The organism is Phytobacter cepae, assembly GCF_054165735.1.
This window is the reverse complement of record NZ_CM135107.1, coordinates 344857-460199: the sequence shown is the minus strand read 5'-3', so window position 1 is coordinate 460199 and position 115343 is coordinate 344857. Positions and strand designations below refer to the sequence as shown.

Here is a 115343-nt window from a genome sequence, read left to right as displayed (position 1 = left end):
TGCCGCTGATTCCGGCACTCAAAAGCTATCTCTCGTTTAAATCCGCTGCGTTAAGAAACGCCGCGCGGGTAAGCGTCATGCTGAGTATTGCCAGCCTGATGGGCAGCGCGCTACATCTGCCGAAACCCTACTGGATAATGATGACGGTGATGTTTGTCACCCAGAACGGCTACGGAGCAACGCGGGTACGCATTCTGCACCGGGCGGCGGGGACCATGGCGGGGCTTATTATCGCCGGCGCCACGCTGCACTACCACGTGCCGGAAGGCTACACGCTGGCCACTATGCTGATTGTCACGCTGGTCAGTTACCTTATCATTCGCAAAAGCTACGGTTGGGCCATGGTGGGCTTTACCCTGACGGCGGTATATACGCTCCAGCTGCTGACGCTGAATGGCGATCAATTCATCGTGGCCCGGCTTATCGACACGCTGATCGGCTGCCTGATTGCCTTCGGCGGCGTCGTCTGGCTCTGGCCGCAGTGGCAAAGTGGTCTATTGCGCCGTAATGCTCATGATGCGCTGGAAACCTATCAGGATGCCATCCAACTTATTCTCAGCAACGACCCGCAGGCCACTCCGCTCGCATACCAGCGCATGCGTGTGAACCAGGCACACAATGCGCTATTCAACTCGCTTAATCAGGCGATGCAGGAGCCCGGCTTCGATACACGCTATCTGTCAGACATGAAATTGTGGGTTACCCACAGTCAGTTTATCGTTGAGCACATTAACGCAATGACCACGCTGGCCCGCGAGCACACTATGCTCACCCCGGATTTGGCGCAACGCTATTTACAGTCTTGTGAAATTGCCCTGCAACGCTGTCAGCAGCGGCTGGAGTATGACGGGCCGGGAGAGTCGGGGGATGTGAATATCCTGGAGGCGCCGGAGACAATGACCCACGGCCCAATGAGCACCCTGGAACAGCATCTGCAACGTATTCTGGGGCATCTGAGCACCATGCACACCATTTCATCGGTGGCATGGCGTCAGCGCCCGCATCACGGCATCTGGTTAACGCGGCGGCTACGACGTTAGCCGTTCACCACCTGCGCCACCGCCCCGGCAAAGCGGCGCATTCCTTCTTCGATATCGCTCTCTTCAACGATAAGCGCAGGCGCAAAACGCATCACGTCTGGCCCTGCATTCAAAACCATCACGCCTGCATCGGCTGCCGCCAGCAGGAAATCACGTGCACGACCCTTGAATTGCGGTGTCAGCTCAGCGCCAATCAGCAGGCCCATGCCGCGAATATCGCTGAAAATCCCGTACTGCTCGTTGATCTTCTGCAGATGCTTCACAAAAAGCTCGCGCTTCTCATTCACCCCGTTTAACACCTCGGGCGTGTTGATGATGTCGAACGCGGTACCGGCTACAGCGCAGGCCAGCGGGTTGCCACCATAGGTGGAACCGTGGGAGCCCGGATGGAAGGCGCTGGCAATCTCCTGCGTCGTCAGCATGGCGCTGACGGGGAAACCACCGCCAAGGGCTTTTGCGCTGGTGAGAATATCGGGCGTCACACCAAAATGCATGTACGCAAACAGCTCGCCGCTGCGGCCCATGCCGCACTGCACCTCATCAAAGACTAACAGCGCATTGTGTTCGTCACATAAGTCGCGCAGGCCCTGTAGGAATTCAGGCGTAGCCGCAGTAACGCCACCTTCCCCCTGGATAGGTTCCACAACGACGGCACAGGTATGGTCGTCCATCACCGCTTTGACCGCATGAAGATCGTTAAACGGCACGTGGATGATATCAGCAGGTTTCGGACCAAAGCCATCCGAGTACTTGGGTTGCCCGCCTACGGTGACCGTAAACAGTGAGCGGCCATGGAACGCATTGTGGAAAGCGATGATCTTCGTTTTATGCGGGCTGTGGCGGGTGGAAGCATAATAACGGGCCAGCTTGAACGCCGTTTCGTTGGCTTCGGTGCCGGAGTTCATAAACACCACCCGCTCAGCAAAGGTGGCGTCAACCAGCTTACGCGCCAGACGTAGTGCCGGTTCGTTGGTGAACACGTTGCTGATATGCCACAAGGTTTCACCCTGGGCTTTTAACGTTTCGACCAGGGCAGGATGACAGTGCCCCAGCGCCGTCACCGCGATACCGCCCGCAAAATCGACGTACTCTTTACCCTGCTGATCCCAGACGCGGCTGCCCTTGCCCTTCACCGGAATAAATTCCGCAGGCGCGAAGATAGGTAAAATTACGTCGTCAAACGTTGCACGCGTGATTGCGTCTTGCTGAGTTGCCATGTGACCCCACCCTTGTTAAATAAGAAGCAGAAGTGAAAATATAATCACGAAATATGCATAAAAAATCACTCAATGGCAACTAAAAATCGGCGCGATGAAGAAAGTTATTCAGTAAGTCATGCCCCTGCTCACTGAGAATACTTTCTGGATGAAACTGCACCCCTTCCAGATCCCACTGGCGATGGCGAATGCCCATAATCTCCTGCGTTTCGCTGAAGGCGGTCACCTCAAAACAGTCAGGAAGCGAAGGCGGATCGATGAGCAAAGAGTGGTAGCGCGTGACCGTGAGCGGATTGTTCAGCCCCTGAAAAACCCCCCCTCCGGTATGCGTAATCGGTGACGTTTTTCCGTGCATAACCTGTTTCGCACGAACGATGCGCGCGCCAAAGGCCTGGGCGATGGCCTGGTGGCCCAGACAGACGCCCAGAATGGGTAATACCCCCGCGTAGTGGCGAATAACCGCAAGTGAAATACCGGATTCATCCGGGGTGCAGGGGCCAGGGGAAATCACTATTTTTGCGGGGGCGAGGACGGCAATGTCCGCCAGCGTTATCTCATCGTTACGTCTGACTTCGACCCGCGCGCCCAGCTCGCAAAAATATTGATACAGGTTCCAGGTAAAAGAGTCGTAATTGTCGATAAGCAGAATCATGGCGGCCTCGTGAAAATGTGCCGCCCTATTCTACTCAGTTTCGCTGGCTTCGCTTACCACTTTGCCAAAGATTGTCTCAAGCGCAGCCAGCTCGCCCATGGCACCCGCCTGATTCGCTTCAGCCCAGGTTTGCGGATCAATATCCCGCCAGTCAAGCTGGTAGCCTGCATGCAGCGCCAGCTGTTCGAAGAAAATCCGCTGCGTAATACCATTACCTATGCGGAAGGGGTGCAGCACATTGATTTCGCAGTAGTAATGCGCAAGACGCTTAACAAACTCCGCCTTGTCCAGATTCTGCAGCCAGTCTTCGCTTTCGAGGCTGCGCATCAGCGCATTGCCCTCTTTTTCGATGTATTCGAAATGGCAGAAACGGGTGTCGCCCTGGTAAATATCAACTTCGCGAATTTCTCCGGCCCACTCAAAGACATCCTGATAGATGTGGCGATGGATCGCGCATAAATGCGGCAAACCACGCGCCTGTGGCCCCAGCTCCAGCGTGGCAGCACGCAGTGCGGTCAGCTCCCACGCCGCCTTCTCAAGACGCTGCGCCTGGCGAATTCCCAGCAAATTACGCATTACGTTAATGCCAGCGTAAAGATACGGGTCGCGGTCATCACCTACTTTATCGCTCATTGCGCCCCCTTAATCTCTGCCAGTCGGGTTTCAATTTCTTCGGCCGTTAGCGTGACCAGTGGACTGTCCACCCCTTCAAGGCGTCGGCTGGCCTGAAAATTGACGTTGCGTTGCTGCTCCCAGAGTCGGGACTTTTGTCGGTCGGTGAGTTTTTTGGTCATTGCGCCTCCCTGATATCTCGCTCATTTGCCACAAGTATAAGCAGCATTTTCGCGTTACGCAGGGAGGAAGCAGCAACACGGGTCAGCGTAACCCGTGCTGAGAAGGATTAAGGCAGGACTTTCGCAGAGAGGATAACCACCGGTTTTGACGGCACATTCTGGTACGGGCCAACGTCATGGGTCGGAACCTGTGAGATTTTATCGGCGACATCCATGCCTTTCACAACCTTACCGAATACCGCATAGCCGAAATCACGCTGACCGTGGTCGAGGAAGGCGTTATCTGCCACGTTGAGGAAGAACTGGCTGGTCGCGCTGTCTTTATCGGCGGTGCGCGCCATCGAAATCGTGCCGCGGGTATTACGCAGGCCGTTGTCCGCTTCGTTTTTAATTGGCGCGTTAGGCTGCTTCTGCTGCATTTGCTCGTTGAAACCGCCGCCCTGCACCATAAAGCCCGGGATCACACGGTGGAACGTGGTGTTGTTATAAAACCCGCTATTCACATAATCGACAAAGTTTTTCACCGAAATGGGGGCTTTCTGTTTATCCAGCTCCAGTTCGATGTTGCCAGCGGAGGTGGTGAGCAGAACATGAGGATCGCCTTTTGCCGCGAGTGCGGACGTGGAGATCACAGAGAGGGCACATACAGCCGCAAAAGCCGCCAGAGTCGATTTAACCATGAGGTTTCCTTAACGAAATGCAGGTAAGAAAGCGAGTGGCTTGATTCTAAAGAGCAGTCCGCCAGCAGGCCAGCCTTTTACTTAATTTTACGCAATTGAAACACATGTACACTGAACTGACCACGCACCGCGTGGCCATTCTGCTAGCCCCTTCACTTTACAGGGCGACTAAACAGCACTTCTTCACCACCGCTGTCCATTTGCACCCAACTTTGCGGCAGTTGCGTAGTGGCAATAATCCGGCCCTGACGGATTGACCAGCGTACCGGTGACTGGCAGCGCACGGCATCAAAACCACAGCTCACCGGCAGAATGATCATGTTGGCCGGGTTTCCCGTCGCGATACCGTAATCCTTGAGGCCAAAAGTGCGCGCGCTGTTATGGGTAATAAGTTTCAGGCCATCCTCAATTTGCTGATAACCCATCAGCTGGCAGACATGCAGACCCATATGGAGTACCTGCAGCATATTGCCCGTACCGAGCGGGTACCAGGGATCGAACACGTCATCATGACCAAAGCAGACATTGATCTCTGCCGCCAGCAGCTCTTTGACACGGGTGATACCGCGCCGCTTCGGATAGTCATCAAAACGCCCCTGCAGATGAATATTGACCAGCGGATTAGCAACGAAGTTAATTCCCGAGAGTTTAAGCAGGCGGAACAGGCGTGAGGTGTAAGCGCCATTATAGGAGTGCATCGCCGTGGTATGACTGGCTGTGACGCGCTCCCCCAGCTCCATTTTCAGCGCCAGCGCGGCGACGGTCTCGACAAAGCGAGACTGTTCATCATCGATCTCATCGCAGTGGATATCTAACGGACGATCGTATTTTTTGGCCAATTCAAAAGCGATGTGTAACGATTCAACACCGTATTCACGCGTGAATTCAAAATGCGGAATCGCCCCTACCACATCGGCCCCCAGCGTTAACGCTTCTTCCAGCAGTTCAGCACCTTTGGGGTAGGAGAGAATCCCCTCTTGTGGGAAGGCGACAATTTGCAGATCCACCCAGGGCGCGACCTCCTGCTTCACCTCCAGCATGGCTTTCAGCGCCGTCAGGTTCGGGTCCGAGACGTCCACATGGGTACGTACATATTGAATACCATTCGCCATTTGCCACTTCAGCGTCTGCCAGGCCCGCTGTTTGACATCATCGTGGCTGAGCATGGCTTTTCGTTCAGCCCAACGCTCAATTCCCTCAAAAAGGGTGCCCGACTGGTTCCAGTTCGGCTCACCGGCTGTCTGAGTGGTATCAAGGTGAATATGCGGTTCAATAAAAGGCGGTAGCGCAAGCCCACCACGCGCGTTTAACACTTCATAACTTTCGTTCTGTACCTCGCCCATCTGGGTGATTTCACCGAAGCGGCCTTTCTCAATCGCAATCTGCCATAACCCTTCCTGACCGGGCAAATGGACGTTTTGAACCAACCAAAGTGGTGCTGCTGACATACCTCTACCCCCTGGGGTGAATACTGAAACATTGTTTCAGGCAATTGCCTTAAATCCGCGCTCTTTTTTGTACACAATTTCCCCAATTGTGAAAAGCCTGACAGATCCGTCACTTATAAAATTCATGGAAAATCAAACATCTACCTATTAAGTGGTAGGTGAAGGTGTAATTGATGTACATCAATAACTACCCCTGCTGAATCGTTAAGGTAGGCAGTAATAGAAAAGAAATCGAGGCAAAAATGAGCAAACTCAAACTCGCTATAATCGGTAACGGCATGGTCGGCCACCGTTTTGTTGAGGATCTTCTCGACAAAGCCGACGCCAGTCAGTTCGACATTACCGTTTTTTGTGAAGAACCCCGTAAAGCCTACGATCGCGTTCACCTGTCTTCCTATTTTTCGCATCACACTGCCGAAGAACTGTCGCTGGTACGTGAAGGGTTCTACGAAAAGCATGGCGTCAACGTTCTGGTTGGCGAGCGTGCTATCACTATCAACCGTCAGGAGAAAGTGATCCACTCCAGCGCCGGTCGTACTGTCTATTACGACAAGTTGATCATGGCGACCGGTTCTTATCCCTGGATCCCGCCAATCAAAGGCTCCGAAACCCAGGACTGCTTTGTTTACCGTACTATTGAAGATTTGAATGCCATCGAAGCCTGTGCCCGCCGTAGCAAACGTGGGGCGGTGGTCGGTGGCGGCTTACTCGGCCTGGAAGCGGCCGGTGCACTGAAAAACTTAGGCGTCGAAACACACGTTATCGAATTCGCCCCGATGCTGATGGCTGAACAGCTCGATCAGATGGGCGGCGAACAGCTTAAACGCAAGATCGAAAGCATGGGCGTGCGCGTGCACACCAGCAAAAATACCAAAGAGATCGTTCAGGAAGGAACCGCTGCCCGCAAAACGATGCGCTTTGCTGACGGCACCGATCTTGAAGTCGATTTCATCGTCTTCTCTACCGGTATTCGCCCACGTGACAAACTGGCAACCCAGTGTGGGCTTGACGTGGCTCAGCGTGGCGGTATCAAAATTAACGATACCTGTCAGACCTCCGACCCGGATATCTACGCGATTGGCGAGTGCGCCAGCTGGGATAACCACGTGTATGGCCTGGTTGCCCCTGGCTACAAAATGGCTCAGGTTGCCGTCGACCATATCCTCGGTCACGCTAACGCCTTCGCCGGTGCCGACATGAGCGCCAAGCTGAAGCTGCTGGGTGTGGACGTCGGCGGCATTGGCGATGCACATGGTCGCACACCGGGTGCACGCAGCTACGTTTACCTCGACGAGAGCAAAGAAGTCTATAAACGTCTTATCGTCAGCCCGGACAATAAAACGCTGCTTGGTGCCGTGCTGGTGGGCGATACCAGTGATTTTGGCAACCTGCTGCAGCTGGTGTTGAACGCCATTGAACTGCCGGAAAACCCGGACGCGCTGATCCTGCCGTCCCATGCAGGCAGCGGTAAGCCTTCAATTGGTGTCGATAAACTGCCGGACAGCGCGCAAATCTGTTCTTGCTTCGATGTCACCAAAGGCATGCTGGTCGCCGCCATCAACAAAGGCTGCCATACCGTTGCGGCGCTGAAAGCGGAAACCAAAGCCGGTACCGGCTGCGGCGGTTGTATCCCGCTGGTCACTCAGGTACTGAATGCAGAACTGGCGAAACAGGGTATCGAAGTCACCAACAATCTGTGTGAACACTTCGCTTACTCCCGTCAGGAGCTGTATCACCTGATTCGCGTGGAAGGCATTAAGTCTTTCGATGAATTACTGGAGAAATACGGTAAAGGGTACGGTTGTGAAGTTTGTAAACCGACCGTGGGTTCGCTGCTGGCCTCCTGCTGGAACGACTATATCCTGAAACCGCAGCACACCCCGTTGCAGGATACGAACGATAACTTCCTGGCGAACATCCAGAAAGACGGGACTTACTCTGTCATCCCTCGCTCTGCCGGTGGTGAAATCACTCCGGAAGGATTGATGGAAGTGGGCCGTATCGCCCGCGAATTTAACCTCTACACCAAAATTACCGGTTCCCAGCGTATCGGTCTGTTTGGTGCGCAGAAAGATGACCTGCCGGAAATCTGGCGTCAGTTGATCGAAGCAGGCTTTGAAACAGGCCACGCGTATGCCAAAGCGCTGCGTATGGCGAAAACCTGCGTGGGCAGCACCTGGTGCCGCTACGGCGTTGGCGACAGCGTGGGCTTTGGCGTCGAGCTGGAAAACCGCTACAAAGGCATCCGTACCCCGCACAAAATGAAGTTTGGTGTCTCCGGCTGTACCCGTGAATGTGCGGAAGCGCAGGGCAAAGACGTCGGCATCATCGCGACGGAAAAAGGCTGGAACCTGTACGTATGCGGTAACGGTGGGATGAAACCGCGTCATGCCGATCTGCTGGCGGCGGATATCGACCGTGAAACCCTGCTCAAATACCTCGACCGCTTCATGATGTTCTACATTCGCACCGCGGACAAACTAACCCGTACCGCGCCGTGGCTGGATAACCTGGAAGGCGGCATTGACTATCTGAAGAGCGTCATCATCGACAACAAACTGGGTCTTAATGACCAGCTTGAAGCCGAAATGGCCCGTCTGCGCGACGCCGTGATTTGTGAATGGACGGAGACCGTCAACAATCCGCAGGCGCAGGTTCGCTTCAAACACTTTATCAACAGCGACAAACGCGACCCGGCGGTACAGGTAGTGCCAGAGCGTGAACAACATCGCCCGGCCACCCCGTATGAACGTATTCCGGTTATGTTAGTGGAGGAAACCGTATGAGCCAGTGGAACACGGTCTGCAAAATCGACGATATCGTCCCGGCAACAGGGGTCTGCGCCCTGCTGAATGACAAACAAGTGGCCATCTTCCGCCCGCGCCATGACGAGCAGGTGTATGCCATCAGTAACATTGACCCGTTCTTCCAGGCAAGCGTGCTATCTCGCGGCCTGATTGGCGAGCACAATGGCGAGTTGTGGGTCGCCAGTCCATTGAAAAAACAGCATTTCCGTTTACGTGACGGATTGTGCATGGAAGACGAAACGCGTTCTGTGGCCCATTTTGACGCCCGTGTAAAAGACGGTGTGGTGCAGCTTAAAGCGTAATTTTCAGCGGGGGTGCAATGCCCCCGTATTAAAATGTTCTCCCGTTCGGGAGCTTTTCCACTTTTTACACGAAATCATTTGTGCTGCATCGCGGCGGCAACTGAACGAATCCCCAGGAGCATAGCTAACTCTATGACTTGGGTGAATGAAGGCAGCCAACAAAGAGGCAGCGCGAAGGATAAAGTGTAAGGGATAATCAAATGTTTACAGACACGATTAATAAATGTGCGGCTAACGCTGCGCGCATTGCACGCCTCTCGGCCAATAACCCCCTCTCCTTCTGGATAAGCTCTGCCATGGCAGGCGCTTATGTTGGCTTAGGGATAATTTTAATATTTACCCTCGGCAATCTGCTTGACCCCGCCGTGCGTCCACTGGTGATGGGAGCAACCTTCGGCATCGCGTTAACGCTGGTGATTATCGCCGGCTCCGAACTCTTTACCGGCCATACCATGTTCCTGACCCTGGGCGTTAAAGCAGGCACCATCAGCCAGGGGCAAATGTGGACCATCCTGCCGCAAACCTGGCTGGGTAATCTGTTAGGTTCTTTTCTGGTGGCCCTGCTGTACAACTGGGGCGGCGGTAGCCTGTTGCCACTTGATACCAGCCTTGTCCACACCGCTGCGCTGGCAAAAACCAGTGCGCCCGCAGGCGTGCTGTTCTTCAAAGGGGCACTGTGTAACTGGTTAGTGTGTCTTGCGATCTGGATGGCCATTCGTACTGAAGGAGCGGCCAAATTCCTCGCTATCTGGTGGTGTCTGCTGGCGTTTATCGCTTCCGGCTACGAGCACTCCGTTGCCAATATGACCCTGTTCGCCCTCTCCTGGTTTGGTCATCACAGCGACGCCTACACCCTGTCCGGTATTGGTCACAACCTGTTGTGGGTCACCCTCGGGAATACTTTCTCCGGCGCCGTGTTTATGGGCCTGGGTTACTGGTATGCTACGCCAAAAGCCGAACGCCCGTCCGTAGAGAAGACAGCGAAGAGCCAACCAATTACAACCAACTAATAAAGACACGAATAACGGGAGCCGCAGGTAGCCAATGCCTCTGCGGCTCGCAGAATGACGTGTATTTGAGGTGATGTCGTGGACCACTTACCCATTTTTTGTCAATTACGCGAACGCGACTGCCTGCTGGTCGGCGGTGGCGATGTCGCAGAACGTAAAGCCCGACTTTTGATGGACGCTGGTGCACGACTCACCGTGAACTCGCTCGCCTTTGTTCCCCAGTTTCATGTCTGGGCGAGCGAAGGAATGTTAACGCTGGTGGAAGGTCATTTTAACGAAAGCCTCCTCGATCCTTGCTGGCTGGTGATTGCCGCGACCGATGATGAAGCGGTTAACCAGCAGGTCAGCGATGCAGCCGAAGCCCGCCGCATTTTCTGTAACGTGGTAGACGCGCCTAAACAGGCGAGTTTCATCATGCCCTCGATTATCGACCGCTCGCCGCTGATGGTAGCCGTCTCCTCAGGCGGCACTTCGCCGGTACTGGCCCGTCTGCTGCGTGAAAAGCTCGAATCGATTCTGCCGCAGCATCTTGGGCACGTCGCCCGCTATGCCGGTAAACTGCGCCGCCGGGTGAAAGACCACTTTGCCAGCGTCGCTGAACGCCGTCGTTTCTGGGAAAAGCTGTTTGTAAATGACAGGCTTGCGCAGTCACTGGCGAACCAGGACAGCGCGGCGGTTGAAGGAATCACCGAGCAGTTGCTGGCCGAACCGCTGGATCATCGCGGTGAAGTCGTGCTGGTGGGGGCAGGCCCTGGCGATCCGGGTCTGCTGACGCTGAAGGGGCTACAGCAGATTCAACAGGCCGATGTGGTGGTCTATGACCGCCTGGTCTCCGATGAAATTATGAATCTGGTGCGCCGTGATGCCGACCGTGTTTTCGTCGGTAAACGCGCCGGATATCACTGCGTCCCGCAGGAAGAGATCAACCAGATTCTGCTGCGCGAAGCGCAACAGGGCAGACGCGTGGTGCGCCTCAAAGGCGGCGACCCGTTTATCTTTGGCCGCGGTGGTGAAGAGTTAGAAACCCTGTGCCATGCCGGGATACCCTTCTCGGTAGTACCGGGCATCACTGCGGCATCCGGTTGCTCCGCCTACTCTGGCATTCCGCTGACGCATCGCGATTATGCGCAAAGCATTCGCCTGGTCACGGGGCACCTTAAGACCGGCGGCGAGCTGGACTGGGCCAACCTGGCCGCAGAGAAGCAGACCCTGGTGTTTTACATGGGGCTGAACCAGGCCGCCACCATCCAGCAGAAGCTGATTGAACATGGCATGCAGGCCGATATGCCGGTGGCGCTGGTGGAAAACGGCACCTCCGTGAAGCAGCGTGTCGTCAGCGGCGTGTTAACGCAGCTCGGCGAACTGGCGCAGCAGGTAGACAGCCCGGCACTGATTATCGTTGGCCGCGTGGTGGGTCTGCGCGATAAGTTGAAGTGGTTTTAGCCCTCCTCCAAAAAAGGATCGCATCAGCGGTCCTTTTTTCTGCATAAAATCATCTAGTTAAAAAAATCTCGTTTATTCCGCCCTCCACAACTGTCGTTTTTGTGATCTTTCTCCACATCACAATTCATCATGTGTTGTTATATTGATTATGTGTCGTCATATAGCAAAAATCGGTTTGATGTCTGATGGCTTCGGCGACCCTTCTTGACCCTACAACATTCTAAAAAAGGTATTGATATGGAAAGCCAGGAACTCCAACGCAAGCTGGGCTTTTGGGCCGTGCTCGCTATAGCCGTCGGTACCACCGTCGGATCCGGTATTTTCGTTTCAGTAGGTGAAGTCGCAAAAGCGGCGGGTACACCATGGTTAACCGTGCTCGCGTTCGTGATCGGCGGCCTGATCGTCATTCCGCAAATGTGCGTTTATGCGGAACTGTCCACTGCCTACCCTGAAAACGGTGCAGATTATGTCTATTTAAAAAATGCAGGCAGCCGCCCGCTGGCGTTTCTCTCCGGCTGGGCCAGTTTCTGGGCGAATGACGCTCCCTCGCTCTCCATTATGGCGCTGGCGGTGGTGAGCAACCTCGGCTTCCTGATACCGCTCGATCCGCTGACCGGCAAGCTATTGGCAACGGCGCTCATCATCATGTTTATGCTGCTCCATCTGCGCTCCGTTGAGGGGGGCGCCGCGTTTCAGACGCTGATCACTATCGCCAAGATAATTCCCTTCACCATTGTTATTGGCATCGGCATTTTCTGGTTCAAGTCCGATAATTTTACGGTTGCGCCCGGTAGTGGGACCGTCACTGCGGCGTCCGGCATCATGGCGTTACTGGCCGGGATTTCCGCCACCAGTTGGTCTTATACCGGCATGGCGTCTATCTGCTACATGACAGGGGAGATCAAAAACCCTGGCAAGACCATGCCGCGTGCCCTGATTGGTTCTTGTTTGTTGGTACTGGTGCTCTATTCGCTGCTGGCACTGGTTATCTCCGGCCTGATGCCGTTTGAAAAACTGGCGGCCTCAGAAACGCCCATCTCTGATGCCTTGACCTATATCCCTGCGCTGGGTAGCACCGCGGGCATCTTTGTGGCTATCACCGCGATGATTGTCATCCTCGGCTCTCTCTCCAGTTGTGTGATGTATCAGCCGCGACTGGAGTACGCGATGGCGAAGGATAAGCTCTTCTTTAAATGTTTCGCTCACGTCCACCCGAAATACAACACCCCGGATGTGTCGATCGTTTTACAGGGCGCGCTCGGGATCTTCTTTATCTTTGTTTCCGACCTGACCAGCCTGCTCGGCTACTTCACGCTGGTGATGTGCTTTAAAAACACCCTCACCTTCGGCTCGATTATCTGGTGTCGCAAACGCGACGACTACAAACCGCTCTGGCGTACCCCGTTGTTTGGCCTGATGACGTTCCTCGCCATCTGCTCAAGCCTGATCCTTGTCGCCTCTACCTTTGTCTGGGCGCCCATTCCTGGTCTGGTCTGCGCCCTGATTGTTATCGCCACCGGCTTGCCCGCCTATGCCTTCTGGGAAAGGCGCAATCGTCGTCTGGCCGCACTTTCGTAAACCCATCTGGAGAAACGTTACATGTTGGATATTGATAAAAGCACCGTGGATTTCCTGGTCACTGAGAATATGGTGGCGGAAGTGGAGAAAGTTCTGCAGCAGGACGTTCCTCGCGTTCATCGCATCGTCGATGAGATGATCCACCGCGATATCGACCGGATCTACTTCGTTGCCTGCGGATCGCCACTCAATGCTGCGCAAACGGCGAAGCACCTTGCAGATCGTTTTTCAGATTTACAGGTTTATGCTCTCTCAGGCTGGGAGTTCTGCGATAACACGCCGCATCGTCTGGACAGCCGCTGTGCAGTGATCGGCGTGTCGGATTACGGCAAAACCGAAGAAGTCATTAAAGCGCTGGAATTAGGTCGTGCCTGCGGCGCGCTCACCGCCGCCATCACTAAAAAAGCGGATAGCCCGATCGCCGAGCCGGTGGAGTATGTCGTGGATTACCAGGCTGACTGCATCTGGGAAATCCACTTGCTGCTCTGCTACAGCGTGGTACTGGAGATGATCACCCGCCGCGCACCGCACGCGGAAATCGGCAAAATCAAAACCGATCTGCAAAAACTGCCGCAGGCGCTGGGTCATTTGGTGCGCAACTGGGAAGAGAAAGGTCGTCAGTTGGGCGAGCAGGCAAGCTCATGGCCGATGATCTACACCGTCTCCGCCGGTCCGCTGCGTCCATTGGGTTACAAAGAGGGGATTGTCACCCTGATGGAGTTTACCTGGACCCACGGCTCGGTCATCGAGAGCGGTGAGTTCCGTCACGGCCCGCTCGAGGTCGTTGAACCTGGCGTACCTTTCCTGTTCCTGCTGGGCAACGATGAAAGTCGCCATACCACCGAGCGCGCCATCCGCTTCGTGAAAGCGCGTACCGATAACGTCATCGTCATTGATTACGCCGACATTGCCCAGGGCCTGCACCCCTGGCTGGCACCTTTCCTGATGTTCGTTCCCATGGAGTGGCTCTGCTACTACCTGTCCATTTACAAAGATCACAACCCGGATGAACGCCGCTATTACGGCGGTCTGGTTGAGTACTGATTTTAACTGGCCGGTCCATCAGAGGCCGGCTTTCTTTAAAAGGAGAACAGCAATGAAAACAGGCATGTTTACCTGCGGTCACCAGCGTTTACCACTTGAAGACGCCTTTCGCGACGCGCATGAACTGGGCTATGACGGCATCGAGCTGTGGGGCGGGCGTCCGCACGCCTTCGCCCCCGATCTAAAAGCGGGTGGGATTAAGCAAATCAAAGACCTTGCCCGAACCTATGATTTACCGATCATTGGCTATACCCCCGAAACCAACGGCTACCCGTGGAATATGATGCTGGGGGACGAACGGATGCGCCGTGAAAGTCTCGATATGATTAAGCTGGCAATGGACATGGCTAAAGAGATGAACGCGGGGTTCACGCTAATCTCCGCTGCACACGCAGGGTACTTAACCACACCCGAGGTTATCTGGCAGCGCCTCGCCGATAATCTGCACGAGCTGTGCGACTATGCGCAGGAGATTGAAATGGATTTGGTGCTTGAACCGCTCACGCCGTATGAATCAAACGTGGTCTGCAACGCCAATGACGTACTGCGCGCTTTCTCCCTCGTCCCCTCGCCGCGTCTGTTCAGTATGATAGATATTTGTGCCCCCTGGGTGCAGGGCGAACCGGTAATGAGCTACTTCAACAAGTTGGGGAAAAAACTTCGCCACCTGCATATCGTCGACAGCGATGGATCAAGTGATAGCCACTATATTCCCGGCGAAGGAAAAATGCCGCTGACCGAACTGATGCGCGATGTCATTGCCAGTGGCTACGAAGGCTATTGCACGATAGAGCTGGTGACCATGTACATGAATGAGCCACGGTTGTTCGCCCGCCAGGCGCTGGCGCGCTTTCGCGCATTACTGCCGGAGGCGAATGCATGAAACGGCTGGCTACCCTCGGCGATAATTGCGTCGATATCTACCCGCACCTCGGCAAAGCGTTTTCCGGTGGCAATGCCGTGAACGTCGCGGTTTACAGCACCCGCTACGGCATGAAGCCTGGCTGCGTGACCTGGGTTGGGGAAGATGAGTATGGCCGGATGCTAAAAGCGGACATGGCCAGAGCGGGCGTCGACACTCGTCACGTGCATGTGAAATGTGGCGTCACCGCGCAAACACAGGTGGAGATGAAAGGTAACGATCGTGTGCTGGGCGAGTACACCGAAGGTGTCATGGCAGATTTCATCCTGGAAGAGCACGATTTCGCCTGGCTTGCGGGCTATGACATTATTCACTCTGCTATCTGGGGGCATGCGGAGAGTGCGTTTCCCCGACTGCATGCTGCCGGTAAACTCACCGCCTTTGACTTCGCCGATAAATGGGACAGTCCGCTCTGGCCTTCCCTATTGCCTCATCTCGACTTCGTCTTCGCCTCGGCGCAGCAGGAAGATGCTGATTTACAGGCACGCATGCAGGCAAGCGTTGAACAGGGGGCAGGCATGATGATTGTGACGCTGGGTGAACAGGGCAGTATCGCCTGGGACGGCAGGCAGTTCTGGCGTCAGGCCGCCCTCGAGGTAAAGGTGGTCGATACCATGGGGGCAGGCGATTCGTATATTGCGGGCTTCCTGTGTGCGGTGGCGAATAACAACTCGCTTTCGCAGGCCATGGAACAGGGTACGCAGAGTGCGGCGCGTACCATTCAGTACCATGGCGCATGGTAGTGGAACGCAGGCATGGGGGATTTGAACTTCATGCCTGCGATCTATGACTGGCTGATAAACAACCCTATAATCGCTCTATTCTCTTCATATCAGGGTTGAGTCATGCCAGCTACGGATCGCTATTCTCATCAATTACTCTATGCCACGGTACGCCAGCGTTTACTGGATGACATTGCGCAGGGAATCTATAAAGCCGGGCAGCAGATCCCCACCGAAACCGAACTGTGTACGCTTTACAACGTCAGCCGGATTACGATACGTAAAGCCATAAGCGACCTGGTGTCAGATGGTGTGCTGATTCGCTGGCAGGGTAAAGGGACATTCGTGCAGAGTCAAAAAGTGGAGAACGCGCTCCTGACCGTGAGTGGTTTTACCGATTTTGGCGTCTCACAGGGGAAACCCACCAAAGAGAAAGTGATTGAGCAGGCGCGGATAAGCGCGGCCCCCTTTTGCGAGAAACTCAATATTCCCGGAAATAGCGAGGTGTTCCATTTAAGCCGCGTCATGTATCTCGATAAAGAACCGCTGTTTATCGACAGCTCATGGATACCCCTGTCGCGCTACCCGGAATTTGATAACCATTACAACGATGGCCTGTCGACCTACCAGATTTTCCAGAAGCACTACGACACTCAGGTCATTAGCGACAACAAAACGATTGATATCTTTGCCGCGACCCGTTCTCAGGCGAAATGGCTCAAATGTGAGCTAGGGGAGCCTCTTTTTCGCATCAGTAAAATTGCCTTCGACCAGAACAGTAAACCGGTGCACGTTTCAGAACTGTTTTGTCGTGCCAACCGCGTCACGCTAACCATTAATAACCATCGGCATTAATTTACTGAATTTAATACAAAAAAAGAGGGCCTGAGCCCTCTTCATGTTGGTGAGTGTACCGTTATGGTTTGGCGACAAACCCAATCGCTTCGTACACGGCCTTCAGCGTCTGAGATGCGTGTGCGCTGGCTTTCTCGGCACCTTCTTTCATGATCTTTTGCAGGAAAGCTTCATCGTTGCGGTAACGATGGTAGCGCTCCTGAAGTTCAGTCAGCATACCGGAAACGGCCTCTGCCACTTCACCTTTCAGATGACCATACATTTTGCCTTCGAAGTGCTGCTCAAGTTCAGGAATGCTCTTGCCTGACACCGCAGAGAGGATGTCAAGTAGGTTGGAGACACCCGCTTTCTCTTTAACGTCGTAACGCACCACCGGCGGCTCATCACCGTCGGTCATGGCACGTTTGATCTTCTTAACCACCGATTTCGGGTCTTCCAGCAGGCCGATAACGTTGTTGCGGTTATCGTCAGACTTGGACATCTTCTTGGTCGGCTCCAGCAGAGACATCACGCGGGCACCGGATTTCGGAATGAACGGCTCAGGCACTTTAAAGACATCGCCGTAAAGGGCGTTGAAACGTTGCGCGATGTCGCGGCTCAGCTCCAGATGCTGTTTCTGGTCTTCCCCCACCGGCACCAGGTTAGTCTGGTACAACAGGATGTCCGCCGCCATCAGCACCGGATAGTCAAACAAACCGGCGTTGATGTTTTCAGCGTAACGCGCTGATTTGTCTTTAAACTGCGTCATGCGGCTCAGTTCGCCGAAGTAGGTATAGCAGTTCAGTGCCCAGCCCAGCTGTGCATGCTCAGGGGCATGAGACTGAACGAAGATGGTGCTTTTCTCAGGATCGATCCCGCAGGCAAGGTAAAGTGCGAGCGTGTCCAGCGTGGCTTTACGCAGCTTCTCAGGGTCCTGACGCGCAGTGATGGCATGCAGGTCAACGATGCAGTAGATGCAGTGGTAATCATCCTGCATGTTGACCCACTGACGCAGCGCACCCATGTAGTTACCAATGGTCAATTCACCTGAGGGCTGTGCGCCACTAAATACGATGGGCTTAGTCATGTTTCACGTCCTGATTTTCACTGTGCGAAAGCCCGAGAGCGGGCAGTAAATCGTTGAAGCGGTCGTACACGTAGTCCGGCTCGCTTAAGGTAATCGCTTCGCCATAATTGTAACCATACGTCAGGCCAACAGAGCAACAGCCTGCCGCCTGGGCCGCGAGAATATCGTTACGGGAATCCCCGACGAACAAGAGTTGATTGGGCGCCATACCCAGCTTCTCCGCCACCAGCAGCAGCGGTTCTGGATGAGGCTTCTTGTTCTGCACGTCGTCACCACCGATGACCACGCTGAAATAATGGGCAATGCCGAGGGCTTCAAGCAGGGGGGCGACAAACGGCGTCGGTTTATTGGTTACCAGCGCCAGCGGCAAGCCTTTCGCATGAAGAACCTCAAGCGTCTCGGCAACGTCCGGGAACAGGAAGCTGCCCTCTTCGACCGACTCGGCGTAGTAACGGTCAAACAGTTTACGCAGCATGAAGGCCTGCTCATCCTGGGGGATATCATTGGCGTTCGCCGCCGGTTTTCCTGACGCCGCACGCTGTGCATTACGTTCCTGTAGCGACCAGGTGAGCGCCCGTGACATAAGCACATCGGCCCCGTTACCAATCCAGGTAATGACGCGTTCTTCACCCGCCTGCGGCAGTTCAAGCGCGTACAGCGCGTTATCCACCGCGGCGGTTAAACCCGGTGCGCTGTCGACCAGCGTCCCATCGAGGTCAAATGCGACCCCGCGAATTGCCTGCAATTTATCCATGACTTACCTTTGCCAGTTCACTGCGCATTTCATCAATCACTTTCTTGTAGTCCGGCTGGTCGAAGATAGCAGAGCCTGCAACAAACATATCGGCGCCAGCGGCAGCGATATCACGAATGTTGCTGGCCTTCACACCACCGTCCACTTCGAGACGAATATCAAAACCGGATTCATCAATGCGGCGGCGCACTTCACGCAGTTTATCCAGCGTGTGAGGGATAAAGGATTGACCACCAAAGCCCGGGTTAACCGACATCAGCAAGATAACGTCCAGTTTATCCATCACGTGATCGAGATAGCTCAGCGGCGTGGCCGGGTTCAGAACCAGCCCGGCTTTACAGCCCTGCTCTTTGATCAGCTGCAGGGTGCGGTCAACGTGCTCGGAGGCTTCCGGGTGGAAAGTAATGATACTTGCCCCGGCGGCGGCAAAGTCAGGGACCAGACGGTCGACCGGTTTCACCATCAGATGCACGTCAATCGGTGCGGTGATGCCATAGTTACGCAGTGCTTTGAGCACCATCGGCCCCATGGTCAGATTGGGCACGTAATGGTTGTCCATCACGTCAAAATGCACCACGTCTCCACCTGCGGCCAGCGCCTTTGCCGTGTCTTCACCCAGACGGGCAAAGTCAGCCGAGAGAATCGAAGGGGCAATCAAATACTGTGTCATCCGCATCTCCTTGAGAAGAAAATAAAGTCATTTTACAGGCTAAGGTGAACGCGTAACGACGGCGAGAACAAGCGGGCTACACGGTCGTCGGACGATACAACGCCAATAATTCATCCACTTTTTTGCGTGTACCGCCATTGCTGCTGATACTGCGCCGCACCTTTACCACATGCAGTTTTGCCTGACTGTACCACTCACGGGTCAGCGCCGTGTCATGGTTGGAAATTAATACCGGAATTCGATTGCTTACCAGGCTCTCCGCAATAGAGGCCAGATGGGCCTGCTGCTCAAGAGTAAAACTGTTGGTGTGGTAAGCCGTGAAATTTGCCGTAGCAGAAAGCGGCGCGTAAGGCGGATCGCAATACACCACGGAACGGGCATCCGCGCGCGCCATACTGTCAGCGTAAGATTCACAGTAGAAAAAGGCATTCTGCGCTTTTTGGGCGAAATGATACAACTCCGCCTCGGGGAAGTAGGGCTTTTTGTAACGACCAAAGGGTACGTTAAATTCCCCACGCAAATTATAACGACAGAGCCCGTTGTACCCGTGACGATTGAGATACAGGAACAACACCGAGCGACGGAAAGGATCCCGACTCTGGTTGAATTCACTGCGAAGCTGGTAATACACCTCTGACTGATTGTTGTCCGGGGTGAAAAGCAGCCGCGCGGCATCAACATAGCCTTCCACATTGTCTTTAACAATGTTGTACAGGCTTATCAGATCGCTGTTGATATCCGCAAGAATATAACGGGAATACGAAGTATTGAGGAAAACAGAACCCGCACCGACGAAGGGTTCGATAAGACAATCGCCCGCAGGCAAATGTCGTTCAATATCGGTAAGCAGGGGGTATTTCCCCCCTGCCCATTTCAGAAAAGCGCGATTTTTTTTCATGCTGGATGATTGATTACACTCTCTCCGGCTGTGGAGACAGCTCCGACAGCATCCTGCGCTTTAAACATTACTTCAGATCGGCCTGAACCTGATGCAGCGGTTTCGCCCACGGGTTTTTCGCCTGTACATCGGACGGCAACGTAGCGACCGCACGTTTGGCATCTTCTTTGGAAGCATAGACGCCGCTCACCAGCACATACCATGGTTGACCGTTGCGAGTCGTCTGATAAACCACGAAGTTTTTCAGATTTTCTTTCTTCGCCCAGGCATTCAGGTTATTGGAATTTGATGAGCTACTCAGTTGCAGAGTGTAATGGCTACCCGGTGCAGACTTCAGTGAACCCACGTTCCCCGTTGCGCCACCACTGGCAGCAGGCGCGGCGGCGGTGGCCGTTGGTGCGGCTGCTGGCGCCGTGGTTGTCGCTTTCGGTGTCGCGGCAGGTGCTGGCGCAGTTGCTGCTGGCGCTTTCACCGGTGCGGCGGCTACGCTTTCAGTGCGCTTCGGCTGCTGGGCAGTAGGCGTAACCGCTTTTGGTTCAGTTTTTGGTTCTGCTTTAGCAACAGGCTGTTTAACCTGCGGCTTCGGCTCGATAACCATCTGCTTACGTTCAGGACGCGAAGCGCTGGTGTTATTTTCAGCCGTTGCGTGTGCTGCATTGCTGTTACCGCCGCGTACCGGGGCAACGGTTGCAGGCTCAGTCGGCAACGTACTGTTGGCGACGGCACTGTTAATTTGGTTCTGGCCTTGCGGAGAAGCCAGTGCGCTATTCAGATCGCCCTGCACTTCCAGCCGTTGCTGACCTTCCGGTGCTACAACCGTTTGGCTTTGAGAAGGCGTAGAAGAGATAGGTGGCAAAGAGACATCGCGCGATCCATTCGTATTCGCAGCGGTATCCTGTGCTGGCGTATTACCTGGGGCAGGTTGCGCGCCGTTGGCCTGCTCGGAGGCTGCGTTCGTACCGTTGCCAGAAAGATCGATACTTTTTTCCGTCGATGCGGATTCATTCGTTGCGGGAGCGGACGGTGCCTTAAGGGCAGAGCCGATACCCACGATGAGCAGCAGAAGCACCAGAATGCCCACTCCCATCATGACGTACTGGCGTGAAGCGGGTTTCGCTGCAACCGCTTTTTTACGCTTGCGCGGACGGCGTTCAGCACGCTCTTCGTCAAGCGACTCCTCTTCCGCTTCGTAATCTTCTTCTTCGTAATCATCACGGTCATCACGCACTTTACGCGCGCGCGAAGGACGGCGATCGTCAGCATCAAGCTCAACATCATCAAAATTGATTTGCGGCTCATCGACACGTTCAGAAGATTGACGAGAACGACCAGTACGACGATCGCTTGGATCGGGTTTCAGATCGTCTTCTGGTTTGAATTCATCCATTTAACACCCCACTCAAAGGTTTATGCCGACCACCCGTGCATAAAACCCGAATTTAAACGCCGCGCACGCGCAGCAAACCTTTCTAATTGTTACGCCTGCTGGCAATCAGCAATGGCGCCAAGAACGACCTCTTGTGACACTCCGCCACGAACTTCACTCTTCCCTATCGCCAGCGGGAGCACTAAACGTAGCTCGCCTGCTAACACTTTTTTGTCACGCAGCATATGCGGAATATATGCCTGAGCAGACATCTCTTGCGGCCCACTCACCGGTAAACCGGCACGTTTGAGCAAGGTGATAATGCGTTGCGTATCCTGTGGGCTAAACTGCCCCAAACGCTCAGATGCGCGCGCCGCCATCACCATTCCTGCTGCGACAGCTTCACCATGCAGCCAGTTGCCGTAACCCATTTCGGCTTCTATTGCATGACCAAAGGTATGTCCCAGATTGAGTAAAGCACGTAAGCCTGTTTCCCGCTCGTCAGCTGCCACAACTTCGGCTTTTAGCTCACAACAACGGCGGATACAGTAAGCCATCGCCTTGCCATCCAGACGCAGCAATGCATCCAGATTTTCTTCCAGCCAGTCGAAAAAAGCGCCATCAAGAATGATGCCGTATTTAATAACTTCAGCCAGACCAGACGATAATTCTCGTGCAGGCAAGGTAGAAAGGCAGTCAAGATCCACCACGACCGAAGCCGGCTGGTAAAACGCGCCAATCATATTTTTGCCAAGAGGATGGTTAACCGCTGTTTTCCCGCCGACGGAGGAGTCGACCTGAGAAAGCAGAGTAGTAGGAACCTGAATAAAACGAACGCCGCGCTGATAGCTGGCCGCAGCGAAGCCGGTGAGATCACCGACCACTCCGCCACCCAGTGCAACTAGCGTTGTGTCACGACCGTGGGGTTTTTGCAAAAGGGCGGTAAACACGGTGTCCATAACCGTCAGGCTTTTATACTGCTCGCCATCCGGTAAGACCACACTGTCAACCTTAACACCCGCTGATTCCAGCACCTGACGGACTTTGTCGAGATAGAGGGGTGCCAGTGTTTCGTTGGTGACCAGCATAACCTGATCACCGGACTTCAGGGGCAAGAAGGAAGCTGGGTCGTTGAACAAACCAGCCGCGATGGTTATAGGGTAACTCCGTTCCCCAAGAGTGACTGTGATCCTCTCCATGACGCGACATCCACCTTAAATGCTTAAACCCGCAGGCCTGTGAATTGAGCCAGAATTAGTTGCTTTCCAGCATATGAATAATCTGGTTTGCGACAACTTTTGCGCTCTGGTCATCAGTGCGAATGGTAACGTCAGCAATCTCTTCATAGAGAGGATTGCGTTCATCAGCCAGCGCCACCAGCACTTCGCGCGGTGGCGTTTCCACCTGCAGAAGTGGACGTTTTTTGTCACGTTGAGTACGAGCCAATTGCTTTTCGATGGTGGTTTCCAGATAAACCACGACACCGCGGGCGGAGAGACGATTACGGGTTTCGCGAGATTTCACAGAGCCGCCGCCGGTCGCCAGGACAATTCCCTGCTTTTCCGTAAGCTCATTGATGATCTTTTCTTCGCGATCGCGGAAACCTTCTTCACCTTCTACATCGAAGACCCAGCCCACATCAGCTCCGGTTCGTTTCTCAATCTCTTGATCAGAATCGTAAAATTCCATATTGAGTTGTTGAGCTAACTGACGCCCAATAGTGCTTTTGCCGGCACCCATAGGCCCAACCAGAAAGATATTGCGTTTCTCTGCCATTTTTTCGGTACTACTAAGACTATTCGTTGATGATAAACCTGCTTCGTTGTTACCTTGCGGAGCAGGACATGAACTGAAACCTCATATACGTAAGTTCGAGAGTCAGACCAAAAATTATCTCAGTACTATGACTGGTTTGGCAACTGAATAAATCACTAACTACCCGTAGACATCATTTATGGTAGTTGGCATTCGCTGACACTCAAATCGGTACTCCTTGTAAGCTAAATCATCTCTCACGTCAAACACCTGTATCGAGTTCAGCCCAAAAAGCGGCAGAGAAAAGGTATCAATCAATGAACAGGCACTAAACGCGGCGTAATAAAGACCACCAGTTCACGGCGTTCATTATCTTTCCCGTCATGGCGGAAGAGCTGCCCTACCCAGGGAATGCGACCGAGAACGGGCACACTGTCGCTTGCTGCCTTATTCTTTTGCGAGAAGATGCCGCCCAGCGCCAGCGTCTCACCACTCTTAATCTCCACCTGAGTTTCTATCTCTTGCTTATCAATCGCCAGAACTTCACCGTCTGCCTGCTGGAGAACCTGACCGGGGACATTCTGGGTGATACGCAGTTTTAAACGCACTCGCCCTTCCGGCAGAACCGTTGGGGTCACTTCCATCCCGAGCACCGCCTCTTTAAATTCTACTGACGTAGCGCCGCTTTCGCCGCTGGAGACTTGATAGGGAATTTCACTGCCCTGTTTAATACTGGCAGGCTGCATGTGGGACGTTAACAGACGCGGACTGGCAATAATCTCCAGTTGCTGTTTTTGCTCAAGGGCAGAGAGTTCGAGGTCCAGTAAGCGCCCATTGATACTGCCAATGTTAAAACCCACCCGGGTAGTGGCACTTTCTACCGACAAATCAGCAGACAGTGTTGATACCTGCCCACGTTTACCGGGTTTTGTTGCCTCACCCAGCCCCCATTTCACCCCCAGTTCCCGCAGACTTTTTTCATTAATAGTGACGATATGGGCCGCCAGCTCAACCTGCTCAATGGGCAGGTCCATCTGCACAACCCATTTTTCTAATGCATTGAGTGCTGCTTTATTGTCGCGTAACAGCAGGCGATTCAGTCGCTTATCCACGGTCACTGCCCCTTTGGGGCTGAGCAATTTCCCGCCAGCTTTCGCCAGCTCCTCGGCATCGGCGTAACGCAATGTGAGACTACGCTCTTCCAGCGGCAGATTTTGCTTTTGTTTTTCCAGCGCCGCGTCGCGTGCATCCCGCTGCTGTTGCTGCCAGGCCGCCGAGTGCACATGCAAAATATTGCCTTCAGTGCGCATCGTTAAACCCGTGCTTGAAATGACCGTCTGCAGCGCCTGCTTCCAGGGCACGTCCACCAGATGGAGCGACAGGGTGCCATCCACGTCCTTCGAGATAACCAGATTGTGTTTCTCCTGTTCGGCCAGCGCCTGAAGCACCTGCCTGACCGGGACGTCATCCACCATCAGGGTAACCAGTCGGGGTGGTTTTTCCTGTTCCTTATTTTTCTCTTTTGCCTTCGCGCTGAGATTGGTCGTCGCCAGGCAAAGGCAGAGTATTGCCGTTACGCGTTTTATCATCCTGAGTTCCTTCTCGATTCATGCGCCAGCTTGCGGGGTTACATCCGTGCCCGTTCTCCAGTGCCACCTCTTCTTTATTAATACGCACAATTTTCCAGCCAGCGAGCAGCGTCTCTTGCTCACGCAAGCGCCGCCAGCGACCAGCGGGATCCTGCGCGATCCCAACGGGTTTCTCGTCCACCATGACCACGCCTTGCAGACGCCATTCACCCAAAAGGGCGAACTGGCAGCGATCGGGTAGAGGACGAAAAGGGTCACGCATACCGGTCAGCAACGGCAAGACCAGCAGACAAGTGAGTGCAATACGTTTAGCCACCCTCCCCCCGCTCCAGTAGTAACGTGAAATGTAGCGCGTTCTCTTTCATCGCCAGGGTAAATCCAACGGCCAGCATGTTGCGCTCTGCGAGGTGCAAAAAAGTCGGTGGCACTGCCTCCCATGTGGACGCCAGTACCATTTCTCCCCCTCCGACGGTGGGTTGCCAGCGAATCAACTCTCTTCCCAAAGACTGAAACGACAAAGGGGTGAAGGCAGTGACCTTCTCTTCGCTTGCTGACACGTCAGGCGGTCTGAGATTCATCAGCGTCTTCCAGCGAAGCTGCCTCGTTTGTTGCTGGGCCTGTCGCTGAGCCTCTAATGAAAACTGTTCGGCTTCGATGGGTCGAATCACCATGCACCAGCAGAACGCCAGTGCCAGTAGCACCAGGAGACTGGCCGTCAGCGCACGTAACCCGGGCGAAAGGCCATACCAAAACTCAAGGTCACGGGGCATCTTCGGCCTCCTTTTCAAGCTGATAACGGAACTGCCAATGACCCTGTGCATCACGTTCAGTGGCACCCGTTGGCTGTAAGCGAAACCCCTGAGTTGAGCTCAGGGCCTGCTCAAGCTGACTGAGTGCCGCGAAAGAGCGGGTCGCACCCGCCAGCTCAAGCTTGCCCTCATGAAAATGCAGCGTTGTCAGCCAGGCACTCTCAGGCATCCGCTCGGCAAGCGCCCCTAACCGCTGATGCCACAACCGTGTGATTTGCCGCTGCCGGGCGCTGGCCTGCAGCTTTAACCACTGCGCATGCTTTGCCTGGAAGAGGGGTTCGCGAGAGGCGATCCGGCTCAGGACATCTGCATCTGATTGCAACCATAGCGAAGCGTCCTGACGCCTGAGACTGGCACTGCCCTGCCACCCCATCGTCATCAGCGAAATACCCATGAGCGCGAGCACAAAAAACAGTAGCCAGAAGCGGCGACAGTGATAGCGGCGCTGCTCCCGCCATGGGATGAGGTTTACCACGTGCCTGCTCACTGAACACTCCCTAACGCCAGACCAATGGCAACGGCAAAACCCGCACCTTCAACCGGTAAGGGGGGATGACGTTGTGCAACGGCGTGCCAGGGATCAAAATCGCATTGCTCATCAGAACACTGGGCAACGTCGACCTCAGATAACCCGAGGCGCGCAGCCAGATTTGAAATAGAGAGCTTTTCATCACCGGGCTGTCGCCCCCATGCCTCTCGTGTTGCCCATAGCCACTGCGTGCTATCCCGCCAGATCAGGCAGCGAGCGGGAGGATTAAGGAAAGGAATGAGCGGTTGCAGCGCACAGGCATCCGGCGTCACAGCCGCAACGTTTAAACGCAGAGATTTTGCCAGGCTCAGTAGTTCAGCCACTTCTTTATGCTGCGCCGCAGTCACGCTATAGGCAGGTGCCAGCGTGTCTTCGACATAATCAAAACGCAGGTCTGTTGCCGCCATTTCCAGTTCACGGGCCACGTTGTGAGAAAGCCATTGCGTCAGGGCTTTCTCTCGCAATTTCATTGCCGGTCGCGGCACCTGTTTTTGCAGGGTTCGCGCAGCAGGAAAAGCTAACCGTACGCGGTGCCGTTGCGGGAGTGACTGCCGCCAGGGTGCCAGCACCGTAAGCAGGTGCTGCGGCAATCGAAGCTGCCCATTTTCTACCGTTCCGCAAGGAAGCGGCATCTGCCACCAGCGCCGCAGCGCCCAGCCCGATCGCCCGTGGGTCAGCGCAACGCTAACCACGCTATCTTGCTGAATATGCAGCCCAATCTGCCAAAGCCCGAATGCCATAAATTACGATCTCCTTATCGTCGGGAAAGATAACTGCTCTATCAATGCATCAGGCTTGCATTTATACTACCGCGCGGTTGTTTATAAACTGCCCAAATGAAACTAAATGGGAATCCTCCGGTGAAGTTCGTAAAGTATTTATTCATCCTTGCAGTCTGTTGCATTCTGCTGGGAGCAGGTTCGATTTATGGCTTATACAAATATATTGAACCGCAGCTACCTGATGTCGCCACGCTCAAAGACGTGCGACTGCAAATCCCGATGCAGGTCTACAGCGCCGATGGCGAACTGATTGCGCAATACGGGGAAAAACGACGCATTCCATTGACCTTAAGTCAAATTCCACCCGTCATGGTGAAAGCGTTTATTGCCACCGAAGACAGCCGTTTTTACGAGCATCATGGCGTTGACCCCGTGGGGATTTTCCGTGCCGCCAGCGTTGCGCTGTTTTCCGGTCACGCATCCCAGGGCGCAAGTACCATAACGCAGCAGCTGGCGCGAAATTTCTTCCTGAGTCCTGAACGCACCCTGATGCGTAAGATCAAAGAAGTCTTTCTGGCGATCCGTATTGAACAGCTGCTGACAAAAGACGAGATCCTTGAGCTGTATCTCAACAAGATTTACCTCGGTTATCGCGCATATGGCGTAGGCGCAGCCGCGCAGGTCTACTTCGGTAAAAACGCCGATCAGCTCACGCTGAGTGAGATGGCGGTGATTGCGGGTCTGCCCAAAGCCCCTTCAACGTTCAACCCGCTTTACTCCCTGGATCGCGCCACATCGCGACGCAACGTGGTGCTGTCGCGTATGGTCAGCGAGGGCTATATCACGCAGACGCAATACGCAGAGGCCCGTGCTGAAGCTATCGAAGCCGATTACCATGCGCCAGAAATCGCCTTCTCTGCCCCTTATCTCTCTGAAATGGTGCGTCAGGAAATGATGGCGCGCTATGGCGAGAAAGCCTACGAAGATGGCTACCGTGTTTACACCACCATTACCCGTAAAGTGCAGCAGTCTGCGCAGGACGCCGTACGGAATAACGTAATGGATTACGACATGCGCCACGGCTATCGTGGTCCGTCTAATGTGCTGTGGAAACCCGGTGAAGCCGCCTGGGACAGTAAAAAGATCGCTGACTCCCTGAAAGCGTTGCCTTCTTATGGTCCTCTTGAACCCGCAGTCGTTACCGCAGCGAACCCGCAGGAAGCGATGGCCACGCTGGCAGATGGCACCTCTGTTTCGCTGCATATGGAGGGCGTACGCTGGGCAAGACCGTATCGTTCCGATACGCAGCAAGGGCCAACACCGCGCAAAGTCACGGATGTCGTGCAGACGGGCCAACAAATATGGGTGCGCCCGGTGAATGAGGGCTGGTGGCTGGCACAGGTGCCGGACGTCAACTCAGCGCTGGTCTCAATCAACCCACGTGATGGCGCAGTGCTTGCCCTGGTCGGCGGTTTTGATTTCAACCAGAGCAAATTCAACCGCGCCACCCAGGCGTTGCGTCAGGTTGGCTCAAACATCAAGCCGTTCCTCTATACCGCAGCAATGGACAAAGGCCTGACGCTGGCCAGTATCCTCAACGACGTGCCTATTTCTCGTTGGGATGCGGGTGCAGGTTCAGACTGGCGTCCAAAGAACTCACCTGATGAATATTCCGGGCCAATTCGTCTGCGTCAGGGACTAGGGCAGTCGAAAAACGTGGTGATGGTACGTGCCATGCGCGCCATGGGTGTCGACTATGCCGCAGAATATCTGCAACGTTTCGGCTTCCCGGCTCAGAACATCGTTCATACCGAGTCGCTGGCACTGGGCTCCGCATCCTTTACCCCTATGCAGGTTGCCCGTGGCTACGCCGTGATGGCGAACGGCGGCTTCCTCGTTGACCCTTACTTCATTACCAAAATCGAAAATGACCAGGGCGGTGTGCTGTTTGAAGCCAAACCGAAAATTGCCTGTGCCGATTGCGATATTCCGGTGATTTATGGTGATACGCCGAAGTCAAACGTACTCGAAAATAAAGACATGGAAAACGTCGCAACCTCTCAGGAGCAGCCTAATTCGGGTGTGCCTATGCCGCAGTTGGAACAGGCGAATCAGGATTTGGTTGCCAGAAGCGGTGGCCAGGAGTATGCACCTCATGTCATTAACACGCCATTGGCTTTCTTAATCAAAAGCGCCCTGAACAGTAACGTCTTTGGCGAACCGGGCTGGCAGGGGACGGGCTGGCGCGCCGGGCGCGATCTGAAGCGTAACGATATCGGCGGTAAAACGGGTACCACAAACAGCTCGAAAGACGCCTGGTTCTCGGGTTATGGTCCGGGTGTTGTGACTTCGGTATGGATCGGTTTTGACGATCATCGCCGTGATCTGGGTCGTACGACGGCATCCGGGGCGATTAAAGATCAGATTTCGGGTTATGAAGGTGGCGCCAAGAGTGCACAACCGGCATGGGACGCTTATATGCAAGCCGTCCTGAGCGGCGTGCCAGAAGAACCGCTGACGCCCCCACCGGGCATCGTGACGGTGAATATCGATCGCGGTACCGGGCAACTGGCCAGCGGAGGCAGCAGTCGACAAGAGTACTTTATTGAAGGCACTCAACCGACCCAACAAGCCGTTCATGAAGTGGGAACCACCATCATTGATAATGGTGAAACACACGAACTGTTCTGACAAAAAAGGCGCGAAAGCGCCTTTTTTTATAACCGTCCTTGCCCTTTCAACCACTCTCTGAGCAGAAACAGCGCACTGACGTTACGGGCTTCGTTGAAGTCCGGTTCTTCCAGCAGATCCATTAAATGTGCCAGCGGCCAGCGAACCTGAGGCAACGGTTCCGGTTCATCTCCCGGCAATGATTCAGGGTAAAGATCTTCGGCCAGCAGGATATTCATTTTGCTGGAAAAGTAAGAGGGTGCCATGCTGAGTTTTTTCAGAAACGTCAGTTCCCTTGCCCCAAAGCCGACCTCTTCCTTCAGTTCCCGATTTGCTGCTTCATACATGTTTTCACCAGGATCAATTAACCCTTTTGAAAACCCAAGTTCATAGGATTCAGTGCCCACGGCGTATTCGCGAATAAGGATAATGTGATCGTCAACAATCGGCACGATCATCACTGCTTCGCGGTTGGACGGACGCATACGTTCATAAACGCGACGTACACCATTACTGAATTCCAGATCCACGCTTTCAACGTTAAACAGTCGTGAAGAGGCAACGGTCTCTACGTTAAGAATGGTGGGTTTTTGCAATGATTCGCTCATTATTATCGGTCTTTCCAGAGAATACTGACATTATTGTGCGACACAGAACCGCGTTTGGGCAATGTCATTTGCCCCTCATTTACATTTTCGCAACCTCCTTTCAGCCCTTTCCCAAATAAACCTAAAAGTCAAGAGGTTGAAATTAAACTAAGAATTTGCTGATATTCGCCTTAGGCCTGCTTTGCTACCCTTTCCAAGGCTGCGAGGCACGAAAAGAGTAAGAACATATTTTTGCCTGCCAACTATTTGATTATGCTGATAATATCCATGGGAAAAGGTGCAACTGACTACACCTGCTACTACAAGTAAGATGGGAAAAGCATGAGCACCATTTTGATTTTTTTCGCTGCTATGCTGGCCTGCGCACTCGTCGCCGGGTGGGTATACCGAATGAGATCGCAGAGGCGATATCGTTTACCACACCTTCAGGCTTTTGCAGGTGCGACGACCCGTAAATTGAAACCAGAAGAGCGCAGTGCGGTTGAAAGCTATCTGGATGCGCTTTCCCGTAGCCGCCAGGTGCCTGGCCCAACAGGCGCAACAACGGCTCCCGTCTCACTGGCCCTCAATGCGCAAAGCAACACCGTTATTCATCTGACCCAGGCTATTACCCGCTACGGCATTACGACGGATGCGCCTAACAAATGGCGCTATTACCTCGATTCTGTTGAAGTCCATTTACCTCCGTTCTGGGAGCAGTACATCACGGATGAAAACAGCGTTGAGCTGATCCGCACTGACACCCTACCGCTGGTTATTTCACTCAATGGTCACAATCTGAGTGAATCGCGCTACGACGAACAAACGCTGATGCCAGAACAGGTTTCAGCGACGCATTCTGCTATTCGCGGCGAAGAGACAGAGCAGATTGAGCTGCTCAACATACGCCACGAAACGCCCCAGGAGTATGCGCTTAGCCGCCCCGATGGCCTCCGGGAGGCATTACTCATTGCCGCTGCCTTCTTGCTGTTCTTTTTCTGTCTGGTGACGCCGGAGGTCTTTGTCCTTTGGCTTGCGGGGGGCGGGATCCTTCTTCTGGCCGCCGGGCTCTGGGGGTTATTCGCTCCACCTGCAAAAAACGCACTCCGGGAAATTCACTGCCTGCGTGGCACGCCAAAACGCTGGGGCCTGTTCGGCGAGAATAATCAGGAGCAAATCAATAACATCTCGCTTGGGATTATTGATTTAATTTATCCCCGTCACTGGCAGCCTTATATCGCACAGGATCTGGGCCAGCAAAGCGACATTGATATTTATCTCGATCGCCACGTTGTCCGCCAGGGGCGCTTCCTGTCACTTCATGATGAAGTCACTCATTTCCCGTTGCAGCATTGGGTACGAAGTGCCGTTATTTCTATGGGTGCGCTGGCAGTACTGGTCATGCTATTGGTCTGGGTGCCGCTGGATATGCCTATCAAGTTTACGCTTTCCTGGATTAAAGGCGCACAAACCATCGAGGCCACCAAAGTCAGTGAGCTCGAGTCCGCCGGGCTGCGCGTTGGGGACTCGCTTCGTATCCACAGTACGGGCATGTGTAGTATTCCAACCTCCGCTAACTGGACGACCCGTCAGAGTTCTCCGTTTACGCCGTTCGACTGTTCGCAGATTATCTGGAATGACGCCCCGCCATTGCCGCTGCCTGAGTCTGAAACGGTGACCAAAGCCACCGCCCTGGTGCAGGCCGTCAACCGTCAGTTGCATCCTAAACCTGAGGATAACTCCCGTGTCAGCCCTGCCCTGCGCTCGGCGATTCAAAAATCGGGCATGGTATTGCTGGATGACTTTGCAGACATTGTTTTGAAAACGCAGGATTTGTGTGCCGCTGATGACGATTGTCTGCGGCTTAAAAACGCCCTGGTTAATCTCGGTAACAGTAAAGACTGGGACACCCTGACCACCCGCGCCAGCGCGGGTAAACTGACCGGTGTGAACGTGCTGTTACGTCCCGTCAGCGCAGAGTCTCTCGATAATCTGGTTACCACCTCAACGGCCCCCTTTATTATGCGAGAAACCACGCGCGCGGCGCAGTCGCTTAACAGCCCGGCCCCCGGTGGTTTTTTGATTGTCAGCGAAGAGGGCAGTGAACTGGTCGATCAGCCTTACCCACCGATGGCTCTGTACGACTACCCGGCAACGGAACAATGGAACGAATTCCAGCGACTGGCGGAGATGTTGATGCAGACGCCGTTCAGTGCTGAAGGCATTATCACCAACATCGCCACCGATGCTAACGGTACCCGACACGTCAGCCTGCACCGCATTCCTGATGCATCCGGCCTGTGGCGTTATATCGGTACGACGCTGTTGCTGCTGGCGATGATCGTTTGCAGTCTCTATAACGGCGTGCAGGCGCTCCGTCGCTATCAACGTAACCGTACACGCCTGGCTGACATTCAGCAGTATTATGAAAACTGCCTGAACCCAAAACTCATCCCTGCCCCTGAAAGCCTGACCTGATAAACTGCTTGCGCGTCGGGTATGTTAACCTGTCGCGCACGCTTCTTTCTGGCTGGAGTTTTCTATGCATTTTGATATCGACTGGCGAGACGTGGATACCGTCCTGCTGGATATGGACGGCACGCTTCTTGACCTCGCGTTCGATAATTACTTCTGGCAGACCCTGGTCCCGGAAACGTTTGGCGCGAAAGAAGGGATTACGCCTGCGGAAGCCCAGCACATCATTCGCCAGGAATATCATGCCGTTCAGCATACGCTAAACTGGTACTGTCTGGATTTCTGGAGCGAACGCTTAGGGCTCGATATCTGCGCGATGACCACTCAGCAGGGTCCGAAGGCGGTGTTGCGTGAAGATACGGTCCCTTTTCTTGATGCGCTGCAAAAGTGCGGTAAAAGACGCATCCTGTTGACCAATGCCCACCCGCACAACCTGGCTGTTAAACTTGAACACACTGGGCTTGCAGCACACCTTGATTTATTACTTTCCACCCACACATTTGGTTATCCGAAAGAGGACCAGCGTTTGTGGCAGGCCGTGGCACAAGAAACCGGCTTAAATCCGGAACGCACGCTGTTTATTGATGACAGCGAGCCGATTCTGGATGCCGCCGCCCAATTTGGTATTCGTTATTGCCTCGGGGTGACAAACCCGGACTCTGGTCTGGCGGATAAAAGCTATCTACGTCACCCCGGCATGAACGATTATCGCCACCTGATTCCCGCGCTCAGCGTGAAGGAGAGGTAATGAAACAGCAGCCCGAGCAAAACGTCCGTCTGGATAAATGGCTGTGGGCAGCGCGCTTTTATAAAACGCGCGCCCTGGCTCGCGAAATGATTGAAGGCGGGAAAGTGCATTACAACGGTCAGCGCAGCAAGCCGAGTAAAGTCGTCGAGCTGAACGCCATGCTGACGCTGCGACAGGGAAATGATGAACGCACGGTGATGATTAAAGGCATTACCGAACAGCGTCGCCCTGCCGACGAGGCCGTTACGCTGTACGAAGAGACGGCCGAAAGTATCGAAAAGCGCGAGAAAATGGCGCAGGCACGTAAACTCAATGCGTTAACGATGCCCCACCCCGATCGCCGCCCGGACAAGAAAGAACGCCGCGACCTGATGAAATTTAAACACGGTGACAGCCAGTAGCGCCCACCTGCAAGAGAGAAAATTATGGCTCAACACGACCAATTACACCGCTATCTGTTTGAAAACTATGCCGTGCGCGGCGAGCTGGTAACCGTATCGGAAACCTGGAAACAGATGCTGGAAAACCACAATTACCCCCTGCCGGTGAAAACCATTTTGGGTGAGTTGCTGGTCGCCACCAGCCTTTTAACGGCGACCCTGAAATTTGCAGGTGACATTACCGTGCAGTTGCAGGGAGATGGCCCGATGAGCCTGGCGGTAATTAACGGCAACAACCGTCAGCAGATGCGCGGCGTGGCGCGCGTTCAGGGTGAGATTCCTGAAGGCGCGGACCTGAAAACGCTGGTGGGTAATGGCTACCTGGTTATTACCATTACGCCTGAGGAAGGCGAGCGTTACCAGGGTGTGGTTGGACTGGAAGGTGATACGCTGGCAGCGTGCCTTGAAGATTACTTCCTGCGTTCAGAGCAGTTGCCTACACGTCTGTTTATTCGCACAGGTGAAGTTGCAGGTACGCCGGCTGCGGGCGGCATGTTGCTCCAGGTTCTGCCGGCGCAGGAGACCCAGGCCGCAGATTTCGAGCACCTGAGCATTCTGACTGAAACCATTAAGGCCGATGAACTTCTTACGCTCGCGGCGGAAGACGTTTTGCACCGCCTGTACCATGAAGAAGAGGTCCGCCTGTACGATCCGCAGGACGTTGAATTCAAATGTACCTGCTCGCGTGAACGTTGCGCGGATGCGCTTAGAACGCTACCGGATAACGAAGTTGACAGTATCATTGCCGAAGAAGGTGAAATTGATATGAACTGTGACTACTGCGGCAGTCACTATCTCTTCAATGCTATGGATATTGCCGAAATCCGTAACAACGCCTCCCCTGCCGATCCGCAGGTGCATTAACCTTCCCCCTTCGTTCGCTCTTAAGCGCCGCCCCCTGGGGTGGCGCTTTTGTTTGGCACGTCACGTTTCCGCTAATACGTTATATGAAAGCCTTACGTAATTTACTTTCATGAAAGCGATTACAGTCACAATATGACCGTTAAAAATATCGCTTTATGTCGCTTTAAGAACATTTTCCCGATCATAATGGCTATGATTGCCAAAATCTGTCTCGCTTCATGACGGATATCACAGTGTTTTCCATCGATAAGGGTTTGTCGAGATGCGTAAATCTATGAGCCGTGTCGCGGTCAAGGACGTGATAACAACCCTACAATTTCAGGCAGTACATCTTGGCTAAGGAGAAGTGACATGCGCGTTAAAGATTTAACCCCGCAGGATCTCAAGGCTTATGGTATCAATGATGTTCAGGATATCGTTTACAACCCCGACTACGATACGTTGTATCAGGAAGAGCTCCGTCCAGACCTGGAAGGATATGAGCGAGGCGTGTTAACGAATTCTGGGGCTGTCGCCGTCGACACCGGCATATTTACAGGCCGCTCGCCGAAAGATAAGTATATTGTCCGTGACGATACCACCCGCGATAGCGTCTGGTGGTCTGATAAAGGTAAAGGTAAGAACGACAACAAACCGCTCGCACCTGAAACCTGGCAACATCTTAAAGATCTGGTGACGCAACAACTTTCCGGTAAGCGACTGTTTATTATCGACGCTTTTTGCGGCGCCAACCCGGATACCCGTCTCTCTGTTCGTTTCGTCACAGAAGTGGCCTGGCAGGCACACTTCGTGAAGAACATGTTCATCCGCCCCACCGACGAAGAACTCACCGATTTCAACCCTGACTTTATCGTCATGAACGGGGCTAAATGCACCAACCCGCTGTGGAAAGAACAGGGGATGAACTCAGAAAACTTTGTGGCATTTAACCTCACCGAGCGCATTCAGTTGATCGGCGGTACCTGGTACGGCGGCGAAATGAAGAAAGGGATGTTCTCAATGATGAACTACCTTCTGCCGCTGAAAGGCATCGCGTCTATGCACTGTTCCGCCAACGTCGGTGAAAAGGGCGATGTCGCTGTTTTCTTTGGCCTGTCCGGCACCGGTAAAACGACCCTCTCTACTGATCCGAAACGTCGGCTGATTGGCGATGATGAGCACGGCTGGGACGATGACGGCGTGTTTAACTTTGAAGGCGGGTGTTACGCCAAAACCATCAGGCTCTCTGAAGAGGCTGAACCGGATATCTTCCACGCCATCCGACGCGACGCGCTGCTGGAAAACGTCACCGTGCGGGCGGACGGCAGCATTGATTATGATGATGCATCGAAAACGGAAAATACCCGGGTTTCCTACCCGATCTACCACATCGATAATATCGTCAAGCCAGTGTCGAAAGCGGGCCATGCCACCAAAGTGATTTTCCTGACGGCGGATGCGTTTGGCGTACTTCCTCCGGTTTCCCGGCTGACGGCGAACCAGACGCAGTATCACTTCCTGTCCGGTTTTACGGCAAAGCTTGCGGGAACAGAGCGTGGCGTGACGGAACCGACCCCCACCTTCTCAGCCTGCTTCGGCGCCGCTTTCCTTTCATTGCACCCCACTCAGTATGCAGAAGTGCTGGTAAAACGGATGCAGGCAGCCGGCGCACAAGCTTACCTGGTGAATACGGGCTGGAATGGAACGGGCAAGCGCATCTCCATTAAGGATACGCGTGCCATTATTGACGCGATCCTCGACGGCGCGCTGGATGATGCAGAGACGTTTACGCTGCCGATGTTTAACCTGGCCATTCCAACCGAGTTACCGGGAGTTGAAAGCCGGATCCTTGATCCTCGCAATACCTACGCCTCCCCAGAACAGTGGCAGGAGAAAGCCACTCAACTGGCTAAGCTCTTCATCAGCAACTTTGAGAAGTACACGGATACCGCCGCAGGCGCAGCGCTGGTCAGCGCCGGACCAAAACTGTAATTTTGCAACACGTAACAAACAAAACCCGCCAGATGGCGGGTTTTGTTTATGCGTTCTCTTTAGCTTGCACGCTGACGCGGGTGACCGGGATGGGTAACCAGGCCCGAATAGACAGCCCGCCACGCTCGCTAACACCCAGCTCCAGCAAACCATTGTGGTTGTCGACAATACGCTGAACAATCGCCAGCCCAAGCCCGGTACCGCTGGTGCTTCGTGCGCTGTCGCCGCGAACAAATGGCTGGAACAGATGCTTTCGTTGCTCAGGCTTGATACCCGGACCGTCATCTTCCACCTGGAACCAGGCGCGATTGAGTTCAGTACCGCTGCTGACTTTAATCCAGCCATTGCCATACCGGGCGGCGTTCACCACCATGTTGGCCAGCGCGCGCTTAATGGAAAGCGGATGCATGCGAACCTGAATGTCGCCCTCATGAAGCGCCGTTTCTATTTCACGCTCATAACCACTTTCTGCGGCCACCACTTCGCCGAGAACGGCGTTCAGCTCGGCCAGTTCCATCGGCATCTCCTGCCCGGTGCGCAGGTAGTCAATAAACTGCTCGATAATGGCGTTGCACTCTTCGATATCTTTATTGATCGATTCCGCCAGATAGCCATCTTCTTCGGCCATCATTTCGGTCGCGAGGCGAATACGGGTTAATGGCGTCCGCAAATCATGACTTACCCCGGCCATCAGCAGCGTTCGGTCATCCGCCAGCTGCTTCACACCGGCTGCCATCTGGTTAAAGGCACGCGTCACTGAGCGAACCTCGGAAGCGCCATACTCGCGCAGCGGTTGTGGAATATGCCCTTTACCCACCTTAAGCGCGGCATGTTCAAGGTCGACAAGGGGTCGGTTTTGAATACGAATAAACAGCCACGCCCCCCCAATCGCCAGCAGCATGATCGCCAGGGTGTAGCGGAAAAGCGGTGAAAAGTCCCCCTGATGGATTTCCGTCAGGGGAACGCGCACCCAGATATTGGGGGAAAGCCAGGTTTTCAACCAGACCACCGGCGAGCTCTTGTTGACCTCAACACGTACTTCCGTCGGGCCACCCAGTTGCTGCGCCATCTGCTGGCTTAAGAATTCATAATGCTGCGCCCAACGCAAACCGGCGTCTTCAGCGGCTTCGTTCGAATATAGCGAAATACCCAATTCGCGATAAATCTCACGACGAAACGCCGGTGGAACCACCAGTTGAGTCCCATCCTCCAGTTGCAGTTTATCGGTCATCAGCATACGTACTTCGTAGGCGAGAACCTTATTAAACTGCTGAAGGCTGGGTAAAATCGCGAAGTTCAGCACCACGAGATAAGTTGTCACCAGGCTGACAAACAGCAGAGTGACAATCAGTAACAGCGTGCGTGCAAATGAACTTCGCGGCGAAAAGCGCATTCGCCTCATGCTTTAGAACCGTCCGGCACGAAGACGTAGCCCAGGCCCCATACGGTCTGGATATAGCGCGGGTGCGCCGGGTCCTCTTCCACCATGCGGCGCAGGCGGGAGATCTGTACGTCGATGGAACGTTCCATTGCGGAATATTCGCGACCGCGCGCCAGGTTCATCAGCTTATCGCGGGAGAGCGGCTCACGCGGATGGCTGACCAGCGCTTTCAGTACCGCGAACTCACCGCTGGTCAATGGCATTGGCTCATCTTCGCGGAACATTTCACGGGTGCCGAGGTTCAGTTTGAATTTACCAAAGGCGATGACCGCCTCTTCCTGGGAAGGCGCACCCGGCAGTTCATTGGCCTGACGGCGCAGGACCGCACGGATACGGGCCAGCAGTTCGCGCGGGTTGAACGGTTTTGGAATATAGTCATCAGCGCCGATTTCGAGGCCAACGATACGATCCACTTCTTCCCCTTTCGCCGTCACCATGATGATCGGCATTGGGTTGCTCTGACTACGCAGGCGGCGGCAAATAGAGAGGCCATCTTCGCCAGGCAGCATCAGATCGAGGACCATCAGGTGGAAGGATTCACGCGTCAGCAAACGATCCATCTGTTCAGCATTGGCGACGCTACGGACCTGGAAGCCTTGTTCAGTGAGATAACGTTCAAGCAATGCACGCAGGCGCATGTCGTCATCCACGACCAGGATTTTATAATTCTCTTGCATTGTTTTTACTCCCAAAGGTTCCGACAATTATGATGACGTATTCTAAAAAAGTGCACGTTAACAACCAGCGAAATCTGGTATAAATTCTAGTCGAAATTGTTACAAAGCATATTTAACAGTAGCTTATATGCATATAGCTTCACATAAATGATGAATTATCCGCACCTTAGGGCGTTTATTTGTAAAGACACCGATGAGTAAAAATAAGGCCAGAAGATGAAAACGCCGCTGATCACCCGTGAAGGTTACGACAAATTAAAACAGGAACTGGATTTTCTCTGGCGACAGGAACGTCCTGAAGTCACGAAAAAGGTCACCTGGGCGGCAAGCCTCGGCGACCGCAGTGAAAATGCTGATTACCAGTACAACAAAAAACGCCTGCGTGAAATTGACCGTCGGGTACGTTACCTGACCAAATGTCTCGAACACCTGAAAATCGTCGATTACTCCCCGCAGCAAGAGGGCAAAGTCTTCTTTGGTGCCTGGGTTGAGATTGAAAATGATGACGGCAACACCCTGCGCTTTCGCATTGTTGGCTACGACGAAATTTTCGGGCGTAAGGATTACATTTCGATTGATTCTCCTATGGCGCGAGCGCTGCTGAAAAAAGAGGTGGGCGACCTCGCGGTGGTGAATACCCCGGCCGGAGAAGCCAGCTGGTACGTCAACGAAATCGAATACGTAAAATGAGCCGGAACAATCTGAAGCCCCGGCCGATGACTGGCATTTTTGCCGGTCAATCCGTATAACTGTCGCTTAATTTTTTTACTCAGATGAAGCTAATCCATGATGAATGATTCTTTCTGCCGCATTATTGCAGGTGAAATTCAGGCACGCGCCGAACAGGTTGATGCAGCCGTTCGCCTGCTCGATGAAGGGAACACCGTGCCGTTTATTGCACGTTATCGTAAGGAAGTGACCGGCGGTCTGGATGACACGCAGCTGCGTAATCTGGAGACACGTCTGGGCTATCTGCGTGAACTGCAGGAGCGTCGTCAGGCAATCCTCAAGTCCATTGGCGAACAGGGCAAGTTGACCGAGTCGCTGGAAAAAGCCATCAACACCACCCTGAGCAAAACCGAGCTCGAAGACCTCTATCTGCCGTACAAACCGAAGCGCCGTACCCGCGGGCAAATTGCCATTGAAGCCGGCCTCGAACCGCTGGCTGATTTGCTGTGGAACGACCCTTCGCACCATCCTGAAACTGAAGCGGCCAAATTTGTTGATGTCGATAAAGGTGTGGCGGACAGCAAAGCCGCTCTGGATGGCGCACGTTACATTCTGATGGAACGTTTCGCCGAAGACGCCGCGTTACTGGCTAAGGTGCGTGATTACCTGTGGAAAAATGCCCATATCGTGGCGACCGTGGTCAGTGGTAAAGAAGAGGATGGGGCTAAATTCCGCGACTATTTTGACCATCACGAACCGATAGCTACTGCCCCGTCACACCGTGCACTGGCTATGTTCCGTGGGCGCAATGAAGGTGTTTTGCAGCTCTCTCTGAATGCTGACCCGCAATTCGACGAGCCGCCAAAAGAGAGCTATTGCGAGCAAATCATCATCGACCACCTCGGCCTGCGCCTGAACAACGCCCCGGCGGACAGCTGGCGTCGCGGCGTGGTGAGCTGGACCTGGCGCATTAAGGTGCTGATGCATCTTGAAACTGAACTGATGGGCACCGTGCGCGAACGTGCAGAAGATGAAGCGATTAACGTCTTCGCCCGTAACCTGCACGACCTGCTGATGGCTGCTCCTGCGGGCCTGCGCGCCACCATGGGCCTTGATCCCGGCCTGCGTACCGGCGTGAAAGTCGCGGTGGTGGACGGCACGGGCAAACTGGTCGCAACCGACACCATTTATCCCCATACTGGCCAGGCCGCAAAAGCGGCAACCGTGGTGGCCGCGCTGTGCGAGAAGCACAACGTTGAGCTGGTCGCCATCGGCAACGGTACCGCCTCGCGTGAAACGGAACGTTTCTACCTCGACGTCCAGAAACAGTTCCCGAAAGTGACCGGGCAGAAAGTGATCGTCAGCGAAGCGGGCGCGTCGGTCTATTCCGCTTCCGAACTGGCAGCGCTGGAGTTCCCGGATCTGGATGTGTCTTTGCGTGGCGCGGTCTCCATCGCCCGTCGCTTACAAGATCCGCTGGCCGAGCTTGTGAAAATCGATCCAAAATCCATCGGCGTTGGCCAGTATCAGCACGATGTCAGCCAGACGCAGCTCGCCCGCAAGCTGGACGCGGTTGTAGAAGATTGCGTGAACGCCGTGGGTGTGGATCTCAATACTGCCTCCGTGCCGCTGCTTACCCGCGTCGCAGGACTGACCCGCATGATGGCGCAGAACATCGTCTCCTGGCGTGATGAAAACGGTCAGTTCCAGAATCGTCAGCAACTGCTTAAAGTCAGCCGTCTCGGGCCAAAAGCCTTTGAACAGTGCGCGGGCTTCCTGCGTATCAACCACGGGGATAACCCACTGGATGCTTCAACGGTACACCCGGAAACCTACCCGGTAGTTGAGCGTATTCTGGCCGCAACGGAACAATCACTCCGCGACCTGATGGGCAATAGCACTGAGCTGCGCAAACTCAAGCCGTCCGACTTCACCGATGAGCAGGTGGGCGTGCCTACCGTTACGGACATCATCAAAGAGCTGGAAAAACCGGGCCGCGATCCGCGTCCTGAGTTTAAAACGGCGACTTTTGCTGATGGCGTGGAGACCATGAATGATCTGCTGCCCGGCATGGTGCTGGAAGGCGCGGTCACCAACGTCACCAACTTTGGTGCCTTTGTCGATATTGGCGTGCATCAGGACGGCCTCGTGCATATCTCTTCGCTTGCCGACAAGTTTGTCGACGATCCGCACACGGTGGTCAAAGCAGGCGATATCGTTAAGGTCAAAGTGCTGGACGTGGATCTTCAACGCAAACGTATTGCGCTGACTATGCGTCTGGATGAGCAACCCGGCGAAACCAATGCCCGCCGAAGCGGCGGCAGCAATCGTGAACAGGCACGCCCGGCAGCGAAAGCAGCAAAACCGCGTGGACGTGAAGCCCAGCCCGCAGGCAATAGCGCGATGATGGACGCGCTGGCGGCGGCGATGGGTAAAAAACGTTAAGCCCTCTCCCCTCCTTCGGGAGGGGAATATTTTTACCCCCTGTCAGCACGTCCTGCCACCTCTCCCGCGCAATATTTAATTAACAAATAAGAATCAATTGCATTATTTACAACATAAAGACGGCAATCTTAATAAAAAATTAAAATAAAGAAATAAACAGCCATTTTTATTCATACTTTTTAAGTGCTTATGAATATTAGGAAAACGAAAAAAATATTGCGCCATATCAACGATGCAGCGTTTTATGATTTCACTTGGGATGATATCGCGGTTAAATAAGTGTAGATAAAAACCATTCTCATTATCATTGTTCGTTCTGGTCATCACCTGGCACTCTGCCAACAAGCGAGTGGTTTCTTTATTTAATTCACCAGGCACAACAATAATTCGCGATAACGATAAGTAGGTTCTATGCAATTTCATCCTGAGAGTACGTGGAAAATAACCGGTTTCTCGCGCGAAATTAGCCCGGCGTGGCGCCAGAAACTCCTTTCTCTGGGTATGTTGCCCGGTTCATCTTTTAACGTGGTACGTGTGGCCCCCCTTGGCGACCCCGTACATATCGAAACACGCCGCGTTAATCTCGTATTACGTAAAAAAGACCTCGCGTTTTTACAACTGGAAGCCATTGCCGGTTAATCCTCACGGGTAAGATGAAATATGAAAAAGTTAACCATTGGATTAATTGGTAATCCGAACTCCGGGAAGACCACCTTATTTAATCAGTTGACCGGAGCCCGCCAGCGCGTGGGCAACTGGGCAGGTGTCACGGTCGAGCGTAAAGAGGGGCAGTTTTCTACGACCGACCATCAGGTCACGCTGGTCGACCTGCCAGGTACGTACTCACTGACGACCATTTCATCGCAGACGTCGCTGGATGAACAAATTGCCTGCCACTACATTCTGAGCGGCGATGCGGACCTGTTAATTAACGTGGTGGACGCCTCAAACCTTGAGCGTAACCTCTATCTCACCGTGCAACTGCTGGAACTGGGCATCCCCTGCGTGGTGGCATTGAACATGCTGGATATCGCCGAGAAACAAAAAGTCCGCATTGATATTGACGCCCTCTCGGCCCGACTGGGTTGCCCGGTGGTCCCGCTGGTCTCCACACGCGGTCGAGGCATTGACGCATTAAAACTCGCCGTCGATCGCCACCAGAAAAATAGCCCGGTTGAACTGGTGCACTATGCACAGCCGCTGCAACGCGAGGCCAACGCGCTCGCGGGGGAAATGGCCCAGGAAATGCCGCTGACTCAACGCCGCTGGCTTGGCCTGCAAATGCTGGAAGGCGATATCTATAGCCGTGCTTACGCGGGTGACGCCGCGCTGAAACTGGACGCGACGCTGACGCGTCTGCAACGTGAAATTGACGATCCGGCGCTGCATATTGCCGACGCCCGCTATCAGGCTATTTCGGCGATATGTGATGCGGTCAGTAATACCCTGACCGCCGAGCCCAGCCAGTTTACCGCGGCTGTCGATCGCATCATCCTCAACCGGTTTCTCGGCCTCCCTATTTTCCTGTTTGTGATGTACCTGATGTTCCTGCTGGCCATTAACATTGGCGGTGCCCTGGCACCTATTTTTGATGCGGGTTCTATCGCCATTTTTGTGCACGGCATTCAGTGGCTGGGATACACGCTGCACTTCCCGGACTGGTTAACAATCTTCCTCGCCCAGGGGCTGGGTGGGGGTATCAACACCGTACTGCCGCTGGTGCCGCAAATTGGCATGATGTACCTGTTCCTCTCTTTTCTGGAGGATTCCGGTTACATGGCGCGTGCGGCTTTTGTGATGGACAGGCTAATGCAGGCCCTCGGGCTGCCCGGTAAATCCTTCGTGCCGCTGATTGTCGGATTCGGCTGCAATGTGCCTTCGGTGATGGGAGCACGTACGCTGGATGCGCCGCGTGAACGGCTGATGACCATTATGATGGCCCCGTTTATGTCCTGCGGCGCGCGGCTGGCCATTTTCGCGGTCTTTTCTGCTGCGTTCTTCGGTCAGGAAGGCGCACTCATTGTCTTCTCTCTGTATGTGCTGGGGATCGTCATGGCGATTCTGACCGGACTGATGCTCAAACACACCATCATGCGTGGCGAAGCCTCGCCGTTCATTATGGAACTGCCGGTCTATCACGTGCCGCACCTGAAAAGCCTGTTGTTGCAAACCTGGCAACGGCTGAAAGGTTTTGTCCTGCGCGCGGGTAAAGTCATCGTTATCGTGAGCATTTTCCTCAGCGCGTTAAACAGCTTCTCCCTCTCGGGCAAAGCGGTTGATAACATTAATGATTCAGCGCTGGCCTCGGTCAGCCGCGTCTTTACCCCACTGTTGCAGCCGATTGGCGTACAGCCTGACCACTGGCAGGCGACCGTTGGCCTCTTTACTGGCGCGATGGCAAAAGAAGTGGTCGTCGGCACGTTGAACACGCTTTATACCGCAGAACATATTCAGGAAGCGCCTTTTGACCCTGCCGGGTTTAGCCTGACGGACGAATTAGGTACAGCCGCAGAAGAGACCTGGTCAAGCCTCAGAGATACCTTCAGCTTGAGCGTGCTGGCAAACCCCATTGAGGCCAGTAAAGGTGACGGCGAGATGGAAACCGGTACCATGGGCGTAATGAGTGAGAAATTTGGTAGCGCCAGTGCGGCTTACAGCTACCTGATTTTTGTCCTGCTCTATATTCCGTGCATATCAGTGATGGGGGCGATTTCGCGAGAGTCGAGCCGTGGCTGGATGGGCTTTTCTGTGCTCTGGGGGCTCAACATTGCCTATTCATTGGCGACCATATTTTACCAGGCCGCCAACGTTAGCCAGCATCCGACTTACAGCCTGGTCTGCATAATGATCGTCATCCTGTTTAATATTGTCGTCATTGGCGGTCTGCGGCGCGCCAGAAGCCGTGTTGATGTCAATCTGTTAGCCACCCGCAAAACAGCGGCCAGCTGCTGCGAAAGCCCGGCTGGGGACTGCCACTAAGGCGCGTCTATGGCATCGTTAATTGACGTTCGCGACCTGCTTGCATTGCAAGGCCGGATGGAAGCCAGCCAGCTTTGCCGCGCGCTGCATCTTTCTCGCCCGATGGTAGAAGCCATGTTAGGCCGCATGGAGGCGATGGGGAAAGCCGTACGCATTCAACAAGAGGCAGAAGGGTGTCTGACGGGAAGCTGTAAAGCCTGCCCGGAGGGAAAATCAGCCTGTCAGCAGGAGTGGTGGTCACTAACCGGTCGCTAAAAGCGGGCCATCCGGCCCGCGTTTTCACTCACTTTACGATTACTTGTAGACATCCGCCGTTGCATGGATGTCTTTTTCAGTTTTCTCGCCGCTGGTCACGACAAAATATTTGCCACCCAGCTCATCAGCTTTTTTGGACAGCTCTTGCTTCGCGTCCATCGGTGCGGTGGTATCGGACGTGGTGATAGTGCCTACCTTCGTCAGATTCATACCCTCGACTTTATCTTTTTGCAGCTCTTCTGCAGCCATCACGCCGAAGGACAGGGAACCAATAACCAGAGACGTAACAATTCCTGTAACTAATTTCATACCTATGATTCTCCTCAGGTTTCATAATTGTCGTGCAGGTGCGGGGCCAAGTTAAACGCACCGCAACAGCCACTTAAGTATTGTAGTGGGTTGACGATTATTCAAGCTGGTGTACCCGTTACGTTACAGATTCAGAAAAGGACCTTAACGTCATGGCAAAATCATCTGGATGAGAAATAAAAGGGGCATGGGCCGCTTTGGCAAAAATAATGGATTCACTCTGCGGCCATAGTGCGTCCAGCGGGGCGATAATCCGGCGTGGAACCAGGCCATCCAGTCGCCCGTAAATGCGCAGGAAAGGTAACGTCAGATCCGCCAGCGCATCCCTCAGGTCTGCTGTTTTCAGGATCTCCAGCCCGCCATTCAGCACCTCTGGTGTGGGCATGGGCAATGACAAAACGGCATTTTTTAGCTGGCGCGCATCCTGACGGGCTGTTTCGGTGCCCATTGTCTGCAAGGCCAGGAAGCGCTCCACCGTGCGCTGAAAATCGTCACTCAGTTGCCGCTGAAAATCGGCCAGCACGTCAGATTTAATGCCCGCCCAGCTTCCCTGCTCACTAAAGCACGGTGACGATGCCACCGTCACCAGACCACTGATGCGCGCAGGGGCCATTAACGCCGCCTGGCTTGCGACCAGTCCGCCCAGACTCCAGCCCAGCCAGACAGCACGTTCCGGCGCGCGTGCCAGCACACATTCAGCCATTCCCTCAAGCGTCATCGCCGGGAAACCGCTGCTGCGGCCATAACCCGGTAAATCGACCAGATGGAGGGTGAAATGCGAGCTCAGTTCAGCGGTTATGCAATCCCACACTTGCGCATTCAGCCCCCAGCCGTGAAGCAGCACAAGATGGCAATGTCCTTCGCCTTTGGTTTCCCACCAGATATCGTTCATCGGCTATGGTTCTCTTTCTTCAAACAAGGAGGTTGAACATGCTAACAGTGCCTGGCCTGTGCTGGCTATGCCGAATGCCGCTGGCCCTCGCTCACTGGGGGATATGCTCCTGTTGCGCCAGAACCCTTCCTCTTAAGGTGCCCGTCTGCCCCCGCTGTGCCCTGCCAGCGCTCAGCCGCACGCTACCCTGTGGTCGCTGCCTGCAAAAAATGCCGCCCTGGCAACAGATGGTGACGGTTAGCGGGTATATGCCCCCGCTCAGTCAGCTGGTGCATCAGATGAAATTTTCCCGACGCCCGGAAATGGCACTGGCCCTGGCACGCTTACTGTTACTGGCCGTCAGGGACGCTCGCAGAACCCGACACTGCCCGGTACCGGACATGCTGGTCAGTGTTCCCTTGTGGCAACGCCGTCAATGGCGAAGAGGGTATAATCAGAGCGACCTGCTTTGTCGGCCGCTGGCGCGCTGGCTCGGCTGCCGTTATGAGCCTGCTGCCCTGACACGCACGCGCATGACCCGCATCCAGCATCAACTGAGCGCCCGCTTGCGTAAACGCAACCTGAAAAATGCCTTTCGCCTTGAATTGCCGGTCCAGGGACTCCATATGGTTATCGTGGATGATGTCGTCACTACCGGTAGCACCGTCGCGGAGATGAGCCAACTGCTGTTACGCAATGGCGCCGCGACTGTTCAGGTATGGTGCCTGTGTCGAACCTTGTAGAGCCTCGATGATGGGCGTATTATAACCAAGTAAAATAGTCAACTATTAGGCCATTGCTATGATCCATATCTCCGATGCCGCGCAAGCGCATTTTGCTAAATTGCTGGCAAATCAGGAAGAAGGGACGCAAATTCGCGTGTTTGTGATTAACCCAGGCACGCCAAACGCAGAATGCGGCGTTTCTTATTGCCCGCCAGATGCAGTGGAAGCCGCTGACACCGCCCTGGAATTCGCGCAACTTACCGCCTATGTCGATGAGTTAAGCGCCCCGTATCTGGAAGATGCGGAAATTGATTTTGTTACCGATCAGCTCGGTTCTCAGCTGACGCTGAAAGCTCCTAACGCCAAAATGCGTAAAGTGGCCGATGACGCACCGCTGATGGAGCGTGTTGAATACATGTTGCAGGCAACGGTTAACCCACAGCTGGCAGGCCACGGTGGTCGCGTGACGCTGATGGAAATCACCGACGACGGCTACGCTATCCTTCAGTTCGGCGGCGGTTGTAACGGGTGTTCGATGATTGATGTCACCCTGAAAGATGGGATCGAAAAGCAGCTGCTGGCTGAATTCCCTGACCTCAAGGGCGTGCGTGACCTGACCGAACACCAGCGCGGCGAACACTCCTACTACTGATTGCAGCCCTCCACACGTTCTCCTGCCCGCCGGGAGAACGTGTTACCCGTATCTCTGGACCCTCATTCCCCGCATTTATTTTCAATCATTTCTCGCCGTTAATATGACCCACATCTCACTTCACAAATTTACCCCCCGCAGGTCATTCTCTTTTCGATGATGTTACCCGTATCATCCGCGCAGGTACCAATATTATAAAAACATCCAGCGACTATTTTTAAATAGGGATGTAAGGCGTACCGATGCCATATACCGGGTTTTCTCTCTTTGAAAATTCAGTATGAGCTTAAGAAACACTGACGTTACCCATAACAAATTAAGGCCAGGTAAATCATGCCATTAGTCATCGTTGCTATCGGTGTAATCTTGTTGTTGTTATTAATGATCCGCTTCAAGTTGAACGGATTTATTGCCCTGGTTCTGGTGGCGCTGGCCGTCGGAATGATGCAGGGAATGCCTCTGGATGCGGTGATCAAATCGATCAAAGCGGGTGTCGGCGGAACCCTGGGCAGCCTTGCGCTGATCATGGGCTTCGGTGCGATGCTCGGTAAACTGCTGGCAGATTGCGGAGGCGCACAGCGCATCGCGACAACCCTGATTGCGAAATTTGGTGAGAAACATATTCAGTGGGCGGTTGTACTGACCGGCTTCACCGTTGGTTTCGCCCTGTTCTATGAAGTGGGTTTTGTGCTGCTGCTGCCGCTGGTCTTCACCATCGCAGCGTCTGCACGTATTCCCCTGCTGTACGTCGGCGTGCCGATGGCAGCCGCATTGTCCGTGACCCACGGCTTCCTGCCCCCACATCCTGGCCCGACCGCCATCGCCACCATCTTCCATGCCGATATGGGTAAAACCCTGCTGTACGGTACGCTGCTGGGGATTCCGACGGTCATTCTGGCAGGCCCGGTGTATGCGCGTTTCCTGAAAGGTATCGATAAACCGATCCCGGAAGGTCTGTACAACAAAAAAACCTTCACCGAAGAAGAGATGCCTGGCTTTGGTGTCAGCGTCTGGACCTCCCTGGTGCCGGTTGTCCTGATGGCTCTGCGCGCGGTCGCTGAAATGCTGCTGCCAAAAGGCCACGCTATTCTGCCGTACGCCGAGTTCTTTGGTGACCCGGTGATGGCCACCCTGATTGCCGTCTTGATCGCCGTCTTCACCTTCGGCCTGAACCGTGGCCGTTCCATGGACGACATCAACGACACCCTGACCAGCTCAATCAAAATCATCGCCATGATGCTGCTGATTATCGGCGGTGGCGGTGCGTTCAAGCAGGTTCTGGTTGATAGCGGCGTGGATAAATACATCGCTTCGCTGATGCATGGTACCAATCTGTCGCCTATTTTCATGGCGTGGTCTATTGCTGCGGTGCTGCGTATTGCCCTGGGTTCAGCCACTGTTGCCGCGATTACCGCAGGCGGGATTGCCGCTCCGCTGATCGCCACCACCGGCGTGAGTCCTGAACTGATGGTAATCGCCGTCGGTTCCGGTAGCGTGATTTTCTCTCACGTTAACGATCCGGGCTTCTGGCTGTTCAAAGAGTATTTCAACCTGACCATCGGTGAGACCATGAAATCCTGGTCCGCGCTGGAGACCATCATCTCGGTCTGCGGTCTGGTAGGCTGCTTGCTGTTGGCAATGGTGGTGTAAACCCAAACCCTGCGGATGGCGGCGTAAACGCCTTATCCGTCCTACGGATGTGTAGGCCTGATAAGCGAAGCGCCATCAGGCACCCCAGTAGTGCAAAGGTTGCCAATAAAAAAACCCACCGTCTGGTGGGTTTTTTGCTTTTACTTTTTCTTCCCGGCCGCCCTTCGGCGCTTATCCAGGTCCTTAATCAGCTTGTTCACGCTTTCGTTGGCGAACATCGTCTCAAGTGAATTGGACAGCTTGCGCCGCCAGTTCTTGTACTGGTAACTGGTACCCGGAATATTCACCGGCCCGGCCATATTCAACCAGTCTTCCGGTTGTAGCCCGAGCAGCGCGCTGTTGCTGTCAGCAATGTAGCGCTGCATGCCACGGTTCAATACCGCAGTCATCGGCATCCGCGAGGCTTTGCGCCCCACCTTTTTCGGCAAACAGCCATGGGCATGCAGGGCATCAAGTAACCCCTGTTTTGCCAGTTCCCGATCGTGGAACAACCCACGTAACACGACTTCATCCGGGTACAACCCCAGCGTTTTCCCGAGCGTCAGATCGCCGCTTTCCCAGTAGCCACGTAAAGTAGGTAAATCATGGGTCGTGGCGACGGCCATGGATTGTTCCGGGTACGCTTTTGGCGCACGGAACTGCTTCTCATGGTCGCTTTCGAAATAGAGCACCTTGTAGGAGTAAACGCCGCTGTCGCGCAGTTTACTGACGATTTCAACCGGCACCGTCCCAAGGTCTTCGCCAATCACCATGCACTGGTGACGCTGACTTTCCAGCGCCAGGATCGACAAGAGATCGTCGACCGGGTACTGCACATAGGCACCGTGATCCGCTGTTTCACCGTAAGGTATCCACCACAAACGCAGCATCGACATCACATGATCGATACGCAACGCGCCGCAGTTTTTCATGTTGGCTCGTAGCAAATCGATAAACGGCTCATAGCCGCGCGCAGCGGTAATGTGGGGATCCATCGGTGGAAGCCCCCAGTTCTGCCCCAAAGGACCAAGAATATCCGGTGGCGCACCCACCGAGGCTTTCAGGCAATACAATTCGCGATCGCACCAGGTCTCCGCCCCGCCCTCGGCCACGCCGACCGCCAAATCGCGGTAGAGGCCAATCGGCATCGCAAAGCCTTGGCTGGTCTCCCAGCACTCTGCGAACTGCGTGTACGCCAGCCATTGCAACCACAGGTAAAAGCTCACCTCATCCGCATGTTCAGTACAAAATGCCTTCACCTGCGGAGTATCGATTGACTGATATTCTTCCGGCCAGGCGGGCCAGCCCCAGCGTAGCTCGTCTTCTTTTACCTGGTTCGCATGCAGCGCATCGAACGCCGTCTGCCAGTAGAGGCTCTCACCTTCCTGCTTCACGAAACTGTCGAATGCCGCGCGGGCATCATCACCCGCTTTGCGCGTACAGAACTGCTGCCAGGCCAGACGTAAGCCTGCGAGCTTTAATGCCGTCACCGTGGAGTAATCCACAAATTCAGCATCACGCGCCGCATTTAGCGAGGCTTGTGTGGTAGGCAGTTTCCACCAAGCCTGGGCCTCTTTGCTGGCACGGAAATCCTCAACCGCATTCACATCGATATAGATGACATTCATCCAGCGACGGGAAGAGGGGCTGTATGGGCTGGCGCTCTCCGGGTTAGCCGGATATAGCGCATGAATCGGGTTTAAGCCGATAAACGCGCCGCCGCGATTTGCGACCTCCGTCAGCATCGCTTTCAGATCGCCGAAATCGCCAATACCCCAGTTCTTTTCGGAACGCAGGGTATAGAGCTGCACGCAGGCACCCCATAATTTCTTGCCTTCCAGCAAAGCCTGCGGCTCATAGCAGCGTTTCGGCGTCACAATCAACCGACAGTGCCAGCGCTGCTCATCCTGACGCAGCGTGAGCGTATGATAACCCTGCGGTAATTTCCCCGGCAGCGAGAGAGAGTTCCCCGCCTCAACCCGGCCCCGAAGCTGCAGCCCCTGCTCCGTAGTGATTACCCAGTCGTAACTTCCCTTGCCTTCAACGGGCAGAGATTTGCGTTTGCCCTGGTGAAACACCAGCACACGAGGTACCGGCTCCCCCGTGGGGGGAGTTGCCGCAGCGTGGTGCATGGCCTCCAGCAAACGCCGTTTGGTTTCAGCACCGATAGACTGCGGTTTGCCGTGCGCATTAATGTAATCCGGGCTAATACCCGCTGCCAGCGCGGCACTTTCAAGACGTTTACTCACCATGCTTTCCCTTAGCGTTTTGCCTGCCAGATACGGGTCTGATAATCGCGAATCGAGCGATCCGAGCTGAACATTCCGCAACGCGCAGTATTCAGAATCGCTGCTCGTGTCCACGCCTCCTCATCACGGTATAGCGCATCAACACGCTTTTGTGCATCAACATAGGCTGCAAAATCTGCCAGCACCAGGTAGGGATCGCCGCCTTGTTTACCCATGCTGTGCAGCATTTGGTCGAAGGCATGCTTATCTCCGTCGCTGTATTTCCCGCTCTCCAGCTCTTTCAGCACCGCATCTAACTCTTTGTCTTTTTTACGCCATTTCACCGGGTCGTAGCCTTTCGCCTTCAGCGCTTTTACCTCTTCGACCGTGTGACCAAAGATAAAGATATTCCCATCACCCACCTGCTCGGCAATTTCAACGTTGGCGCCATCAAGCGTCCCGACCGTCAGCGCGCCGTTCAGTGCCAGCTTCATGTTACCGGTGCCCGAGGCTTCTTTACCGGCAGTAGAAATTTGCTCCGAGACATCTGCCGCCGGAATCAGTCGCTCTGCCGCCGAGACGCAGTAGTCTGGCAGGAAGACCACCTTGAGTTTATCGCCGACCTTCGCATCGTTATTAATCACCTGCGCGACTTTGTTGATGGCATAAATAATATTCTTCGCCAGGTAATAACCCGGTGCCGCTTTGGCGCCAAATAAAAATACGCGCGGTACACGGTCGGCCTGCGGATTTTCACGAATTTCTCTGTAGAGCGCGACAATGTGCAGCAGGTTCAAATGCTGGCGCTTATATTCATGCAGGCGCTTGATTTGAATATCAAAAATGGCCTTTGGATTAATCTCAATACCGGTGCGATGTTTCACAAATTCCGCAAGCAGGTTTTTGTTTTCCTGCTTAATCGCACGGTACTGCGCACGGAATTTTGCGTCGTCGGCAAACTTCTCCAGATGAATAAGCTGGTCAAGGTCATTGGCCCACTCTTTTTTCAGCGACTTATCCAGTAATGCGGCCAGCGCCGGGTTGCACTGCTTGATCCAGCGACGTGGCGTAATGCCATTGGTGACATTATGGAATTTGCCCGGCCACAGTTGGTTGTACTCCGGGAAGAGATCTTTCACGACCAGATCGGAGTGCAGCGCAGCCACGCCGTTCACCGCAAAACCGCTCACCACGCACATGTTTGCCATGCGCACCTGTTTGTGATGTACCACCGCAAGTTTTGCCCATACCGCCTCATCCCCCGGCCAGGTTTTTTCTACCAGTACCTTAAAGCGGTCATTGATTTGCTTGATGATTTGCATGTGGCGCGGCAGCAGCGCTTTCACCAGTTTTTCATCCCAGCACTCCAATGCTTCCGGCATCAACGTATGGTTGGTGTAGGCGAAAGTTTTGCTGGTGATGGCCCAGGCGTCATCCCAGCTCAGCTGGTGCTCATCGATGAGGACACGCAGCAGTTCAGGAATGGCGATGGTCGGGTGGGTGTCGTTCAACTGGATAACTTCATACTCCGCCAGCTCAGCCAGTTTACGTCCGGCCAGATGGTGACGGCGCAGGATATCGGCAACGGAACAGGCGCACTGGAAGTACTGCTGCATCAGGCGCAGCTTTTTGCCTGCCTGGTGGTTATCATTCGGGTAGAGCACTTTGGTCAGTTTTTCAGCGTCAATCCCCTGCTGCTCAGCTCTCAGGAAATCGCCGTCGTTGAATTTGGTCAGGTCAAACGGGTGCGCATGGGTTGCCTGCCACAGGCGCAGCGGCTGGGCCACGCTGTTATGGTAGCCAAGCACCGGCAGATCCCAGGCTTCGCCCACGAGGGTAAAAGCAGGCGTCCAGTGCCCTTCTTTACTCACTTTGCCGCCGATGCCCACATGCACATCCAGCTGTTCGTTATGCGTAAACCACGGATACGTCCGGCGGTGCCAGTCGTCCGGCGCTTCTTTCTGATGCCCTTCGTCGAAGGACTGGCGGAACAGGCCATACTGATAATTCAGGCCGTAGCCCGTCGCGGATTGCCCTACGGTCGCCATCGAATCGAGGAAACAGGCCGCCAGACGCCCTAATCCCCCATTGCCCAGCGCAGGGTCAGTCTCTTCTTCCAGCAGGTCGCTGAGGCTTAGTCCCTGAGCTTGCAGCACTTCGCTCACATCCTGATACCACCCCAGGTTCAGCAAATTATTGCCCGTCAGGCGGCCAATCAAAAATTCCATAGAGATGTAGTTAACATGGCGCTGCTGGCGAGCGGGCTTCGCCTGAGGCAGCGCCACCAGTAATTCTGCCAGTGCACCACTTACCGCCTGCCACCACTGGCGGGATGTCATTTCTTGCGCGGCGTGCAGACCAAATTGCTGCCACTGACGTGTCAGTGCCGCTTCGAATTGCGCTTTGTTAAACGTAGGCTTTGACATAAAGAAATCGGATCCTGTAATTGAAGAAAACAACGTTAGCGCTAGTGTGCCAGGCTCGTTAAATGACGTCCTCATCCTGCCAGGGAATCAACGGGGAGGAGTAGCAGGGATGAGCGAAAAGTGTGATCTCTGCCACCTAAAGTTAGCTGTTTTTTTAAACATTATTCAAGCCCTTGCTCCTTATGGCTCGGCGTTTAAGCATAGCGGCAAGGGAGACGGCGCGCTGAAGCCTGCTAAAAGAGGAGTAAAAGAATGAACTCTCGTTTCATATTAAATTAATCGTTAATACAGACCAGGTTGAAGAAATAATAATTTGTTGGCGCATAGGCAGCGGTTTTTGCTATTTGTGCTGAATCGTGGAATTTCCACTTAATAATGTTATTGAGCACCTTCTGAACGGCAAATAATTTGCCATTGAAGGCGTGATAACAGAGGCGATCTGCCTGCGCAGCCTTTGCCCACGGGTGTCGACAATTTATTCATTAACAATTTAGAAATGTGACATAGTGCAAATTCACAATCGTTAGATTTGGACATAACTTGCAATAAATGCGGATTTATCCGACCTTATTGATATTAATTACGAAGCGCAAAAAAAATCGTTTTCCCCCTTTGTCCTCACAGTGAAGTGATTACTATGCTGATTCCGTCTAAATTAAGTCGCCCGGTTCGCCTCGACCATACCGTCGTTCGCGATCGCCTGTTGGCGAAACTTTCCGGCGCGAACAATTTTCGGCTAGCGCTCATCACCAGCCCCGCAGGTTACGGAAAGACAACCCTCATCTCGCAGTGGGCGGCGGGTAAAAACGACATCGGCTGGTTCTCTCTGGATGAGGGGGATAATCAGCAGGAGAGATTTGCCAGCTACTTTATCGCGGCTATCCAGCAAGCCACCGGCGGGCATTGCGTCAGCAGCGAAGCCATGGCGCAAAAGCGTCAGTACGCCAGCCTCTCCTCCCTCTTTGCCCAACTGTTTATTGAGCTCGCGGAGTGGCAACGCGCGCTGTATCTGGTGATTGACGATTACCATCTCATTACCAATCCGGTGATTCACGATGCAATGCGCTTCTTCCTGCGCCATCAGCCGGAAAACCTGACCCTGATCGTCCTGTCGCGCAATCTGCCGCAGCTCGGCATCGCTAATCTGCGCGTGCGTGAGCAATTACTTGAGATTGGCAGTCACCAACTGGCGTTTACCCACCAGGAAGCCAAACAGTTCTTTGATTGTCGCCTGACGTCCCCGATTGAAGCTGCCGAAAGTGGCCGCCTGTGCGATGACGTGGCCGGATGGGCCACGGCGCTGCAGCTCATTGCCCTTTCCGTCAGGCAAAACCATGGCGTAGCCCACCAGTCGGCGCGTCGTCTGGCGGGGATCAATGCGAGCCATTTGTCCGATTATCTGGTTGATGAAGTGCTGGATAACGTCGACGCGGCGACACGCCAGTTTTTACTCAAAAGCGCGTTATTGCGTTCGATGAACGATGCGTTGATTGTGCGCGTGACCGGTGAAGAGAACGGTCAAATGCGGCTGGAAGAAATTGAGCGGCAGGGTCTGTTTTTACAGCGTATGGATGACTCCGGCGAGTGGTTCAGCTATCACCCTCTGTTCGGCAACTTTCTGCGTCAGCGCTGCCAGTGGGAACTCGCCGCCGAGCTGCCTGACATCCACCGTGCGGCGGCTGAAAGCTGGATGGCGCAAGGTTTCCCCAGCGAAGCTATTCATCATGCGCTGGCGGCGGGCGACGGCACCATGCTTCGTGACATTCTGCTCCACCACGCATGGGGATTGTTCAACCACAGTGAGTTGAGCCTGTTGGAAGCCTCTCTCAAAGCGCTGCCGTGGGAGAGTTTGCTGGAAAATCCGCGCCTTGTGCTGCTACAGGCCTGGCTGATGCAAAGCCAGCATCGCTACAGCGAGGTCAACACCCTGCTGGCGAGAGCGGAGCAGGAGATGACCACCCGCATGGACGCCTCGCTGCATGGCGATTTCAATGCACTGCGCGCGCAGGTGGCTATCAATGATGGCGATGCCGTTGAAGCTGAACGCCTGGCGATGGTCGCGCTCGATGAGCTGCCCCTTGCCAACTATTACAGCCGCATTGTGGCCACCTCGGTTCATGGCGAGGTGCTGCACTGTAAAGGGCTGCTGACCAATTCGCTGGCGCTGATGCAGCAGACGGAGCAGATGTCCCGTCGCCATGACGTATGGCATTACGCGCTGTGGAGCCTTATCCAGCAAAGTGAAATTTTGTTTGCCCAGGGCTTTCTGCAGGCCGCGTGGGAGACCCAGGAAAAAGGGTTCCAGCTTGTCCGTGAACAGCATCTTGAACAGCTCCCGATGCATGAATTTCTGCTGCGCATTCGTGCTCAGCTGTTCTGGGCGTGGGCGCGGTTGGATGAATCCGAAGCGGCGGCGCGTCAGGGCATGGAAGTGCTGGTTTCCTATCAACCCCAGCAACAGCTGCAATGCCTGGCACTGGTGGTACAAAACTCCCTCGCCCGTGGCGACCTGGACAATGCCCGTAGCCATCTGCATCGTCTTGAGAATCTGTTGGGCAACGGTCAGTATCACAGCGATTGGGTGTCGAATGCCGATAAGGTCCGCGTAATTTACTGGCAGATGGTCGGCGACAAAAAGGCCGCAGCGCAGTGGCTGCGTCAGACGCCGAAACCGGAATTTGCCAATAACCACTTCCTGCAAGGCCAGTGGCGTAACATTGCTCGCGCACAGATTTTACTGGGCGATTTTGATCCGGCGGAGATGGTGCTGGAGGAGTTAAACGAAAACGCCCGCAGCCTGCGCCTGATGAGCGACCTCAATCGCAACCTGCTGCTGCTTAACCAGCTTTACTGGCAGTCAGGGCGCAAGAACGATGCCCAGCGTGTGCTGCTTGAAGCCCTGCAGCTTGCTAACCGTACCGGGTTTATCAGCCACTTTGTGATTGAAGGCGAAGCGATGGCCCAGCAGCTGCGCCAGCTTATCCAGCTCAATACGCTGCCAGAATTGGATCAACATCGTGCCCAGCGTATCCTGCGTGACATCAACCAACATCATCGCCACAAGTTTGCTCATTTTGATGAGAACTTTGTGGAGCGTCTGCTCACCCACCCGGATGTACCAGAACTTATTCGCACCAGCCCGCTCACCCAGCGTGAGTGGCAGGTGCTGGGGCTTATCTATTCCGGTTACAGCAACGAACAGATTGCCGGCGAGCTCGCCGTTGCGGCGACGACCATCAAAACGCACATTCGTAATCTGTATCAGAAACTCGGTGTCGCTCACCGTCAGGATGCGGTTCAGCATGCGCAGCGGCTGTTGAAAATGATGGGATACGGGGTTTAAAGCAGACTGTCCGGCTGGCATTGCGCCAGCCGACTTTACATCAACACAATTCAAGCTGAATGTTATTACTGGTTAACACCTGCATCACCCCGGCAGGCGGTGGGGTGTCGGTGTAAACGGTATCCACCATGCTGATGCTGCCCATATTGACCATGGCATTGCGGCCAAATTTCGAATGATCCACCACCAGCATGACATGGCGGGAATTTTCAATGATTGCCCGCTTTGTACGGACCTCATGGTAGTCAAACTCCAGCAGCGAGCCGTCAGCATCGATGCCGCTTATCCCCAAAATACCGAAATCCAGACGGAACTGGGAGATGAAATCGAGCGTTGCCTCACCCACAATTCCGCCATCACGGCTGCGTAGCTCTCCTCCCGCCAGGATAACGCGGAAGTCCTCTTTTTTCAGCAGCGTGTTGGCCACGTTCAGGTTGTTGGTGACTACCCGTAAATTGCTGTGATCCAGCAGAGCATGGGCCACCGCTTCAGGCGTGGTCCCGATATCAATAAACAACGTTGACCCATTGGGGATCTGGCTGGCGACTTTACGCGCAATGCGCTCTTTTTCCGCCGTCTGCGTGGCTTTGCGATCGTGCCAGGAGGTATTCACTGAACTTGAAGGCAGCGCCGCACCGCCGTGGTGACGCAAAATCTTGTTTTGATCCGCAAGATCGTTGAGATCGCGGCGGATGGTCTGCGGGCTCACCGCGAATTGTTCTACCAGTTCTTCCGTGCTGACATATCCCTGCACTTTAACCAGTTCAATGATTGCGTCATGACGTTGTGTTTGTTTCATGAAATGTCTCTGGATAATTATGTTCGTTTTCGCGCATTCATGGTATCGACCAGCGCCATCGCGAGGCCAATCAACAATCCGGCAGTATGGGCGCCGGTGGCGCTATTCATTGCCGATACGCCAAACCATTCGGCAATCAGAATCACACCGGTGAAGATGGCCAGTCCACGCGGCAGATAGACCGGGCGTTCCGGATCGCGCTCACCGCGCAGCCAGACGTAACCAATCAGGGCATAGACCACACCCGATAAACCACCGAACCACGGACCTGAAAGCTTGAACTGCAGAAATCCGCTGAGCAAGGCGCTGATAACGGTGATTACCAGCAGTTTGCCGCTGCCCAACCGTTTCTCTACGGCTCCGCCAAGATACCACCACCAGAACAGGTTAAAGATGATATGAACCAGCGAAAAGTGCATTACCGCATGGGTGAAATAACGCCAGGCTTCATACTGAACCGCGTCGTTGAACGGCCAGGCCAGCCAGATCATCACCGCCTGGTCGCCAATGATGTTCATCAGAGCGAAAACGAGCACGCAGGCGGCAAAAATGAAAACGGTCAGCGGTCCGCCACGCTCCTGCAGCGCCGCGCGTAGCGGCAAACCACGATAGTGCAGACCATTGCTGGTTTGCCCTGACTGCCAGCTCGCCGCCAGGTAACGCGGGTCGCCGGGATTTTCCATAAAGCGCGCCAGCTCTGCTCTTACCCGTTCAGCCTGACTCTCGTCTGCCAGCCAGATATCGCTTTGTTGGTGATGCTGGATGGTCAGAATAACGCCCTGCGTTTGCATGTAATCAACAAATGCCTGGGCGACGCGTGGGTTAGCAAAGGAAGTGATCATCAACATGAAAAGTGGTCGCTTAGTCCCTGGAAAAGAGGACAGTATAGCGGCAGTTTTGGTTATCCCTGAAGGGTTCCGTGCGCAACTTCTGCCGGGAAGTGACGGTGCCAGGCATCAAAACCGCCGTCCACGCTGTAGACATTGTCATAACCCTGCTGGAGCAGATACTGCGCGGCACCTTTACTACTATTGCCGTGATAGCACATCACCATGACCGGCGTTTCAAAATCGGTCTCCTGCATAAAGGTCGCCAGCGTGTCATTCGTCAGGTGGAATGCGCCCGGCGTGTGGCCCATCGCAAAGCTCTGTGGATCGCGAATATCAACCAGCACCGCCTTCTTCTGCTGCAGTTTCTGGTGGGTTTCTTCAACGTTGATACAAACAAAATGATCCATGGGGCTCTCTTTTAGTCATTGCAGATGCGGTTTTCTCCCTCTCCCTTGAGGGAGAGGGTCGGGGTGAGGGTGAAAACCCAGATACACTCATTTTACGTCCTCCCGGCATGGAAACGCCATTATGTTATGCATATCACTCTAAATTGTTTTTTTGATGTTACCAAGAGCGCGTTCCTTTGCTATTATGAGCGATATCGAACATTTATGAGCTTTAACGAAAGTACGTGAGGGCAGCATGGAAACCAAAGATCTGATTGTCATTGGCGGGGGCATCAACGGTGCCGGTATCGCGGCAGACGCCGCCGGGCGTGGTCTGTCCGTGCTCATGCTGGAAGCACAGGATTTGGCGTGTGCGACCTCAAGTGCCAGCTCAAAATTGATTCATGGTGGCCTGCGCTACCTTGAACACTATGAGTTCCGTCTGGTCAGCGAAGCGCTGGCTGAACGTGAAGTCCTATTGAAAATGGCCCCGCACATTGCTTTCCCAATGCGTTTTCGTCTACCGCATCGCCCGCATTTGCGCCCGGCCTGGATGATCCGCATCGGTCTGTTTATGTATGACCATCTGGGTAAACGGACCAGTTTGCCCGGTTCGCAAGGTTTGCGTTTTGGCTCAGAATCGGTCCTCAAACCGGAAATCGTGCGCGGTTTCGAATATTCTGACTGTTGGGTCGATGATGCGCGCCTGGTCGTAGCCAATGCGCAGATGGTGGTGAAAAAAGGCGGTGAAGTGTTAACCCGCACCCGCGCGACATCAGCAAGACGTGAAAATGGCTTGTGGATCGTTGAGGCAGAAGATATCGACACCGGGGAAAAATTTAGCTGGCAGGCGCGCGGTCTGGTGAATGCAACCGGCCCGTGGGTCAAACAGTTCTTTGATGACGGTATGCACCTGCCCTCACCTTACGGTATCCGCCTGATCAAAGGCAGTCATATTGTTGTGCCACGCGTGCACACCCAAAAGCAGGCTTACATCCTGCAAAACGAAGATAAGCGCATCGTGTTCGTCATTCCGTGGATGGACGAGTTTTCTATTATCGGCACTACCGATGTAGAGTACCAGGGCGAGGCGAAGAACGTTGAGATCGATGAAAGCGAAATTAATTATCTGCTGAAAGCGTACAACGCCCACTTCAAAAAACAGCTGTCGCGTAACGATATCGTCTGGACCTATTCGGGTGTGCGTCCGCTGTGTGATGATGAGTCTGATTCACCGCAGGCCATCACGCGCGATTACACGCTTGATATTCATGACGTGGACGGTAAAGCGCCGTTGCTGTCGGTGTTTGGCGGCAAGCTCACTACCTACCGTAAGCTCGCCGAGCATGCGATGGAAAAACTGGCGACGTATTATCAGGGTATCGGGCCAGCGTGGACGAAAAGCAGTGTCCTGCCTGGTGGTGAACTTGAGGGCGATCGTGATGATTACGCGGCCAAACTGCGTCGTCGCTATCCGTTTATTACGGAATCACTGGCCCGTCATTTTGCCCGGACCTACGGCAGCAACAGTGAGCTGATCCTGAAAGATAAAACGTCAATTGAGGATCTGGGCGAGCACTTCGGTCATGAGCTGTACGAAGCCGAACTGCGCTACCTGGTCGAGCATGAGTGGGTTCGCCGTCTGGATGATGTTATCTGGCGTCGTACCAAACTCGGGATGTGGCTGGATGCGGACCAACAGTCGCGCGTCGCGCAATGGCTGACCCGCCATAGCAAAACCGAGCTGTCACTGGCCTCCTAATCCTGAAATATGCCCCGCAGCCATCTGGCGTTGCGGGGCGATATTTACTCCGCCTTCTTCAGCGTTTCATATAACGGCACATATCCCACATCTTCAACCAATGCCTGCCCCTGCGGACTCAAAAACCAGCGCACTACCTTTTGCGCTTTTTCGTCCGGGTTCTCCCGCGTCACCATATAGACATCCACTGAGAATGGGTAACGCCCTTCGCGTATAGTCTCACTGGTGGGGGCAACGCCATCGATCGCCAATAATTTAACCCCTGCAGTCGGATTCATCTTCGTTGCGTAGTAGCGGAAGGTGTAACCAATTGCACCTTTACTGTTTTGATATTCGGCCACCTCGCGCAAGATGCGCCCCATCCCTTCTGCCACTTCGGTCTCTTTTGGCGGCAGCATCGGCGTCCCTTTCATCACTTTCGCCAGCATGGTGGACTGGCTACCTGAATCCTCCGGGCGCTGCCAGACGTCGATTTTTCGATTATCTCCCCCCACTTCGCTCCAGCGAGTGATGGCGCCGCTGAAGATGTCACGCACCTGCTGCTGAGTTAAGCTATTTACCGGGTTATCCGCATGGGTGATAAAAACAAAGGCCTCACGAGCAAAGGGCGTATACGTCAGCGTGACGTTTGCTGCCTGCGCCCGCTTTTTCTGGCCTTCCGAAGGTTGAGCAACAAAAATAATATCAGCGCTGTCGGCGATAATATTTTTATAGGCGTCGGGCGTGCGCGAAATGCCAAGCCAGGATTTCTCAATCTCATAGAAAGGCATGTCATCCGCAAAGGTATTTAATGCGAAGAAGGCGGAAGCAAATAACGGATAGGCCGCGGTGGCGCCGTCGAACCGGGGATGTTTGATGCTAAACGTGAACGGCGCTGCCCCTCGCAGTTTAGTGAGTTTATTGTTTTCCTTTTTGGGATCGTAATTCCATGTATCAATCGACTCGCTAAGAGCATTATCCTGGTCCACCAAAGGAAATCTATCTAACCGGAGCTTCGCCTGCCATCCGGCAAATAAGGTCAGCGCGACCAGAACCCATACCAGGGTGTTACGTAGCTTTATGCTTTTCTGCGAATCGGGAGAATGTCGGTTTCGCCAGTAGCAACCCAGCGTAAAGCACGCTTGGGCCCCTACAGGAATAATGACCATCGCCCCATATTGACCCGATAACAGTGAGAGCAGATTGATACCTGACCAGGGCAGCGTAACAGCAAGAAAGTCATTGTACCCATGGCTACTGAAACTCAACTCCGCCAGCTGGAAAACGATCGCCCAGGCGCTCAATACCCATATTGCAGGCAGTAGCAACAAAGCCTGACGCATAGCGTTATTTTCTTTGGGGGGCGTAAACCTTGCTAATAGCCAGCCCAAAACAGACATCAGCAGGCCACCAAAAATATAAAACCCCACCGTTGCGATGAAACTATCCAATATCGTGCGGGAAAGATCGAATATCCGAAGCCCTTTGCCCATCATTTCATTCAGAAATAGACACAGTAATGCCACACCATGTGCCAACAATGGAACGACAATGAGCGCCAATACGCACGCTCTTACCCACCACCAGAATTTCATATTCCTGTCACCTCATCCTTGTTTGGAAAAATAATTATAAAGCGATGGGTTGGCGAGGACGCCCCTTCGTTTTCTGAAATCTCCCTGTTTTAAAATAAAAAAACGGAGCCAAATGGCTCCGTTGGAATGTATGTGGAAAGATAAAAGCGATTTACAACCGCACCGGATCGATATGCCAGATCTTCTCGGCATACTCCTGAATCGTCCTGTCGGAGGAGAAGTAACCCATATTGGCAATGTTGTGCATCGCTTTAGTGGTCCACTCTTCCGGCGTGCGATAGAGCTCGTCGACCTTATCCTGGCAATCAACATAGCTACGGAAATCAGCCAGCACCTGATAGTGGTCACCAAAGTTGATCAGTGAATCCACCAGGTCACGGTAACGGCCTGGATCCTGCGGGTTGAACAGCCCGGTCGCAATCTGCGTCAGTACCTGATGGAGCTCTTCATCCTGTTCATAGTACTCACGCGGCTTGTATCCATTACGACGCAACTCTTCAACCTCTTCCGCCGTGTTGCCGAAGATAAAGATGTTGTCTTCGCCTACGTGCTCCAGCATCTCGACGTTTGCGCCGTCGAGCGTGCCGATGGTCAGGGCACCGTTGAGGGCAAACTTCATGTTACTGGTGCCAGACGCTTCCGTCCCTGCCAGAGAAATCTGCTCGGAAAGATCCGCCGCCGGAATGATCACCTGAGCCAGACTGACGCTGTAGTTCGGTATAAAGACCACTTTCAGTTTGTCGCCAATCTCAGGATCGTTGTTGATCACCGCCGCCACATCATTGATGAGATGAATGATGTGTTTAGCCATGTAATAGGCAGAGGCTGCTTTACCCGCAAAGATATTGACGCGTGGCACCCACTCCGCCCTGGGATCGGCCTTAATCCGGTTGTAGCGAAGGATGACGTGCAGCACATTCATTAGTTGACGCTTGTACTCGTGAATGCGTTTGATCTGAACATCGAACAGCGCTTTCGGGTTCACCACCACGTTAAGCTGTTGAGCAATCACCGCCGCCAGGCGTTTCTTATTCTCCAGCTTGGCCTGACGAATCGCCTGATTCACCAGCGGGTAATCAATGTGCTGTTCCAGCTCGCTTAACTGGCTGAGATCGGTACGCCAGGTGCGACCGATATTTTCATCCAACACCTCGGACAACGACGGGTTCGCCAGTGCCAGCCAGCGACGTGGCGTCACGCCGTTGGTCACGTTGGTGAAACGCATCGGGAAGATCTTCGCAAAGTCGGCAAACAGCGACTGAACCATCAGATTGGAGTGCAGCTCAGAGACCCCGTTCACTTTATGGCTGACCACCACCGCCAGCCACGCCATGCGCACGCGACGACCGTTAGACTCGTCAATAATGGACGCACGGCTAAGCAAGCCGACATCATTGGGGTACTGTTCCTGAATGGTTTTCAGGAAGTAGTCATTGATTTCGAAGATGATCTGCAAATGGCGCGGCAGGATCTTACCGAGCATATCAATAGGCCAGGTTTCCAGCGCTTCGCTCATCAACGTATGGTTGGTGTATGAGAAGACCTGGCAGGTCACTTCAAAGGCTTCATCCCAGCCAAACTTATGCTCATCAATCAATAAACGCATCAGCTCAGGAATAGACAACACCGGGTGGGTGTCATTGAGGTGAATGGCCGTTTTTTCCGCCAGATTGCTGTAGGTTTTGTGCAACTGGAAGTGGCGGCTCAGGATGTCCTGAATAGTCGCAGAGACCAGGAAATACTCCTGACGTAGACGCAGCTCACGCCCTGAATAGGTTGAGTCATCCGGGTAGAGCACGCGAGACACGTTCTCGGAGTGGTTTTTATCTTCCACCGCCGCAAAGTAATCGCCCTGGTTAAACTTACCCAGGTTGATTGCACTACTGGCCTGCGCATTCCACAAACGCAGCGTGTTGGTCGCATCGGTATCATAGCCGGGGATAATCTGATCGTAAGCGACGGCCAGAATCTCTTCGGTTTCAAGCCAGCGGGACTTCTTGCCTTCCTGTTGGATGCGGCCACCGAAACGCACTTTATAACGGGTATTGTGGCGTTTAAATTCCCACGGATTACCGTACTCCAGCCAGTAATCCGGCGACTCTTTTTGCCGCCCGTCGACGATGTTTTGCTTGAACATGCCGTAGTCATAACGGATGCCATAGCCACGACCCGGCAACGCCAGGGTGGCCAGAGAATCCAGGAAGCAGGCCGCAAGGCGGCCCAAGCCGCCGTTACCCAGTCCCGGGTCATTCTCTTCGTCGATAAGCTCAGCGAGATCCAGCCCCATCTCTTCAAGCGCGTTTTTCACGTCATCGTAAATACCCAGCGATAACAGCGCATTGGAAAGTGTGCGGCCAATCAGAAATTCCATCGACAGGTAGTAGACCTGTCGCGTTTCTTGAGACAGTTGTGCACGGTTAGAGCGCAGCCAGCGCTCTACCAGGCGGTCACGTACCGCAAACAGCGTGGCGTTCAGCCATTCATGCTTATTGGCGATAACCGGGTCTTTACCGATGGTGAACATCAACTTATAAGCAATTGAATGTTTTAACGCCTCAACGCTCAAAGTGGGTGATGCATAAGTAAAAGGTGCATTCATATAAGTGATTCCAGGAACCTATTTCAACCGATAGTAAAGATCGCGGTAAGACTGCGCGGCGACCTGCCAGCTAAAATCCATGCCCATCGCCTGACGCTGAACAAAGCGCCACAATGAAGGACGAGACCACAACACGAAAGCACGCCGTATCGCGCGAAGCAGCGACCAGGCATTACTGTCTTCAAATACAAAACCACTGGCGATTCCATCTGCCAAATTCTCCAGAGAGCTATCGGACACCGTATCAGCAAGCCCACCGGTACGTCGTACCAGCGGCAATGTGCCGTACTTCAGTCCATAAAGTTGCGTTAATCCACACGGTTCGAAACGGCTCGGCACCAGAATGACATCTGCGCCACCCATGATGCGATGCGAGAACGCTTCGTGATAACCAATCTGAACACCCACTTGCCCCGGGTGCTCTGCTGCTGCGGCCAGGAATCCTTCCTGCAGAACCGGATCGCCCGCGCCCAATAGCGCCAGTTGTCCACCCTGCTCAAGCAGCCCTGGCAGTGCTTCCAGCACCAGGTCGAGGCCTTTCTGACTGGTTAAACGACTGACCACCGCAAACAGCGGAACCTTGTCGTTAACCTTCAGTCCCATGGCAACCTGCAACTGACGTTTGTTCTCTGCTTTCTCTTCAAGCGTGTCCCGCGTATAACGCGAGGTGAGTAACAAGTCCGTCGCCGGATCCCAAATTTTTTCGTCTACACCATTGAGAATGCCGCTCAGGCGACCTTCCATCTGCCGCTGGCGTAACAAACCTTCCATACCGTAAGCGAACTGTGGCTCGGTAATTTCGCGGGCATAGGTCGGGCTGACCGCCGTAATATGATCGGCGTAATAGAGCCCCGCTTTCAGGAACGAAATCTGCCCGTTGAACTCCAGCCCGTGCATGGTAAAGAAGGATGATGGCAGCGCGATTTCACTCATGTGATGCGCATAATACATCCCCTGATAGGCCAGGTTATGGACGGTAAAGACAGACTTCGCCGGACGCCCCTTCGCCGCCAGGTAGGCTGGCGCAAGGCCTGCATGCCAGTCATGGGCATGGACCACATCAGGACGCCAGAAAGGATCAAGACCGCTGGCCATTTCCGCTCCTACCCAGCCAAGCAGCGCAAAGCGCAATACGTTGTCGGTGTAGGCGAAAAGGTTAGTGTCATGATAAGGACTGCCGGGCCGGTCATAGAGATGCGGCGCGTCAATTAAATAGATCCCCACCCCATTAAAATGTCCGAACAGCAATGTAATTCGACCCGCAAAAGTTTCCCGACGGCTGACAACCTGCGCATCCGTCACTCCCCGACGGATATCAGGAAATGCAGGCAGGAGTACGCGCGTATCTACGCCATCAGCAATTTGTGCCGCCGGCAATGCGCCAATAACATCTGCCAGACCACCGGTCTTAAGCAACGGAAACATCTCGGAACATACATGTAAAACCTGCATTCTCGCTCCTGTCAAAACCGCTAACGCTCACCCGGCGTTAGCGGAAAAACAGCACGCGGACCCCTTCCGCGCAAGGTTATCTCGATGCTGTTACTCTTGTTGCAATTTACGCAGCATTTCGCGCGTCACCAGCACAATGCCCTCTTCGGAGCGGTAGAACCGACGAGCGTCCTCTTCTGCATTCTCACCAATAATAGTCCCTTCCGGGATAACACAGGCCCGATCGATGACGCAGCGCCGCAAGCGACAGGAGCGTCCGACCCAAACCTCAGGTAAAAGAACTGCAGAGTCGATATTGCAGAACGAGTTTACGCGCACCCGTGAGAACAATACCGATTGCACCACTACCGATCCGGATATCACACAACCACCAGAAACCAGTGAGTTCAGCGTCATACCGTGACTACCCGATCTGTCCTGAACAAATTTCGCCGGTGGCAAAGATTCATTATAGGTACGGATTGGCCAGTTACGGTCATACATGTCCAGTTCAGGTACGACAGAAGCGAGGTCGAGGTTCGCTTTCCAGTACGCTTCCAGTGTTCCTACATCGCGCCAGTAAGGTTCTGATTCGGGGTCTGAATGCACGCAGGATAGTGGGAAAGGATGTGCATAAGCCATGCCAGATTTGGTAATCAGCGGGATGATATCTTTGCCGAAATCGTGGCTGGAATTTTCATTTTTGTCGTCCTCTTCCAGCAGCTCATACAAATATTCTGCGTCGAAGACATAAATCCCCATACTGGCGAGCGACTTGCTGTCGTCATTGGGCATTGAAGGCGGGTTAGCGGGTTTCTCAACAAATTCGATAACTTTGTCATTTTCATCCACCGCCATCACACCAAACGCGCTTGCCTCTTCAATGGGCACCGGCAAGCAGGCCACGGTGCAACGCGCACCTTTTTCGACATGATCGATAAGCATGCGGGAATAGTCCTGCTTATAGATATGGTCACCGGCCAGGATGACAATGTATTCAGCCCCGTAGCGACGAATGATGTCGAGGTTTTGCGTTACCGCATCCGCAGTGCCGCGATACCAACTCTCCCCGTGCACGCGCTGTTGTGCAGGCAGCAGGTCAACAAACTCATTCATCTCTTCGTTAAAGAAGGACCAACCGCGCTGAATGTGTTGCACCAGCGTGTGGGATTGATACTGAGTAATGACACCAATGCGGCGAATACCGGAGTTAATGCAATTGGACAGGGCAAAATCGATGATGCGGAATTTTCCACCGAAGTGGACAGCAGGCTTGGCACGTTTTTTTGTTAAATCCTTCAGGCGAGTACCACGCCCGCCCGCAAGAATCAGGGCTACAGATTTTAATGGCAGCTGGCGCGCTAACATTAACGGATCATTTTTCTCTAATCTAACCATGACGAACTCCTTCTTATGACCTTTCAAATACGCACACTCCGTGCGCGGGCCCATGCCAGACAGCCATAACTACCGGATTATCCTCTCCGGCAAACGGAGGAATGGCACGCCACTCCCCATTGGGTAAAACCAGGTCGGCAACCTCAGGTGTTCCATTCATCGTGATCAGAATGCGATCCGATAACAGAATTTGCAGGCAATGCATGCCACCTTGCCACTCCCCGGCGCTAAGAGGTTGCGCCGCATTATTTAACCAACGAACGTTTCCATCGCCCTCTTCCCACCAGTGATTCCGGGTTAACGCCGGAATGCGCTTGCGAAGATGGATCAACGCAGCGGTAAAGCCCACCAGCCCACTGTTTGCCTGTTGCCAGTCAAGCCAGGTCAACACGTTGTCCTGGCAGTAAGCGTTGTTATTACCATGCTGGCTGTGACCGTGTTCATCACCTGCCAGCAGCATTGGTGTTCCCTGAGAAAGCAGCAGTGTCGTCAACAGGGCATGGACGCTGGTTCGCCTCCTTTCTGTTACCTCAAAACTGCTGCTTAAACCTTCTATACCATGATTGTTACTATGGTTGTTGTTAGTACCGTCGCGATTTTCCTCGCCGTTTGCCTGATTGTGTTTGTGGTTAAAACTCACACAATCACGCAGCGTAAAGCCATCGTGCGCCGTCACCAGGTTAATGGAAGCGGAGGGTAAACGCCCTTCACGGCGGAACACATCGCTCGACGCGGCAAAGCGCCCGGCAAATTCACCCAATGAGAGGGACTGCTCAAGCCAGAAGCGACGGGCGGCATCGCGAAAATGGTCATTCCATTCCGCAAACGGCGGGGGGAAGTTACCCACCTGATAGCCGCCGTGACCGATGTCCCAGGGTTCAGCAATCAGCTTCAGGCCGGACAAAAGCGCATCCTGTTTGATGGCTTCGAACAGCGGCGCATGGGGGCTGTAATCCGGCGTTCTGCCCATCACCGTCGCTAAATCAAAACGAAAACCGTCAACGTGGAAGGATTCCACCCAATACTTTAGGCAAGACAACGCAAAGGCGACACCGCCAGGATGACTGAGATTCAGCGTGTTGCCGCAGCCGGTCCAGTTCTCGTAATCACCATCCCCTCTTAACCAATAATAGCTACGGTTGTCGATTCCGCGCAGGGAGACGGTCGGCCCATCAAGATCAATTTCAGCAGAGTGGTTCAGGACGATATCCAGGATGACTTCAATACCGTTCTTATGCAGCGCTTTAACCGCATCACGAAACTCGTTAATGGCCGTGTGCGGTGAAGCAGCATAGCGCGGGTCGAGGGCAAATAAACCCAGCGGGTTGTAGCCCCAATAGTTGCTTAATCCCAGCCGCTGCAGGCGCGGTTCACTGGCAAAATGCGCAACCGGCATCAGCTCCAGCGCAGTGATGCCCAGCGTTTTGAGGTACTGAATCATCACCGGATGACCCAGCGCTTGATAAGTGCCACGAATCGCCTGCGGCAAATCCGGGTGCAGGTGCGTTAGCCCCTTAACATGGGCTTCGTAGAGAATGGTTTCGCCCCAGGGCGTGGCGGGGGGGCGATCGTTTTCCCAGTCATAGTGTTCATCGACAACCACACATTTCGGTGCAACCGCAGCGCTGTCATGCGGATCCGGCGAATCATAACCGCCGTGCAGTAACGGATTATCTGGCACGTCACCCTCAATGCGCAGCGCACAGGGGTCGATAACCAGCTTCGCCGGATTAAAGCGGTGCCCCTGGGCCGGATCCCAGGGGCCATGCACACGGTAGCCATAACGCTGACCCGCTTTTGCATTCGCTAAAAAACCATGCCAGACGTCGTCCGTTCGCGTCGGAAGATCAACACGTTGTTCGTTGCCTTCGTCATCAAACAGGCACAGCTCCACACGGTATGCATGCGCAGAAAAGAGGGTGAAGTTGACCCCACCTTTCACCACGCGCGCGCCGAGCGGAGCGGGCTGCCCAGCCGTAAGGGCGGTCATTCCCCCTCCCGAACCAGCCAGATAGTCGACAGCGGCGGCAGGGTAAGGGAGAGCGAATGTTCACGACCATGGCTCGGAATATTTTCGCTTTGTACGCCACCGCCGTTACCGGCGTTACTGCCGTGGTAGTGCATGGAGTCCGTATTCAACGCTTCACGCCAGCGGCCCGGCTGATTGATGCCAAAGCGATATCCATGCCGAGGGACCGGGGTAAAGTTACTGGCGACGATGATTTCATTGCCTGCTTTATCACGACGCACAAACACGAATACCGAGCGCTCATGGTCATCCACCACCAGCCACTCAAAGCCGTAAGAATCAAAATCCAGCTCATGCATGGCTTTGTGGTGCCGATAGGTACGGTTCAGGTCGCGTACCAGACGCTGCACACCGTGGTGCCAGTTATCGCCCCCTTCCAGCAAGTGCCAGTCGAGACTGGAATCGTGATTCCACTCGCGACCCTGCGCAAACTCGTTGCCCATAAACAGCAGTTTTTTGCCCGGGAAGGCCCACATCCAGCCGTAGTAAGCGCGCAGGTTGGCAAATTTCTGCCATGCATCGCCCGGCATGCGGTCCAGAATGGATTTTTTGCCGTGTACCACTTCATCATGAGACAACGGCAGCACGAAATTTTCGGTGCTGTTGTAGAGCATACCAAAGGTGAGTTTGTCGTGATGATGCTGACGATAAACCGGATCGAGCTTCATGTAGTCCAGGGTGTCGTGCATCCACCCCAGGTTCCATTTGTACCAGAAACCCAGCCCACCCAGTGAAGGCGGGCGCGAGACGCCTGGGAAATCCGTCGACTCTTCCGCCATGCTTACCGCACCGGGAACCTGCTCACCAAGAATGCGGTTGGTATTACGCAAAAATTCGATGGCTTCAAGGTTTTCACGACCACCAAATTCATTCGGGATCCACTCCCCTTCTTTGCGGCTGTAGTCGCGGTAGATCATCGATGCCACCGCATCGACGCGCAGGGCATCGATACCGAAGCGTTCAATCCAGTAAAGTGCGTTGCCAATCAGGTAGTTACTGACTTCTCGCCGACCATAATTATAAATCAGCGTGTTCCAGTCCTGATGGTAGCCCTCACGTGGATCGCTATGCTCATACAGGTCGGTACCGTCAAATTCAGCAAGACCAAAATCATCAGACGGAAAATGGCCCGGCACCCAGTCGAGAATGACGTTTAGCCCGGCGGCATGCGCGGCTTTCACAAAATAGAGGAAATCATCGCGGGTGCCGAAACGGCGGGTTGGTGCGTAAAGTCCGGTGGGCTGGTAGCCCCAACTGCCATCAAAGGGGTGTTCGTTAATGGGCAGCAGTTCAAGATGGGTGAAGCCCATCCACTTCACATAGGGAATTAACTGATCCGCCAGCTCGCGGTAGCTTAGCCAGAAGTTATTGTCCGTATGGCGACGCCATGAGCCCAGATGCACCTCGTAGATAGAGATCGGGGCATCGAATTCGTTGGCTTTTTTACGCGCTTCCGTTTGCTCCACCTTTTCCGGCAGGTCGCAAATCATTGATGCGGTTTCCGGGCGCATTTGCGCTTCAAAGGCGTAAGGGTCAGATTTAATACGCAGTTTTCCGTGCGCATCAATCATCTCGAATTTATAGAGCTGGCCGTTATGGGCACCGGGGATGAACAGTTCCCAGATACCGGATTCCTGGCGTAAACGCATCGGATGGCGACGGCCATCCCAGTAGTTGAACTGACCGACCACTGACACACGGCGGGCATTTGGTGCCCAGACGGAGAAGCGCGTGCCCGTCACACCATCCATCGTATCCGCATGGGCGCCCAGCGTTTCATAAGGCCTCAGGTGGGTGCCTTCAGAAAGTAGCCAGGCGTCCATATCCTGAATCAGTGGACCAAAGCGGTAAGGATCGTCGATAAGGTTTTGCTGACCATGCCAGATAACGGCTAACTGGTAGCGAAAGGGATTTTTGCGTCGCGGCAGAACGCCGCTAAAAAAACCTCGTGAATCCAGGCAATCCAGATTGCCTACTTTGCGTCCGGTTTTGGGTTCAATGACCCAGACCTCGGTCGCATCGGGTAATAATGCGCGGACTTCCAGCCCCGCTTCCGTCTGGTGCATGCCGAGAACGGAAAAGGGATCCGCAAAATGGCCCGCTATTAGCGCATTAATCACGTCTCTATCTACAAGCACGGACATTATTTCATCCTTTATTATTGGTGTCACACCTAAACCGGGGGAGTTATACACCCGATTGCGACACTTTTTTTGACCTGAACGGCGCAGCACATAATGTGCATCCTCTCTGCTCCGTCCCACCTTCAGGCAGCGTGCACAAGCACCCTACTTAAAGCATAGCCAACGCTTTATCTATCTCCTGTGAAAATAACAATATCCGCGTAGAATCCTTTAATACGCAAAAAAAAGGGGTGACAAGCACCCCTTTTTAAACAAATTGAGATTATGCCAACTGTCGGAGCATACGGCGCAGCGGCTCTGCGGCGCCCCAAAGGAGCTGATCGCCAACGGTGAAGGCGGAGAGGAAGTCAGGGCCCATGTTCAGCTTACGCAGACGCCCCACCGGAGTAGTCAGCGTGCCAGTCACGGCAGCCGGGGTCAGTTCACGCATGGTGATTTCACGGTCGTTTGGCACCACTTTCGCCCACGGATTGTGTGCGGCCAGCAGCTCTTCGATGGTCGGGATAGACACATCTTTTTTCAATTTAAGGGTGAATGCCTGGCTGTGGCAACGCAGTGCGCCCACGCGCACGCACAAACCATCAACGGGAATCGCAGACGCCGTGCTGAGGATCTTGTTGGTTTCTGCCTGGCCTTTCCACTCTTCACGGCTCTGACCGTTATCAAGCTGCTTGTCGATCCACGGGATCAGGCTGCCTGCCAATGGGACGCCGAAGTTATCTACCGGCAGTTCGCCGCTGCGGGAAAGCTGGGTAACTTTGCGTTCGATATCGAGAATGGCAGAGGCCGGGTCGGCCAGCTCAGCGGCCACATGGCCATGCAACTGGCCCATCTGCGCCAGCAGTTCACGCATATGGCGCGCACCGCCGCCGGACGCAGCCTGATACGTAGCGACCGATACCCACTCCACCAAATCGTTGGCGAACAGGCCGCCCAGCGACATCAGCATCAAACTCACGGTACAGTTACCGCCAACAAAGGTTTTGATGCCTTTGTTCAGGCCGTCGGTGATGACGGACTGGTTTACCGGGTCGAGAATAATGATGGCGTCATCTTTCATACGCAGTGAGGACGCCGCATCAATCCAGTAACCCTGCCAACCGCTTTCACGAAGCTTTGGATAGATTTCGTTGGTATAATCGCCGCCCTGGCAGGTCACGATAATGTCGAGTGCCTTCAGTGCTTCCAGATCGAATGCGTCCTGCAACGTGCCGGTAGAGTGACCGCCGAACGTCGGGGCCGCCTGACCAAGCTGGGAAGTTGAAAAGAAGACCGGGCGAATGGCGTCGAAGTCACGCTCCTCTACCATGCGTTGCATGAGTACGGAGCCGACCATTCCGCGCCAACCGATAAAACCAACATTTTTCATAACGTATTTCCTGCGAAGGTGTGTGCTGTATGTACGAGCCAGTATCCTGACTGGCGCTAATAGCCCACATTACAAAATGCACACAAAGTCGCAAGTTAAATTAATCAATGATGGGCAAGCCATCAGAAATACCGCTAATCTGCGGCAATACAGGAAGAGTCATGAGCGAAATTATTTCTGTGGCAGTGTTGTTGATCCTGATTATGGACCCTCTCGGGAACCTGCCTATTTTCATGTCGGTACTGAAACATACCGAGCCAAAACGCCGCCGCAAAATTATGATCCGCGAACTGCTCATCGCTCTGGCGCTGATGCTGGTTTTCCTGTTTGCGGGCGAAAATATACTGGCGTTTCTGAATCTGCGTGCGGAGACCGTCTCTATTTCCGGCGGCATTATTCTGTTTTTGATCGCGATTAAGATGATATTCCCCAGCGAGTCCGGCAGCAGTATGGGCCTGCCCGCGGGTGAAGAACCGTTTATCGTGCCGCTGGCGGTTCCGTTAGTTGCCGGGCCGACGTTGCTCGCCACCCTGATGCTGCTTTCGCATCAGTACCCCAATCAGATGAGCCACCTGGTCATTGCGCTGCTGATTGCCTGGGGCGGAACCGTGGCAATTTTGCTGCAGTCTTCGCTGTTCCTGCGTTTGCTCGGAGAAAAAGGGGTGAACGCGCTGGAGCGTTTAATGGGGCTGGTACTGGTGATGCTGGCAACCCAGATGTTCCTGGACGGCATCCGTTTGTGGATGAAAGGCTAGGTAAAAGCAAAACGGCAACGGGAACAAAAGCAAAAAGGCAACGCAAGTTGCCTTTTTTAGTGTTTGCCCCCTCTCCCTGTGGGAGAGGGCCGGGGTGAGGGCATCAGGCCGCACTCCCCTAAACAGGAAAATTAACTCAACAACGTAAACGCAATCATCCCGACAATCGCACCGGTGGTGCCGAGGATGGTCTCCATCAACGTCCAGGTTTTCAGCGTCTGCGCTTCGGTCGCACCGGTAAATTTACCGAACAGCCAGAAGCCCGCATCGTTCACATGGCTGACCACAATCGAGCCACCGGCGATACAAATCGACAGAGCCGCCATTTGCGCACCAGAAAAATGCAGTTGCTCAATCACCGGCATCACCAGACCTACCGCCGTTAAACAGGCAACGGTAGCCGACCCCTGAATAATGCGCACGGCGGCGGCCAGCACGAAACAGGTCACGGCAATGGGCAGCCCCATTCCGGTCAGCGCTTCGCCCAGTGCCGGACCCACGCCGGAATCCACCAGAACCTGCTTGAACACGCCGCCTGCCCCTATCACCAGCAGAATAATCCCGGCAGGCTGCAGCGCCTGACCACAGATTTCCATCACGCGGTCTTTCGCCATGCCCTGACGAATCGCCAGCCCGTAGATTGCCACCAGGCAAGCCACCAGAATCGCGGTGAACGGGTGGCCGATAAACTCCAGCCAGTTGTAGAGATCGGAACCTTCTGCAACAAAACGCGCGGCAATCGTTTTCAGACCTACCAGTACCAGCGGCAGCAGAATCAGCGACAAACTAAAGGCGAATGACGGCATTTTACCTTCGCCAAGGTGCGGCTCGGAGATGTCGTCCGGGATGTGCAATTCAACATAGCGGCTAATAAAATTGCCCCACAGCGGCCCGGCAATCAGCATGCCCGGGATCGCCGCACACAGGCCAATCAGGATCATCCAGCCGAAATCCGCATGCATTTGAGAGGCAAGCAGCATCGGCGCAGGCCCCGGCAGCAAAAATGCCGCCGCCGCCGCCACACCCGCAAACAGCGGAATGACCAGCTTCACCAGGTTGGTGCCGGTATGGCGCGCCATAGAAAAGGCAACGCTTATCAGCAGCACCACGGCCACTTCAAAGAACAGCGGCAAGGCACAAATCAGACCCGCCAGACCAATCGCATAGTGCGCACGGCTATGGCCGAAGGACTTGAGCATCTTCACGGCAATCTGATCTACCGCGCCGGTTTCATGCAAAATTTTGCCGAACATGGCACCGAGAGCGACAACAATCGCGAGGAAGCCCAGGGTACCGCCCATGCCTTTTTCCATCGTTGCCGCAATTTTAACGAGCGGCATGCCGGAAAAAAGGCCTGCGCCAATAGAAACCACCATCAAGGCAACGAAAGCATGCATACGCGCTTTCATCACCAAAAACAGCAGCAGCAAAACCGAGCCTACTGCTGTTAAAACAAGCGTTAATGTACTCAAAACCACTGCCTTTATTTATTAATCACTTCAATGGTGCTGGCAACAACCCCTTCCAGCGGCTGGTCGATATCGACGATAAGCACGTCGCGTTCGTCCGCACCCGGCTCTTCAAGCGTTTCAAACTGCGTCACCAGCATCTGCGTTTTAAAGAAGTGGCCTTTACGCGCTTTCAGGCGGCTTTCGATCACGTCAAAATCGCCTTTCAGGTAGATAAAAGAGAGGTTCGGGTTGCCGTCACGCAGCAGGTCACGGTAGCGCTTCTTCAGAGAAGAGCAGACAATCAGCGACACTTTGTTGGTGCGTTGCATCGCAAAGGCGGCATCGTTCAGCGCCTGCAGCCAGGGTTTACGATCGTCATCATTTAACGGCTCGCCTGCGGCCATTTTGGTGATGTTGCTGCGCGGATGCAGGAAGTCGCCATCGAGAAACGCGGCATGGATTTGATGCGCCACTTCACTGGCGACAGCGGATTTACCACTGCCAGAAACGCCCATCAGGACATAGACGCGGTTTTCAAGATTAGTCGTGCTCAAAGCGTAGCTCCCACTGAGACAAAGAGAATTGTTACGGGTAACAGTTATCGGTAACATTGTCCTGCCGGGGAAATGGAGAAGCAATAACCATTCGTGCCAGAAGTGAATAAGTGTGAGCTAGTTCAAATTTGTCAGACTAAATTGATCCACCCGGTGACAAAGTGAAACCTAAATCTAACAATTTCGGCGTAACTGTTTCACCGCGAATCCGCGCCAGAAGGCGTTCCGCACCGATGCGCCCCATGCGCTCACGCGGCGTCAGTACGCTGGCCAGACGCGGCTCCATCACCTGACCGATGTCATGTCCATGGAACCCGGCAATCGCCATATCATCAGGAATTCGCAGTCCCAAACGCTGACACTCAAAGGCGGCGCCAATGGCCAGGTCATCGTTAGTACAGAAAATCCCATCCAGTTGCGGGTATTCGCGTCGGGCCTGACGCATCAGGTCAATACCGGCGGAATAAGAAGAAGACTGTTCCACCATCACGCTGTAAGGCGTTAACCCGGCGTCGAGCATCGCCTGCTCATACCCCTTCTGTTTGATGATAGTACGTTCATCCAGACGTGCACCCAGGTAGGCCACACCGCGATGACCACGGGCAATGATAGCGGCCGTCATTTGTCGTGCCGCTTCGAAGTTATCGAAGCCGACGGCAATATCCAGGCAAGGCGTTACACTGTCCATCAGCTCCAGCACCGGAATCCCTGCCACTTCGATCATCTTCAGAGTGCGCGGCGTGTGGGTACGCTCGGTCAAAATCAGACCATCAATATTCCAGGAGAGCATCGATTCCAGACGCTCTTCTTCCATCTCCGGCTTGTAACCAAAGTGGGCCAGCATCGTTTGATAACCATAAGCATCGGTGACGCTTTCAATGCCGCGCAGAACTTCAGCGAACACCTGGTTGGTTAAGGAAGGGAGGAGAACGCCCACCGCACGGCTGGTGGCGTTAGAGAGAATGTCAGGGGCGCGATTAGGAATGTAACCCAGCTCATCAAGCGCGGCCGCTATTTTTCCCCGAAGTGCGATGGAGACTTGCTCCGGATTGCGCAGAAAACGGCTGACCGTCATTTTGGTCACGCCCACGCGATCGGCCACATCCTGTAGTACGGGTCTTTTCTTTTTCATCGTCCTGAAGTAATAAGCTGAGAAACAATGGCTCAGTTTATCACGGACAACACTCAACCTTCCGGTGTTAACCAGAAGGTTGAGTCATTTATTTAAGCCGGATCAAACTGGCGGCAGGTCAAAGAGCAGAATTTCGCTGTCACTGTCCGCGTGAATCGACAGGGCTTGCTCATCCCAGATAGCCAGACCATCGCTGGTGGTCGCCTTCGTGCCATTGATAGTCACGTCACCTTTCACCACCTGGATCCAGATTTTGCGATCCGCAGACACCTGGTACACCGACTGCTCATCTTTCAGCAGTGCCCAACGATACAGTTCCATATCCTGGTGCACTTTCAGCGAACCCTCGCGAGCGTCCGGGGACAGCACCAGTTGGCGGCCCTGCTTCGCATCAAAACGACGCTGCTCATAGCGTGGCGTAATGCCCGTCGCTTCTGGAATAATCCAGATCTGATACAGACGCAGCGGCTCGGTCGCGCTCGGGTTGTACTCGGAGTGACGCACCCCGGTACCGGCACTCATAATCTGGAACTCACCCGCCGGAACCTGCTCTTTATTACCCATGCTGTCCTGGTGTTCAACGGCACCCTGCAGCACATAGGTCAGGATTTCCATATCTTTATGAGGATGGGTGCCAAACCCCTGCCCCGCATCAATCACGTCGTCATTGATAACGCGCAGTGCGGAGAAGCCCATAAAGTTAGGGTCGTGATAGTTGGCAAACGAAAAGGTATGCCAGGAGTCAAGCCAGCCATGATTTGCGTGACCACGGTCGTTTGCTTTGCGTAAGTAAATCATGTTTTCACCCTCGTGTTCGTTTCGATGGAGTCAGTGTGTACCCGATCGACCCGCAATCATAGAGGGTGAAAATTGACGCCTCTGTTCAAAAAAAATGAACGACTATTTTTCTGCCAGAATCCCTTACTTTGCGAGGGTTACCGTGGCAGGGGAGGCCTGTTCAAATGCCCTTTCAAGGATCTCCAGATTGGTCAGAACGTCAGATTCCTTGACGTAATTTTCCGCCCCACTCACAATCGTGACATAAAGCGCATCATAGACCAGTCCGTAGTCGCCCTTTTCCGGGGGCAGCGTTTCGCGTACGCTCTCACCGGCTTCGTTGACGTATTCCAGCTCACCCACGCTATCGTCAGCCGCAAAGCCCGGTTCACCAGGCATGATGTTGGCTTTCAGGCTGGTTTCCTGCTGGTCGATACCAAATTTTATGAACGACCCCTTGGTGCCGTGTACGATAAACTTCGGGTAATCGATTTTAACCAGATGGCTGGTCTTAACGATCGCCTTCAGGTCACCAAAGAACAGCTGCGCCTCGAAGGTATCATCAGGATTCGCTTTATTACGCAGACTGCGGATGTCGTAAGCGACATGATCCGGGCGACCAAACAGTGAAATAATTTGATCCATGGTGTGAACACCCAGGCCGTAAAAAGAACCATCCTGCGGCAGGCCTGGCTTCGTTTCCGCAACCGGACGGTAATAGTCAAAATGGCTCTCCACTTCGACAATCTCACCTAACTTGCCGCTTTCAATGGCCTTTTTAGCCGTCAGGAAGCAGGAGTCAAAACGGCGATTCTGATACGGCGTGACGGTCAGACCTTTGCTTTTCGCCAGCGTAAACAAGGTAATGGCCTCGGCCATGGTCGGCGTAAACGGCTTTTCGACCAGCACGTTTTTCCCCGCCTCCAGCGCCCGCTTTGCATATTCAAAGTGGCTGTCAGCATGGGTACAAACCACCACCAGCTTGACCTCGGGATCGTTGAGCACCTCATCAAGGTCGCTGGTGAAATGAATATGTTGGTACTGCGGATGCTGCTCTTCCGGCTTCGCGCTGCGGCGATAAATATGGGCGACATGCCAGCTATCTTTGCGGTTCAAAACGTAGGGAAGATGGTAACGGGTCGTGCTTTTACCAAAACCGATAAATGCGCAGTGTAAGGTCATGATCCTTTCCTTGTTGAGCGTTGCAGCTTTAAACCTTAGCGCAGTCAGCCAGTGATAAAAACCGCCGAGCCTCTGAGATTAAACATTCATTGCCACAATGGCTTGTATCAACAGCATTTTTATTCTGAATAAAACAAGCAGATACAATGACTTATTATTCCTAAAGTGCTATTTCAGACCTTGACGCAAGCCGCGGAATTCCGCATAAGAGAGCCGCATTTTTGCACTCACAGGTCATCACTCGCGTCGCTAACAGACTGGAAAGGTGGCTCAGGAGCCGTCTATGGAAAGGAAGTATTACCTGCTCAACCTCACCTGTTTATTGTGGCTGCTTGCCCTGCTGGCCTGGTGCCTGGGTGCACATACCGCAGCCCGCTCAGCAGGATTGCTGGCTGTTGCTGCTCTTATCATTCAACTCGTTCAAGGATGGATAATACCGATGTTTAAAAAACAAAAGTCCTCTGAAGTACCTGCCATGCATACGCCCCCTGCCCCGGTGAGTGAAGCAGCAGCCAGCGGTGCGGAAAAACATACCAATACGGTTATCGCCAGTGATGTTCATGTGGAAGGCAACATCGTTTCGTCGACCCCGGTCTACATTCACGGGAGTCTTCACGGCAATATCACCGCGCCCGAAGGTCTGATCAAGGTCATGCGCACGGGCTCGGTGGAAGGAAACGTTATCTGCCGCGAACTGATTATTGACGGTACGATTCAGGGGCAATGCCTCGCAGATGCCGTTGAAATCTATGAAAATGGACGAATAAATGGCACCCTGGCGTATCGGCAACTGGCCATAAAAAAAGGAGGCCAGTTTACCGGTCAGGCCGATGTTCAGCCGCCCGTTCAGACGAAGAACAACGTCGTAGGATTGAAAACAGATGCGCCTCCTGAGAAAAGCGATAAATCCACAGGCGGGTTAAATGAGCAAAAAAAAAGCCAGCACCCGGCTGGCTAAGAAATACTGGAAGCAATGTGAGCAATGTCGTGCTTTCAGGATTACCGCATAGGTTTCCCTGAACGCATGACAATAATAATCATTATCATTCGCAATTGTCTACCCCTATTTTGCAAAAAATGCTGCTTGACTCGCTTTGGCAACTCAGTGAAGTTGAAAGGGAACATTCAACAAGGAGAAAGGAAATGAATAGCATCGTGATCCGCCATGCCGAAGCCCGTGACGCTGAGCCTTTACGTCAAATCAATGCGCATCCGGAGGTCTATCACGACACGCTACAACTTCCTCATCCTTCTATGGATATGTGGAAGGAGCGGCTGGAACCGCGCCCCGGCCGTCGCCATCTTGTGGCCTGTATTGATGATGTCGTCGCCGGGCATTTAGTGGTGGATGTCGAGCAAAGTCCACGCCGCAGCCACGTTGCGACCTTTGGTATCAGTGTTTCCAGCGAATTCCGTGGACGAGGTGTGGGCAGCGCCATGCTGCGTGAAATGGTGAATCTCTGTGATAACTGGCTGCGCATCGAACGCATTGAGCTGACGGTTTTCGTCGACAACGCCCCGGCGCTGGCGCTCTACCGCAGGTTTGGTTTTGAAGTGGAAGGCACCGGCAAGAAATTTGCTCTGCGTAACGGTGAGTATGTGGATGCGTACTTTATGGCGCGAGTGAAACACTGAATCCTGTTCCACGCCAGATCCCTCTCAAGTGTTACAGCGATAACACCGCGAAATGAGAATAAAAAACTTACAGCGATGACAGGGTCCGGCTGAAAATCGACGAAGCGTATCCGCAAGGCCGGGGCGACGCGCAGGGATGCGCGGCGAGGGCGACTTTACACGGACGTTACCTTCGCCCGTCCCCGATAAGCCTGAAGGAATATGCTGAGTTGACCGCGCCAGCGGCGATTTTCCTGGCCGGGAGCCCGGGTCGCCAGGGCGGTGGCGGTGAACCACCCTGGCACGTTCACGGGTTCTGGCGTTATAGAAAAGCAAGGAACATAAGGTGAACGGAATGACCACCAGAGCTGTATTTTCCCCTCACCCTCGCCCTCTCCCCAAAGAGGAGAGGGGACTGTCCGTGCTCACATTTTTTGTGGAATTCCCTTAATACCCTGCCGTTAAATCATCCACCGTGCGCGGGTCAGACGCACCGTACAGGGTGCCATCCGGGCCGACCATAATACTTTGTGTGCTGCCCATTGCTTCTTTCACTGCCACCTTCTGCCCTTTCTGCTCAAGCAGTTTAAGGGTGTCCGGGCTGAAGCCCTTTTCGACGCGCAGTTCATCCGGCAGCCATTGATGATGGAAGCGCGGCGCATTCGTGGCTTCGGCGACGTTCATCCCAAAATCGATGCTGTTCACGACCATTTGCAGAACAGTGGTAATAATTCGGCTACCACCAGGGCTACCGGTAACCAGCCAGGTTTTCCCGTCTTTCACCACGATAGTCGGCGACATCGACGACAGCGGACGTTTACCCGGCCCCACGGCATTGGCATCGCCGCCCACCAGCCCGTAAACGTTAGGCACACCAGGTTTAGCCGAGAAGTCATCCATCTGGTTATTCATCAGAATACCGGTATTGCCCGCCACGATGCCCGAACCAAAGGTCGTGTTTAACGTGTAGGTGACCGAAACAGCGTTGCCGTCTTTATCCACAATCGAGTAATGCGTGGTTTGATTACTCTCGTAAGGCTCCAGTTTGCCGGGGCGAATCTGGCTGGAGGGTTTCGCCTTATTCACATCGATCTGCTGGGCCAGCGATTTGGCGTAATCTTTATTGGTCAGCGCCTGCCAGGGGACCTTAACGAAATCGGGATCGCCTAGATATTCCGATCGGTCGGCATAGGCGTATTTTTCAGCTTCTGCCATCACCTGCAAGGTATCCGCACTGCCAAAACCGTATTTCGCGAGATCGAAATTCTCCAGGATATTAAGGATTTGCACGATATGAATGCCACCGGAAGAAGGTGGCGGCATGGAAAAGACCTGATAGCCACGGTACTCCCCGCTAATCGGCGTACGCTCGATGGCTTTGTAATTTGCCAAATCATCCTTGGTGATAAGGCCACCGTTTTTGCTCATCTCTTCGGCAATCTGATCGGCTATCGAACCTTTGTAGAAGGCCTCGGGGCCCTTCTCAGCGATCATCTCAAGGCTTTTACCCAGATTAGCCTGTACCAGCTTGTCGCCCTTTTTCAGCGGCTCTCCGTCTTTCCAGAAGATAGCTTTACTGTTTTCGTGATTCGGCAAGACTTCGCTGCCATAAACTTTCAGATCATCAGCCAGCGCGTCATTAACCACAAAGCCCTGCTTCGCGAGTTTAATGGCTGGCTGCACGACTTTGTTGAGCGGCAGGGTGCCATATTTTTCCAGCGCCAGTGAGAAGCCCGCTACCGTGCCCGGCGTGCCTGAGGCTAAATGGGAGGTCAGGGATTTTTTACTGTCAGGATTGCCCTGATCGTCGAGGAACATATCACGCGTGGCCGCAGCAGGGGCCATCTCGCGAAAATCGATGGCCGTGGTATTACCGTCTTTGGTGCGGATCATCATAAACCCGCCGCCGCCGAGGTTACCGGCCTGGGGGTGCGTCACCGCCAGCGCGTAACCCACCGCAACGGCCGCATCGACGGCATTCCCCCCCTGTTTGAGAATATCAACCCCAACCCGGGTCGCGGTTTCATCCACCGAGGCCACCATCCCCTGCTTCGCCCGGACGGGGTGGAAGACATCGGCTTCAACGCCATAGGACACAGGCGCCGGTGCCGCTACGGGCGGGGGAGCGGCTGCAACGCTAAAACATCCTCCCGCCGTCAGAGCGGCTATCGCCACCCAACGTGCAAACTTCTGCTTCATCATCGTCGTTCTCCAGATTTGGGGCGACAGTCCCCGCTTAAGCCTGGTTCAGAACTCTTAAAAGATCATCGTCATGGCGAAAAGCAAGTAAACTTAGGAGAAGCCTCAGACGGAGGAGATGACGATGAAACGACTGATTATTATGGCGGCGTTTTTGCCGTTGACCGCATTCGCACAGCCGATAAATACCTTAAATAACCCTAACCAGCCGGGTTACCAGATCCCCAGCCAGCAGCGTATGCAAACGCAAATGCTCAATCAGCAACAGCAGCAGAAAGGGATGTTAAACCAGAATCTGCAGACACAAACGCGTCTGCAACAACAGCATCTCGAAGCGCAGATAAACAACAATTCTCAGCGAGTACTCCAGGCACAACCTGGCGAACTTGACCCCGGCAGGCAGCAAATGCTGCCTAACAATAACAGCGGTATGCTGAGCCAGGGGGCCAACAGTGAGGCGTCCCTTACGCAGCAACAGCATATGCTGCCGCCGAGGCAGACCAACGGCATGCTGAATCAGAACACTAACAGCACGCCGCAGGCCAACATTCCGTTAAAAACGGTCACGCCTTAAGGTTGAAAATGCGGCCCGATGACGTCAATCGCATCGGTGCAGATACAGTCAACGCCCCAGCGAAGCAGTTCTGCTGCACGCTGCGGGTTGTTGACGGTATAGACCAGAATATGTAATCCCGCGTCACGCAGCGCGGCAACACGCGCCTCATCAAGCAAACGATGATTAAGATGAATCGAGACGCAGCCGAGACGCGTCGTCAGCTCACGCCAGTCATCCCGCCATTCGTCCAGCAGCAGCCCACGGGGTAATTCCGGTGCGGCCTGTTGAGCGGCTTCCAGAGCATCAATCTCAAAAGACGATAACAGCGGCGCCACCATGCCCTGCCACAACTCGCGTGCAGCAAGGGCCACGACTTTGCCGGTCAGCGGGCCGGTACCGGTGGTCGGCTTTATTTCGATGTTTGCCAGCAATCCGCGATCGCGGCAGCGCTGTGCCACGTCAAATAACTCTGGCAGAGGCTCGCCCTTAAATTCACCGCTAAACCAACTGCCCACGTCAACGTTCAACAGATCGTTCCAGTCCAGATGCCCTGCCACACCCCAGCCGTTGCTGGTGCGCTCAAGGTTGTCATCGTGGAGCAAAAAAATATGCCCGTCTTTAGACAGCTTGACGTCGAACTCAATCATGGTGTGACCGTAGCGGGCCCCCACGTCAATCGCCGCCAGCGTATTTTCCGGTGCCAGTTTTCCGCCGCCACGGTGGGCGACAATATGGGGGTAAGGCCAGTTGCTCATACGCGTTGTCCTGTTTCACCGTCGAAGAGGTGCAGATGATTTTCCGGCAGATGCAGCCATAGTGTACTGCCCTGCGCCGGGCGTTCCTGATGCGGCAAACGCACCACCAGTTTGTGGTTGCCCCAGCGACCGTGCGCCAGGTTATCTGCACCGAGCATTTCCAGGGTATCCAGAACCAGCGGCACACCGCCTGCGGCCTGTGAGCTTAACGCAATATGTTCCGGGCGGATACCCAGCGTCATTTTGCGCCCGGCGTAACCGCGGTAGAACCAGTTGATCGGCAGCGCCATGCCGCTGTCGAGTTCAAAGTGGGTTCCGGTGTTGCTGATACGCCCATCAAGCAGATTCATTGCCGGGCTGCCGATAAAGCTCGCCACAAAGCGGCTGGCGGGCTTCTCATAGACCTCAATCGGAGTACCTATCTGTTCGGCTACACCTTTGTTCATCACCATCACACGCTGCGCCAGGGTCATGGCTTCGACCTGGTCATGCGTCACGTACAGAGAAGTGGTTTTCAGACGGCGGTGCAAGTGCTGAAGCTCAAGGCGCATCTGTACACGCAGCTTAGCGTCGAGGTTGGAGAGCGGCTCATCAAACAGGAACACCGCCGGGTCACGCACAATCGCACGGCCCATCGCCACGCGCTGGCGCTGGCCACCGGAAAGTTCACGCGGACGGCGTTTAAGTAAGCCGTCGAGTTCCAGAATGCGGGCTGCTTCTTTAACCCGTTCGGCAATATGCTCTTTGCCCATATTGCGAATTTTCAGTCCCCACGCCATGTTCTCTTCCACGCTCATATGCGGGTAGAGTGCGTAGTTCTGAAACACCATCGCGATGCCGCGATCTTTAGGCTCCATCTCGGTCACGCGCTGGCTGTCGATCCAGATGTCGCCCGCGCTAACACGCTCAAGCCCGGCCACCATACGCAGCAATGTGGATTTGCCGCAGCCTGACGGTCCAACCATCACAATGAATTCGCCATCGGCTACGTCCAGTGTTAACGGTTGAATAATCTGCGTTTTACCGTTATCCCAACTCTTGGTTACGGCCTGTAATTTTAATCCTGCCATCTTATTTCTCATTGTCGACCAGGCCACGAACGAACGCGCGCTGCATGGCTAAAACGATAACAACCGGAGGGATCAGCGTAAGCAACATCGCTGCCATCACCTGGTTCCATTGTGTGGTGCCCTCGCCCGTGGCGATCATGCCCTTGATGCCTGCAACGGCAGTGCCCAGATTGACATCGCTGACGATCAACAGCGGCCACAGATACTGGTTCCAGCCGTAGATAAAGGTGATCACAAACAGGGCAGCCAGATTGGTTTTTGACAGCGGCAGGACAATGTCCCAGAAAAAGCGCATCGGTGACGCGCCATCAATGCGCGCGGCTTCAATCAGCTCATCCGGCAGCGTCATAAAGAACTGGCGGAACAGGAACGTTGCGGTGGCCGAAGCCATCAGCGGCAGCGTCAGACCCGTATAACTGTCGAGCATTTTCAGGTTAGCGATAACCTCCACCGTCGGGAAAATACGCACTTCTACCGGTAGCATCAGGGTGATAAAAATCATCCAGAAGAAGAGGTTACGCAGCGGAAAACGGAACCAGACGATGGCAAAAGCAGACAGCATCGACACGGCGATTTTCCCCACGGTAATGGAGAAGGCCATGATGAAACTGTTGGTCAGCATCAGCCAGAACGGCGCGCTGTTTACCCCCACGCCCTGCGTCCAGATGGTGCGCAGGTTTTCCCATAAATGCGTGCCGGGGATCAGCGTCATCGGCGTGTCGTATACGGCCTTGATGTCCAGAGTGGCGGTAACAAACGCGACGTACATCGGAAAAAGGATCGTCACAATGCCCAGAATCAGCATGATGTGACTGAATAAGGTCAGCCCGGGGCGATTCTCAATCATTGGTAGCGCACCTTACTTTCAACATAACGGAACTGCACGACGGTCAGCACGATCACCAGGAACATCAGCACCACCGACTGCGCAGCAGAAGCTGAAAGATCCAGTCCGACAAAACCTTCGCGGTAAATCTTATAAATTAGCGTCGTCGTCGCCTGTACCGGCCCCCCCGCCGTCGCGGCGTCAATCACCGGGAAGGTGTCGAAGAAGGCATACACCAGGTTGACCACCAGCAGGAAGAAACTCACCGGTGCAATCAGCGGCAGTGACAGTTTGAAGAAGCGGCGAACAGGCCCTGCACCGTCGATCGCAGCGGCTTCCACCAGCGAACGCGGGATGGATTGCAGCGCGGCGAAGAAGAACAGGAAGTTGTAGCTTATCTGCTTCCAGACGGAGGCGAAGACTACCAGGAACATCGCCTGGCCGCTGTTCTGCGCGTGGTTCCAGTCGTAGCCAAACTGCTCAAGAAAATGGGTAATCAGCCCGCGACCCGGGTTAAAGAGGAAAATCCATAACACGGCAGCGACGGCAGGGGCGACAGCATAGGGCAGCAGCATCAGCGTCTGATAAATGCGACTGCCGCGCACCACGTTATCCACCAGGGCGGCAAAAAACAGCGAGGTGAAGAGCCCAAAGAAGGTCACCAGCGCACTAAAGCGCATCGTCGTCCAGAAGGAGTCCAGATAGTAGCTGTCACGGAACAGCCCGACGAAATTGTCCAGCCCAACGAAGGTACTGGAAAGCCCAAAGGGATCCACGCTTTGTACGGAGTACCATAACGCTTCGCCCGCAGGCCAGATAAAGAAAATAACGGTGATAACCAGTTGGGGCGCGACCAGCAGATAGGGTAGCCAGCGGGAACGAAACACCGGACGGGATGAGGACATAGTTAAGCTCTGAGTTGTATTTTCCCCTCACCCTAACTCTCTCCCCAGAGGGGCGAGGGAGGGTTTGCTCCCTCTCCCTTTCAGGGAGAGGCCGGGGTGAGGGTGTAAGCTATTAAGACTTAGTGGATTGCTCGAAGCGGCGCAGCAGTTGATTACCACGCTCTACCGCCGCATCCAGTGCCTGCTGCGGGGTTTTCTTACCGGTCCAGACGCTTTCCAGTTCTTCATCCACAATGGTACGGATCTGCGGCATATTGCCCAGACGCAGGCCTTTGGTGAACGGCAACGGCGGCTTGTTCAGCATCTGACGGGTTGCGATATCAGCACCTGGGTTCTTGTCGTAGAAGCCCTCTTTACGAGTCAGCTCATACGCTGCGGTGGTGATAGGCAGGTAGCCAGTTTTCTGGTGCCATTCAGCCGCATTTTCCGGTTTAGCCAAGAATTCCAGGAACTGGGCAACGCCGGTATAGGTCGCTTTGTCTTTGCCCTGCATGACCCACAGGCTTGCACCACCAATGATGGCGTTCTGCGGTGCGCCTTTCACATCAGCGTCGTAAGGCATCATGCCGACACCGTAGTTAAATTTGGCGTAATGACGAATGTCCGCGAGAGAACCGGAAGAGGCGGTGGTGATCGCGCAGTCACCGTTATAAAACTTCTCGGTAGATTCGTCTTTACGACCGAAGTAGCTGAAATCGCCCTTCTTATTGAGCTCTTCCAGCATGGCGATGTGTTTCACCTGCTCGGGTTTGTTGAACTCAAGAACGGCATCCGTACCGTCAAAGCCGTTGTTTTTCGTCGCCACCGGCAGACCGTGCCAGGCGCTGAAGTTTTCAATCTGGATCCAGCCCTGCCAGCCGCTGGCGTAGCCGCATTTCATGCCCGCAGCTTTCAGTTTGGCGGTGTAGGCTGCCAGATCCTGCCAGGTTTTGGGTGGCTGCTCTGGATCTAAGCCTGCTTTTTTGAAGGCATCTTTGTTGTAGTACAGCACCGGCGTGGAGCTGTTGAACGGTTGAGACAGCAGGTGACCGGTTTTAGAGTCGGTGTAGTAGCCGGAAACGGTCGGGACGAACTGAGATTCGTCAAAGTTGATACCTGCGTCTTTAAAGACTTCGTAGACCGGCTTGATGGCTTTAGACGCCATCATGGTTGCCGTACCGACTTCATAAACCTGCAACATGGCAGGCGCGTTACCCGTACGGAACGCGGCAATACCGGCACTCAGGCTCTGCTCGTAGTTACCTTTGTACACCGGCACAATTTTGTAATCCGGGTGGGTTTCGTTAAAACGTTGCGCCAGGGACTCAACTTCTTTACCCAGTTCGCCTTCCATGGAATGCCAGAACGGGATTGACGTAGCGGCCATGGCGTTGCCTGCGAAGATCAACCCAAGTGCCAGACCTAAAGCTGTGTGTCGTAACGGTGTCATTCGGTTTTCTCTCTTGTTGTGCCGGATGCGCGATATCACGCGTTTTATGCTCGCGAGGTAACATGACACGCTCGAATTACAGAAAAATAACCGTTTAATTACAATAAAGTGACAACAAGGCGTCAGAGAGATGATGAAGGGATGATGGATTAGTGAAGGAAAGATGGCGGGCGAGAATCATCCGCGCAGAGTCTGTGCGATATCGTCTACCGAAAGTCGCCCCGCGGCTGCATCAACGGTTAACTCAACGAACGCATTATTTGCGGACAACACTATACCGTTGCGCTTCAGGAACAGTAGCGTAATAAAAAGCGCAGTGCGTTTATTACCGTCATTGAAAATATGACCGCGAGAAATAGCCAGAAGATGCATCGCCGCAAGCTGCCAGACATCATTCATACCTTCGTACTCATATTTATTGAGTACGCGGTAAAGCAGCGCTTCCGCTCTCCCGGGGTCGGGCATGCCCGGAACACCAGGGGTAACTTGCAGTAGCTTATCGTGGAAACGGATTATCTCTTCCGCTGAGATAAACTGAATCATCATTTATCAGCCAGTTCCCGAATTTCATTACCATGAATCGCCATGATGGCATCAAATTCAGCATCCATTTTTGCCGCCTGATAACGCTCGAATTCTTCAGCGCTAATGATCACTGCAGATTTGTGACCGCGGCGAGTGATGGTGACGGGAGTGCCCATGGCGGCAGTGTCGAGTGCAGCAGCCAGGTTTTGTCGCGCCTCGCTATAGTTCATTGTGTGCATATCGCCTCCAGAGTTGTACAGGTTAATTGTACAACAAAGAGGTACAGTTATGCATAAAAAACCGGGCGACGAATTCGCGTCACCCGGTTTGAGTATATAAAGATTATCTACCGGGCAAGTTAGTGCTGCCGGGTGTTGCTCTGTCAGCCGCCCAGATAGGCGCTGCGTACCGCTTCGTTCGCTAACAGCGCATCACCGGTGTCTTCCAACACCACGTGGCCGTTTTCCAGCACGTAGCCGCGGTCAGCGAGTTTCAGCGCCTGGTTGGCGTTCTGCTCGACGAGGAAAATGGTCATCCCTTCTTTACGCAGTTGTTCAATGGTGTCGAAAATCTGCTGAATGATGATGGGTGCCAGGCCCAGAGAAGGTTCATCCAGCAGCAGCAAACGCGGCTGGCTCATCAGCGCGCGACCAATGGCCAGCATCTGCTGCTCGCCACCGGACATCGTACCCGCACGCTGAACACGGCGTTCATGCAGACGCGGGAACAGATCGTAGACGCGCTTAATGCGGCTCTGGAACTGGTCGCTGTCGGCAAAAAAGCCCCCCATCGCCAGATTCTCTTCTACCGTCATACGAGAAAAGACGCGACGCCCTTCCGGGACAATAGCCACCGCCTCACGCATGATTTTTGCCGTCTGCCAGTCGGTAATGTCTTTATCATCGAAGACAATACGGCCGCTGGTGGCACGGGGATCACCGCAAAGCGTACCCAGCAGGGTTGTTTTACCCGCGCCGTTGGCACCAATCAGGGTCACAATCTCACCCTGATTAATGTGCAGGCTGACCTCGTGCAGGGCCTGGATTTTGCCGTAGTGGGCGCTAACTTTGTCAAAAGACAACATGACTTTTTCCATCTTATGCCTCACCGAGGTATGCACGGATCACGTCCGGGTTATTACGAATTTCTTCCGGTGTACCGTTCGCCAGCGGTGTTCCCTGGTTGACAACGTAAATACGATCGGAGATCCCCATCACCAGCTTCATATCGTGCTCAATCAACAGGATGGTGGTGTTGTGGTGGCTACGCAGCTCAACGATCAGCTCATCCAGCTCTTTGGTCTCTTTCGGGTTAAGACCTGCCGCCGGTTCGTCGAGCATCAGGATTTCCGGCTGCGTCACCATGCAGCGGGCAATCTCCAGACGACGCTGGTCGCCATAAGCCAGGTTGCTGGCCTGGCGGTTAGCGTGCGCCAACAAACCAATACGCTCCAGCCAGACAGCCGCACGGTCCAGAGCTTCCGTTTGTGCGCGGCGGAACGACGGGGTTTTCAACAGGCCCGAGAACACACCGGTTTTCAGTTGCTGATGTTGCGCTACCAGCAGGTTTTCAATCACCGTCATTTCACGGAACAGACGCACGTGTTGGAACGTACGCACTACGCCCATACGGGCGATCTGTTGCCCCGGCAGCCCTTCCAGGTGCTGGTCACGCAGCATAATGGTGCCCCCGGTCGGCTTGTAGAAGCCGGTGAGGCAGTTGAACACCGTGGTTTTACCCGCGCCGTTCGGGCCGATAAGCGAAACGATCTCCTGAGGATGTAAGTCCAGTGCCACGTTGTTAACGGCCAACAGGCCGCCAAAACGCATCATCAGGCCATTTACGGATAACAGTGGCTGACTCATGCCTGCTCTCCTTTCGCCTGACCATTTTTCAGTTTCAACTGCACACGGGTCATTGGCAGCAAGCCCTGCGGACGCCAGATCATCATCAGTACCATCAAACCACCCAGCATCAACATGCTGTACTCATTGAAATCACGCATTAATTCACGCGATACCACCAGCAGCACTGCTGCCAGGATGACCGCAAACTGCGATCCCATACCACCAAGCACCACAATCGCCAGCACAAATGCGGACTCCGCGAAGGTGAAGGATTCCGGGCTGACAAAGCCCTGGCGGGCGGCAAACAGCGTTCCGGCGAAGCCTGCAAAGGCGGCGCTGATGGTAAACGCGGTCAGCTTGATGCGGGTCGGGTTCAACCCCAGTGAACGGCAGGCAATCTCATCTTCACGCAGGGCTTCCCAGGCGCGACCGAGCGGCATACGCAGCAGACGGTTAATCACGAACAGAGAGAAAACCACCAGCAGCAGCGCGACCAGGTAAAGGAAAATCACACGGTCACTGGGATCATACGGCACGCCAAAGAAGTTGCTGAAGGTATCCCAGCCGCCTTCACGGGCGCTACGGCTGAACTCCAGGCCAAACAGCGTCGGTTTAGGGATCTGACTGATACCGTTCGGGCCACCGGTAATTTCCGTATTGTTAAGCAGCAGGATACGAACGATTTCACCGAACCCTAAGGTTACGATCGCCAGGTAATCACCGCGCAGACGCAGGACCGGGAAGCCAAGCAGGAAACCCGCCGCCGCAGAGACCAGCGCCGAAATCGGCAAACAGGTCCAGAAGCCAAGCCCGTAATAGTGGTTCAGCAGCGCAAAGGTGTACGCTCCGATCGCGTAGAAACCACCGTAGCCGAGCACCAACAGGCCAGACAGCCCGACGACCACGTTAAGGCCCAGGCCGAGGATGATGTAAATCATGGTCATGGTGGCGATATCGACCGTGCCACGGGAGACCACGAACGGCCAGGCGACGGCTGCCACCAACAGAGCGACCAGGAACAGCTTCTGTTTAACGGTGGAACCGTCAATCGCCGGCAGAATGAATTTCGGGCCAGAGACGTTTTTCAGGCTCTTCTGGAAGACCGGACGCAGCAACTGGAAGAAGAAGACCACGGCGGTGCCAATAAAAACCCACTCCCAGCGAATACTCGCTGCGGTATTGACCACCAGTTTTGTGCCATCCAGCTCTAACTGCACGCCCATAAAGACGCCCGCCAGCACGAAGAACATGGCGGCAGAGAGCAGCGCCATCGCAAAATGCATCGGTTTCATACTTTTTCAACCTCCGGACGACCCAGGATACCGGTCGGCATCACCAGCAGTACGATAATCAGCAGGGCAAAGGCCACCACGTCTTTATATTCTGTACTCAGGTATGCAGAGGAGAGGGATTCGGTCACGCCCAGAATGAGGCCACCGATCATTGCGCCAGGAATACTGCCGATACCGCCTAATACCGCCGCGGTGAACGCTTTCATCCCCGCCATAAAGCCAATGTACGGGTTAATCACGCCGTAGAACTGACCGAGCAGGACACCGGCAACCGCCGCCATCGCCGCACCGATCACAAAGGTCAACGCAATGACGCGATCGGTATTAATGCCCAGCAGGCTGGCCATTTTCAGGTCTTCCGAACAGGCACGGCAGGCACGACCCATACGGGAATAACGGATAAACACCGTCAGCGCCAGCATCGAGACAAAGGTCACGACCCAGATAACCAGCTGCATGGTGGTGATGGTCGCAGAGAAGTTATCGCTACTGCCCACGGTCCACTGGCCGTTAAACAGGCTCGGTAACGCGACGTCACGCGAGCCTTCGGTCAGGCTGACGTAGTTTTGCAGGAAGATGGACATCCCGATGGCGGAAATCAGCGCGATCAGGCGCTTAGAGCTACGAACCGGGCGATAGGCTACCCGTTCAATACTCCAGCCATACGCACTCGCGATCACGATAGCGCCAACGAACCCTGCGGTAACCAGCAACCAACTGGCGTCGATACCCATCATCATCAGCGCAGCAATAATCATAAACGAGACATAGCTACCGATCATGTAGACCTCGCCATGGGCGAAGTTAATCATGCCGATAATGCCATATACCATGGTGTAACCGATGGCGATCAGTGCATAGGTGCTTCCCAGCGTCACGCCGTTAAACATCTGCTGCAAAAAATAGAGAAACTGCTCGGACATAACGTAACCTTTCTAAACCCGCAAGGACGGGATACTGAGGCCACTCTAAATAATTCGAGTTGCAGAAAGGCGGCAAGCCCGCTCATCCCCGGGAGCGTACTTGAGTACGTGACCGGGGTGAGCGAGCGAAGCCAACGCCTCTGCGGCGCGAAGTATGATGAGTGGTTGCCTTATTTAGCTACCGAAGATGACCCATCGGCGTGCCATTGGAAGACACCAAAATCAAATCCCTTCAAATCGCCTTTCTCATCCCAGTTCAGCGGCCCAATTACGGTTTTAGCCCCGTTGGCTTTTAAATCATTGACCAGTGCAAGCGGCTCGTTGCTGCCTGAACGGTCAAGTGCCTGTGCAAGCGACTGCACGGCGGCGTAAGTGATCCAAACATACGGACCACTCGGATCTTTTTTCTCTGCTTTGAGTGCATCCACGATGCCCTGGTTGGCCGGATCCTGGTCGTAGCGTTTTGGCATCGTCACCAGCATGCCTTCGCCCGCTTCACCCGCAATGTTCGAGAGGGAGGCATTGCCTACCCCTTCCGGCCCCATAAATTGGGTCTTCAGACCGTTTGAACGCGCCTGGCGCAGGATCTGCCCCATCTCCGGGTAATAACCACCGTAGTAGACAAAGTCGATATTTTCTTTCTTCAAGCGCGCCACCAGCGCAGAGAAATCTTTCTCACCGGCGGTAATGCCGTCGAAGAAGACGATATTGGCCCCGCTGGCTTTCAGGCTCTCCTGAACGGAGCGTGCCAGACCTTCACCGTACTGCTGCTTGTCGTGAATAATGGCGATACGCTGAGGCTTAACGGCACTCAGAATATATTTCGCCGCAGTCGGCCCCTGTGAAGAGTCCAGACCAGCGGTACGCATGATGTACTTATAGCCGCGCTGTGTCAGTTCCGGGTTCGTAGCCCCCGGGGAGATCATCAGAATGCCTTCATCTTCATAGATATCAGACGCTGGCTGAGTCGATGATGAGCAAAGGTGCCCAATCACATATTTAATGCCGTCGTTAACGATTTTGTTGGCGACTGCCACGGCTTGTTTAGGATCACAGGCGTCGTCGTATTCCACCGCCACCAGTTTGTCACCCTTTACGCCGCCCTTCGCATTGATATCTTTAATGGCCTGACGTGCGCCGTTGAACTCCATATCGCCCCACTGGGCAACCGGACCGGACATCGCGCCGACAACCGCGACCTTAATATCAGCGGCCATGGCCGCGTGAGACATCGCAAATGCAACCATCCCCGCGATAACGGTTTTCGCGTTCCTTTTCATACTTCAAATCCCCGTTCGTGATGTAGTACCACACGTTCTCATCAGGTCACGTCGTCGCGACATGAGATCGATGTGTGAAAATTTTGTTTTTATATGGTTAAAAAGCATTCTGTACTTTTAATAGACAACACTATTTTTACCAGTGCCATGAATGGTTTAGCGCAGTATTTTGGCAAAAACCAGAGTAAATACTCTATTTTTCAGGCGATTAAGCTAAGATAATATTCTGAATTCTCCTGGAGATAAACCAAAAAAGTTCAGTTTGCAGCATAAAATAATGGCACAAAGAGCGGAATAAAACGCTACCTTTCAGCGGAAAATGCTGGCTGGTTTTCATTCACTGATGTTTAAAACTGCTACAACGCTTGCCTCAAAAGTAATCGCCTGCAAATCGAAATATAAAAAAGTATCAGCCCGTAACAGAGGAAATTGTTTACACTGCCTTATCTTGAGAGACATGGACACGCTGTACATGAAATTGACTATCATCCGTCTGGTGAAATTCACCGACCAGGATCATATTGATTTAGCTAAAGTCTGGCCGGAATACTCCCCTGCATCGTTGCAGGTTGATGAGACACACCACATCTATGCGGCACGTTTTAATGACCGCCTGTTAGGCGCGGTTCGCGTGACGCTGCTGGGCGCACAAGGTGCGCTGGATTCCCTGCGCATACGTGATGTCACCCGCCGTCGTGGCGTAGGAAAATATCTGCTGGAAGAGGTGATGCGTGAAAACCCTAACATCACCACCTGGTGGATTACCGAAGCCGGGGTAGAAGATCGCACGGTGATGGCCGCTTTCGCTCAGGCGATGGGCTTTACCGCGCAAAACGATGGCTGGGTGAAGCGTTAGTTTTTGTGGGGCAGTGCGGTCTGATGCCCTCACCCCTGCCCTCTCCCACGAGGAGAGGGAGCAAACATTAAAAAAGGCAACTTGCGTTGCCTTTTTGCTTTTATTCTGGTGCGGTCTGATGCCCTCACCCCGACCCTCTCCCACGGGGAGAGGGAGCAAACATTAAAAAAGGCAACTTGCGTTGCCTTTTTGCTTATATTCTGGTGCGGTCTGATGCCCTCACCCCGACCCTCTCCCACGGGGAGAGGGAGCAAACATTAAAAAAGGCAACTTGCGTTGCCTTTTTGCTTTTATTCTGGTGCGGCCTGATGCCCTCACCCCGGCCCTCTCCCACGGGGAGAGGGAGCAAACATTAAAAAAGGCAACTTGCGTTGCCTTTTTGCTGTTTATTTGGCGTCGGTGGCCGTACCGTTCGCATGCCAGGTAAACACGCCGAACTCAAAGCCCTTCAGATCACCCTTTTCGTCCCAGGACAGCGGGCCCATGACGGTTTCAACAGAGTTAGCTTTCAGCCAGGTTGCGATTTCAGCCGGTTCTGCGGTCTGATTCAGGCCAGCGGCCAGAGACTGCAGTGCCGCGTAGGTGGTCCAGACGAAGGCACCGCTTGGATCCTGTTTCTTCGCTTTGATCGCATCAACGATAGGTTTGTTCGCTGGAACCTGATCGTAGTTCTTCGGTTTGGTGACTAACATGCCTTCAGCAGATTCGCCCGCGATGTTAGACAGGGAAACGTTCGCTACGCCTTCCGGCCCCATGAACTTGGTTTTCAGACCCGCGGCACGAGACTGACGCAGGATCTGGCCCATTTCCGGGTGGTAACCACCGTAATAGACGAAATCGATATTCTCTTTCTTCAGACGCGCTACCAGTGTAGAGAAGTCTTTTTCACCTGCGGTAATACCGTCAAAGAAGACAACGTTCGCGCCGCCTTTCTTCAGGCCGTCTTGTACTGCGCGCGCCAGACCTTCACCGTACTGCTGTTTGTCGTGAATAACAGCAATACGCTGCGGTTTCACGCTCTCAAGAATGTATTTTGCAGCGGTTGGGCCCTGGTCTGAGTCCAGGCCAGTGGTACGCAGTGTCAGTTTATAACCACGTGCAGTCAGCTCAGGTGCGGTCGCTGCCGGGGTGATCATCAGAATGCCTTCGTCTTCATAAATGTCAGACGCTGGCTGAGTAGAAGAGGAGCACAGGTGGCCGATAACGTATTTAATGCCATCGTTGACCACTTTGTTTGCTACCGCGACCGCTTGTTTCGGGTCACATGCATCGTCGTATTTGGTGATGACCAGTTTGTCGCCTTTGATACCGCCTTTGGCATTGATATCCGCAACAGCCTGCTCAGCACCCGTAAATTCCTGATCACCGTACTGCGCAACCGGGCCAGACATCGCACCGACAACGGCAACTTTAATATCTTTGGCAAATGCCATGTTGCTCATCGCTAACGCAATACATCCTGCCAGTAACGCTTTGCCCTTCATTTTCATCCTGAGGTTCCCCATTCTTATGGTGATTGAATTTGTTGTGATGTTGTTGTTCGGCACATTATTTTGTTTACCATCATAAGAAAAGAATATGATAGTGATTCGGAGCCAGTCTGCCCGTGCCTTTGCAGCATTCTCTGCTAAAACATACCCCATTTTCTGAAATTTGGAACAACATTTTTGAAGGATAGATAACAGACAGATGAACATAATAAGAAAGCCGCCAAAAAGGCGGCTCGGGGAAGCAAAGAGGTTTATCGTGTCAGCGACTGGTGAATGATATCCAGCGCTTTACGGAACTGAACTTCAGGGATCGTCAGCGGATAGAGGAAACGAATGACGTTGCCATAAACGCCGCAGCTCAGTAGCAGCAACCCGGCGGCCAGCGCGTTATCCTGTACCTGTTTGGTAAATTCCGCTGAGGGTTCCCCGGTTTGTGGATCGTTAAACTCGACGGCCACCATCGACCCCTGGGCACGAATGTCCGCAATGAACGGGCAGTCCGCTTTGGCTTTCGTCAGCACTTCGACCAGGTGTTTGCCAAGATGATTCGCACGCTCGCACAGATCCTCTTCTTCAATAACATCCAGCACGGCATGCGCTGCCGCCACCGCCAGGGGGTTACCGGCATAAGTACCACCCAGCCCACCAGGGGCTGGCGCATCCATCACCTCTGCACGCCCGGCGACCGCCGAGAGCGGCAAGCCTCCCGCGAGGCTCTTCGCCATGGTGATGAGATCAGGCTTCACGCTGAAATGCTCCACGGCGAATAACTTGCCGGTGCGGGCAAAACCGCTTTGCACTTCATCGGTAATCAGCAGAATGCCGTGCGTGTCACAAAGTTTACGCAGGGCCTGCATAAAATCATCAGGCGCGACGTTAAACCCACCTTCGCCCTGAATCGGTTCCAGCAAAATAGCAGCAACCTGATCGGGGGCAATATCCGCTTTAAAAATACGATCCAGACTTTTTAGCGCCTCAGCCGTACTCACGCCATGCAGGGCATTTGGAAATTGCGCATGAAAGATAGAACCGGGGAAAGGGCCAAAACCGATTTTGTAGGGAGCCACTTTGCCGGTCAGCGCCATGGTCATGTACGTTCGGCCATGGAAACCGCCACCAAAGGTGATGACGCCAGGACGTTTGGTGTAGGCGCGAGCAATTTTTACGGCGTTCTCAACGGCTTCAGCACCGGTCGAGAAAAAAGCCGTTTTTGCCGGGCCTTCGACAGGGACGCGTTCGTTAATGCGCTCCGCCAGCGAGACATAGCTTTCGTAAGGAACAATTTGATAAGCGGTGTGGGTAAAGGCCTGTAGCTGTTTTTCCACCGCAGCAATGACTTTCGGATGACGATGCCCGGTATTCAGCACCGCAATCCCGGCTGCAAAATCGATCACTTCATTACCTTCGACATCCCACAGCGTGGCATTTTCTGCTTTGTCGGCATAGAAGCCGCACATGACGCCAATTCCACGCGGTGTCGCCGCTAAACGGCGTGCTTGTAAGTCATTATTTTTCACCCTGTACTCCCCCGTCACTGATTCATTTAGCAGCAGTCATCTTTTGCCACAATGCCACAAGCGGTCCTATAATCGAGTACCAGTTTTGAATTATTAAGGGATCCAATTGCGTTCACTTGTCAGTGACTTATTGCAATTGCGCCTGGACGCGCAGCGCGATGGCAAGCTGCATAAAAAACTCTATAACGCGATTCGCCTGTCGATTCTTGATGGCAGCCTGCCGCCGCAAAGTCGTCTGCCGCCCAGTCGTGATTTGGCGACCGAACTGCATCTGTCACGCAATACGGTGCTAACGGTGTATGAACAGTTGCTGGCAGAAGGGTATGTGGTTTCACGTACCGGCAGCGGCACCTTTGTGGCGCAGACCGTACCGGACAGCCTGCTCTCAGCCCCGTCATCACGAACAGAAGATGCCGCAGGCGACCTACCCTTACACTTGTCCGACAGAGGGTTGACGCTCATCCAGCGCAGCAGCGCCAGCCCGCGTCAGTGGGGCGCGTTTTTGCCCGGCGTACCCGATGTGAATGCTTTTCCGCATACGCTGTTTCGTAAAATCCACGCCCGCGTCAGTCGAAAGCCGCAGGCCAGTCAGCTCTCCTATAGCAGCGCCGGCGGAAGCCCGGCATTACAGCAGGCTCTGGTGGATTATCTACGCATCACCCGATCGGTTAAATGCAGCGCAGAGCAGATCCTGATAACCGAAGGCATTCACCAGGCGATCGATCTGGTATCACGCATGTTGTGTAATCCCGGCGATAGCGCCTGGATTGAGGAACCCGCCTACTGGGGCATTCGCAATGTCCTGGCGATGAATGGCGTCACGCTGGAATCCATCAACGTCGACCATGCCGGTATGAATCCTCCCGAAGCCGGGAATATGCCGCCAAAACTGATTTTTGTTACCCCCTCTCACCAGTATCCTCTCGGCTGCGTGATGAGTCTTGAACGTCGCCAGCGTTTATTAGCGCTGGCACGGCAAACGGGAAGCTGGATTGTCGAGGATGATTACGACAGCGAGTTTCGCTTTTCCGGTCAGCCCATCCCTGCGCTGCAGGGCCTGGTGGACGATGCCCCGGTCATTTACACCGGCACATTCAGTAAGACACTCTACCCAGGGCTTCGTCTCGGCTATCTGGTGCTGCCTCGCCCGTTGATGCAGGCTTTAAAGACAGCGCATACGGAGCTTTATCGTGGTGGGCGACTGTTGGATCAGGAAGCGCTGGCGCTGTTTATCAGCGAAGGGTATTACACGGCGCACATTCGTCGAATGCGGTTACTCTATGCCCGACGCCGCGCACGGCTGGCAGGCCTGATTACAGACGCGCTCGGAAAAGAGGCCTTAAGTGAATATAACGACAATGCCGGCCTGCACCTGGTGCTGTCACTGCCCGACAAATGCGATGACGTAGCCCTTGCTCGCAGGGCGAACGAACGGGGCATTCTGGTGCGCGCGCTTTCACGCTATTACGCAGGAAATGAGCCGCTTAAAGGCCTGTTAATGGGCTTTGCCGCCATGGAAGAGGAGGAGATGGAGGCAGCGTTTAAGGGACTGCTCGACTGCATCAAAGGGCAGAGTTAAGACAACAAAAAGCCGGGTCGCTTTCGCTTAACCCGGCTTATTCTTTCGCGTATTAATTACGCTTCAATGGCAGCGCGCAGTTTCTTCATCGCGTTCTTTTCCAGCTGGCGTACACGCTCAGCGGAAACACCGTAACGATCTGCCAGTTCCTGCAGCGTGGACTTGTTGTCGTCGTCCAGCCAACGGGCGCGGATAATATCCTGGCTACGCTCATCGAGACCTTCCATCGCAAAGGTCAGTTTGTTAGCGGCCTGCTCTTCCCAGTTATCATCTTCAATGCCGTCAGCAAAGTTAGACGATTTGTCCTGCAGGTAGAGCACCGGCGCAACCGCGTGGCTTTCGGAATCGTCGTCGGAGGACATATCAAACGCCATATCCTGTGCCGACATACGGGATTCCATTTCGCGCACGTCTTTGCTGCTCACGCCCAGTTCACGGGCCACCATTTCCACTTCATCCTGATTAAACCAGCCCAGACGCTGCTTGGTTTTACGCAGGTTAAAGAACAGTTTACGCTGTGCTTTGGTGGTGGCGACTTTCACAATGCGCCAGTTACGCAGCACGTATTCATGAATTTCGGCTTTGATCCAGTGCACGGCGAAAGAGACCAGACGTACACCCACTTCCGGGTTAAAACGGCGCACGGCTTTCATCAGGCCGATGTTACCTTCCTGAATCAGGTCAGCCTGCGGCAGGCCATAGCCCGAATAGTTACGAGCAACATGAACAACAAAGCGCAGGTGAGACAGGATCAGCGTTTTAGCTGCTTCCAGATCGCCCTGGTAATGCAGCTTTTCAGCCAATGCCCTTTCTTCATCAGCCGTCAACATCGGCCATGCGTTCGCAGCCCGGACGTAAGACTCCAGGTTACCAACAGGGGCTAAAGCTAAAGATTGCATTTCTTTGGTCATTCAAATCCTCTCAATTTACATCCGACTGGCGGCGGTCTGTCCCCATCAGGCAACAAACATGCCAGCGTTAATGAGCAACGAGAATAGCATTCACTCTTTTATCAGACAGTGATTTTATCCACAAGTTCCAGGATGGGTTGTGAATAAATTAGGCACAAAATGTGACATAAGTATGAAAAACCGGGGCAGGAAAAGGGAGATATGAGTTATACGCTTTCCCTGCTACGGGAATACTGCATTGCAGGGAAAGAGTATATCAGAGATTTTTTACTGTGGAGTAAAGTGACGTAAATGTTGAACTGTGGCAAGCCAGGCGGCCACCCAGCCAATCATTGAGCACACCAGCAGCAGTAGCAAACATTCATCAAACGACAGACCACTTAATTCAAACTGCGTGCCGAACACCTTCGCCACTTCGGTCACCGCCGATGAAAGGCGCATCACCAGAATCTCAGAAAGAATGAGTGACAGGAACGCGCCGCAAAAGCCCAGTAGTGCCCCGCCATACAGGAAAGGACGCAGGATAAAGCCATCCGTTGCGCCAATCAGCTTCTGGACGTTGATGGTGTCACGACGAGAGAAGATACTTAAGCGCACGCTGTTACCAATGACCAGGAAAACAGCCGCCACCATTAATACGCCAATCATCGCCGACACCCGCCCGACCAGCCCGGTCAGAGAAGCCAGACGCGCAAACCAGCTGTCGTCCATACGCACTTCATCAATGCCGTGCAGCCTGGTAATACGATCACGCAACGTATTCAGCGAGTCGGTTCCCTGGAAATCCAGCTTCGGGATCACCACGGCGACCGCCGGCAACGGGTTTTCTTCCAGCATATCCAGTGCGCCGCCAAACCCCGACCAGTTACGGAATTCCCCCAGCGCATCTTCGCGAGACAGGTAATTGACCTTCTCAACCCCCTGTTCGGACTGCAACTGCCCCACCACCTGGGCTGCCGCATCGTCATCCAGCGATTTATCCAGGTACACGGTAATTTGCGGAGACGGGTAATATTGCGAGGCGGCCTCGTTGACGTTTTTGTAAACCATATAGCAGACGCTCGGCAGCGTCAGGGAGATGGCGATCACCATCACCGTCAGGAAGGTCGCAAACGGCTTGCTTTTAAGATCCTGCAACGCCCCCTGGAAGGCGTAGCGCACCTGCTCGTTAAAAACATTGGTTTTACGCGAGTTCGGTTTCGGTGGCGTTTTACCCCGGCGCGGAGCGTTACGTCCCGCATCCCCTGCACCGCCTGCCGACTTACGGAAACGATCTAATTTGCCGCCGAACCGGCGTATGTGGTTCATTGCCTCGCGCTTATTCACCGATGCGGCCTCCATGCATATGCCCGTCGCTGAGGGACAGGACGCGGTAAGGACGGCTGGAAATAAGCCCCAGGGCATGCGTCGCCATCAGAACCGTTACCCCAACGCGGTTGAACTCCTCGAAAAGACGTAAAATCCCCTCAGAGAGGGCTTCATCCAGGTTACCGGTCGGTTCATCCGCCAGCAGCACCGCAGGCTTGTTCACCACCGCACGGGCAATGCCCACGCGCTGTTGCTCACCACCAGACAGCTGAATGGGGAAACTTCTCGCTTTGTCGAGCAAGCCCACTTTATCTAACGCCGCAGAGACGCGACGGCGGATGTCATCCCCGCTGGCGCCGGCAATAATCAACGGGATCGCCACGTTGTCGTATACCGTTCTGTCCATTAAGAGATGGTGATCCTGGAAAATCATGCCGATCTGTCGACGCAAAAACGGCACTTCGCGGTTTTTCAGGCGCGAAATATCATGCCCAGCAAACAGAATTTTCCCGGCGCTTGGCCGCTCGATGCCACAAATAAGCTTAAGCAGAGTACTTTTCCCTGCGCCGGAGTGGCCGGTCAGAAATGCCATCTCGCCCGGTTGCAGGTGGAAAGTCACCCCCTGCAACGCTTGTCTCCCACCGAGATAGGCTTTGCTGACGTGTTCAAAGCGAATCATTGTTAATCCTCTCGGGCAAAAAGTGCCTCTATAAAATCGCCCGCATTAAACGGACGCAGGTCCTCAATACGTTCGCCGACCCCGATGTAACGAATAGGAATGCCGAACTGATCGGCGACCGAGAAGATGACACCCCCCTTGGCGGTTCCGTCCAGCTTGGTCAGCGTTATCCCTGTCAGGCCAACAGCTTCATGGAACAGTTTGGCCTGGCTTACCGCATTCTGCCCGGTGCTGGCATCAATAGTCAGCATGATTTCATGCGGGGCATCCTCGTCCAGCTTTTTCATAACGCGGACAATTTTCTTCAGTTCTTCCATCAGGTGCGCTTTATTCTGCAAGCGCCCGGCAGTGTCGGCGATCAGCACATCCACGTGGCGCGCTTTCGCTGCCTGAATCGCATCAAAAATTACCGAAGCTGAGTCCGCACCGGTATGCTGAGCGATGACCGGAATGTTGTTACGCTGGCCCCACACCTGCAACTGCTCAACGGCAGCGGCGCGGAAGGTATCCCCAGCGGCCAGCATGACCGACTTGCCCTGCTGCTCAAACTGGCGCGCCAGTTTACCGATGGTAGTGGTTTTACCCACGCCGTTAACGCCAACCATCAGAATAACAAAAGGTGTTTTGCCTTCTACGTTCAGCGGCTCGTCGACGTTGGCAAGAATGTCACCCATCTCTTCTTTCAGCAAACCATAGAGTGCTTCGGCGTCACGTAACTGCTTGCGCGAGGCGCCTTCGGTCAGATTGGCGATGATCTTACGGGTCGTTTCAACGCCCACATCGGCAATCAACAGCTGCTCTTCCAGCTCTTCAAAGAGATCATCATCGATTTTTTTGCCACGGAACAGACTGATAAATCCGGAACCGAGGTTTTCTTTGGTTTTCAGCAGGCTGCGTTTAAGACGTGCGAAAAAGCCCTCTTTGGTTGGTTTCTCTTGCTCAACCACGGCTTCTTCAACCGGTTCGTCTACAGATTCTTCTACCGGTGCGTCAACCGGTACAACCACCAGCGCCTCTTCGGCAGCAACAGCGGCTAAAGCCTGCGCTTCCAGCTCTTCATCGCTGAGCGGTGCCTCTTCTTCATCTACAGTTTCCTGCTCTGGCTGCCACTCTTCTTGCGCAATGTCAGGCGCAGACACCTCTTCCGGCAACGGCAGCTCTTCGTGTTCAACCACCGCAGGCTGTGGAACTTCAACAATTTCTGGCCCGGCATCGCGTTCAACCGCAGCAGGCTGTGGCGCTTCAACAATATCTGGCTCAGCATCGCGTTCAACGAGCTGTTCCGTCACCTCAACCACGTCTTGCGCGAAGGCTTCACTCTCCTGCTCGGTATGCGGTTGTTCAGATTCGGCTGGCTGCGCCGTCTCCTGTTGCTGGACTTCTTCTTTTACTTGTTCTTTTACTTCTTCTTTTGCCTGATCTTTTTGCCCAAAGCCGAGCCAGGAGAAGAAGCCACGTTTCTTTTCATCCGCCATTTGCGACCATACTCCCGCGGTTAATTTATGGCACAAGCCCACATTGCCGTAGCCGGGGCTAAAAAAATGTAATTAGCTAAATAGTCTATCACTTTCCTGAACACGCTTCACCGCCTGCGGATTAAGGTTTCGCGCCGCGCGACACGCCGCTAGAATAGCAGGCCGAAATGATGAGCAAAGCGAAGACCATGAAGAAACCCACTCGGGCCACCACCGGCCAAATCCGCATCATTGGCGGACAATGGCGCGGACGAAAACTCCCTGTACCAGACAGCCCCGGCCTGCGCCCTACCACCGACCGCGTGCGTGAAACCCTGTTCAACTGGCTGGCGCCGTCCATGGTTGATGCACATTGCCTTGACTGCTTTGCCGGCAGCGGCGCGCTGGGCTTAGAAGCGCTGTCCCGCTATGCCGCCAGCGCCACGCTGCTTGAGATGGAACGTGGCGTCGCGCAGCAGTTGCAGCAGAATCTGGCGACATTAAAAGCCAGCAACGGCAACGTGGTCACCGGCAATTCCCTGGCATTTCTGGCCCAGGCGGGGACGCCGCACAATATCGTCTTCGTCGACCCGCCGTTTCGTAAAGGTATGCTCGAAGAAACCTTAACGCTGCTGGAAAACAACGGCTGGCTGGCGGATGACGCGCTAATCTATGTGGAAAGCGAAGTAGAAAACGGTCTGCCGCCGGTCCCGGCAAGCTGGAGTCTGCACCGGGAGAAAATCGCCGGGCAGGTCGCCTACCGTTTGTATCTGCGTGAATCACAAGGAGTGAAAGATGAACATACTGATTAACCTCGGGCGTCTGTTGATGCTCTTCGTCTGGGCGTTTCTTCTGCTTAACCTGTTTTCCCCGTTCCCGAAGCCACTCAACATCTTCGTCAACGTTGCCCTGTTCTTTACCGTGTTTATGCATGCGCTGCAGGCCACGATGATGAAAAAAACGCTGCCGAAAGATGGCCCGCAGATGACCCGCCTGGAAGAATTTCGCATCTTCCTGTTTGGCGTTTTTGAACTGCTGATTTGGCTCAAAAAACTCAAGGCAAAAAAATAAAAGCACCTTTTTAAGATTCCCCTGTCTTCCGTAACATTGTCATTCGCCCGTCGCGACCACTAAACTCAAGGCAAGAGCCGTGGGCATGGTGCTCGCGATACAATAACGGATTCAGGGACTTATTATGCTTTGGTCATTTATTGCTGTCTGTTTCTCCGCCTGGCTGTATGTGGATGCCTCCTACCGGGGGCCCACATGGCAACGCTGGGTGTTTAAACCCGTCACGCTACTCTTACTGTTGTTGCTCGCCTGGCAGGCGCCGATGTTCGATGCCATTAGCTACCTTGTACTGGCCGGGCTTTGTGCGTCATTGGTCGGTGATGCGCTCACGCTGCTGCCACGACAGCAGTTGTTGTATGCCATTGGGGCGTTTTTCCTCGCCCATCTGTTGTACACCATCTACTTCGCCAGTCAGATGACGCTTTCATTTTTCTGGCCGCTGCCGGTCGCGCTGCTCATCATCGGCGCTCTGCTGATTGGGGTTATCTGGACGCGCCTTGAAACGCTGCGGATGCCGGTCTGTACCTTTATCGCCATGACGCTGGTGATGGTCTGGCTGGCAGGTGAACTGTGGTTCTTCCGCCCAACCAGCCCGGCGCTCTCTGCCTTCGTGGGTGCAGCCCTGCTGCTTATCAGCAATGTTGTCTGGCTGGGGAGCCACTATCGCCGTCGTTTCCGGGCAGATAACGCTATCTCCGCAGCCTGCTACTTTGCCGGGCATTTCTTGATCGTGCGTTCACTGTATATTTAAAACGCTTGACTCTGGAGTCGACTCCAGAGTGTATCCTCCGGTTAATGAGAAAATTATCATTCACCGGAGGATGCCATGTCGCCCCCCAATACCGCCAAAACCCCTCAGTTTGCCACGCTGAAAATGCGCCCGGTGAACATCGAAACACCAACCTGCGAGTGCGGTGACGCATGCGAAACGTCTGTCACGCCCATTGAAAGCAGCGAAGGCGAACGTTATAGCTGGCTCGTCGCCGGGATGGACTGCGGTGCCTGTGCACGAAAAGTAGAAAATGCTGTACGCCAGATTGACGGCGTCAGTCTCGTTCAGGTGGCCTTTGCCACGGAAAAACTGACCGTGGTTGCCGCAAGCGATATTCGTCAGCAGGTGGAAAAAGCGGTTAAACAGGCGGGCTACAGCCTTAAGAGCGAAAGCGCGCCTGCAGAACCTACCCCTTCCCGGCTGCGGGAAAATCTGCCGCTGATTCTGCTGATGGTGATGATGAGCGCAAGCTGGCTGCTGGAGCAGTTTAACCACCCCTTTGGTCAGGCAGCATTTATCATTACCACCCTGGTGGGCTTGTTCCCGATTGCCCGCCAGGCATTACGCCTGATGCGCAGTGGCAGCTGGTTTGCCATTGAAACATTGATGAGCGTGGCCGCCATTGGGGCGTTGTTTATCGGCGCTACTGCAGAAGCGGCGATGGTACTGCTGCTGTTCCTCGTGGGGGAACGACTCGAAGGCTGGGCCGCCAGCCGTGCCCGTCGTGGCGTCAGCGCATTAATGGCGCTAAAACCGGATACCGCCATCCGCATCGTCGATGGCAAGCGCGAGAGCGTAACGGCCGGCGTGCTGCGCCCAGGCGATGTGATTGAAGTCCCGGCCGGGGGGCGTTTACCGGCAGATGGTAAGTTGATATCTCCTTTCGCCAGCTTTGATGAGAGTGCCTTAACCGGCGAATCTCTCCCCGTAGAGCATGTCCGCGGTGACAGCATTCCAGCCGGTGCCACCAGCGTTGACCGCCTGGTAACGCTCAACGTGGTGTCAATGCCCGGCGAAAGTGCCATCGATCGCATTCTGAAGCTGATTGAAGAAGCTGAAGAACGTCGCGCGCCCATCGAACGTTTTATCGACCGCTTCAGCCGGATTTATACCCCCGCTATCATGGTGGTCGCTCTGCTGGTAGCCGTTGTGCCGCCGCTGATGTTGGGCGACGCATGGCTGGCATGGATCTATAAAGGGCTGACGCTGCTGTTGATCGGTTGCCCGTGCGCGCTGGTGATCTCAACACCAGCAGCGATTACCTCAGGACTTGCCGCCGCCTCCCGATATGGTGCGTTGATTAAAGGGGGGGCCGCCCTGGAGCAACTGGCGTCCGTTCAGCAACTCGCCTTCGATAAAACCGGCACCTTAACCGAAGGCAAGCCCAATGTGACCGGTATTTACCCGCTTGCCGATAGCAGTGAAGACACACTGCTGATGCTGGCTGCCGCCGTTGAACAAGGTTCGACTCACCCCCTCGCACAGGCCATTTTACGCGAAGCCGAAGCGCGCCGGTTGGTTCTGCCTCACGCTGAAAACCAACGTGCGTTAGTGGGCAAAGGGATTGAAGCCCAGGTCAATGGGGAATCCATACGCCTGAGCGCACCGGATAAACTGGCTGGTAATTTACTGGAAGACAATCTGCTAATGGCTATTCGTCATCAGGAAAATCAGGGCGAAACGGTGATTGTGGTGCTGCGAGAAGGGGCGATGATGGGGTCGATTGCCCTGCGCGACACCCTGCGTGAGGACGCACGCCAGGCCATTGCGGCACTGCGGGAACTTGGCGTACAGGGCGTGATGCTGACCGGGGATAACCCCCGCGCCGCGGCGACCATTGCCGCTGAGCTGAAGATGGATTTCCGTGCCGGTCTGTTGCCGGAAGATAAAGTCAACGCGGTGATTGCGTTGAATAAACAGGCACCGCTGGCGATGGTCGGCGACGGTATTAACGACGCCCCTGCCATGAAGGCCGCCACTATCGGCATTGCCATGGGCAGCGGAACGGACGTGGCGCTGGAAACGGCCGATGCGGCCTTAACGCATAATCGGCTCGGTGGTCTGGCGCAGATGATAACTTTAGCCCGCGCCACCCAGACCAACATTCGCCAGAACATCGCGCTCGCGCTGGGACTGAAAGCCATATTCCTGGTGACAACATTGCTTGGCATGACCGGGTTATGGCTGGCCGTGCTGGCCGATACCGGCGCAACGGTACTGGTAACAGCAAACGCCCTGCGGCTTCTGCGGAGGTAAAAGCAAAACGGCACCACCGGGTGCCGTTTTTAGTGTCTGCTCCCTCTCCCGTGGGAGAGGGCCGGGGTGAGGGCATCAGACCGCAGAAGGGTAAAAGCAAAACGGCACCACCGGGTGCCGTTTTTAGTGTCTGCTCCCTCTCCCGTGGGAGAGGAATCCCCAGTAATATTATGTTTTACAGCGATAACACTGCGCCATGAGAACACAACACTCACCGCGATGACTGGGTCCGGCTGAAAATCGACGAAGCGTATCCGTAAGGCCGGGGCGACGCGCAGGGATGCGCGGCGAGGGCGACTTTACACGGACGTTACCTTCGCCCGTCCCCGATAAGCCTGAAGGAATACGCTGAGTGAACCGCGCCAGCGGCGATTTTCTTTGCCGGGAGCCCGGGTCGCCAGGGTGGCGGCGGCGAGCCACCCTGGCACGTTCACGGGTTCTGGCGCTACAGAAAAGCAAGGAACATAAGGTGAACGGAATAACCATCAGAGCCGCATGTTTCCCCCTCACCCTTGCCCTCTCCCCAAAGAGGAGAGGGGACCGACGTGGGGATTCCTCAGCACAGGGAGAGAGCATCCGTCACTGCATGCCCAACACGCCCGGCAGCCACAGAGAAATCGCCGGGATATAGGTCACCATCCCGAGCACCACCAGCAGCATGGCATAAAACGGCAGCATGGCCTTCACCACCGTTTCAATCTTCTGCTTACTCACCGCACTGGCGACAAATAACACCGATCCGACGGGAGGCGTAATCAATCCGATCCCGAGGTTAACCATCATGATCATGCCAAAATGAACCGGATCAATCCCCAGGGCATTCGTCACCGGCAGCAACACCGGCGTCAGGATCAAGATGATCGGCGCCATATCCATCAAAGTACCAATCAACAACAGCATGATATTCAGATACATCAGAATCACGTATTTGTTGTCTGACAACGACGTGAAAAATTCGGTGATGCGCATCGGAAGCTGCATATAGGTCATGACCGCGCCAAAAGCAGCCGCAAACCCGATAAGAATCATAACAATGGTGACCGTCTTCACGGTACGACACATCAGCTTCGGCAGTTCATTCCATTTGTAATCACGGTAAATAAACATAGTCACGAAGAAGGCCCACAGGCAGGCGACAGCGGCTGATTCCGTCGCGGTAAAAATCCCGGAGAGGATCCCGCCGAGGATTATCACCACCGTCATCAGCCCCCATAGCGCATCAACGAACGTCCTGATCGCCTGCTTAAAGGGAATCCGCTCCCCTTTCGGGTAACCGCGTTTGTGGGCAAAACCCAGACACAAAATCATCAGGCTCAGCCCCAACAGTAAGCCCGGCAGAACGCCCGCAATAAATAGCGTCGCAATGGATACCGTGCCTCCTGCCGCCAGCGAATAGATAACGGAGTTATGGCTCGGGGGGATCAAAATCGCCTGTACCGATCCACTGGCAGTGACCGCCGCCGCATATTCACGCGGGTAGCCCTTCTTTTCCATCTCCGGGATCATCACGCTACCGATGGAGGCGGTATCCGCCACCGAGGAGCCGGAAATCGCGCCAAAAAAGGTCGACGCGACGATATTCACCAGCGACAGCCCGCCACGAATGAACCCGACAAACAGATAGGCAAAGTTGACCAACCGCCGCGCGATGCCGCCCTCCGCCATGATCGCCCCCGCCAGTATAAAAAACGGGATAGCCAGCAGTGTGAATTTGTTCACCCCACTGGTTATCTGGATCATTAGCGCTTCCAGCGGAAGATCAATCCACAGCGCGCCAGCGACGGCGCTCAGCCCTACGGCAAACGCCACCGGCATACCCAGCGCCAACAGTATGGCGAGGGTGAATAACAATACAAATGCGTCCATTGTTCACCCCTTAACCATGGTTGCCAATTAATACAACCGGGCGGTTTTCCTGCGAGCCGAACAGCAGTCGTTCGAGCACAAACAGGATCAGAATGGCCGACCCTACCGGCAGTGGCAGATAGCTTTCGCCCGACGTCAGTAAAGGAAACTCTGCAACAGGCTGTTCCCAAAGCTCAACGCACAGCCAGTAGCTATACCAGCACATAACGAGCGAAATCAGCAGCATCAGCAGATCGACAAGCCGTGCGCAAACTGTCTTCAGCATCTCCGGCAGGCGGTCAGTCAGCATGTTGACCGCAATGTGGGAGCCGGCCCGGTAACCTACCGCCGCGCCAATGAACGTAAAGGTGACCATGCAGATGATGGCAATGGGTTCTGGCCAGGACTCCCCACGATTCAGTACGTAACGTGAAAAGATGCCAATGGGAATCACGATGGTCATCACCAGAAGCGATATGCCGGCGACCGCCATGGCGAGCAGATACAGGCGATCCATCCACTTTAAGTAGAGTTCTGACATAGATTCTCCGCGAAAAGTGGGGTTATTTAACGTTAGCGATAGCGTTCATCAGATCCTGATGCTTGTCGCCATACTGGGCGCGCACCGGCTCTGTCGCTTTGATAAACACCGCTTTGTCGATGTCGTGAAATTGCACGCCGCCTGCTTTCATTTTATCCAGCGCCTGTTGGGTATAGGCTTCCCACAGTTTGCGCTGTTCGAACTGCGCTTCACGGGCAAGGGTGAGGATTTTTTTCTGATCGTCTGGGCTGAGTTTGTCCCATTTCACTTTGGAGTAGAGCAACATTTCGGGGGTAATAAAGTGGCCGCTGAGGGTATAGTTTTTAGCAACCGGCATATAGTTATGAGCAATAAACGTTGGTGGGTTATTTTCCGCACCGTCAATAACGCCTGTTTGCATGCCGCTGTACACTTCGCTAACGCCCATCGCTACCGAGTTGGCGCCCATCAGCTTTAACGTCGCCAGGGCGACCGGGCTACCCTGAACGCGGATTTTCATCCCGTTTAAATCTTCAGGCTTCACCACTGGCTTTTTGGTGATGAGATTGCGCGTACCGGAGTCCATCCAGCCGAGAAACACCAGCCGGGATTTTGGATTAGCCGTCAGCTTATCGCCAATCTCTTTACCGATATCGCCGTCAATAACCTTGTGCATATGGTCTTCATCCCGGAAAACATACGGCAGGGTAAAGACTTCAATATCCGGCAGAATGGCGGCGACCGGGGCCATGGAGACACGAATCATATCGATAGCGCCCATTTGCGCCTGCTCGATCATCTGTTTTTCATCACCCAGAACGCCGCCGGGAAAGACCTTGATCTCAAGCTTACCGTCGGTCTGTTGCTTGAGTTTTTCCCCCATTTTCTGCACGGCAACAATATTGGGGTAACCTTCGGGATGCACGTCGGCGGCTTTAATAGTCTGTGCATTAACGGCGGGAACGAATATCAGTGACACGGTGGACAGGCACAGCGCGGCCAGCAACGGCTTTAAAGTCGTTTTCATCGGGTCTTCTCCAGGGCAGTGAAAGGTAAATGTTAAAACAATGTTTTAGTTTTACGCTTAAAAACTAGACTACCGCTGGAAAAGCGAAGGTGAAGCGCCTCACAAAAAGCGCCAAATAATGAAACGTCGGTTTAAAATGGTGGCAAGGATCGCAAACTGCGCAAAAAAGCGGCTTGCTAACCGCAGATTATTGGCCTTTGCGCACCAGATACCGATAGGGCAGCGATTCCGTCTCATGGGCCACCAGTTCGTGTTCCATAAAACGGCAGAACCCTGGAATGTCGCGGGTTGTCGCCGGATCGTCAGCAATCACCAGCAGGGTTTCACCCGGCTGCATGGTGCGAACGGCTTTGCGCACCATCATCACCGGCTCGGGGCAACGCAGGCCCAGCGCGTCAAGAGTATGGTCGGCGGAAATAAAGGGGTCGGTCATGGTCATCTCGCTTGATAAAAATCGGCCATAGTTTACGCCAATGCCGATTGGTTAAGGATCCTTTTTTAGTCCAGTGATTCTGAAACAATCTCAAAACGCCTCGCTTACTGATTTTTTTATGCGCGCTGGAGAAGATCTTCAGCGGCGCATTCTTTATTTTTTCCTGTGCCTACCATCCTATACAAATTCCGAATTTCACCCTTCCTGTATGTTATCGCTTCGCCTCACTCCTCTCGTCTGCAATTATCCCTTCTCATATTAAGGATAATCAGGTCATGCCAGGCCGGAGAAAACACGGTTTCCTCCGGCGGTAGCGTGCCTGTTCACGGAGGAATCTATGTCTCAGGAAGGCCTGCGTTTTACACTTGACGTGGAGGGGCTTCCCCCGCGTGCCACCGCCGTCGTCACCTTTTCCCTTCTCCAGTCCCTCTCCACCCCCTTTTGCCTCCACGCAGAGGTCACCAGCAGGCTGTCCGGCTATACCCCGGCCCATTTCCTCGAAAAAAACGCCACCTTCACCGTCTGGCAGGGCGACACTCCCCGGCGCGTCCTCACCGGCATCGTGACCGGCTTCGACCTCGCGCAGAACGCGCACGGTCAGATGGGCTATGCCCTGACGCTCTCGCCTCCCCTCTGGCGCTGCGGTCTGCGACAGAATTTCCGCCTCTTCCAGCAGCAGAACATTGCGGACATCACCGCCACCCTGCTCACGGAACACGGCGTCACCGGCCGGGTGTCCCGCTTTTATGAGGCCCATCCGGCCCGCGAATTCTGCGTCCAGTACGGCGAGACCGACCTCGGTTTTCTGAGCCGCCTGTGGGCCGAAGAGGGTATCTTCTTCTATGACAGCTGCGCCTCCGGGGGCGCGGAGCAGAAACTGGTGCTCACCGATGATGTCGCGGGGGTCGCCACCGTGGGTGACCTGCCCTTTAACCCCAACACCCGCACCGGGGTCCTGACGGACTGCATCAGCGAATTCCGTTACCGGGCGCAGATACGCCCCTCCTCGGTGCAGACGCAGGATTACACTTTCAAAGCCCCCAGTTGGCAGGGCACCTTCAGCCATCATCCCCGTGAACTCAACGGCCAGCGCGCGTACTACGAAATCTTTGACTACCCCGGGCGCTTCAAGGACGAACAGCACGGGCGGGATTTTGCCCGTTATCAGGCGGAGGGATACCGCCAGGATGCAGAGACCGCCACCTGCAGAAGTAACTCCCCGGTACTGTGGCCCGGCAGACGGTTCACCCTGACCGGTCACCCGTCTTCTCCCCTGAACCGGGAATGGCAGGTCACCGGCAGTCTCCTGGAGGGCCGGCAGCCGCAGGCGCAGCACGGCAGTCCGGGGGAAGGCACCACGCTGAGCAACCGCCTGGAGGTTATCCCGGCAGACCGCACCTGGCGACGCTCCCCGCTGCCGAAGCCGCGGGTCGACGGTCCGCAGAGCGCGGTGGTCACGGGCCCGCCGGGCGAGGAAATCTTCTGTGACAAATACGGCCGCGTGCGGGTGCGCTTTCACCCGGACCGCTACCACGGCAACAGCGAAGACAGCTCCTGCTGGATACGGGTCTCCCAGGCCTGGGCGGGGGCCGGGTTCGGCAATCTGGCCCTGCCCCGCGTCGGCCAGGAAGTGATTGTGGACTTTCTCCACGGTGACCCGGACCAGCCGGTCATCACGGGGCGTCTGTACCATGACGTGAACCGTGCCCCCGGCCGCCTGCCGGACACGAAGACGCAGATGACCATCCGCTCAAAAACCTACCGGGGTGACGGGTTTAACGAACTGCGCTTTGAGGATGCGACGGACCAGGAGCAGGTGTACATCCACGCCCAGAAGGACATGGACACCGAGGTGCTGAACAACCGCACCACGGACGTGAAGGTGGACCACACCGAGACCATTGGCAACAACCAGCGGATTAGCATCGGGCACGACCAGACCCTCACCGTGGCCCGTGACCGGACCGTTACCGTGCGTAATGACCAGATGCTTAGTGTGGAGAACGACAGGCGGGTGAGCACCGGTCACGACGACGGACTGCACGTGGCAAATGACCGCACGGTGACCGTGGAGGGAAACCAGAACCACAGCACCACCGGGGACCACCTCAGCCGGGTGGAGGGCAGGCACAGTCTGGCGGTCAACGGCGACCAGGCACTGAAGGTGACGGGCGCCTCCGGCACCCGTGCGCGGGGTGAAATTGTGCTGCAGAGCGACACGCAAATCACCCTGCGGGTGGGGGGCTCCTTTGTGGTGATACACCCCGGCGGGGTGGACATTGTGGGGCCGAAAATCAACCTGAACAGTGGCGGACGTCCGGGGACACCGGTGGGGGTGATGTTACCGGGGGTGATGGAGGGGCTGGAGGATGGAGAAACGCCTGAGGAACAAGAATCACCTCAGGATGAAAGAAATAATAATGGCAATGCTGAAGATAAGGCTTCTGATGATCAGGATAATTCGGAAGATAAAAACCAATACAAACTCCAATTCCATTTTACAGATGATGAAGACATACCGTACCAGGGTACGCGTTATATCGCCTTTTTAAATAATGGAACTGAGAAAAATGGACAAACAGATAAGAATGGTTATACAGAAACCTTCATTACCGAAAGCAAAGAAAATATTCAAATTCGACTATTAATCATTTAATTCAATGCATGTGAATAAGTTACTTCATTAAAACAAGGATAATACGATGACTCAACAAGGAAATATATCATCAGCATTCACAAAGAAAACTGAAGGTAATGAAAACGTAAATATAAAAAAAGTCGCTATAACCCGACCCAAAAGATATGACATCATGATTGCATACGGTGGGCATGGTGGTCCTGAGATGCTAAAAGCCGCTGAGTTCAAGAAAAAACGCCTTCAGATCCTTTATCCTACAGGCGTCATACCAGAACCAAAAATTTTCAAAAGTCGTCAGGAATTTCTGGATATCTGGAAGAAAACCCATGAAGAACTTGGAGAGCGAAACAAATCAGGCCTACCTAAATATGACTTACATGAAATACATATTTTTGCGCACAGTAACCCTGACCATATAACAATAAAAGAGGGCGAACACATTGACAGCGAAATAATAAAATCACTGGAAAAACTTGACTGGAACCAAGAAAAAGGCCATTTGGTTTTGCATAGTTGCC

102 protein-coding genes (2 of these 102 only partly in view) are annotated in these 115343 nt (G+C 54.2%); 39 read left to right on the top strand and 63 right to left on the bottom strand.

From position 1 onward, the window contains the following. Positions 1-1040, top strand: the 3' portion of a protein-coding gene (locus ACUY4Q_RS02100) for a YccS/YhfK family putative transporter (protein ID WP_458045500.1). 1039 nt of this gene lie to the left of the window's left edge; 1040 of the gene's 2079 nt are visible here — the last part of the coding sequence; its start codon lies beyond the left edge, outside the window; it ends in the stop codon at positions 1038-1040. Here ACUY4Q_RS02100 and argD read toward each other — a convergent pair. The 6 genes from argD to ACUY4Q_RS02070 form a co-directional block, all read right to left on the bottom strand. Further along, positions 1037-2257 carry a bifunctional acetylornithine/succinyldiaminopimelate transaminase gene (argD, locus tag ACUY4Q_RS02095; protein ID WP_458045499.1) on the bottom strand — a complete coding sequence of 407 codons (1221 nt, stop codon included), beginning with the start codon at positions 2255-2257 and terminating at the stop codon, positions 1037-1039. The genes ACUY4Q_RS02100 and argD overlap by 4 nt on opposite strands. Positions 2258-2336: 79 nt before the next feature. Further along, on the bottom strand, positions 2337-2909 hold the full coding sequence (gene pabA, locus ACUY4Q_RS02090) for an aminodeoxychorismate synthase component 2 (protein ID WP_458045498.1): 573 nt from the start codon (positions 2907-2909) through the stop codon (positions 2337-2339). Positions 2910-2939: 30 nt separating this feature from the next. Continuing rightward, positions 2940-3542 (bottom strand): putative adenosine monophosphate-protein transferase Fic, encoded by a 603-nt coding sequence (locus ACUY4Q_RS02085; protein WP_458045497.1) that lies wholly within the window; start codon positions 3540-3542, stop codon positions 2940-2942. Continuing rightward, the gene (gene ficA, locus ACUY4Q_RS02080; RefSeq protein WP_437432819.1) at positions 3539-3703 is read right to left on the bottom strand and encodes a FicA/YhfG family antitoxin; all 165 of its coding nucleotides are present in this window, start codon (positions 3701-3703) and stop codon (positions 3539-3541) included. Before ficA ends, ACUY4Q_RS02085 begins: the two co-directional genes overlap by 4 nt. Before the next feature lie 107 nt (positions 3704-3810). Then, positions 3811-4383: a peptidylprolyl isomerase A gene (gene ppiA, locus ACUY4Q_RS02075; protein WP_458045496.1), complete on the bottom strand. Its 573-nt coding sequence runs from the start codon at positions 4381-4383 to the stop codon at positions 3811-3813. A gap of 152 nt (positions 4384-4535) precedes the next feature. After that, entirely contained in the window at positions 4536-5831 is a 1296-nt protein-coding gene (locus ACUY4Q_RS02070; RefSeq protein WP_458045495.1) for a cytosine deaminase, read from the bottom strand. A gap of 242 nt (positions 5832-6073) precedes the next feature. On the opposite strand from ACUY4Q_RS02070, the gene nirB reads away from it, so the two are divergent. The 9 genes from nirB to ACUY4Q_RS02025 all read left to right on the top strand — a co-directional run bounded on the left by nirB (position 6074) and on the right by ACUY4Q_RS02025 (position 16514). Further along, positions 6074-8617, top strand: coding sequence for a nitrite reductase large subunit NirB (nirB, locus tag ACUY4Q_RS02065; RefSeq protein WP_458045494.1), 2544 nt, complete (start codon positions 6074-6076; stop codon positions 8615-8617). Further along, positions 8614-8940, top strand: a complete 327-nt coding sequence (gene nirD, locus ACUY4Q_RS02060; protein WP_458045493.1) for a nitrite reductase small subunit NirD — start codon at positions 8614-8616, stop codon at positions 8938-8940. Before nirB ends, nirD begins: the two co-directional genes overlap by 4 nt. A gap of 200 nt (positions 8941-9140) precedes the next feature. Beyond that, on the top strand, positions 9141-9950 hold the full coding sequence (gene nirC / locus ACUY4Q_RS02055) for a nitrite transporter NirC (protein ID WP_458045492.1): 810 nt from the start codon (positions 9141-9143) through the stop codon (positions 9948-9950). A gap of 78 nt (positions 9951-10028) precedes the next feature. Continuing rightward, the gene (gene cysG / locus ACUY4Q_RS02050) at positions 10029-11393 is read left to right on the top strand and encodes a siroheme synthase CysG (protein ID WP_458045491.1); all 1365 of its coding nucleotides are present in this window, start codon (positions 10029-10031) and stop codon (positions 11391-11393) included. A 237-nt stretch (positions 11394-11630) separates the two neighbouring features. Then, positions 11631-12971 carry a fructoselysine/psicoselysine transporter FrlA gene (frlA, locus tag ACUY4Q_RS02045; RefSeq protein ID WP_458045490.1) on the top strand — a complete coding sequence of 447 codons (1341 nt, stop codon included), beginning with the start codon at positions 11631-11633 and terminating at the stop codon, positions 12969-12971. 21 nt (positions 12972-12992) lie between these two features. Then, complete coding sequence (gene frlB, locus ACUY4Q_RS02040) at positions 12993-14015, top strand: fructoselysine 6-phosphate deglycase (protein WP_458045489.1); 1023 nt, start codon at positions 12993-12995, stop codon at positions 14013-14015. A gap of 52 nt (positions 14016-14067) precedes the next feature. After that, on the top strand, positions 14068-14898 hold the full coding sequence (gene frlC / locus ACUY4Q_RS02035) for a fructoselysine 3-epimerase (RefSeq protein ID WP_458045488.1): 831 nt from the start codon (positions 14068-14070) through the stop codon (positions 14896-14898). Beyond that, positions 14895-15680, top strand: a complete 786-nt coding sequence (frlD, locus tag ACUY4Q_RS02030; RefSeq protein WP_458045487.1) for a fructoselysine 6-kinase — start codon at positions 14895-14897, stop codon at positions 15678-15680. Before frlC ends, frlD begins: the two co-directional genes overlap by 4 nt. A gap of 102 nt (positions 15681-15782) precedes the next feature. Beyond that, positions 15783-16514 (top strand): GntR family transcriptional regulator, encoded by a 732-nt coding sequence (locus ACUY4Q_RS02025; RefSeq protein ID WP_458045486.1) that lies wholly within the window; start codon positions 15783-15785, stop codon positions 16512-16514. Positions 16515-16575: 61 nt separating this feature from the next. On the opposite strand, the gene trpS is transcribed toward ACUY4Q_RS02025, so the two are convergent. The 12 genes from trpS to ACUY4Q_RS01965 form a co-directional block, all read right to left on the bottom strand. Next, positions 16576-17580, bottom strand: coding sequence for a tryptophan--tRNA ligase (gene trpS / locus ACUY4Q_RS02020; protein WP_458045485.1), 1005 nt, complete (start codon positions 17578-17580; stop codon positions 16576-16578). Next, positions 17573-18334, bottom strand: a complete 762-nt coding sequence (gene gph, locus ACUY4Q_RS02015; protein ID WP_458045484.1) for a phosphoglycolate phosphatase — start codon at positions 18332-18334, stop codon at positions 17573-17575. The genes trpS and gph overlap by 8 nt, the downstream gene beginning before the upstream one ends. Then, positions 18327-19004 (bottom strand): ribulose-phosphate 3-epimerase, encoded by a 678-nt coding sequence (gene rpe, locus ACUY4Q_RS02010; RefSeq protein ID WP_458045483.1) that lies wholly within the window; start codon positions 19002-19004, stop codon positions 18327-18329. The genes gph and rpe overlap by 8 nt, the downstream gene beginning before the upstream one ends. Positions 19005-19080: 76 nt before the next feature. Further along, positions 19081-19902: an adenine-specific DNA-methyltransferase gene (gene dam, locus ACUY4Q_RS02005; protein WP_458045482.1), complete on the bottom strand. Its 822-nt coding sequence runs from the start codon at positions 19900-19902 to the stop codon at positions 19081-19083. Between the two features lie 67 nt (positions 19903-19969). Further along, entirely contained in the window at positions 19970-21289 is a 1320-nt protein-coding gene (damX, locus tag ACUY4Q_RS02000) for a cell division protein DamX (protein WP_458045481.1), read from the bottom strand. 89 nt (positions 21290-21378) lie between these two features. Next, positions 21379-22467 carry a 3-dehydroquinate synthase gene (aroB, locus tag ACUY4Q_RS01995; RefSeq protein ID WP_458045480.1) on the bottom strand — a complete coding sequence of 363 codons (1089 nt, stop codon included), beginning with the start codon at positions 22465-22467 and terminating at the stop codon, positions 21379-21381. A gap of 55 nt (positions 22468-22522) precedes the next feature. Then, positions 22523-23044, bottom strand: a complete 522-nt coding sequence (aroK, locus tag ACUY4Q_RS01990; RefSeq protein WP_185668982.1) for a shikimate kinase AroK — start codon at positions 23042-23044, stop codon at positions 22523-22525. 293 nt (positions 23045-23337) lie between these two features. Continuing rightward, on the bottom strand, positions 23338-24609 hold the full coding sequence (hofQ, locus tag ACUY4Q_RS01985) for a DNA uptake porin HofQ (protein ID WP_458047235.1): 1272 nt from the start codon (positions 24607-24609) through the stop codon (positions 23338-23340). Beyond that, positions 24533-24928: a HofP DNA utilization family protein gene (locus ACUY4Q_RS01980; protein WP_458045479.1), complete on the bottom strand. Its 396-nt coding sequence runs from the start codon at positions 24926-24928 to the stop codon at positions 24533-24535. Before ACUY4Q_RS01980 ends, hofQ begins: the two co-directional genes overlap by 77 nt. After that, positions 24921-25382 carry a HofO family protein gene (locus tag ACUY4Q_RS01975; protein ID WP_458045478.1) on the bottom strand — a complete coding sequence of 154 codons (462 nt, stop codon included), beginning with the start codon at positions 25380-25382 and terminating at the stop codon, positions 24921-24923. Before ACUY4Q_RS01975 ends, ACUY4Q_RS01980 begins: the two co-directional genes overlap by 8 nt. Further along, a complete protein-coding gene (locus tag ACUY4Q_RS01970) occupies positions 25372-25908 on the bottom strand; it encodes a PilN domain-containing protein (protein ID WP_458045477.1) in 537 nt (178 codons plus the stop codon). The genes ACUY4Q_RS01975 and ACUY4Q_RS01970 overlap by 11 nt, the downstream gene beginning before the upstream one ends. Next, entirely contained in the window at positions 25905-26690 is a 786-nt protein-coding gene (locus tag ACUY4Q_RS01965) for a DNA utilization protein HofM (protein WP_458045476.1), read from the bottom strand. The genes ACUY4Q_RS01970 and ACUY4Q_RS01965 overlap by 4 nt, the downstream gene beginning before the upstream one ends. A gap of 120 nt (positions 26691-26810) precedes the next feature. Between ACUY4Q_RS01965 and mrcA the strand changes: the two genes are divergently transcribed. Continuing rightward, the gene (gene mrcA / locus ACUY4Q_RS01960) at positions 26811-29363 is read left to right on the top strand and encodes a peptidoglycan glycosyltransferase/peptidoglycan DD-transpeptidase MrcA (protein WP_458045475.1); all 2553 of its coding nucleotides are present in this window, start codon (positions 26811-26813) and stop codon (positions 29361-29363) included. Positions 29364-29389: 26 nt separating this feature from the next. Here mrcA and nudE read toward each other — a convergent pair whose 3' ends face one another. Next, the gene (gene nudE / locus ACUY4Q_RS01955; protein ID WP_458045474.1) at positions 29390-29950 is read right to left on the bottom strand and encodes an ADP compounds hydrolase NudE; all 561 of its coding nucleotides are present in this window, start codon (positions 29948-29950) and stop codon (positions 29390-29392) included. A gap of 321 nt (positions 29951-30271) precedes the next feature. On the opposite strand from nudE, the gene ACUY4Q_RS01950 reads away from it, so the two are divergent. The 5 genes from ACUY4Q_RS01950 (at position 30272) to pckA (ending at position 36427) form a co-directional block, all read left to right on the top strand. Then, positions 30272-32407, top strand: coding sequence for an intracellular growth attenuator family protein (locus ACUY4Q_RS01950; RefSeq protein ID WP_458045473.1), 2136 nt, complete (start codon positions 30272-30274; stop codon positions 32405-32407). A gap of 64 nt (positions 32408-32471) precedes the next feature. After that, positions 32472-33152, top strand: coding sequence for a GMP/IMP nucleotidase (gene yrfG / locus ACUY4Q_RS01945; protein ID WP_458045472.1), 681 nt, complete (start codon positions 32472-32474; stop codon positions 33150-33152). Continuing rightward, positions 33152-33553 carry a ribosome-associated heat shock protein Hsp15 gene (gene hslR / locus ACUY4Q_RS01940; protein ID WP_458045471.1) on the top strand — a complete coding sequence of 134 codons (402 nt, stop codon included), beginning with the start codon at positions 33152-33154 and terminating at the stop codon, positions 33551-33553. The genes yrfG and hslR overlap by 1 nt, the downstream gene beginning before the upstream one ends. Before the next feature lie 24 nt (positions 33554-33577). Next, positions 33578-34456, top strand: coding sequence for an Hsp33 family molecular chaperone HslO (gene hslO / locus ACUY4Q_RS01935; RefSeq protein WP_458045470.1), 879 nt, complete (start codon positions 33578-33580; stop codon positions 34454-34456). Between the two features lie 351 nt (positions 34457-34807). Then, positions 34808-36427: a phosphoenolpyruvate carboxykinase (ATP) gene (pckA, locus tag ACUY4Q_RS01930; protein WP_458045469.1), complete on the top strand. Its 1620-nt coding sequence runs from the start codon at positions 34808-34810 to the stop codon at positions 36425-36427. 46 nt (positions 36428-36473) lie between these two features. Here the strand turns inward: pckA and envZ are convergent, their stop codons facing one another. Continuing rightward, complete coding sequence (gene envZ / locus ACUY4Q_RS01925; protein WP_458045468.1) at positions 36474-37829, bottom strand: two-component system sensor histidine kinase EnvZ; 1356 nt, start codon at positions 37827-37829, stop codon at positions 36474-36476. After that, positions 37826-38545 (bottom strand): osmolarity response regulator transcription factor OmpR, encoded by a 720-nt coding sequence (gene ompR / locus ACUY4Q_RS01920; RefSeq protein WP_001157751.1) that lies wholly within the window; start codon positions 38543-38545, stop codon positions 37826-37828. The genes envZ and ompR overlap by 4 nt, the downstream gene beginning before the upstream one ends. A 216-nt stretch (positions 38546-38761) precedes the next feature. Between ompR and greB the strand changes: the two genes are divergently transcribed. The 5 genes from greB (at position 38762) to feoC (ending at position 44893) form a co-directional block, all read left to right on the top strand. Next, positions 38762-39235, top strand: a complete 474-nt coding sequence (gene greB / locus ACUY4Q_RS01915; RefSeq protein ID WP_458045467.1) for a transcription elongation factor GreB — start codon at positions 38762-38764, stop codon at positions 39233-39235. A 96-nt stretch (positions 39236-39331) separates the two neighbouring features. After that, positions 39332-41659, top strand: coding sequence for a Tex family protein (locus ACUY4Q_RS01910; RefSeq protein WP_458045466.1), 2328 nt, complete (start codon positions 39332-39334; stop codon positions 41657-41659). A gap of 411 nt (positions 41660-42070) precedes the next feature. After that, a complete protein-coding gene (gene feoA, locus ACUY4Q_RS01905) occupies positions 42071-42298 on the top strand; it encodes a ferrous iron transporter A (RefSeq protein WP_458045465.1) in 228 nt (75 codons plus the stop codon). A gap of 21 nt (positions 42299-42319) precedes the next feature. Further along, on the top strand, positions 42320-44638 hold the full coding sequence (feoB, locus tag ACUY4Q_RS01900) for a Fe(2+) transporter permease subunit FeoB (protein ID WP_458045464.1): 2319 nt from the start codon (positions 42320-42322) through the stop codon (positions 44636-44638). A 9-nt stretch (positions 44639-44647) separates the two neighbouring features. Beyond that, complete coding sequence (gene feoC, locus ACUY4Q_RS01895) at positions 44648-44893, top strand: [Fe-S]-dependent transcriptional repressor FeoC (RefSeq protein ID WP_458045463.1); 246 nt, start codon at positions 44648-44650, stop codon at positions 44891-44893. Between the two features lie 39 nt (positions 44894-44932). Here feoC and ACUY4Q_RS01890 read toward each other — a convergent pair whose 3' ends face one another. Together ACUY4Q_RS01890 and bioH are read right to left on the bottom strand one after the other, a co-directional pair. Then, positions 44933-45202, bottom strand: a complete 270-nt coding sequence (locus ACUY4Q_RS01890) for a YdgH/BhsA/McbA-like domain containing protein (protein ID WP_458045462.1) — start codon at positions 45200-45202, stop codon at positions 44933-44935. A 118-nt stretch (positions 45203-45320) separates the two neighbouring features. Next, the gene (gene bioH / locus ACUY4Q_RS01885; RefSeq protein ID WP_458045461.1) at positions 45321-46094 is read right to left on the bottom strand and encodes a pimeloyl-ACP methyl ester esterase BioH; all 774 of its coding nucleotides are present in this window, start codon (positions 46092-46094) and stop codon (positions 45321-45323) included. A 38-nt stretch (positions 46095-46132) separates the two neighbouring features. On the opposite strand from bioH, the gene gntX reads away from it, so the two are divergent. From gntX to gntT, 3 genes are all read left to right on the top strand, one after another. Next, entirely contained in the window at positions 46133-46816 is a 684-nt protein-coding gene (gene gntX, locus ACUY4Q_RS01880; RefSeq protein WP_458045460.1) for a DNA utilization protein GntX, read from the top strand. Between the two features lie 58 nt (positions 46817-46874). Continuing rightward, complete coding sequence (gene nfuA, locus ACUY4Q_RS01875) at positions 46875-47450, top strand: Fe-S biogenesis protein NfuA (RefSeq protein WP_458045459.1); 576 nt, start codon at positions 46875-46877, stop codon at positions 47448-47450. Between the two features lie 333 nt (positions 47451-47783). Continuing rightward, on the top strand, positions 47784-49100 hold the full coding sequence (gene gntT, locus ACUY4Q_RS01870) for a gluconate transporter (protein ID WP_458045458.1): 1317 nt from the start codon (positions 47784-47786) through the stop codon (positions 49098-49100). 140 nt (positions 49101-49240) lie between these two features. Here gntT and malQ read toward each other — a convergent pair whose 3' ends face one another. Next, positions 49241-51331 carry a 4-alpha-glucanotransferase gene (gene malQ, locus ACUY4Q_RS01865; RefSeq protein WP_458045457.1) on the bottom strand — a complete coding sequence of 697 codons (2091 nt, stop codon included), beginning with the start codon at positions 51329-51331 and terminating at the stop codon, positions 49241-49243. Between the two features lie 8 nt (positions 51332-51339). Then, positions 51340-53733: a maltodextrin phosphorylase gene (gene malP, locus ACUY4Q_RS01860; protein ID WP_458045456.1), complete on the bottom strand. Its 2394-nt coding sequence runs from the start codon at positions 53731-53733 to the stop codon at positions 51340-51342. Positions 53734-53842: 109 nt separating this feature from the next. Here malP and ACUY4Q_RS01855 point away from each other — a divergent pair, with 109 nt between their 5' ends. Beyond that, complete coding sequence (locus tag ACUY4Q_RS01855) at positions 53843-53989, top strand: hypothetical protein (protein WP_458045455.1); 147 nt, start codon at positions 53843-53845, stop codon at positions 53987-53989. A 381-nt stretch (positions 53990-54370) separates the two neighbouring features. Further along, positions 54371-57076, top strand: coding sequence for an HTH-type transcriptional regulator MalT (gene malT, locus ACUY4Q_RS01850; protein WP_458045454.1), 2706 nt, complete (start codon positions 54371-54373; stop codon positions 57074-57076). Positions 57077-57116: 40 nt separating this feature from the next. Here the strand turns inward: malT and ACUY4Q_RS01845 are convergent, their stop codons facing one another. From ACUY4Q_RS01845 to glpE, 3 genes are read right to left on the bottom strand one after another with little or no spacing between them, the layout of a single operon-like run. Next, complete coding sequence (locus ACUY4Q_RS01845; RefSeq protein ID WP_458045453.1) at positions 57117-57875, bottom strand: DeoR/GlpR family transcriptional regulator; 759 nt, start codon at positions 57873-57875, stop codon at positions 57117-57119. Between the two features lie 17 nt (positions 57876-57892). Continuing rightward, positions 57893-58723, bottom strand: a complete 831-nt coding sequence (gene glpG, locus ACUY4Q_RS01840; protein ID WP_458045452.1) for a rhomboid family intramembrane serine protease GlpG — start codon at positions 58721-58723, stop codon at positions 57893-57895. Positions 58724-58776: 53 nt separating this feature from the next. Next, complete coding sequence (gene glpE / locus ACUY4Q_RS01835; protein WP_458045451.1) at positions 58777-59112, bottom strand: thiosulfate sulfurtransferase GlpE; 336 nt, start codon at positions 59110-59112, stop codon at positions 58777-58779. A 235-nt stretch (positions 59113-59347) separates the two neighbouring features. Here glpE and glpD point away from each other — a divergent pair, with 235 nt between their 5' ends. Then, the gene (glpD, locus tag ACUY4Q_RS01830) at positions 59348-60853 is read left to right on the top strand and encodes a glycerol-3-phosphate dehydrogenase (RefSeq protein WP_458045450.1); all 1506 of its coding nucleotides are present in this window, start codon (positions 59348-59350) and stop codon (positions 60851-60853) included. A 44-nt stretch (positions 60854-60897) separates the two neighbouring features. On the opposite strand, the gene ACUY4Q_RS01825 is transcribed toward glpD, so the two are convergent. The 7 genes from ACUY4Q_RS01825 to asd all read right to left on the bottom strand — a co-directional run bounded on the left by ACUY4Q_RS01825 (position 60898) and on the right by asd (position 73397). Continuing rightward, entirely contained in the window at positions 60898-62427 is a 1530-nt protein-coding gene (locus ACUY4Q_RS01825) for a PstS family phosphate ABC transporter substrate-binding protein (RefSeq protein WP_458045449.1), read from the bottom strand. 151 nt (positions 62428-62578) lie between these two features. Beyond that, on the bottom strand, positions 62579-65026 hold the full coding sequence (glgP, locus tag ACUY4Q_RS01820; RefSeq protein ID WP_458045448.1) for a glycogen phosphorylase: 2448 nt from the start codon (positions 65024-65026) through the stop codon (positions 62579-62581). Between the two features lie 18 nt (positions 65027-65044). Next, positions 65045-66478 carry a glycogen synthase GlgA gene (gene glgA / locus ACUY4Q_RS01815; protein WP_458045447.1) on the bottom strand — a complete coding sequence of 478 codons (1434 nt, stop codon included), beginning with the start codon at positions 66476-66478 and terminating at the stop codon, positions 65045-65047. A gap of 90 nt (positions 66479-66568) precedes the next feature. Continuing rightward, positions 66569-67855 (bottom strand): glucose-1-phosphate adenylyltransferase, encoded by a 1287-nt coding sequence (gene glgC, locus ACUY4Q_RS01810; protein ID WP_458045446.1) that lies wholly within the window; start codon positions 67853-67855, stop codon positions 66569-66571. Between the two features lie 13 nt (positions 67856-67868). Then, positions 67869-69845: a glycogen debranching protein GlgX gene (gene glgX, locus ACUY4Q_RS01805; protein WP_458045445.1), complete on the bottom strand. Its 1977-nt coding sequence runs from the start codon at positions 69843-69845 to the stop codon at positions 67869-67871. After that, positions 69842-72028, bottom strand: a complete 2187-nt coding sequence (glgB, locus tag ACUY4Q_RS01800; protein ID WP_458045444.1) for a 1,4-alpha-glucan branching enzyme — start codon at positions 72026-72028, stop codon at positions 69842-69844. The genes glgX and glgB overlap by 4 nt, the downstream gene beginning before the upstream one ends. A gap of 262 nt (positions 72029-72290) precedes the next feature. Further along, on the bottom strand, positions 72291-73397 hold the full coding sequence (gene asd / locus ACUY4Q_RS01795; RefSeq protein WP_458045443.1) for an aspartate-semialdehyde dehydrogenase: 1107 nt from the start codon (positions 73395-73397) through the stop codon (positions 72291-72293). Positions 73398-73558: 161 nt separating this feature from the next. Here asd and ACUY4Q_RS01790 point away from each other — a divergent pair, with 161 nt between their 5' ends. After that, positions 73559-74152, top strand: a complete 594-nt coding sequence (locus tag ACUY4Q_RS01790) for a YhgN family NAAT transporter (RefSeq protein WP_458045442.1) — start codon at positions 73559-73561, stop codon at positions 74150-74152. A gap of 131 nt (positions 74153-74283) precedes the next feature. Here ACUY4Q_RS01790 and gntU read toward each other — a convergent pair whose 3' ends face one another. The 5 genes from gntU to ACUY4Q_RS01765 form a co-directional block, all read right to left on the bottom strand. After that, positions 74284-75624, bottom strand: coding sequence for a gluconate transporter (gene gntU, locus ACUY4Q_RS01785; RefSeq protein ID WP_458045441.1), 1341 nt, complete (start codon positions 75622-75624; stop codon positions 74284-74286). A gap of 11 nt (positions 75625-75635) precedes the next feature. Continuing rightward, positions 75636-76157 (bottom strand): gluconokinase, encoded by a 522-nt coding sequence (gene gntK, locus ACUY4Q_RS01780; protein WP_458045440.1) that lies wholly within the window; start codon positions 76155-76157, stop codon positions 75636-75638. 136 nt (positions 76158-76293) lie between these two features. Further along, a complete protein-coding gene (gene gntR, locus ACUY4Q_RS01775; protein ID WP_458045439.1) occupies positions 76294-77289 on the bottom strand; it encodes a gluconate operon transcriptional repressor GntR in 996 nt (331 codons plus the stop codon). A gap of 102 nt (positions 77290-77391) precedes the next feature. After that, positions 77392-78087, bottom strand: coding sequence for a pirin family protein (locus tag ACUY4Q_RS01770; RefSeq protein ID WP_458045438.1), 696 nt, complete (start codon positions 78085-78087; stop codon positions 77392-77394). A gap of 123 nt (positions 78088-78210) precedes the next feature. Next, positions 78211-79248, bottom strand: a complete 1038-nt coding sequence (locus ACUY4Q_RS01765; RefSeq protein ID WP_458045437.1) for an oxidoreductase — start codon at positions 79246-79248, stop codon at positions 78211-78213. Between the two features lie 283 nt (positions 79249-79531). Here ACUY4Q_RS01765 and ACUY4Q_RS01760 point away from each other — a divergent pair, with 283 nt between their 5' ends. Together ACUY4Q_RS01760 and yhhY are read left to right on the top strand one after the other, a co-directional pair. Beyond that, positions 79532-80206, top strand: a complete 675-nt coding sequence (locus ACUY4Q_RS01760; protein ID WP_458045436.1) for a bactofilin family protein — start codon at positions 79532-79534, stop codon at positions 80204-80206. Positions 80207-80391: 185 nt separating this feature from the next. Continuing rightward, a complete protein-coding gene (gene yhhY / locus ACUY4Q_RS01755; RefSeq protein WP_458045435.1) occupies positions 80392-80883 on the top strand; it encodes an N-acetyltransferase in 492 nt (163 codons plus the stop codon). A 426-nt stretch (positions 80884-81309) separates the two neighbouring features. Here the strand turns inward: yhhY and ggt are convergent, their stop codons facing one another. Continuing rightward, positions 81310-83064 (bottom strand): gamma-glutamyltransferase, encoded by a 1755-nt coding sequence (ggt, locus tag ACUY4Q_RS01750; RefSeq protein ID WP_458045434.1) that lies wholly within the window; start codon positions 83062-83064, stop codon positions 81310-81312. Positions 83065-83185: 121 nt separating this feature from the next. Between ggt and ACUY4Q_RS01745 the strand changes: the two genes are divergently transcribed. After that, positions 83186-83635, top strand: a complete 450-nt coding sequence (locus ACUY4Q_RS01745; RefSeq protein ID WP_458045433.1) for a DUF2756 family protein — start codon at positions 83186-83188, stop codon at positions 83633-83635. Here ACUY4Q_RS01745 and ugpQ read toward each other — a convergent pair. The 12 genes from ugpQ to livK all read right to left on the bottom strand — a co-directional run bounded on the left by ugpQ (position 83632) and on the right by livK (position 94469). Next, positions 83632-84372, bottom strand: coding sequence for a glycerophosphodiester phosphodiesterase (gene ugpQ, locus ACUY4Q_RS01740; protein WP_458045432.1), 741 nt, complete (start codon positions 84370-84372; stop codon positions 83632-83634). The genes ACUY4Q_RS01745 and ugpQ overlap by 4 nt on opposite strands. Beyond that, positions 84369-85442 (bottom strand): sn-glycerol-3-phosphate import ATP-binding protein UgpC, encoded by a 1074-nt coding sequence (locus ACUY4Q_RS01735; protein WP_458045431.1) that lies wholly within the window; start codon positions 85440-85442, stop codon positions 84369-84371. Before ACUY4Q_RS01735 ends, ugpQ begins: the two co-directional genes overlap by 4 nt. 1 nt (position 85443) lies before the next feature. Next, positions 85444-86289, bottom strand: coding sequence for a sn-glycerol-3-phosphate ABC transporter permease UgpE (ugpE, locus tag ACUY4Q_RS01730; protein WP_458045430.1), 846 nt, complete (start codon positions 86287-86289; stop codon positions 85444-85446). After that, on the bottom strand, positions 86286-87173 hold the full coding sequence (gene ugpA / locus ACUY4Q_RS01725) for a sn-glycerol-3-phosphate ABC transporter permease UgpA (RefSeq protein ID WP_458045429.1): 888 nt from the start codon (positions 87171-87173) through the stop codon (positions 86286-86288). Before ugpA ends, ugpE begins: the two co-directional genes overlap by 4 nt. 112 nt (positions 87174-87285) lie before the next feature. Then, positions 87286-88602 carry a sn-glycerol-3-phosphate ABC transporter substrate-binding protein UgpB gene (gene ugpB / locus ACUY4Q_RS01720; protein WP_458045428.1) on the bottom strand — a complete coding sequence of 439 codons (1317 nt, stop codon included), beginning with the start codon at positions 88600-88602 and terminating at the stop codon, positions 87286-87288. A 177-nt stretch (positions 88603-88779) separates the two neighbouring features. Beyond that, the gene (locus ACUY4Q_RS01715; RefSeq protein WP_458045427.1) at positions 88780-89148 is read right to left on the bottom strand and encodes a type II toxin-antitoxin system death-on-curing family toxin; all 369 of its coding nucleotides are present in this window, start codon (positions 89146-89148) and stop codon (positions 88780-88782) included. Then, complete coding sequence (locus ACUY4Q_RS01710) at positions 89145-89366, bottom strand: type II toxin-antitoxin system Phd/YefM family antitoxin (RefSeq protein ID WP_458045426.1); 222 nt, start codon at positions 89364-89366, stop codon at positions 89145-89147. The genes ACUY4Q_RS01715 and ACUY4Q_RS01710 overlap by 4 nt, the downstream gene beginning before the upstream one ends. 143 nt (positions 89367-89509) lie before the next feature. Further along, entirely contained in the window at positions 89510-90223 is a 714-nt protein-coding gene (gene livF / locus ACUY4Q_RS01705) for a high-affinity branched-chain amino acid ABC transporter ATP-binding protein LivF (protein WP_458045425.1), read from the bottom strand. Between the two features lies 1 nt (position 90224). Then, a complete protein-coding gene (gene livG / locus ACUY4Q_RS01700; RefSeq protein ID WP_458045424.1) occupies positions 90225-90992 on the bottom strand; it encodes a high-affinity branched-chain amino acid ABC transporter ATP-binding protein LivG in 768 nt (255 codons plus the stop codon). Then, positions 90989-92266 carry a branched chain amino acid ABC transporter permease LivM gene (gene livM / locus ACUY4Q_RS01695; protein WP_458045423.1) on the bottom strand — a complete coding sequence of 426 codons (1278 nt, stop codon included), beginning with the start codon at positions 92264-92266 and terminating at the stop codon, positions 90989-90991. The genes livG and livM overlap by 4 nt, the downstream gene beginning before the upstream one ends. Beyond that, positions 92263-93189, bottom strand: coding sequence for a high-affinity branched-chain amino acid ABC transporter permease LivH (livH, locus tag ACUY4Q_RS01690; protein ID WP_458045422.1), 927 nt, complete (start codon positions 93187-93189; stop codon positions 92263-92265). The genes livM and livH overlap by 4 nt, the downstream gene beginning before the upstream one ends. Positions 93190-93359: 170 nt before the next feature. Next, positions 93360-94469 (bottom strand): high-affinity branched-chain amino acid ABC transporter substrate-binding protein LivK, encoded by a 1110-nt coding sequence (gene livK / locus ACUY4Q_RS01685; RefSeq protein WP_458045421.1) that lies wholly within the window; start codon positions 94467-94469, stop codon positions 93360-93362. Between the two features lie 472 nt (positions 94470-94941). Between livK and panM the strand changes: the two genes are divergently transcribed. After that, entirely contained in the window at positions 94942-95325 is a 384-nt protein-coding gene (panM, locus tag ACUY4Q_RS01680; RefSeq protein WP_458045420.1) for an aspartate 1-decarboxylase autocleavage activator PanM, read from the top strand. A 386-nt stretch (positions 95326-95711) separates the two neighbouring features. On the opposite strand, the gene ACUY4Q_RS01675 is transcribed toward panM, so the two are convergent. After that, positions 95712-96815 carry a branched-chain amino acid ABC transporter substrate-binding protein gene (locus tag ACUY4Q_RS01675; RefSeq protein ID WP_458045419.1) on the bottom strand — a complete coding sequence of 368 codons (1104 nt, stop codon included), beginning with the start codon at positions 96813-96815 and terminating at the stop codon, positions 95712-95714. A 251-nt stretch (positions 96816-97066) separates the two neighbouring features. After that, positions 97067-98332, bottom strand: coding sequence for a 4-aminobutyrate--2-oxoglutarate transaminase (locus ACUY4Q_RS01670; RefSeq protein WP_458045418.1), 1266 nt, complete (start codon positions 98330-98332; stop codon positions 97067-97069). Between the two features lie 106 nt (positions 98333-98438). On the opposite strand from ACUY4Q_RS01670, the gene pdxR reads away from it, so the two are divergent. Next, positions 98439-99911, top strand: coding sequence for a MocR-like pyridoxine biosynthesis transcription factor PdxR (gene pdxR / locus ACUY4Q_RS01665; RefSeq protein ID WP_458045417.1), 1473 nt, complete (start codon positions 98439-98441; stop codon positions 99909-99911). A 56-nt stretch (positions 99912-99967) separates the two neighbouring features. Here the strand turns inward: pdxR and rpoH are convergent, their stop codons facing one another. The 4 genes from rpoH to ftsY all read right to left on the bottom strand — a co-directional run bounded on the left by rpoH (position 99968) and on the right by ftsY (position 104284). Beyond that, the gene (gene rpoH, locus ACUY4Q_RS01660; RefSeq protein ID WP_458045416.1) at positions 99968-100822 is read right to left on the bottom strand and encodes an RNA polymerase sigma factor RpoH; all 855 of its coding nucleotides are present in this window, start codon (positions 100820-100822) and stop codon (positions 99968-99970) included. A gap of 267 nt (positions 100823-101089) precedes the next feature. Further along, positions 101090-102148, bottom strand: a complete 1059-nt coding sequence (gene ftsX / locus ACUY4Q_RS01655; RefSeq protein ID WP_458045415.1) for a permease-like cell division protein FtsX — start codon at positions 102146-102148, stop codon at positions 101090-101092. After that, positions 102141-102809, bottom strand: coding sequence for a cell division ATP-binding protein FtsE (gene ftsE, locus ACUY4Q_RS01650; RefSeq protein WP_458045414.1), 669 nt, complete (start codon positions 102807-102809; stop codon positions 102141-102143). The genes ftsX and ftsE overlap by 8 nt, the downstream gene beginning before the upstream one ends. A gap of 2 nt (positions 102810-102811) precedes the next feature. Then, positions 102812-104284: a signal recognition particle-docking protein FtsY gene (ftsY, locus tag ACUY4Q_RS01645; RefSeq protein ID WP_458045413.1), complete on the bottom strand. Its 1473-nt coding sequence runs from the start codon at positions 104282-104284 to the stop codon at positions 102812-102814. A 188-nt stretch (positions 104285-104472) separates the two neighbouring features. Between ftsY and rsmD the strand changes: the two genes are divergently transcribed. The 4 genes from rsmD (at position 104473) to zntA (ending at position 108362) form a co-directional block, all read left to right on the top strand. Beyond that, positions 104473-105075 (top strand): 16S rRNA (guanine(966)-N(2))-methyltransferase, encoded by a 603-nt coding sequence (rsmD, locus tag ACUY4Q_RS01640; RefSeq protein WP_458045412.1) that lies wholly within the window; start codon positions 104473-104475, stop codon positions 105073-105075. Then, a complete protein-coding gene (locus ACUY4Q_RS01635; protein ID WP_458047234.1) occupies positions 105065-105334 on the top strand; it encodes a DUF1145 family protein in 270 nt (89 codons plus the stop codon). Before rsmD ends, ACUY4Q_RS01635 begins: the two co-directional genes overlap by 11 nt. A gap of 124 nt (positions 105335-105458) precedes the next feature. Next, positions 105459-106085, top strand: coding sequence for a lysoplasmalogenase (locus ACUY4Q_RS01630; protein ID WP_458045411.1), 627 nt, complete (start codon positions 105459-105461; stop codon positions 106083-106085). Between the two features lie 75 nt (positions 106086-106160). After that, the gene (zntA, locus tag ACUY4Q_RS01625) at positions 106161-108362 is read left to right on the top strand and encodes a Zn(II)/Cd(II)/Pb(II) translocating P-type ATPase ZntA (RefSeq protein WP_458045410.1); all 2202 of its coding nucleotides are present in this window, start codon (positions 106161-106163) and stop codon (positions 108360-108362) included. 579 nt (positions 108363-108941) lie between these two features. Here zntA and ACUY4Q_RS01620 read toward each other — a convergent pair. The 4 genes from ACUY4Q_RS01620 to tusA form a co-directional block, all read right to left on the bottom strand. After that, positions 108942-110228 (bottom strand): TRAP transporter large permease, encoded by a 1287-nt coding sequence (locus ACUY4Q_RS01620; RefSeq protein WP_458045409.1) that lies wholly within the window; start codon positions 110226-110228, stop codon positions 108942-108944. A 10-nt stretch (positions 110229-110238) separates the two neighbouring features. After that, positions 110239-110748, bottom strand: a complete 510-nt coding sequence (locus tag ACUY4Q_RS01615) for a TRAP transporter small permease (protein ID WP_458045408.1) — start codon at positions 110746-110748, stop codon at positions 110239-110241. 22 nt (positions 110749-110770) lie between these two features. After that, complete coding sequence (locus ACUY4Q_RS01610; RefSeq protein WP_458045407.1) at positions 110771-111754, bottom strand: TRAP transporter substrate-binding protein; 984 nt, start codon at positions 111752-111754, stop codon at positions 110771-110773. A gap of 187 nt (positions 111755-111941) precedes the next feature. Next, on the bottom strand, positions 111942-112187 hold the full coding sequence (tusA, locus tag ACUY4Q_RS01605; protein WP_458045406.1) for a sulfurtransferase TusA: 246 nt from the start codon (positions 112185-112187) through the stop codon (positions 111942-111944). A 337-nt stretch (positions 112188-112524) separates the two neighbouring features. On the opposite strand from tusA, the gene ACUY4Q_RS01600 reads away from it, so the two are divergent. After that, positions 112525-114843, top strand: coding sequence for a type VI secretion system Vgr family protein (locus ACUY4Q_RS01600; RefSeq protein ID WP_458045405.1), 2319 nt, complete (start codon positions 112525-112527; stop codon positions 114841-114843). A 46-nt stretch (positions 114844-114889) separates the two neighbouring features. Then, on the top strand, positions 114890-115343 hold the 5' portion of the coding sequence (locus ACUY4Q_RS01595; protein ID WP_458045404.1) for a hypothetical protein. The gene runs 383 nt beyond the window's last position; the window shows 454 of its 837 coding nt (coding positions 1-454); it begins with the start codon at positions 114890-114892; its stop codon lies beyond the right edge, outside the window.

Excerpts from the sequence above, each read along its gene's own strand:
- damX (WP_458045481.1), bottom strand. The coding sequence starts at position 21,289 with ATGGATGAATTCAAACCAGAAGACGATCTGAAACCCGATCCAAGCGAT.
- ficA (WP_437432819.1), bottom strand. The coding sequence starts at position 3,703 with ATGACCAAAAAACTCACCGACCGACAAAAGTCCCGACTCTGGGAGCAG.
- dam (WP_458045482.1), bottom strand. The coding sequence starts at position 19,902 with ATGAAAAAAAATCGCGCTTTTCTGAAATGGGCAGGGGGGAAATACCCC.
- glpD (WP_458045450.1), top strand. The coding sequence starts at position 59,348 with ATGGAAACCAAAGATCTGATTGTCATTGGCGGGGGCATCAACGGTGCC.
- aroB (WP_458045480.1), bottom strand. The coding sequence starts at position 22,467 with ATGGAGAGGATCACAGTCACTCTTGGGGAACGGAGTTACCCTATAACC.
- ACUY4Q_RS01735 (WP_458045431.1), bottom strand. The coding sequence starts at position 85,442 with ATGGCAGGATTAAAATTACAGGCCGTAACCAAGAGTTGGGATAACGGT.
- nirC (WP_458045492.1), top strand. The coding sequence starts at position 9,141 with ATGTTTACAGACACGATTAATAAATGTGCGGCTAACGCTGCGCGCATT.
- ACUY4Q_RS02025 (WP_458045486.1), top strand. The coding sequence starts at position 15,783 with ATGCCAGCTACGGATCGCTATTCTCATCAATTACTCTATGCCACGGTA.
- gntR (WP_458045439.1), bottom strand. The coding sequence starts at position 77,289 with ATGAAAAAGAAAAGACCCGTACTACAGGATGTGGCCGATCGCGTGGGC.
- ACUY4Q_RS01620 (WP_458045409.1), bottom strand. The coding sequence starts at position 110,228 with ATGGACGCATTTGTATTGTTATTCACCCTCGCCATACTGTTGGCGCTG.
- livF (WP_458045425.1), bottom strand. The coding sequence starts at position 90,223 with ATGGAAAAAGTCATGTTGTCTTTTGACAAAGTTAGCGCCCACTACGGC.
- frlC (WP_458045488.1), top strand. The coding sequence starts at position 14,068 with ATGAAAACAGGCATGTTTACCTGCGGTCACCAGCGTTTACCACTTGAA.
- frlB (WP_458045489.1), top strand. The coding sequence starts at position 12,993 with ATGTTGGATATTGATAAAAGCACCGTGGATTTCCTGGTCACTGAGAAT.
- ACUY4Q_RS01890 (WP_458045462.1), bottom strand. The coding sequence starts at position 45,202 with ATGAAATTAGTTACAGGAATTGTTACGTCTCTGGTTATTGGTTCCCTG.
- livK (WP_458045421.1), bottom strand. The coding sequence starts at position 94,469 with ATGAAAAGGAACGCGAAAACCGTTATCGCGGGGATGGTTGCATTTGCG.
- bioH (WP_458045461.1), bottom strand. The coding sequence starts at position 46,094 with ATGAACGATATCTGGTGGGAAACCAAAGGCGAAGGACATTGCCATCTT.
- ACUY4Q_RS01845 (WP_458045453.1), bottom strand. The coding sequence starts at position 57,875 with ATGAAACAAACACAACGTCATGACGCAATCATTGAACTGGTTAAAGTG.
- ACUY4Q_RS01790 (WP_458045442.1), top strand. The coding sequence starts at position 73,559 with ATGAGCGAAATTATTTCTGTGGCAGTGTTGTTGATCCTGATTATGGAC.
- ppiA (WP_458045496.1), bottom strand. The coding sequence starts at position 4,383 with ATGGTTAAATCGACTCTGGCGGCTTTTGCGGCTGTATGTGCCCTCTCT.
- malT (WP_458045454.1), top strand. The coding sequence starts at position 54,371 with ATGCTGATTCCGTCTAAATTAAGTCGCCCGGTTCGCCTCGACCATACC.
- yhhY (WP_458045435.1), top strand. The coding sequence starts at position 80,392 with ATGAATAGCATCGTGATCCGCCATGCCGAAGCCCGTGACGCTGAGCCT.
- frlA (WP_458045490.1), top strand. The coding sequence starts at position 11,631 with ATGGAAAGCCAGGAACTCCAACGCAAGCTGGGCTTTTGGGCCGTGCTC.
- glgP (WP_458045448.1), bottom strand. The coding sequence starts at position 65,026 with ATGAATGCACCTTTTACTTATGCATCACCCACTTTGAGCGTTGAGGCG.
- pabA (WP_458045498.1), bottom strand. The coding sequence starts at position 2,909 with ATGATTCTGCTTATCGACAATTACGACTCTTTTACCTGGAACCTGTAT.
- pckA (WP_458045469.1), top strand. The coding sequence starts at position 34,808 with ATGCGCGTTAAAGATTTAACCCCGCAGGATCTCAAGGCTTATGGTATC.
- envZ (WP_458045468.1), bottom strand. The coding sequence starts at position 37,829 with ATGAGGCGAATGCGCTTTTCGCCGCGAAGTTCATTTGCACGCACGCTG.
- argD (WP_458045499.1), bottom strand. The coding sequence starts at position 2,257 with ATGGCAACTCAGCAAGACGCAATCACGCGTGCAACGTTTGACGACGTA.
- panM (WP_458045420.1), top strand. The coding sequence starts at position 94,942 with ATGAAATTGACTATCATCCGTCTGGTGAAATTCACCGACCAGGATCAT.
- nudE (WP_458045474.1), bottom strand. The coding sequence starts at position 29,950 with ATGAGCGAATCATTGCAAAAACCCACCATTCTTAACGTAGAGACCGTT.
- livM (WP_458045423.1), bottom strand. The coding sequence starts at position 92,266 with ATGAAACCGATGCATTTTGCGATGGCGCTGCTCTCTGCCGCCATGTTC.
- feoC (WP_458045463.1), top strand. The coding sequence starts at position 44,648 with ATGGCATCGTTAATTGACGTTCGCGACCTGCTTGCATTGCAAGGCCGG.
- rpoH (WP_458045416.1), bottom strand. The coding sequence starts at position 100,822 with ATGACCAAAGAAATGCAATCTTTAGCTTTAGCCCCTGTTGGTAACCTG.
- ACUY4Q_RS01770 (WP_458045438.1), bottom strand. The coding sequence starts at position 78,087 with ATGATTTACTTACGCAAAGCAAACGACCGTGGTCACGCAAATCATGGC.
- ACUY4Q_RS02085 (WP_458045497.1), bottom strand. The coding sequence starts at position 3,542 with ATGAGCGATAAAGTAGGTGATGACCGCGACCCGTATCTTTACGCTGGC.
- nirB (WP_458045494.1), top strand. The coding sequence starts at position 6,074 with ATGAGCAAACTCAAACTCGCTATAATCGGTAACGGCATGGTCGGCCAC.
- glpE (WP_458045451.1), bottom strand. The coding sequence starts at position 59,112 with ATGGATCATTTTGTTTGTATCAACGTTGAAGAAACCCACCAGAAACTG.
- gntX (WP_458045460.1), top strand. The coding sequence starts at position 46,133 with ATGCTAACAGTGCCTGGCCTGTGCTGGCTATGCCGAATGCCGCTGGCC.
- trpS (WP_458045485.1), bottom strand. The coding sequence starts at position 17,580 with ATGACTAAGCCCATCGTATTTAGTGGCGCACAGCCCTCAGGTGAATTG.
- hslO (WP_458045470.1), top strand. The coding sequence starts at position 33,578 with ATGGCTCAACACGACCAATTACACCGCTATCTGTTTGAAAACTATGCC.
- ugpB (WP_458045428.1), bottom strand. The coding sequence starts at position 88,602 with ATGACACCGTTACGACACACAGCTTTAGGTCTGGCACTTGGGTTGATC.
- gntT (WP_458045458.1), top strand. The coding sequence starts at position 47,784 with ATGCCATTAGTCATCGTTGCTATCGGTGTAATCTTGTTGTTGTTATTA.
- ugpA (WP_458045429.1), bottom strand. The coding sequence starts at position 87,173 with ATGTCCTCATCCCGTCCGGTGTTTCGTTCCCGCTGGCTACCCTATCTG.
- ACUY4Q_RS01745 (WP_458045433.1), top strand. The coding sequence starts at position 83,186 with ATGAAACGACTGATTATTATGGCGGCGTTTTTGCCGTTGACCGCATTC.
- feoA (WP_458045465.1), top strand. The coding sequence starts at position 42,071 with ATGCAATTTCATCCTGAGAGTACGTGGAAAATAACCGGTTTCTCGCGC.
- ACUY4Q_RS01710 (WP_458045426.1), bottom strand. The coding sequence starts at position 89,366 with ATGCACACAATGAACTATAGCGAGGCGCGACAAAACCTGGCTGCTGCA.
- rsmD (WP_458045412.1), top strand. The coding sequence starts at position 104,473 with ATGAAGAAACCCACTCGGGCCACCACCGGCCAAATCCGCATCATTGGC.
- ACUY4Q_RS01975 (WP_458045478.1), bottom strand. The coding sequence starts at position 25,382 with ATGCCCCGTGACCTTGAGTTTTGGTATGGCCTTTCGCCCGGGTTACGT.
- gph (WP_458045484.1), bottom strand. The coding sequence starts at position 18,334 with ATGGATAAATTGCAGGCAATTCGCGGGGTCGCATTTGACCTCGATGGG.
- yrfG (WP_458045472.1), top strand. The coding sequence starts at position 32,472 with ATGCATTTTGATATCGACTGGCGAGACGTGGATACCGTCCTGCTGGAT.
- aroK (WP_185668982.1), bottom strand. The coding sequence starts at position 23,044 with ATGGCAGAGAAACGCAATATCTTTCTGGTTGGGCCTATGGGTGCCGGC.
- ACUY4Q_RS01910 (WP_458045466.1), top strand. The coding sequence starts at position 39,332 with ATGATGAATGATTCTTTCTGCCGCATTATTGCAGGTGAAATTCAGGCA.
- ugpQ (WP_458045432.1), bottom strand. The coding sequence starts at position 84,372 with ATGAGCAACTGGCCTTACCCCCATATTGTCGCCCACCGTGGCGGCGGA.
- tusA (WP_458045406.1), bottom strand. The coding sequence starts at position 112,187 with ATGACCGACCCCTTTATTTCCGCCGACCATACTCTTGACGCGCTGGGC.
- ggt (WP_458045434.1), bottom strand. The coding sequence starts at position 83,064 with ATGATGAAGCAGAAGTTTGCACGTTGGGTGGCGATAGCCGCTCTGACG.
- ACUY4Q_RS01610 (WP_458045407.1), bottom strand. The coding sequence starts at position 111,754 with ATGAAAACGACTTTAAAGCCGTTGCTGGCCGCGCTGTGCCTGTCCACC.
- livG (WP_458045424.1), bottom strand. The coding sequence starts at position 90,992 with ATGAGTCAGCCACTGTTATCCGTAAATGGCCTGATGATGCGTTTTGGC.
- ACUY4Q_RS01675 (WP_458045419.1), bottom strand. The coding sequence starts at position 96,815 with ATGAAAATGAAGGGCAAAGCGTTACTGGCAGGATGTATTGCGTTAGCG.
- ACUY4Q_RS01765 (WP_458045437.1), bottom strand. The coding sequence starts at position 79,248 with ATGACCTTACACTGCGCATTTATCGGTTTTGGTAAAAGCACGACCCGT.
- glgC (WP_458045446.1), bottom strand. The coding sequence starts at position 67,855 with ATGGTTAGATTAGAGAAAAATGATCCGTTAATGTTAGCGCGCCAGCTG.
- ACUY4Q_RS01615 (WP_458045408.1), bottom strand. The coding sequence starts at position 110,748 with ATGTCAGAACTCTACTTAAAGTGGATGGATCGCCTGTATCTGCTCGCC.
- ompR (WP_001157751.1), bottom strand. The coding sequence starts at position 38,545 with ATGCAAGAGAATTATAAAATCCTGGTCGTGGATGACGACATGCGCCTG.
- glgA (WP_458045447.1), bottom strand. The coding sequence starts at position 66,478 with ATGCAGGTTTTACATGTATGTTCCGAGATGTTTCCGTTGCTTAAGACC.
- ftsY (WP_458045413.1), bottom strand. The coding sequence starts at position 104,284 with ATGGCGGATGAAAAGAAACGTGGCTTCTTCTCCTGGCTCGGCTTTGGG.
- malP (WP_458045456.1), bottom strand. The coding sequence starts at position 53,733 with ATGTCAAAGCCTACGTTTAACAAAGCGCAATTCGAAGCGGCACTGACA.
- ACUY4Q_RS01965 (WP_458045476.1), bottom strand. The coding sequence starts at position 26,690 with ATGGCATTCGGGCTTTGGCAGATTGGGCTGCATATTCAGCAAGATAGC.
- glgB (WP_458045444.1), bottom strand. The coding sequence starts at position 72,028 with ATGTCCGTGCTTGTAGATAGAGACGTGATTAATGCGCTAATAGCGGGC.
- malQ (WP_458045457.1), bottom strand. The coding sequence starts at position 51,331 with ATGGTGAGTAAACGTCTTGAAAGTGCCGCGCTGGCAGCGGGTATTAGC.
- nfuA (WP_458045459.1), top strand. The coding sequence starts at position 46,875 with ATGATCCATATCTCCGATGCCGCGCAAGCGCATTTTGCTAAATTGCTG.
- asd (WP_458045443.1), bottom strand. The coding sequence starts at position 73,397 with ATGAAAAATGTTGGTTTTATCGGTTGGCGCGGAATGGTCGGCTCCGTA.
- ACUY4Q_RS01950 (WP_458045473.1), top strand. The coding sequence starts at position 30,272 with ATGAGCACCATTTTGATTTTTTTCGCTGCTATGCTGGCCTGCGCACTC.
- nirD (WP_458045493.1), top strand. The coding sequence starts at position 8,614 with ATGAGCCAGTGGAACACGGTCTGCAAAATCGACGATATCGTCCCGGCA.
- ftsE (WP_458045414.1), bottom strand. The coding sequence starts at position 102,809 with ATGATTCGCTTTGAACACGTCAGCAAAGCCTATCTCGGTGGGAGACAA.
- livH (WP_458045422.1), bottom strand. The coding sequence starts at position 93,189 with ATGTCCGAGCAGTTTCTCTATTTTTTGCAGCAGATGTTTAACGGCGTG.
- feoB (WP_458045464.1), top strand. The coding sequence starts at position 42,320 with ATGAAAAAGTTAACCATTGGATTAATTGGTAATCCGAACTCCGGGAAG.
- hslR (WP_458045471.1), top strand. The coding sequence starts at position 33,152 with ATGAAACAGCAGCCCGAGCAAAACGTCCGTCTGGATAAATGGCTGTGG.
- ACUY4Q_RS01630 (WP_458045411.1), top strand. The coding sequence starts at position 105,459 with ATGCTTTGGTCATTTATTGCTGTCTGTTTCTCCGCCTGGCTGTATGTG.
- frlD (WP_458045487.1), top strand. The coding sequence starts at position 14,895 with ATGAAACGGCTGGCTACCCTCGGCGATAATTGCGTCGATATCTACCCG.
- greB (WP_458045467.1), top strand. The coding sequence starts at position 38,762 with ATGAAAACGCCGCTGATCACCCGTGAAGGTTACGACAAATTAAAACAG.
- ugpE (WP_458045430.1), bottom strand. The coding sequence starts at position 86,289 with ATGATTGAGAATCGCCCCGGGCTGACCTTATTCAGTCACATCATGCTG.
- zntA (WP_458045410.1), top strand. The coding sequence starts at position 106,161 with ATGTCGCCCCCCAATACCGCCAAAACCCCTCAGTTTGCCACGCTGAAA.
- ACUY4Q_RS01715 (WP_458045427.1), bottom strand. The coding sequence starts at position 89,148 with ATGATGATTCAGTTTATCTCAGCGGAAGAGATAATCCGTTTCCACGAT.
- rpe (WP_458045483.1), bottom strand. The coding sequence starts at position 19,004 with ATGACACAGTATTTGATTGCCCCTTCGATTCTCTCGGCTGACTTTGCC.
- glgX (WP_458045445.1), bottom strand. The coding sequence starts at position 69,845 with ATGACCGCCCTTACGGCTGGGCAGCCCGCTCCGCTCGGCGCGCGCGTG.
- ACUY4Q_RS02070 (WP_458045495.1), bottom strand. The coding sequence starts at position 5,831 with ATGTCAGCAGCACCACTTTGGTTGGTTCAAAACGTCCATTTGCCCGGT.
- ACUY4Q_RS01760 (WP_458045436.1), top strand. The coding sequence starts at position 79,532 with ATGGAAAGGAAGTATTACCTGCTCAACCTCACCTGTTTATTGTGGCTG.
- ACUY4Q_RS01600 (WP_458045405.1), top strand. The coding sequence starts at position 112,525 with ATGTCTCAGGAAGGCCTGCGTTTTACACTTGACGTGGAGGGGCTTCCC.
- ACUY4Q_RS01825 (WP_458045449.1), bottom strand. The coding sequence starts at position 62,427 with ATGAAATTCTGGTGGTGGGTAAGAGCGTGCGTATTGGCGCTCATTGTC.
- ACUY4Q_RS01855 (WP_458045455.1), top strand. The coding sequence starts at position 53,843 with ATGAGCGAAAAGTGTGATCTCTGCCACCTAAAGTTAGCTGTTTTTTTA.
- glpG (WP_458045452.1), bottom strand. The coding sequence starts at position 58,723 with ATGTTGATGATCACTTCCTTTGCTAACCCACGCGTCGCCCAGGCATTT.